108 protein-coding genes and 1 pseudogene (2 of these 109 only partly in view) are annotated in these 115,343 nt (G+C 40.3%); 82 read left to right on the plus strand and 27 right to left on the minus strand.

Translation table 11 applies throughout. The features are described from left to right. The 28 genes from fliD to ACYVIL_RS11230 all read left to right on the plus strand — a co-directional run. Window positions 1-1,016 carry the 3' portion of a flagellar filament capping protein FliD gene (gene fliD / locus ACYVIL_RS11095; RefSeq protein ID WP_460312478.1) on the plus strand. It extends 445 nt beyond the left edge of the window, so 1,016 of the gene's 1,461 nt are visible here — the last part of the coding sequence; its start codon lies beyond the left edge, outside the window; its stop codon occupies window positions 1,014-1,016. A gap of 12 nt (window positions 1,017-1,028) precedes the next feature. Beyond that, a complete protein-coding gene (fliS, locus tag ACYVIL_RS11100) occupies window positions 1,029-1,460 on the plus strand; it encodes a flagellar export chaperone FliS (RefSeq protein WP_303470261.1) in 432 nt (143 codons plus the stop codon). Continuing rightward, entirely contained in the window at window positions 1,457-1,765 is a 309-nt protein-coding gene (locus ACYVIL_RS11105; RefSeq protein ID WP_303470259.1) for a hypothetical protein, read from the plus strand. The genes fliS and ACYVIL_RS11105 overlap by 4 nt, the downstream gene beginning before the upstream one ends. A gap of 337 nt (window positions 1,766-2,102) precedes the next feature. Continuing rightward, window positions 2,103-3,104, plus strand: a complete 1,002-nt coding sequence (gene pseB / locus ACYVIL_RS11110) for a UDP-N-acetylglucosamine 4,6-dehydratase (inverting) (RefSeq protein ID WP_303470256.1) — start codon at window positions 2,103-2,105, stop codon at window positions 3,102-3,104. A 9-nt stretch (window positions 3,105-3,113) separates the two neighbouring features. Beyond that, window positions 3,114-4,277: a UDP-4-amino-4,6-dideoxy-N-acetyl-beta-L-altrosamine transaminase gene (gene pseC, locus ACYVIL_RS11115; protein WP_303470255.1), complete on the plus strand. Its 1,164-nt coding sequence runs from the start codon at window positions 3,114-3,116 to the stop codon at window positions 4,275-4,277. After that, window positions 4,274-4,966 carry a pseudaminic acid cytidylyltransferase gene (gene pseF / locus ACYVIL_RS11120; protein WP_303470253.1) on the plus strand — a complete coding sequence of 231 codons (693 nt, stop codon included), beginning with the start codon at window positions 4,274-4,276 and terminating at the stop codon, window positions 4,964-4,966. The genes pseC and pseF overlap by 4 nt, the downstream gene beginning before the upstream one ends. Before the next feature lies 1 nt (window position 4,967). After that, window positions 4,968-5,927 carry a glycosyltransferase family 9 protein gene (locus ACYVIL_RS11125; protein ID WP_460312479.1) on the plus strand — a complete coding sequence of 320 codons (960 nt, stop codon included), beginning with the start codon at window positions 4,968-4,970 and terminating at the stop codon, window positions 5,925-5,927. Next, window positions 5,920-6,972 (plus strand): pseudaminic acid synthase, encoded by a 1,053-nt coding sequence (pseI, locus tag ACYVIL_RS11130; RefSeq protein ID WP_460312480.1) that lies wholly within the window; start codon window positions 5,920-5,922, stop codon window positions 6,970-6,972. Before ACYVIL_RS11125 ends, pseI begins: the two co-directional genes overlap by 8 nt. 30 nt (window positions 6,973-7,002) lie before the next feature. Beyond that, window positions 7,003-8,064: a UDP-2,4-diacetamido-2,4,6-trideoxy-beta-L-altropyranose hydrolase gene (gene pseG / locus ACYVIL_RS11135; RefSeq protein ID WP_460312481.1), complete on the plus strand. Its 1,062-nt coding sequence runs from the start codon at window positions 7,003-7,005 to the stop codon at window positions 8,062-8,064. Window positions 8,065-8,068: 4 nt separating this feature from the next. Continuing rightward, complete coding sequence (locus ACYVIL_RS11140) at window positions 8,069-8,638, plus strand: GNAT family N-acetyltransferase (RefSeq protein ID WP_460312482.1); 570 nt, start codon at window positions 8,069-8,071, stop codon at window positions 8,636-8,638. Between the two features lie 14 nt (window positions 8,639-8,652). Next, window positions 8,653-8,898 (plus strand): acyl carrier protein, encoded by a 246-nt coding sequence (locus tag ACYVIL_RS11145; RefSeq protein ID WP_460312483.1) that lies wholly within the window; start codon window positions 8,653-8,655, stop codon window positions 8,896-8,898. Then, window positions 8,891-9,616 (plus strand): SDR family NAD(P)-dependent oxidoreductase, encoded by a 726-nt coding sequence (locus tag ACYVIL_RS11150; RefSeq protein ID WP_460312484.1) that lies wholly within the window; start codon window positions 8,891-8,893, stop codon window positions 9,614-9,616. The genes ACYVIL_RS11145 and ACYVIL_RS11150 overlap by 8 nt, the downstream gene beginning before the upstream one ends. Window positions 9,617-9,619: 3 nt before the next feature. Beyond that, the gene (locus tag ACYVIL_RS11155; protein ID WP_460312485.1) at window positions 9,620-11,035 is read left to right on the plus strand and encodes an AMP-binding protein; all 1,416 of its coding nucleotides are present in this window, start codon (window positions 9,620-9,622) and stop codon (window positions 11,033-11,035) included. Continuing rightward, on the plus strand, window positions 11,032-12,141 hold the full coding sequence (locus ACYVIL_RS11160) for a LuxE/PaaK family acyltransferase (RefSeq protein WP_460312486.1): 1,110 nt from the start codon (window positions 11,032-11,034) through the stop codon (window positions 12,139-12,141). Before ACYVIL_RS11155 ends, ACYVIL_RS11160 begins: the two co-directional genes overlap by 4 nt. After that, window positions 12,138-13,310, plus strand: a complete 1,173-nt coding sequence (locus ACYVIL_RS11165; protein ID WP_460312487.1) for an acyl-CoA reductase — start codon at window positions 12,138-12,140, stop codon at window positions 13,308-13,310. The genes ACYVIL_RS11160 and ACYVIL_RS11165 overlap by 4 nt, the downstream gene beginning before the upstream one ends. A gap of 31 nt (window positions 13,311-13,341) precedes the next feature. Continuing rightward, the gene (locus ACYVIL_RS11170) at window positions 13,342-14,238 is read left to right on the plus strand and encodes a LicD family protein (RefSeq protein ID WP_303470233.1); all 897 of its coding nucleotides are present in this window, start codon (window positions 13,342-13,344) and stop codon (window positions 14,236-14,238) included. Further along, entirely contained in the window at window positions 14,235-14,693 is a 459-nt protein-coding gene (locus ACYVIL_RS11175; RefSeq protein ID WP_303470231.1) for an adenylyltransferase/cytidyltransferase family protein, read from the plus strand. Before ACYVIL_RS11170 ends, ACYVIL_RS11175 begins: the two co-directional genes overlap by 4 nt. Window positions 14,694-14,768: 75 nt before the next feature. After that, window positions 14,769-16,262: a CDP-glycerol glycerophosphotransferase family protein gene (locus ACYVIL_RS11180; RefSeq protein ID WP_460312488.1), complete on the plus strand. Its 1,494-nt coding sequence runs from the start codon at window positions 14,769-14,771 to the stop codon at window positions 16,260-16,262. After that, on the plus strand, window positions 16,259-17,974 hold the full coding sequence (locus ACYVIL_RS11185; protein WP_460312489.1) for a capsular polysaccharide export protein, LipB/KpsS family: 1,716 nt from the start codon (window positions 16,259-16,261) through the stop codon (window positions 17,972-17,974). The genes ACYVIL_RS11180 and ACYVIL_RS11185 overlap by 4 nt, the downstream gene beginning before the upstream one ends. Before the next feature lie 153 nt (window positions 17,975-18,127). Further along, complete coding sequence (locus tag ACYVIL_RS11190; RefSeq protein ID WP_460312490.1) at window positions 18,128-19,198, plus strand: class I SAM-dependent methyltransferase; 1,071 nt, start codon at window positions 18,128-18,130, stop codon at window positions 19,196-19,198. A gap of 1 nt (window position 19,199) precedes the next feature. After that, window positions 19,200-19,754 (plus strand): class I SAM-dependent methyltransferase, encoded by a 555-nt coding sequence (locus ACYVIL_RS11195; RefSeq protein ID WP_460312491.1) that lies wholly within the window; start codon window positions 19,200-19,202, stop codon window positions 19,752-19,754. A 3-nt stretch (window positions 19,755-19,757) separates the two neighbouring features. Continuing rightward, the gene (locus ACYVIL_RS11200; protein ID WP_460312492.1) at window positions 19,758-21,146 is read left to right on the plus strand and encodes a glycosyltransferase family 2 protein; all 1,389 of its coding nucleotides are present in this window, start codon (window positions 19,758-19,760) and stop codon (window positions 21,144-21,146) included. Then, entirely contained in the window at window positions 21,139-21,969 is an 831-nt protein-coding gene (locus ACYVIL_RS11205) for a class I SAM-dependent methyltransferase (protein WP_303470219.1), read from the plus strand. Before ACYVIL_RS11200 ends, ACYVIL_RS11205 begins: the two co-directional genes overlap by 8 nt. A gap of 153 nt (window positions 21,970-22,122) precedes the next feature. After that, window positions 22,123-23,286, plus strand: a complete 1,164-nt coding sequence (gene rffA / locus ACYVIL_RS11210; RefSeq protein WP_303470217.1) for a dTDP-4-amino-4,6-dideoxygalactose transaminase — start codon at window positions 22,123-22,125, stop codon at window positions 23,284-23,286. A 445-nt stretch (window positions 23,287-23,731) separates the two neighbouring features. Continuing rightward, window positions 23,732-23,977 (plus strand): acyl carrier protein, encoded by a 246-nt coding sequence (locus ACYVIL_RS11215; RefSeq protein WP_460312493.1) that lies wholly within the window; start codon window positions 23,732-23,734, stop codon window positions 23,975-23,977. Beyond that, window positions 23,958-25,313, plus strand: a complete 1,356-nt coding sequence (locus tag ACYVIL_RS11220) for an AMP-binding protein (RefSeq protein ID WP_460312494.1) — start codon at window positions 23,958-23,960, stop codon at window positions 25,311-25,313. Before ACYVIL_RS11215 ends, ACYVIL_RS11220 begins: the two co-directional genes overlap by 20 nt. After that, window positions 25,313-26,035 carry an SDR family NAD(P)-dependent oxidoreductase gene (locus ACYVIL_RS11225; protein WP_303470213.1) on the plus strand — a complete coding sequence of 241 codons (723 nt, stop codon included), beginning with the start codon at window positions 25,313-25,315 and terminating at the stop codon, window positions 26,033-26,035. The genes ACYVIL_RS11220 and ACYVIL_RS11225 overlap by 1 nt, the downstream gene beginning before the upstream one ends. 8 nt (window positions 26,036-26,043) lie before the next feature. Beyond that, window positions 26,044-26,775, plus strand: a complete 732-nt coding sequence (locus tag ACYVIL_RS11230) for a hypothetical protein (protein ID WP_303470211.1) — start codon at window positions 26,044-26,046, stop codon at window positions 26,773-26,775. Window positions 26,776-26,875: 100 nt separating this feature from the next. Here the strand turns inward: ACYVIL_RS11230 and ACYVIL_RS11235 are convergent, their stop codons facing one another. The 4 genes from ACYVIL_RS11235 to ACYVIL_RS11250 are packed head-to-tail and all read right to left on the minus strand — an operon-like array spanning window position 26,876 to window position 34,098. Next, a complete protein-coding gene (locus ACYVIL_RS11235) occupies window positions 26,876-27,886 on the minus strand; it encodes a TDP-N-acetylfucosamine:lipid II N-acetylfucosaminyltransferase family protein (protein ID WP_460312495.1) in 1,011 nt (336 codons plus the stop codon). Window positions 27,887-27,932: 46 nt separating this feature from the next. Further along, entirely contained in the window at window positions 27,933-28,841 is a 909-nt protein-coding gene (locus ACYVIL_RS11240; protein ID WP_460312496.1) for a class I SAM-dependent methyltransferase, read from the minus strand. A 44-nt stretch (window positions 28,842-28,885) separates the two neighbouring features. Then, entirely contained in the window at window positions 28,886-30,553 is a 1,668-nt protein-coding gene (locus tag ACYVIL_RS11245; RefSeq protein WP_303470205.1) for an asparagine synthase-related protein, read from the minus strand. Between the two features lie 20 nt (window positions 30,554-30,573). Continuing rightward, window positions 30,574-34,098, minus strand: a complete 3,525-nt coding sequence (locus tag ACYVIL_RS11250; RefSeq protein ID WP_460312497.1) for a 6-hydroxymethylpterin diphosphokinase MptE-like protein — start codon at window positions 34,096-34,098, stop codon at window positions 30,574-30,576. A 292-nt stretch (window positions 34,099-34,390) separates the two neighbouring features. Between ACYVIL_RS11250 and ACYVIL_RS11255 the strand changes: the two genes are divergently transcribed. From ACYVIL_RS11255 to flhB, 19 genes are all read left to right on the plus strand, one after another. After that, window positions 34,391-35,191 carry a flagellin N-terminal helical domain-containing protein gene (locus ACYVIL_RS11255; RefSeq protein WP_460312498.1) on the plus strand — a complete coding sequence of 267 codons (801 nt, stop codon included), beginning with the start codon at window positions 34,391-34,393 and terminating at the stop codon, window positions 35,189-35,191. Window positions 35,192-35,541: 350 nt separating this feature from the next. Beyond that, on the plus strand, window positions 35,542-37,023 hold the full coding sequence (locus tag ACYVIL_RS11260) for a sigma-54 dependent transcriptional regulator (RefSeq protein WP_460312499.1): 1,482 nt from the start codon (window positions 35,542-35,544) through the stop codon (window positions 37,021-37,023). A 191-nt stretch (window positions 37,024-37,214) separates the two neighbouring features. Continuing rightward, the gene (locus tag ACYVIL_RS11265) at window positions 37,215-38,396 is read left to right on the plus strand and encodes a sensor histidine kinase (RefSeq protein ID WP_303470197.1); all 1,182 of its coding nucleotides are present in this window, start codon (window positions 37,215-37,217) and stop codon (window positions 38,394-38,396) included. Next, window positions 38,393-39,736, plus strand: coding sequence for a sigma-54-dependent transcriptional regulator (locus ACYVIL_RS11270; protein WP_303470195.1), 1,344 nt, complete (start codon window positions 38,393-38,395; stop codon window positions 39,734-39,736). The genes ACYVIL_RS11265 and ACYVIL_RS11270 overlap by 4 nt, the downstream gene beginning before the upstream one ends. 310 nt (window positions 39,737-40,046) lie before the next feature. Continuing rightward, window positions 40,047-40,367 (plus strand): flagellar hook-basal body complex protein FliE, encoded by a 321-nt coding sequence (fliE, locus tag ACYVIL_RS11275; protein WP_303470193.1) that lies wholly within the window; start codon window positions 40,047-40,049, stop codon window positions 40,365-40,367. A gap of 19 nt (window positions 40,368-40,386) precedes the next feature. Beyond that, on the plus strand, window positions 40,387-42,090 hold the full coding sequence (gene fliF, locus ACYVIL_RS11280; RefSeq protein ID WP_460312500.1) for a flagellar basal-body MS-ring/collar protein FliF: 1,704 nt from the start codon (window positions 40,387-40,389) through the stop codon (window positions 42,088-42,090). 8 nt (window positions 42,091-42,098) lie between these two features. Beyond that, entirely contained in the window at window positions 42,099-43,136 is a 1,038-nt protein-coding gene (fliG, locus tag ACYVIL_RS11285; RefSeq protein ID WP_303470190.1) for a flagellar motor switch protein FliG, read from the plus strand. A 41-nt stretch (window positions 43,137-43,177) separates the two neighbouring features. Continuing rightward, the gene (gene fliH / locus ACYVIL_RS11290; protein ID WP_460312501.1) at window positions 43,178-43,987 is read left to right on the plus strand and encodes a flagellar assembly protein FliH; all 810 of its coding nucleotides are present in this window, start codon (window positions 43,178-43,180) and stop codon (window positions 43,985-43,987) included. 3 nt (window positions 43,988-43,990) lie between these two features. Continuing rightward, entirely contained in the window at window positions 43,991-45,325 is a 1,335-nt protein-coding gene (gene fliI, locus ACYVIL_RS11295) for a flagellar protein export ATPase FliI (protein ID WP_303470186.1), read from the plus strand. Beyond that, complete coding sequence (gene fliJ / locus ACYVIL_RS11300; protein ID WP_303470184.1) at window positions 45,325-45,762, plus strand: flagellar export protein FliJ; 438 nt, start codon at window positions 45,325-45,327, stop codon at window positions 45,760-45,762. The genes fliI and fliJ overlap by 1 nt, the downstream gene beginning before the upstream one ends. 118 nt (window positions 45,763-45,880) lie before the next feature. Then, window positions 45,881-48,115 carry a flagellar hook-length control protein FliK gene (locus ACYVIL_RS11305; protein ID WP_460312502.1) on the plus strand — a complete coding sequence of 745 codons (2,235 nt, stop codon included), beginning with the start codon at window positions 45,881-45,883 and terminating at the stop codon, window positions 48,113-48,115. Between the two features lie 92 nt (window positions 48,116-48,207). Beyond that, on the plus strand, window positions 48,208-48,729 hold the full coding sequence (gene fliL, locus ACYVIL_RS11310; protein WP_460312503.1) for a flagellar basal body-associated protein FliL: 522 nt from the start codon (window positions 48,208-48,210) through the stop codon (window positions 48,727-48,729). A gap of 31 nt (window positions 48,730-48,760) precedes the next feature. Then, window positions 48,761-49,819: a flagellar motor switch protein FliM gene (gene fliM / locus ACYVIL_RS11315; RefSeq protein WP_303470178.1), complete on the plus strand. Its 1,059-nt coding sequence runs from the start codon at window positions 48,761-48,763 to the stop codon at window positions 49,817-49,819. Between the two features lie 27 nt (window positions 49,820-49,846). After that, a complete protein-coding gene (gene fliN, locus ACYVIL_RS11320; protein WP_303470176.1) occupies window positions 49,847-50,263 on the plus strand; it encodes a flagellar motor switch protein FliN in 417 nt (138 codons plus the stop codon). 28 nt (window positions 50,264-50,291) lie between these two features. Further along, window positions 50,292-50,723 carry a flagellar biosynthetic protein FliO gene (gene fliO, locus ACYVIL_RS11325; RefSeq protein ID WP_460312504.1) on the plus strand — a complete coding sequence of 144 codons (432 nt, stop codon included), beginning with the start codon at window positions 50,292-50,294 and terminating at the stop codon, window positions 50,721-50,723. Then, window positions 50,716-51,465 (plus strand): flagellar type III secretion system pore protein FliP, encoded by a 750-nt coding sequence (fliP, locus tag ACYVIL_RS11330; protein WP_460312505.1) that lies wholly within the window; start codon window positions 50,716-50,718, stop codon window positions 51,463-51,465. Before fliO ends, fliP begins: the two co-directional genes overlap by 8 nt. Before the next feature lie 12 nt (window positions 51,466-51,477). Beyond that, window positions 51,478-51,747: a flagellar biosynthesis protein FliQ gene (gene fliQ / locus ACYVIL_RS11335; protein ID WP_303470170.1), complete on the plus strand. Its 270-nt coding sequence runs from the start codon at window positions 51,478-51,480 to the stop codon at window positions 51,745-51,747. Between the two features lie 4 nt (window positions 51,748-51,751). After that, window positions 51,752-52,534, plus strand: coding sequence for a flagellar biosynthetic protein FliR (fliR, locus tag ACYVIL_RS11340; RefSeq protein WP_303470168.1), 783 nt, complete (start codon window positions 51,752-51,754; stop codon window positions 52,532-52,534). A gap of 11 nt (window positions 52,535-52,545) precedes the next feature. Beyond that, window positions 52,546-53,670, plus strand: a complete 1,125-nt coding sequence (flhB, locus tag ACYVIL_RS11345; protein ID WP_460312506.1) for a flagellar biosynthesis protein FlhB — start codon at window positions 52,546-52,548, stop codon at window positions 53,668-53,670. A gap of 68 nt (window positions 53,671-53,738) precedes the next feature. Here flhB and ACYVIL_RS11350 read toward each other — a convergent pair whose 3' ends face one another. The 3 genes from ACYVIL_RS11350 to ACYVIL_RS11360 form a co-directional block, all read right to left on the minus strand. Next, window positions 53,739-54,596: a PA4780 family RIO1-like protein kinase gene (locus ACYVIL_RS11350; RefSeq protein WP_303470164.1), complete on the minus strand. Its 858-nt coding sequence runs from the start codon at window positions 54,594-54,596 to the stop codon at window positions 53,739-53,741. 106 nt (window positions 54,597-54,702) lie between these two features. Continuing rightward, window positions 54,703-54,897 carry a YwbE family protein gene (locus ACYVIL_RS11355; protein WP_303470162.1) on the minus strand — a complete coding sequence of 65 codons (195 nt, stop codon included), beginning with the start codon at window positions 54,895-54,897 and terminating at the stop codon, window positions 54,703-54,705. A 17-nt stretch (window positions 54,898-54,914) separates the two neighbouring features. Further along, entirely contained in the window at window positions 54,915-55,445 is a 531-nt protein-coding gene (locus tag ACYVIL_RS11360; RefSeq protein ID WP_460312507.1) for a protein tyrosine phosphatase family protein, read from the minus strand. A 129-nt stretch (window positions 55,446-55,574) separates the two neighbouring features. On the opposite strand from ACYVIL_RS11360, the gene ACYVIL_RS11365 reads away from it, so the two are divergent. Then, window positions 55,575-56,081 (plus strand): DUF3087 domain-containing protein, encoded by a 507-nt coding sequence (locus ACYVIL_RS11365; RefSeq protein WP_460312508.1) that lies wholly within the window; start codon window positions 55,575-55,577, stop codon window positions 56,079-56,081. Between the two features lie 92 nt (window positions 56,082-56,173). Here the strand turns inward: ACYVIL_RS11365 and ACYVIL_RS11370 are convergent, their stop codons facing one another. The 9 genes from ACYVIL_RS11370 to ACYVIL_RS11410 form a co-directional block, all read right to left on the minus strand. Next, entirely contained in the window at window positions 56,174-56,887 is a 714-nt protein-coding gene (locus ACYVIL_RS11370; RefSeq protein ID WP_460312509.1) for a DUF3379 family protein, read from the minus strand. Further along, window positions 56,880-57,437: a sigma-70 family RNA polymerase sigma factor gene (locus tag ACYVIL_RS11375; RefSeq protein ID WP_303470152.1), complete on the minus strand. Its 558-nt coding sequence runs from the start codon at window positions 57,435-57,437 to the stop codon at window positions 56,880-56,882. Before ACYVIL_RS11375 ends, ACYVIL_RS11370 begins: the two co-directional genes overlap by 8 nt. Window positions 57,438-57,604: 167 nt before the next feature. After that, window positions 57,605-59,458 (minus strand): DUF885 domain-containing protein, encoded by a 1,854-nt coding sequence (locus tag ACYVIL_RS11380; protein WP_460312510.1) that lies wholly within the window; start codon window positions 59,456-59,458, stop codon window positions 57,605-57,607. A 33-nt stretch (window positions 59,459-59,491) separates the two neighbouring features. Further along, window positions 59,492-61,225 (minus strand): BatD family protein, encoded by a 1,734-nt coding sequence (locus ACYVIL_RS11385; protein WP_460312511.1) that lies wholly within the window; start codon window positions 61,223-61,225, stop codon window positions 59,492-59,494. Between the two features lies 1 nt (window position 61,226). Further along, window positions 61,227-63,131, minus strand: a complete 1,905-nt coding sequence (locus ACYVIL_RS11390; RefSeq protein WP_460312512.1) for a vWA domain-containing protein — start codon at window positions 63,129-63,131, stop codon at window positions 61,227-61,229. Then, window positions 63,128-64,132 carry a vWA domain-containing protein gene (locus tag ACYVIL_RS11395; RefSeq protein ID WP_303470143.1) on the minus strand — a complete coding sequence of 335 codons (1,005 nt, stop codon included), beginning with the start codon at window positions 64,130-64,132 and terminating at the stop codon, window positions 63,128-63,130. Before ACYVIL_RS11395 ends, ACYVIL_RS11390 begins: the two co-directional genes overlap by 4 nt. Then, complete coding sequence (locus tag ACYVIL_RS11400) at window positions 64,125-64,631, minus strand: DUF4381 domain-containing protein (RefSeq protein WP_460312513.1); 507 nt, start codon at window positions 64,629-64,631, stop codon at window positions 64,125-64,127. Before ACYVIL_RS11400 ends, ACYVIL_RS11395 begins: the two co-directional genes overlap by 8 nt. After that, window positions 64,628-65,575: a DUF58 domain-containing protein gene (locus ACYVIL_RS11405; protein ID WP_460312514.1), complete on the minus strand. Its 948-nt coding sequence runs from the start codon at window positions 65,573-65,575 to the stop codon at window positions 64,628-64,630. The genes ACYVIL_RS11400 and ACYVIL_RS11405 overlap by 4 nt, the downstream gene beginning before the upstream one ends. Before the next feature lie 10 nt (window positions 65,576-65,585). Beyond that, window positions 65,586-66,542 (minus strand): AAA family ATPase, encoded by a 957-nt coding sequence (locus tag ACYVIL_RS11410; RefSeq protein WP_460312515.1) that lies wholly within the window; start codon window positions 66,540-66,542, stop codon window positions 65,586-65,588. 254 nt (window positions 66,543-66,796) lie between these two features. Here ACYVIL_RS11410 and fadI point away from each other — a divergent pair, with 254 nt between their 5' ends. The 3 genes from fadI to ACYVIL_RS11425 all read left to right on the plus strand — a co-directional run bounded on the left by fadI (window position 66,797) and on the right by ACYVIL_RS11425 (window position 70,695). Beyond that, window positions 66,797-68,107: an acetyl-CoA C-acyltransferase FadI gene (fadI, locus tag ACYVIL_RS11415; RefSeq protein ID WP_460312516.1), complete on the plus strand. Its 1,311-nt coding sequence runs from the start codon at window positions 66,797-66,799 to the stop codon at window positions 68,105-68,107. 10 nt (window positions 68,108-68,117) lie between these two features. Then, window positions 68,118-70,307, plus strand: coding sequence for a fatty acid oxidation complex subunit alpha FadJ (gene fadJ / locus ACYVIL_RS11420; RefSeq protein ID WP_460312517.1), 2,190 nt, complete (start codon window positions 68,118-68,120; stop codon window positions 70,305-70,307). A 190-nt stretch (window positions 70,308-70,497) separates the two neighbouring features. Then, window positions 70,498-70,695: a hypothetical protein gene (locus ACYVIL_RS11425; RefSeq protein ID WP_303470128.1), complete on the plus strand. Its 198-nt coding sequence runs from the start codon at window positions 70,498-70,500 to the stop codon at window positions 70,693-70,695. Window positions 70,696-70,811: 116 nt separating this feature from the next. On the opposite strand, the gene ACYVIL_RS11430 is transcribed toward ACYVIL_RS11425, so the two are convergent. The 3 genes from ACYVIL_RS11430 to ACYVIL_RS11440 all read right to left on the minus strand — a co-directional run bounded on the left by ACYVIL_RS11430 (window position 70,812) and on the right by ACYVIL_RS11440 (window position 78,956). Continuing rightward, a complete protein-coding gene (locus ACYVIL_RS11430) occupies window positions 70,812-71,042 on the minus strand; it encodes a hypothetical protein (protein WP_303470126.1) in 231 nt (76 codons plus the stop codon). A 343-nt stretch (window positions 71,043-71,385) separates the two neighbouring features. Continuing rightward, the gene (locus ACYVIL_RS11435) at window positions 71,386-75,882 is read right to left on the minus strand and encodes an EAL domain-containing protein (protein WP_460312543.1); all 4,497 of its coding nucleotides are present in this window, start codon (window positions 75,880-75,882) and stop codon (window positions 71,386-71,388) included. Window positions 75,883-76,190: 308 nt separating this feature from the next. Beyond that, window positions 76,191-78,956 (minus strand): insulinase family protein, encoded by a 2,766-nt coding sequence (locus ACYVIL_RS11440; protein WP_460312518.1) that lies wholly within the window; start codon window positions 78,954-78,956, stop codon window positions 76,191-76,193. A 351-nt stretch (window positions 78,957-79,307) separates the two neighbouring features. Between ACYVIL_RS11440 and sixA the strand changes: the two genes are divergently transcribed. Together sixA and ACYVIL_RS11450 are read left to right on the plus strand one after the other, a co-directional pair. Next, complete coding sequence (gene sixA / locus ACYVIL_RS11445) at window positions 79,308-79,787, plus strand: phosphohistidine phosphatase SixA (protein WP_460312519.1); 480 nt, start codon at window positions 79,308-79,310, stop codon at window positions 79,785-79,787. Between the two features lie 73 nt (window positions 79,788-79,860). Then, window positions 79,861-80,040 (plus strand): hypothetical protein, encoded by a 180-nt coding sequence (locus tag ACYVIL_RS11450; protein WP_303470116.1) that lies wholly within the window; start codon window positions 79,861-79,863, stop codon window positions 80,038-80,040. Between the two features lie 75 nt (window positions 80,041-80,115). Here the strand turns inward: ACYVIL_RS11450 and ACYVIL_RS11455 are convergent, their stop codons facing one another. Together ACYVIL_RS11455 and ACYVIL_RS11460 are read right to left on the minus strand one after the other, a co-directional pair. Continuing rightward, a complete protein-coding gene (locus ACYVIL_RS11455; protein WP_460312520.1) occupies window positions 80,116-81,408 on the minus strand; it encodes an HlyC/CorC family transporter in 1,293 nt (430 codons plus the stop codon). A 79-nt stretch (window positions 81,409-81,487) separates the two neighbouring features. Further along, on the minus strand, window positions 81,488-82,279 hold the full coding sequence (locus ACYVIL_RS11460) for a cytochrome C assembly family protein (protein ID WP_460312521.1): 792 nt from the start codon (window positions 82,277-82,279) through the stop codon (window positions 81,488-81,490). A gap of 172 nt (window positions 82,280-82,451) precedes the next feature. On the opposite strand from ACYVIL_RS11460, the gene ffh reads away from it, so the two are divergent. The 9 genes from ffh (at window position 82,452) to ACYVIL_RS11505 (ending at window position 89,726) form a co-directional block, all read left to right on the plus strand. Then, window positions 82,452-83,858, plus strand: coding sequence for a signal recognition particle protein (gene ffh / locus ACYVIL_RS11465; RefSeq protein ID WP_303470111.1), 1,407 nt, complete (start codon window positions 82,452-82,454; stop codon window positions 83,856-83,858). A 483-nt stretch (window positions 83,859-84,341) separates the two neighbouring features. Then, window positions 84,342-84,593, plus strand: a complete 252-nt coding sequence (rpsP, locus tag ACYVIL_RS11470; RefSeq protein ID WP_303470109.1) for a 30S ribosomal protein S16 — start codon at window positions 84,342-84,344, stop codon at window positions 84,591-84,593. A gap of 23 nt (window positions 84,594-84,616) precedes the next feature. After that, window positions 84,617-85,141 (plus strand): ribosome maturation factor RimM, encoded by a 525-nt coding sequence (gene rimM / locus ACYVIL_RS11475; RefSeq protein ID WP_303470106.1) that lies wholly within the window; start codon window positions 84,617-84,619, stop codon window positions 85,139-85,141. Between the two features lie 12 nt (window positions 85,142-85,153). Continuing rightward, a complete protein-coding gene (gene trmD / locus ACYVIL_RS11480) occupies window positions 85,154-85,939 on the plus strand; it encodes a tRNA (guanosine(37)-N1)-methyltransferase TrmD (protein ID WP_460312544.1) in 786 nt (261 codons plus the stop codon). A gap of 19 nt (window positions 85,940-85,958) precedes the next feature. Beyond that, window positions 85,959-86,318 carry a 50S ribosomal protein L19 gene (rplS, locus tag ACYVIL_RS11485; RefSeq protein ID WP_303470829.1) on the plus strand — a complete coding sequence of 120 codons (360 nt, stop codon included), beginning with the start codon at window positions 85,959-85,961 and terminating at the stop codon, window positions 86,316-86,318. Between the two features lie 363 nt (window positions 86,319-86,681). Then, window positions 86,682-87,308, plus strand: coding sequence for an OmpA family protein (locus ACYVIL_RS11490; protein ID WP_303470101.1), 627 nt, complete (start codon window positions 86,682-86,684; stop codon window positions 87,306-87,308). 138 nt (window positions 87,309-87,446) lie between these two features. Beyond that, a complete protein-coding gene (locus tag ACYVIL_RS11495; RefSeq protein ID WP_460312522.1) occupies window positions 87,447-88,268 on the plus strand; it encodes a Rossmann-like fold-containing protein in 822 nt (273 codons plus the stop codon). A 103-nt stretch (window positions 88,269-88,371) separates the two neighbouring features. Continuing rightward, window positions 88,372-88,923 carry a sugar O-acetyltransferase gene (locus ACYVIL_RS11500; protein WP_460312523.1) on the plus strand — a complete coding sequence of 184 codons (552 nt, stop codon included), beginning with the start codon at window positions 88,372-88,374 and terminating at the stop codon, window positions 88,921-88,923. Between the two features lie 62 nt (window positions 88,924-88,985). Then, a complete protein-coding gene (locus tag ACYVIL_RS11505; RefSeq protein WP_460312524.1) occupies window positions 88,986-89,726 on the plus strand; it encodes an enoyl-CoA hydratase-related protein in 741 nt (246 codons plus the stop codon). 208 nt (window positions 89,727-89,934) lie between these two features. Here the strand turns inward: ACYVIL_RS11505 and ACYVIL_RS11510 are convergent, their stop codons facing one another. The 3 genes and pseudogenes from ACYVIL_RS11510 to ACYVIL_RS11520 all read right to left on the minus strand — a co-directional run bounded on the left by ACYVIL_RS11510 (window position 89,935) and on the right by ACYVIL_RS11520 (window position 93,447). Continuing rightward, entirely contained in the window at window positions 89,935-90,351 is a 417-nt protein-coding gene (locus tag ACYVIL_RS11510) for a hypothetical protein (protein ID WP_460312525.1), read from the minus strand. Next, window positions 90,351-91,536, minus strand: a pseudogene (locus ACYVIL_RS11515) (hypothetical protein). The gene ACYVIL_RS11510 and the pseudogene ACYVIL_RS11515 overlap by 1 nt, the downstream one beginning before the upstream one ends. Window positions 91,537-91,734: 198 nt before the next feature. Further along, window positions 91,735-93,447: a putative bifunctional diguanylate cyclase/phosphodiesterase gene (locus ACYVIL_RS11520; RefSeq protein WP_460312526.1), complete on the minus strand. Its 1,713-nt coding sequence runs from the start codon at window positions 93,445-93,447 to the stop codon at window positions 91,735-91,737. A 507-nt stretch (window positions 93,448-93,954) separates the two neighbouring features. Here ACYVIL_RS11520 and ACYVIL_RS11525 point away from each other — a divergent pair. Both ACYVIL_RS11525 and tyrA read left to right on the plus strand, forming a co-directional pair. After that, window positions 93,955-95,046: a 3-deoxy-7-phosphoheptulonate synthase gene (locus tag ACYVIL_RS11525; protein WP_460312527.1), complete on the plus strand. Its 1,092-nt coding sequence runs from the start codon at window positions 93,955-93,957 to the stop codon at window positions 95,044-95,046. A gap of 12 nt (window positions 95,047-95,058) precedes the next feature. Next, window positions 95,059-96,204: a bifunctional chorismate mutase/prephenate dehydrogenase gene (gene tyrA / locus ACYVIL_RS11530; RefSeq protein WP_460312528.1), complete on the plus strand. Its 1,146-nt coding sequence runs from the start codon at window positions 95,059-95,061 to the stop codon at window positions 96,202-96,204. A gap of 77 nt (window positions 96,205-96,281) precedes the next feature. On the opposite strand, the gene pheA is transcribed toward tyrA, so the two are convergent. The 3 genes from pheA to yciH form a co-directional block, all read right to left on the minus strand. Beyond that, window positions 96,282-97,463 (minus strand): prephenate dehydratase, encoded by a 1,182-nt coding sequence (gene pheA, locus ACYVIL_RS11535; RefSeq protein WP_460312529.1) that lies wholly within the window; start codon window positions 97,461-97,463, stop codon window positions 96,282-96,284. A gap of 308 nt (window positions 97,464-97,771) precedes the next feature. Then, window positions 97,772-98,572: a response regulator gene (locus tag ACYVIL_RS11540; RefSeq protein ID WP_460312530.1), complete on the minus strand. Its 801-nt coding sequence runs from the start codon at window positions 98,570-98,572 to the stop codon at window positions 97,772-97,774. A gap of 26 nt (window positions 98,573-98,598) precedes the next feature. Next, window positions 98,599-98,922 (minus strand): stress response translation initiation inhibitor YciH, encoded by a 324-nt coding sequence (gene yciH, locus ACYVIL_RS11545; RefSeq protein ID WP_303470078.1) that lies wholly within the window; start codon window positions 98,920-98,922, stop codon window positions 98,599-98,601. Window positions 98,923-99,140: 218 nt separating this feature from the next. Here yciH and ACYVIL_RS11550 point away from each other — a divergent pair, with 218 nt between their 5' ends. The 18 genes from ACYVIL_RS11550 to tolB form a co-directional block, all read left to right on the plus strand. Further along, entirely contained in the window at window positions 99,141-99,446 is a 306-nt protein-coding gene (locus tag ACYVIL_RS11550; protein ID WP_303470076.1) for an STAS domain-containing protein, read from the plus strand. Window positions 99,447-99,458: 12 nt separating this feature from the next. Beyond that, a complete protein-coding gene (locus tag ACYVIL_RS11555; RefSeq protein WP_460312531.1) occupies window positions 99,459-101,102 on the plus strand; it encodes an ATP-binding SpoIIE family protein phosphatase in 1,644 nt (547 codons plus the stop codon). Between the two features lie 3 nt (window positions 101,103-101,105). Next, on the plus strand, window positions 101,106-101,558 hold the full coding sequence (locus tag ACYVIL_RS11560; RefSeq protein ID WP_303470072.1) for a GNAT family N-acetyltransferase: 453 nt from the start codon (window positions 101,106-101,108) through the stop codon (window positions 101,556-101,558). A gap of 148 nt (window positions 101,559-101,706) precedes the next feature. Beyond that, on the plus strand, window positions 101,707-102,159 hold the full coding sequence (locus ACYVIL_RS11565; RefSeq protein WP_303470070.1) for a tellurite resistance TerB family protein: 453 nt from the start codon (window positions 101,707-101,709) through the stop codon (window positions 102,157-102,159). A 416-nt stretch (window positions 102,160-102,575) separates the two neighbouring features. After that, on the plus strand, window positions 102,576-102,839 hold the full coding sequence (locus ACYVIL_RS11570; RefSeq protein WP_303470069.1) for an EF-hand domain-containing protein: 264 nt from the start codon (window positions 102,576-102,578) through the stop codon (window positions 102,837-102,839). A gap of 195 nt (window positions 102,840-103,034) precedes the next feature. Beyond that, window positions 103,035-104,441, plus strand: coding sequence for a sensor histidine kinase (locus tag ACYVIL_RS11575; protein WP_303470067.1), 1,407 nt, complete (start codon window positions 103,035-103,037; stop codon window positions 104,439-104,441). After that, window positions 104,438-105,010, plus strand: coding sequence for a hypothetical protein (locus ACYVIL_RS11580; RefSeq protein WP_460312532.1), 573 nt, complete (start codon window positions 104,438-104,440; stop codon window positions 105,008-105,010). Before ACYVIL_RS11575 ends, ACYVIL_RS11580 begins: the two co-directional genes overlap by 4 nt. Beyond that, on the plus strand, window positions 105,007-106,362 hold the full coding sequence (locus ACYVIL_RS11585) for a sigma 54-interacting transcriptional regulator (protein ID WP_460312533.1): 1,356 nt from the start codon (window positions 105,007-105,009) through the stop codon (window positions 106,360-106,362). The genes ACYVIL_RS11580 and ACYVIL_RS11585 overlap by 4 nt, the downstream gene beginning before the upstream one ends. Before the next feature lie 298 nt (window positions 106,363-106,660). Next, window positions 106,661-108,427, plus strand: a complete 1,767-nt coding sequence (gene aspS / locus ACYVIL_RS11590; protein WP_460312534.1) for an aspartate--tRNA ligase — start codon at window positions 106,661-106,663, stop codon at window positions 108,425-108,427. Between the two features lies 1 nt (window position 108,428). Beyond that, the gene (nudB, locus tag ACYVIL_RS11595; RefSeq protein ID WP_303470056.1) at window positions 108,429-108,899 is read left to right on the plus strand and encodes a dihydroneopterin triphosphate diphosphatase; all 471 of its coding nucleotides are present in this window, start codon (window positions 108,429-108,431) and stop codon (window positions 108,897-108,899) included. After that, the gene (gene ruvC, locus ACYVIL_RS11600; RefSeq protein ID WP_303470055.1) at window positions 108,890-109,411 is read left to right on the plus strand and encodes a crossover junction endodeoxyribonuclease RuvC; all 522 of its coding nucleotides are present in this window, start codon (window positions 108,890-108,892) and stop codon (window positions 109,409-109,411) included. The genes nudB and ruvC overlap by 10 nt, the downstream gene beginning before the upstream one ends. A 51-nt stretch (window positions 109,412-109,462) precedes the next feature. Next, window positions 109,463-110,086, plus strand: a complete 624-nt coding sequence (ruvA, locus tag ACYVIL_RS11605; RefSeq protein ID WP_303470053.1) for a Holliday junction branch migration protein RuvA — start codon at window positions 109,463-109,465, stop codon at window positions 110,084-110,086. A 155-nt stretch (window positions 110,087-110,241) separates the two neighbouring features. Continuing rightward, window positions 110,242-111,252: a Holliday junction branch migration DNA helicase RuvB gene (gene ruvB / locus ACYVIL_RS11610; protein ID WP_303470052.1), complete on the plus strand. Its 1,011-nt coding sequence runs from the start codon at window positions 110,242-110,244 to the stop codon at window positions 111,250-111,252. A gap of 573 nt (window positions 111,253-111,825) precedes the next feature. Further along, entirely contained in the window at window positions 111,826-112,236 is a 411-nt protein-coding gene (ybgC, locus tag ACYVIL_RS11615) for a tol-pal system-associated acyl-CoA thioesterase (protein WP_303470051.1), read from the plus strand. Next, on the plus strand, window positions 112,226-112,915 hold the full coding sequence (tolQ, locus tag ACYVIL_RS11620) for a protein TolQ (RefSeq protein ID WP_303470049.1): 690 nt from the start codon (window positions 112,226-112,228) through the stop codon (window positions 112,913-112,915). The genes ybgC and tolQ overlap by 11 nt, the downstream gene beginning before the upstream one ends. An 8-nt stretch (window positions 112,916-112,923) precedes the next feature. Continuing rightward, window positions 112,924-113,346: a protein TolR gene (tolR, locus tag ACYVIL_RS11625; protein WP_303470825.1), complete on the plus strand. Its 423-nt coding sequence runs from the start codon at window positions 112,924-112,926 to the stop codon at window positions 113,344-113,346. A 7-nt stretch (window positions 113,347-113,353) separates the two neighbouring features. Beyond that, a complete protein-coding gene (gene tolA / locus ACYVIL_RS11630) occupies window positions 113,354-114,220 on the plus strand; it encodes a cell envelope integrity protein TolA (protein ID WP_303470047.1) in 867 nt (288 codons plus the stop codon). A 3-nt stretch (window positions 114,221-114,223) separates the two neighbouring features. After that, on the plus strand, window positions 114,224-115,343 hold the 5' portion of the coding sequence (gene tolB, locus ACYVIL_RS11635; protein ID WP_460312535.1) for a Tol-Pal system beta propeller repeat protein TolB. It continues 236 nt past the right edge of the window; the window shows 1,120 of its 1,356 coding nt (coding positions 1-1,120); its start codon is at window positions 114,224-114,226; its stop codon lies off the right edge, out of view.

A 115,343-nucleotide genomic window follows, 5' to 3' on the forward strand; every position in this document is an offset into this window, starting at 1 on the left:
TTGATATTAACGTTTCTGCCGGTCAGACACTGCAGCAACTTGCTAATAAAATAAACAGTTCAGAAGATAATTTTGGTGTGAATGCAAGTATCATCGATACGGGTACAGCTGATGGTGGTGCTAAGCTTGTTTTAACTTCCACTACTACAGGTGATGGTAACGATTTAGTCATTGTAAATAATAATGACTTGGCTGACCTAAACCGAGTAGCAACCACAGATTCAACAGAAACGGCGTCTTATTTAGATCCTGTTCTGAGTGCCCAAAATGCACAAGCTACCATAGACGGTATTGCGGTTGAATCTAGCACCAACGAATTCGAAAATACGATTTCAAGCGTTTCCTTTGAGGCATCAACTGTCTCAACGAAAGATGCTCTGGGGGAATTTCAAACCTCTACGTTACAAATTGGCTATGATACCGAAGGTTTAGATAAAAAAATTAGAGACTTTGTCGATAACTTTAATGCCTTGGCAAGTGAGATTGATACACTTACCAAATATGGTACTTCTGAGTTAGAAGATGATGGAGCGTTAGCTGGTGATTTTATGGCCAGGAGTATTACCTCAGGGTTAAGCAGTATTGTTGGCTCAAATGTAAGCTCTTCTGCGCTAGGGGGACTGTTTGCAATTGGTGTTGAACTTAACTCTGAGGGCAAACTAGAAATCTCTTCATATGATGAATTTGGTTTAGGCAGTGGAGAGGATCGCCTTGCCGAAGCATTAGAAGATAACTTTGACGAGATAGCGGCTTTGTTTACTGATGAAGATGAAGGTATCGCTGCTCGCATGTATGAATATACAAAAGAGTATACAACCTTCAGTGGGTTATTGGCGACAAGGGAGCAATCAGCAAAAGATGAAAAAGATCAGTTGTCTGAAGAAAGAGAACAATTCGAACTTCGCATGTTAAGTTTTGAAGAAATATTGCGTGATAAATATTTAAACCTTGATCAAACGGTAACAAAACTAAATCAGACAGGTAATGCGCTAATGGCTTCTCTGGGTCAAGTATAAGGAGTAAAAACGATGGCATTAAAAGGCATCAATGCTTATAAAAAAGGCAACTTAAAGCAGGATGTAGCTTCTGCAGATCCCCATAAAATCACACTCATGTTGATGCAAGGCGCGTTAGATCGCATGGCCTATGGAAAAGGTTGCATAGAGCGCAGAGATTTCGAAGGTAAGTCGGATCACTTATCTCGTGTTTCAGCGATTTTGATGAACCTTAGAGACACCCTAGATTTAGATATTGGTAGTGAAGTGAGTCAGAACTTATTTAATTTATATGATTATATGATTCAGCGTATCACAGATGCCAATATTCAGAATGACTTGAACATCATGGATGAAGTGATTAACCTGATGTTACCTATTAAGAATGCGTGGGCGAGTATCCCTGAAGATGCAAAACAAGAAGCCTATGAAGCGCAACGACAAAAACGAACAGCGGTCGTGTGATTAAACTAACTCTGAGCCACCAATATACGCCAGAAAACTTGAAAGCTATTAATACACAAATCGAAACTGTGTTGGCGGCTGCAGAGTTAGATGACAAATTGCTTAAGCAACTTATCGAAACACGGGATGAAGTTGTGGTTGATCACCTAAAGTCCCTAGACCAAACCGCTGAAAAACTGTTTAGTGAGAGCGAGTTAGAAACTAATAAATCGCTGACAAAGGTCATAGACACACAGCTTAAAGAATCGTTGAAACAATTGAGCGGTTTAATCCGCGGCAAAAAAAGCGTCAATAAATACAAATAATCCCGTTCTTGGCAAAACTTCACTTCGCAGGCGTTTGGCAACTCGTTCTATATCAAAACCCTGTCCTTTACTTTATTTTACGTTTCTATGTTAGCGAATAGTTTGTTAGCTGTGGAAAATTCTGCTAAATAATAGAAGGAATAATAATTGCTTATCCATTTCATACAGAGTTGCTGTTTCAAAAATTTGACAGTGGGTGAGTGGCTTTCATTCCATTAGGCTAATATAAGTCTATAATTTTAAAACAAATTGCGAATGCACTTAAGCCAACATACAATTGCAGCGAAAACGCAGTTAACTTTCTTCGCGTTACAACAGTGTCAGGTAGACAAGATAAATGTTTGAAAATAAAAGCGTATTGATTACCGGTGGAACAGGGTCGTTTGGCAAACGTTTCGTTTCGCATTTGTTAAAGAATGAAAAACCTAAAAAAATTATCATTTATTCCCGCGATGAATTAAAGCAATACGAAATGCAGCAACAGTTTGATGCCCCTTGTATGCGCTATTTTATTGGTGATGTAAGAGATAAACATCGTCTTAAATCAGCGATGAAAGATGTTGATTATGTGATTCACGCAGCAGCTTTAAAACAGGTCCCTGCAGCTGAATATAATCCCAATGAATGTATTAAAACGAATATTAATGGTGCGCAAAATGTAATTGATGCGGCCATTGAAACCGATGTTCGACGGGTAATTGCATTATCAACAGATAAAGCAGCAAACCCAGTCAATTTATATGGTGCAACTAAGTTAGCTTCTGACAAACTTTTTGTCGCTGCAAATAATATTTCTGGCGCGTCGGGCCCAAGGTTTGCAGTGGTTCGCTACGGCAATGTTGTGGGCTCTAGGGGCTCAGTTGTCCCTTTTTACCGGAATTTATTAGCCGAGGGCAAAACCAAATTACCTGTCACCCATGAGGAAATGACCCGCTTCTGGATCACTTTAGACGAAGGCGTTCAGTTTGTTATTACTAACTTCCAACGGATGCAAGGTGGCGAAATATTTGTGCCTAAGATCCCGTCAATTCGCATACTAGATTTGGTTGAAGCCATGAGTGGCAGTCGAGATTACGACACTATCGGAATTCGCCCTGGAGAAAAACTACACGAAGTCATGGTGCCAGAAGAAATGGCCCACCATTCGTTAGAGTTTGATGATCATTATGTGATTACGCCAGCCATTAAGTTTTTTGATAAAACCGTTGATTATCGCCTAAATAAATTGGGTGAAAAAGGGCGAGCTGTGGAAGATAAATTCGAATATCATTCTGGTACAAATCCCCACTTTTTAACGGTTAAAGAACTCGAAGCCTTAGATAAATTAACGTTAGATTAAGGCGCAATTGTGAGCAAATCAGTTGATAATATTCCCTACGGAAAGCATTTCGTTGATGATGAAGATGTTGCTGCCGTGGTTGATGTCCTGCAAAATCGCTTTCTTACTCAAGGGAGCATCGTTCCCAAATTCGAAAAGGCCTTAGCCACCTATACAGGCGCAAACTATGCCACTGCTGTAAACAGTGCCACTTCTGGTTTACATGTGGCGTGTTTAGCATTGGGAGTTGCTAACGGCGATCGCGTTTGGACCTCACCTATTTCATTTGTGGCCAGCGCAAACAGTGCTTTATATTGCGGCGCAACCATTGATTTTATAGATATCGATACAGAAACCCGAAATATTAGTGTAGAAGCCCTTGAACGCAAGCTAGCAAACGCTGAAAGCGCGAATTTATTACCCAAAGCCATTGTTGTTGTGCATTTTTCCGGTGCCAGTTGTCAGATGCAAGAAATTGCTAAGTTATGCCGCAAGTACAAGGTGGGTATTATCGAAGATGCGGCCCACGGACTGGGAGGTAGTTATCAACAGAACAAAATAGGGAGCTGTGAATACGCCGATTTAGCCGTGTTGAGTTTTCACCCTGTGAAGTCGATTACAAGCGCCGAAGGAGGGGCTGTGTTGACCAACGATGAAACCTTATTCGAACGCAGCAAATTGTTCGCCAAACATGGTGTTACCCGAGATTTAGAGCAGATGGAAGGACCTTCTGAAGGGCCTTGGTACTATCAACAGGTAGCGCTGGGATATAATTATCGTCTAAGTGATCTTCATGCTGCCTTGGGCTTGTCTCAACTCAAAAAATTAGATGGCTTTATTAATAAACGTCAGATGTTGGCGCAACGTTATAACCAAATGTTGAAACACTTACCATTGACTTTACCGACCATGAACAATGCCGATAAAAGTGCTTGGCATGTTTACATTATCGAGCTTAATGAGCATAAAAGAGACGCTATTTATGCCGCTTTGGTTGAGCGAGGTATTGGTGTCAATGTGCATTATATTCCGATTCATCTGCAACCCTACTTTCAAAAGTTGGGGTTTTCCCGAGGGGATTTCCCTAATGCAGAAAATTATTATCAAAATGCGTTAACTTTACCTTTATTTCCCAGTATGACTGCCGATGAACAAGACAGAGTAGTACAAGCATTAAATGAGGTATTAGCTTGAATTTAGCTATCATTCCCGCCCGCGGTGGAAGTAAACGTATACCAGCAAAAAATATTCGTAATTTTGCGGGCAAACCCCTGATTGCCTATTCAATACAAGCCGCACAAGAATCGAACTTGTTTGATAAAATTTGGGTCTCAACGGACTCCCAAGAAGTGGCAGATATTGCGCGTAAATATGGTGCTGAAGTGCCTTTTTTACGGCCAGAAAACTTATCTAACGATGTGATAGGCACGCGGCCTGTGACCAATCATGGTATTGAATATTGCATCGATAAATTTGAAAAACCTGAGTTCTGTTGCTGTATTTATGCAACAGCTCCTTTTTTACAAGCTGAGTATTTGCAAAAAGGGTTAGCCTTGTTGCAGCAAGATGAAAGTAAATCCTTTTCTTTTTCTGTCACCAGTTTTGCTTTTCCGATTCAACGGGCAATCAGCGTTAAACAAGGCAATGTTGAGCCAATGTTTAAACAAGATATTTTTAAACGCTCTCAGGATTTAGAAGAGGCCTACCACGATGCAGGTCAGTTCTATTGGGGCAGAACTGATGATTATCTTTCTAAAAAAGGCATTTTTTCTCAACACAGTGTGCCCGTAATTCTCCCTCGTCATTTGGTCCAAGATATTGATACACCAGAAGATTGGCAGCGAGCAGAGTTAATGTATCAAGCCTATATCAAAGGAATCTAATATGAGTAAAATTTTGGTTATCCGTATGTTGGAAATGGGGGATGTTGCTAGCATAGCTGTGCCGACTGTTCGTCAGTTGCAACAGCAAAACCCGAACACTGAGATTTATTGTCTGACCCATGGTTTAGGGGCCGAAGTGCTGAAGTTAGCTACCCCCAGTGCAAAGCTCTTAACTTTGCCCAATCATTATTGGCCGGATAACATTTTGCAGTCATTGGAGGCATTTCTTGGTTTGGCAGAAACCATCATTGAAATTGGCTTCGAACAAATAATTAACCTCGATACAGCATTTATGCCCTGTGTACTTGCCCGCTTTCTAAAAGATGCCGGTGAGCCAGTGCAGGGCAATTATTTAAGTGTGCCGCTGCAACAGTTAATTGAACAGATACAAAATCAAAGTTTACAGCCTGAGTATGTAAACAATGCAGCTGAGTATATGCAAAGTTCATTTATGGGGATGAGCCGTTGGCATAGTCAATGGTGGATAAGTGATAATCTGCCTGACGGCGGCTATCCCGAATTTTATCTAACCCGCTGTTGTGGATTTAATAGCATGCCATTGGATTGGCATATTGATATTAAGCCGGCACAAAAGTACTTAGACGCAAACCAACGTATTATCTATTTGGCACTTAATGATGTGCAGCATCCATATCCCTATTTCCACGAGCTAAAAACAATACTGCAGAATAACGGCTATTTGGTCATTCAAGACAATGAGCAAGAAAGCTTAGGCCTGCGTTTACAAGGATTAAAATCCAGTGATCTTTTGGTCTGTCTGCCGAATGCGATGTTCTCTTTAGCCGCTTGTGTAGAAACCCCTACATTGTTAATTCCCGGGCAGTTGGACCCGCGAATTTTGATGCCTGATTATGCCACCGACCAGAGCGATGAATTTCCTCAGCCAAAAGATCTTGCACAAAGCATAACCTCCATATTTGAGGCGCAACAGAATGCGTGATATCGCCATTGGTGGGCGTTTAATTGGCCCATCTCATCGGCCTTTTATTATTGCTGAGCTAAGCGGAAACCATAGCCAGAATTTCGAACTGGCCATGGCGATGGTAGAAGCTGCGGCAAAAGCTGGTGCCCATGCCATCAAATTACAAACTTATACTGCCGATAGTATGACCCTCAATGTTGATTCAGCTGATTTTGTTATCCAAGAAAAAGACAGCTTATGGCATGGTGAGGCATTACATGGTCTATACGCAAAGGCATCTACACCCTACGAGTGGCACAGTTGTTTATTTGCACGCGCTAACGAACTCGGCATGCTGGCATTTAGTTCACCTTTTGATGAAGATGCGGTGGATTTTTTAGAAACCTTAGATGTTCCTTGTTATAAAATAGCCTCTTTTGAGCTCACTGACATTCCTTTGATCCGCAAAGCCGCTGCCACAGGCAAGCCATTAATTATGTCAACGGGTATGGCAACCTTAGCTGAAATCGAACAAGCTGTAGATTGTGCTAAAACAGCGGGTTGTGACGATATTATTCTCCTAAAGTGCACCAGTACTTATCCTGCGGAGCCGAGCAATACGAATTTATTGACCATCCCTCACTTACAAGCTGCATTTAATACGCAAGTGGGGTTATCTGATCATACTGCTGGTATCGGGGTTTCCGTTGCTGCAGTGGCCTTAGGTGCGACTGTGATTGAAAAACACTTTGTTCTAGATCGCAACGCGGGTGGCGTGGATGCAGCATTTTCTTTGGAGCCCAGCGAATTAAAATCCCTTGTAGAAGAGAGTGAACGTGGGTTTGAAGCCATGGGAAGTGTGACCTATGGTGGAAGTGTTGCTGAGGAAAAGTCAAAGCATTACCGCCGTTCTATTTTTGTAAGTTCCGATATACAAGCAGGACAAACCCTGACCCGTCAAAACTTACGTATAGTGCGTCCCGCTAGCGGCCTTGAACCAAAACATTGGGATTCTGTGCTAGGTAAAAAAGCCAAAAAAACACTTCCGCCTGGTACGGCTTTAACATGGGATTTATTTGAATGACCACTAAAACCACAGCCCATTAACGATTCTATGCAGCATATTTTATTCAGAGTAAATGCGGGTGTTACCTCAGGTTTAGGCCATTTAATGCGCTGTTTGGCTTTGGCTCAAGCTGCTTCTAAAAACCAATTTTCAGCTGTTTTTTTACTTAATTCGGAAGGCGCTAAACTCAGTCAAAACCGTCAGGATTGGATTGGACAAGTGCATGTGATGCCTGAGTTTAAAACAGATATCCAGGAAATAGAAAAGATAAGTGATTGTTGCATCAATCATAACATCGATGTCATCGTGATTGATGGGTATCATTTTTCTGCAGAATATCGTCAGCAACTTGCTTCGCTAAATTATCCTGTAGTGTGTTTCGATGATATGAATAATGCTGGAAACCTGTACGCTGACCTTATTATCAACGGTGCGTCAAGTGCAAATCAATTGGGTTATGCATTGAACCAACCGGATACGCAACTTTGTTTAGGGGATTCTTTCCGTGTGTTGCGTCAGGAGTTTTGTGATTTACAAAGCAAGCCAATAGAACAGCGTGAGTACCTAACCATAGTAATGGGGGGCAGTGACCCGGCAAATTTAATCATACCCTTATTTGTGAGTTTGGAACGGATGGGGTTTTCCGGAAAACTATTGATAATCAGTGGGGCCGCTTATCCTTTTCTCACACAACTAAAAAACCACCTTAATCATACTAAGCTAAAGGTAGAACATCTTCATGACTGCCAGCAGATAGCAAAATGGTTTTTACAAACGCGGTTGGCCATCTCTGCCGCTGGTGGCAGTCAATTTGAGTTACATGCTACTGCCACACCCAGTTGTTTATTAACTGTGGCAGATAATCAACTTGAAGCAACTAAGGCTGCAGTACTCCAAGGTTGGTGTATTACGGAAGATTTTAGCGCTATTGTAGGACACAATGAAACACAACAACGCGTCGCAAAGGTTGTACAGCGTGTTGTTTCCCTATGGTCTAATGAGGCCGCGTTGTTAAATATGCAAAGTAGAGCTTTAGCCAGCAGAGATAGCCGAGGTGCTCAGCGGGTGATTGAGCAAATACAAACTTTATGTATTGCCAACAAAAAGTAAAATTATGGAACAGAATCAGATACTAACAGGTTATCAAGTCAGTCTAAGAGAAGTGCAGGAAAAAGATCTTCCGCTTCTACGACAGTGGCGAAATGACACAGAAATTCGCCAGTTTATGGTTTCTCAAACAGAAATTACTGAAGAGCAGCAATCTGCTTGGTTTCGCAAAGTGAGTCGTGATCCTAGCCAACAACATTTTATGATTTCGTATAAAGATCAGGATATTGGTAGTGTTAATATTCAATCGAGAGAATTGGGTAAGCCTCTTTCCCAAGCAAAGATCATCGAGCCTGGTTTGTATATTGGTGAAGCAAAATACCGAAATAACATAATCGCCTTTTCTCCTACATTATTAATTAACGATTACTGTTTTGAATCCTTAAACTGCCAAAAATTAGTCGCTAAAGTAAAGTCAAATAATCAGGCTGCACTTAATTACAATCTAAAATTAGGTTATCAAATAGTCAAACCAGGTGATTTAATTGAAATTAGTTTGAATTTCGATGATTATCAACGGGATAGCAAAGCACTGAAAGCCTTACTTTCTCGCACTCCTAGGAAGCATAGAGAGTAATAAAGGAAACTTTAATGAATAACCAAGAACGAATAAAACAAGCCTTTTCCGACAGTTTAGCCATACCGCTGGAAAAGGTAAGTGATGATTTAGCTTACAACAGTATTCCAGAATGGGATTCCACTGCCCACATGATTTTAATTGCGGAGTTGGAAAACCAATTTAACGTAATGTTAGATACCGACGATATAATAGACATGAGTTCAGTGGCCAAGGCAAAAGAAATATTAGCTAAATATGAAATCGAGTTTGATGCTTAAGCAAAAAACACTGCTAATTACCGGGGCTAGCGGTGGAATCGGTCGGGCAACAGCAATTGAATGCGCTAAACAAGGCGCATTTGTGTATCTGGCTGGGCGTAATAAAGATCAGCTACAAGAGTTGTCGAGTCAGTTAGTTAACACTAAGGTGCTTACCTATGATGTCACTGATGAAAGCAGTGTGAAGCAAGGGTTTGCAAGCATAATGAAAGAGTCGGGACAATTGCATGGCTTAGTAAATTGTGCTGGCGTTATGCTGGATTCTGGGTTTATGCTGACTCGTTCTACTGATCTGCAAACGCAATTTGCGGTAAATAGTGTTTCTGCGTTTACTCACAGTCAATTAGCTATGCGACTGATGACCAAAAATCGCAGCGGTAGCATCGTCAATCTTTGTTCCATCGTCGGTGAAAACGGCAGTGCAGGGCAAGCAGCCTACGCCATGAGTAAATCTGCGTTGTCGGGTTTAACTAAATCATTGTCAAAAGAGTTGGGTTCTTTGGGGATCCGTGTGAACGGTGTAGCCCCAGGCTTTATAGATACCCCCATGACAGCCTCCTATGAAGGGCAAAAACGCCAAACCTTGATTGATGCTACATCGTTGCAACGGGCAGGGACTCCTGAAGATGTCGCTAAACTCATCGCGTTCTTGTTATCCGATAACGCATCATTTATTACCGGTCAGATTATCGGTATCGATGGTGGGTTGAGCCTCTAAACAATGTTTTATGACGCACTTTCCCAACATGCTAACAATATCGCTGCCATTGAAGGAGAGCAGCAACTTAGCTATGCGCAGCTTGAACAAGCTTGCAGACGTTTGGAAGGGGACCTCAGTCAACATTTAGGTCGCCGCAAAGGTGTGATTTTTATATTGGCGTTTAATGGCTTATCTACTTTGGTGGCTTATCTAAGTGTCGTGAGGCAAGGTCACTGTGGGATGCTACTTAGTCCAGATACTGATAATTCTGTTTTACGCAAATTGTATAAAGAGTTTGATCCAAGTGCGACCATAAGCTGTTCGGCACTGCAAAAAAGTACGATTCAATATCATCAAACAAGTAGCACTTTGCATGATTGCCAAGGGAGTTTATTGCTATCTACCTCAGGTTCAACGGGGACGGCTAAACAAGTTGCCTTGAGCGCGCATAATTTGCAGGCCAACGCCGAGGCTATTTGTGCGTATTTGCCCATAGAGAATACGGACAAGACGCTGTGTTCTTTGCCTTTTTTCTATTCTTATGGGCTCTCAATCATCAATTCCCATTTGCACAAAGGGGCTTGTTGTATTTTTTCGGATGCAAGTCCGGTGAGTCGTGACTACTGGCAGTTATTTGAGCAACACAAGATCAATAGTTTTGCCGGTGTACCTTTTACCTATGAGATGCTTCTCAGGTTGCGCTTTGATCGCAAATCATTACCTCATTTGCGCTACTTTACCCAAGCGGGTGGAAAACTGGCCTGTGACGCCATTAAAACATTAGGTCAATTTGCGAAACAGAATCGAAGCGAGTTTTTTGTGATGTACGGCCAAACCGAAGCAAGTCCAAGAATGGCTTTTTTAGATCCCAAACTGGTCACTCAAAAGCCTGAGTCAATTGGTCGTGCTATTCCTGGAGGACGATTTAAGTTAGTTGATGAGCAAAATCAAGTAATTGAGCAATCTAATAGGGTCGGCGAACTGTTTTACTCTGGTGCCAATGTGATGCTTGGTTATGTTAATAATCAGGCCGATTTAAATGGCTTACCCATCAATTCAAACCCATCTAAGGATAGATGGCTAGGGACAGGAGATTTGGCTTATTTTGACGACGATGGTGATTATTTTATCACCGGGCGTAAATCGCGTTTTGTTAAATTATTTGGTTTGCGAATTGACTTAGATGAAGTTGAGGTGAGTTTGCAAGAGCTGAATATTGCCGGATTAGCCACAGGTAACGATAGTTGTCTGGTAGTGGCAATTGTGTCTGAGAAGCATCAGCAACCTAATGTGGATGTCAAAAAATGGCTAAGCCAACGTTTTGATTTACATCCAAGGATGATCAAAGTGACTTATTACGATGTTTTGCCGTTAACTGAAAATGGCAAAAAAGATTATCAAGGCGTACTTAATTCGGTATTGGCTGAATCACTATGATTAATGATAGTAACCCAATACTAGTAAAATACCTGAGTTTATTCGAAGAGCTGCTAGCGTCGGATGTTTATGCCCTTGAACAAAGCCAAAAAGAAGCCTTATTGCTGCCGGTATTAAACCAGTTACATCAACTTCATCAGCAACATTGCCAAGCGTATCAGAACATTGTTGATCACCACGCAGGCGATGCAAAGAAAATCGATGAATTACCTTATTTAGCTGTGCGCTTGTTTAAACAGTTGAACCTAAAAAGTATCTCTGACGAAAATGTGTTCAAGGTACTGCAATCTTCAGGAACAACCTCTCAAACACCGGCAACCATCTATTTAGACAAGGCCACCAGTGCCAGGCAAAGTAAGGTTTTGGTTAAAATTTTACAGCAAACTATAGGCCGACAGCGTTTGCCAATGTTGATTATCGACTCTCCCGATATTCTTAAAAAACCAGAATTCAGTGCCAGAGCTGCGGGTATTCAAGGCTTAGCCTTTTTTGGTCGAGACCATACCTATGCCCTGGATGAAAATATGCAGCCTAATTGGCCTGTTATTGAAGCATTTTGCCAAAAGTACGCTGAACAGCCCGTGTTGATTTTTGGTTTTACTTTCATGGTCTGGTTGTATTTTATAAAAGCATTACAAAATAACGGCAAGACAATATCCTTACCAAATGGCATTTTGATTCACAGTGGCGGATGGAAAAAACTAATTGAACAACAGGTTGATAACGTCACTTTCAAGCAGGCGTTGATGGCAACAACTGGCATTTCAAAATGCTTTAATTTTTATGGCATGGCGGAGCAAGTAGGGTCGGTGTTTGTAGAGTGTTCACAGGGCCATTTACATGCGCCCATATTTGCCGATGTGGTGATTCGTGATCCGTTTACATTGAAGGAGTCAGCCATGGGCGAAACAGGTTTAGTGCAAGTTTTATCAGCCTTGCCAAGCAGCTATCCTGGACACAGCTTACTTACTGAAGATTTAGGTGTTTTAAAAGGTGTGGACGATTGTCTGTGCGGCGCCAAAGGCAAGTATTTTGCAATCAAAGCTCGACTCCCTAAGACCGAAGTGCGCGGTTGTAGTGATACACACTCAGAGGCATCATCATGAGCTCGTTGACTATCTTAGCGCCAGAGGGAGGTGATTTGAATATGATCAATCACCGCGCTGAAGGGGTTACGTGTTTTGATCCTGAAGTGTTGAATTTTATTGAGGCTTTGTCTACTGCATTGTTAAAAGATAGCGAAGCCAAATCTTTTCCAGAATTAGTGGCTTTGGGGTTCTGGTTACGGAAATCTAACCTGAAAAAATTACATGAATTTGCTCCTACCGGGATTGTTAAACCCCTAGGATGGGTTTTGCATTTCACCCCTGCAAATGTGGACACTATGTTTATCTACAGCTGGATATGTTCCTTGCTAATGGGGAATCACAATGTCGTTCGAGTGGCAACCAAAAGCACCGAATTAAGAGGGTGCTTATTGGGTATCATAAACCGGCTTTTTGCGCAGCCAGCCTTCGTTCGATTAGGGCAGTATAACCTGTTTATACATTACGATAAGCAGTCAGAGTATTCGAAAATACTCAGCAGTAAAGCGGATGCGCGTGTTATCTGGGGTGGAGACGAAAGTGTTAATGCTATTCGGCAATTACCTTGTCAGCCCCGTTGTCGCGATATTAGTTTTGCTGATAGGTATTCTGCTGCTGTGATCAACGGTGACCAATTAACCAGAGAGAATGTACCTAAATTAGCGCAACTCTTATGGCAGGATACTCAGCCTCATGGGCAGTTGGCGTGTTCATCACCGAGGTTGATTTATTGGTTAGGCGATAGGGCTTTGCAACTTGCGTTATTTCAACAAGTAAATTGTCTGGCCACGCAAAACGAACAAACGATTAATAGTTTAAATGATCACCTGGTTACGAGTCAGTTGCTAAAAAGTACCGGGGAAGCTGCTGAGCCCATCATTCAAAGCGCCGTGGGAGTGATTCCTGTCAGCTGTTTTGATGAGCATTGGCTAGATTGGCATCTCGGTGGTGGTTACTTTTTACTGATGCAAATAGACACCTTGGAAGACATAGCAGCAACAAGCAATGCTAAACTACAAACCTTGAGCTACTGGGGGCTAGAGCAACAAAGCTTAGTCAAGTTTGCTCAGCAACCGTCGATACAGGGAATAGATAGAATTGTGCCTGTGGGCCAGGCATTAGATTTTTCTCCGGTTTGGGATGGGTATAACCTGTTTGATCAACTTTCACGATTAAATGTGATCGGTTAGTGAGATAAGTGCAGAAATAGAGGCAAATATTTTGAAGCAAAAAGTGATTATATTTGGAGCGGGAAATGCCGGTATGGCTGCTAAGAATAATCTGCACTCTGATTACCAAATTATCGCCTTTTGTGACAACGACCCACAAAAGAGCGGCCTAGAGATCGATGGCATCCCAATTGTTTCGGTGAAAGAACTACATAATCTCAATTATGATGTAATTATGATTGCCAGTGAATATTTTGAACAAATAGAAACACAGTTAAAACAACAAGAAAATATTGCCGAGAAAAAAATTAAAGTATTGCATGCAACTGCAATGAAACGCTTCCACTTTGGTGATAGTGACCTGACAAAACAGGTATGTGAAGAGGTATTATTGGCTTTGTGTGATGCATTAACGGAAAGTGGCATAAAGTATTATGTGGACGCTGGTACCTTATTAGGTATTTATCGAGATGATGCTTTTATCCCTTGGGACGATGATTTTGATATTGCCGTTTTAAGGGATGACATTGAAAAAATAAGAAGCAATCAAGGTACACTGTTGACGGCCTTAGAACGAGTGTCTAATCAGCCATGGAAAATTACCGAGTATTACGCAGAACAAGCTTTCGGTCTAGTAAAGGCTGGTGATACGCGGAGTTTTAAGTTAGAGCCAACAGATGCTAACTGTCAGCTTCCTTTAATTGATTTATTTGTAAAGTATGTAGACCAGCATGTAATGGATTATGTTATTGCATCTCGAGGGTTTTCCATGCCAAGTCGTCACATGCTTCAACTCGCTTCTTTTACATTTCGTGATAAATCTATATTTATACCCAGTGATGTAGAAGGGTATTTAAGTCGCCACTACGGTGATTGGCAAACCCCTAAATCTGATTGGACCTTGGATGATATTCAGTCATCAACATTATATGACGAGAAAACCTTGTGAAAACGATTCTAACTTATGGCACCTTTGATTTACTTCATGTTGGTCATGTTAATTTATTGGAACGTCTAAGTGCGTTGGGAGACAAACTCATTGTAGGTGTGTCTACCGACGAGTTTAATCTTTTAAAGGGTAAACAGTGCATTTACGGTTACGCTGAACGGGCAAAGATTGTCGGCGCTTTAGGTTGTGTTGATTTAGTCATACCCGAACACAATTGGGAGCAAAAAAGCGAGGATATTAAAGAGTACAATATTGATGTCTTTGGAATAGGCGCAGATTGGCAAGGAAAATTTGATGAGCTTCAGACGTTGTGTGAGGTCATTTATTTGCCACGTACTCCTAGTATTTCAACAACAAGTTTAAAAAAAGCACTGTCACAAATAGATAGTGAAGCAATCCAAAAAATCAAACAAGGTTTGGATGGTGTGCTGGATATTGTAAAAGCATTGGAATAGGTGATTTTATAATGATTGTTGTTTTGCAAGATGTTGGACGAAGAGAAAGAGTCAAAAAGCAGTTATGGAAATAATATGTCACCACAAATAGAGCTGCTTGGCCTCAAACCTGGACAGTCCGTTTATATTACCCCATTTACACCAATGTCTGAAAAGCTTAAGCGCTACCTTGAGCAAGACTCCAGTATCAATTTTTTAGGTTTTGTGGATAAAAGCAAGCAGGGGAAAGATATCATCTCTCCTGATGATTTAGCTCAGAAAAAGTTCGATAAAGTACTTATTATTTCCCCTAATTATGGCCTAGAAATAAACAAAGCTTTGAAACAAATTGGCCTTGCCAATTCAAAACGACAGTTGGTGATTTACAATGAGGGTTTCCGACAAATATCTAACTTCAAACTCTGGTGGCAAAAAAACAAAAGTAATGCTTTGCCAGGAATCCATTTAGTATTACAGCGACATTTTAAAAAATACATGCAACGTGATAACAACGTACTATTTTTAGGGCAGGGGTTCATTGACCTTAACATCAAACAGCTCTACTTGTACTTTGAAAATCAGCAAAGAATTAATGCGGTAATAGCCACCGACAATAAAAATCAAATCGCGTTGTTAAAACCTCTTGGTTTCAAGATAATCGACATTAACTCATGGTTATTCATTTTTTACAGCCTAAGATCTAAACTGATGGTGTTAGATCATAACCCCATCACCCAAGATTTACGCTACGCAATTAATGACGCGAAAACCATTCAAATATGGCATGGTATTCCTCTTAAAAAAATTGGTCATCTGGCTAATTACAAAGCCGTAAAATATGATTTAGTTATATCAACTTCAGATTTTGTGACAGATTACGCCTTTTCAGAAATTTTTGATTATAAAAGAATTATTAACTCTGGGTATCCCAGAAACGATGTACTATTTGAACAAGGCGATAATAAAAAAAGTTTAGCGCTGGTTGATCAAGATATATATGCTTGGGCGAAAACTTCAAATAATAAACTGATTGTTTATACCCCAACATGGCGTGGGGACTCTTTTGATAACAACCCCATCAATCTAGACAAGTTAAATAAGTTTGCTAAGCAACATGATTTACGTATTGTATTGAAGATGCACCCTTTCATTCGTCCAGAATCATTTTTTGACTCAATGGAAAATGATGATTATCAGTTTACACCGGACTATCAACACAATATTGTTTTTTATCCCAGTACCAGTGATATTTATCCGCTGTTAGCCATGTCATCGTTATTAATTACAGATTATTCATCAATCTATTTTGATTATCTGCTTTTGGATAAGCCCATCGTATTTTTTATTTATGACAAATTGGAATACGTAAAGCGCCACGGCGACTTCATGCTCGATTTCGAGAAAAGCACCCCCGGCCTAAAACCTGAGGATTTACCAAGTTTATTTGCCAGTATTTTAAGTTCATTAGACAAGGATGACTTTGAAAGCAAAAGACAAGAGCTAAAGGAAAAGCTGTATGAAACTAACAATATCGGAAAAAGCTCTGCAGTGATTTTTGATGAAGCTATGAATTTATTGGAGTGTCGATGAACAGTGTCGATTTATTAAATATTCCGAGTGTTTTGTTTTTAGATAGGCCTTTTGCTAGCGGCTTGGTGCACCTGTGGCTGAGGGAGTATTTTTTTTCAATAGGATTTAATATTCTTGATGATGAAATCCCCCCTTGGAAAAAAAACACCAAATTGACAGATTGTGACAAAGTGGAAAATGACTACCTTAGCGAGTTAGATTGGGATGAAATGGCTCGGCACACAATTGCTCGTTTGAATGGTCGATACAGCAACAAAGTTGAAACTCCACAACAAAAAATAGAACTTATTAACCAATTTAAACTTTACGCCAGTAAAATGGAGAATGCATTTACGACTAAAAACGTAAAAGTAGCGATTATATTTGGTAACTATAGAATCGAAACAAAGCTAGCCGCTTATTTTAGTGAAAAATATCAAGCTCAATTAATCTGCATTGAAAGTTTCTTTTTACAGAATTACTTTTATTTGGAAGCAAATAGTACACAAATAGCCAATCATCATGGGTTTGTTCAAAAGTGGCCTTTTATACGTAACCTAAAAGTGACGTCTGAACAACTTGAAATTCTTGAACGACTCATGCGAGACAGAGAATGTCATGGACTTTTAAATGGCTATATTTCGATGCCTGCAGCTAGTCAGGAATTGCCAGAGCAGTTACTTGTAGTTGCTGAACGCAAACGTAAAAATAAAGGTAAAATTGGGTTGTTACTGGGACAAATGCCCCATGATGCCGTGATTGTTAATGACCTCACAGCTTTTCCAACCCAAATTGAGTTTCTTAGCTTTATCATCACAGAGTTCCTTTCTCAGTGTACAGCTGATGATACGATTGTTTGTCGACTACATCCGCTAGAAGCTAGATACGGTGATGACACAGTGAAGCACCTTCACCAACAATTTGGTAATCACCCTCAAGTAATATTGTTCAGTGGGGATGATTGTAACACCTACCAACTGATGGAATTGGTCGACTTTGGTGTTGTCGCGAATAGTCAGAGTGGACTGGAAATGATCTATCGTGATAAACCACTCTTAGTGTGCGGTAATCCTTATTATTCTGTCGAGATGTTTTGCTTGCAAGCAACAGACAGAGAAACCATTCAAGTCCAATTAACTCGTTTATTGGCAGGGTGGCATCCATCTGAAAAAAAACTACAGGTTGCTAAACATTATTTATGTGGCTTAATTTTCCATCATTTATGTCCAAGGAATAAAACTGAAATATGGAACCGATTAAACAATATATCGGCGATTCAAATTTTACGGACCGAAGATACTTTGAATGTAACAAAACAGCACAAGCAACTGGGTATGTCATTGATGCCAAATGCCAAAGTTGGTCGAATAAAACTGAAACCTCCAACTGATATTAATATGGAGCATAAAGTACTAGTGATAGGTTCTGGAACTTTCAGTTATCATTTCGCCGAGTTCTCTGAGTATAACCTGACCTTCAGTTCTGATCTGCCCGCCGATTGCGAGCAAACCATTGGGGTGAGTAATGTTCATTTGTTAGATGAACAATTAGTGATTGAACACCACATAATTGTGTTTTGCTGGCCACTAAATAAATGTCGAATTTGGTTGAGTAACGGTGCTACAACTTCTCTCGTAAATAAGACTCTGTATTATATCGAAAAAATACAGCAAGAAAATCAATGTGAGTATCAATTTAAACCTATAAATAGCTCAGGTGTTGTAACCGAATAGACGGAAGCTCAAAGCTTTAAACTAATTAAAGAACTATTCTATTAAGCCGATATTTAGGGGTTAGAGATCTATAGTTACTCTAACGTTGTAGTTAAATGTGAGGAATGGATATTGACCAGGGTATTGTTAAACCGCAAGCAAAATGAAATTATATTGACGGATGAAGTGGGATCCATTTCTATGCCTAGTCCATGGCTAATCACAGCAAAAAAAAATTCTGTCAGTCATATTTCTGCAGAAAACATCCTGCAATTTTTGACTTCAATGGAAGCTGATTACACATTATTAAAATGGTTTGCTACCTTAGAGGTAGGAGGCGAATTAATCATTCATGTACCAAACGCTGATTTCTATGCACGTATGTGGTTAGATGCGAGTTGGTCAGAGGAAACCTTAAGAGATACTCAATCTGATGCTCGACAATCTTTTTCTCATTTATGGGGTGCACAACAAACCGGCAACCCTCGCGATGAAAATTATGATGAGCAACACCAGGATGTTTTTAAATCGGCATATAATAAAAAACGTTTAAACTTCCTATTAGAGCGTGCTGGGTTTATTGTCTCAGACATCAAAGAAACTGATGATGGTCAGTTGATCGCTAGTGCCATAAAATCTATGGATAAAGGTGAACGGCAAATAGCTACCGATTATAAAAATATTCGAGCAGATCATAAAAACCGTTATCAATTTGCTTGTGATCAATTAGCAAAACGACAACCGTCCCAAATACTTGATTTGGCTTGTGGTATTGGCTATGGCACCTTGATGCTAGCAAAAGCCACAGATGCCAAAGTAACCGGTGTTGATATTGAAAAAAATGCCATTGAATACGCCAATCTGTATTACCAAAATGACAATACTAATTTTATCTGTGAGGATGCAAAAAAATGTGATTTTCAAATAGCATCCTTTGATGCCGTCGTTTCTTTTGAAACTATCGAACATGTATCTTTTGATAGGGAATTATTAGCTATATTTTATCGGTCACTCAAAAAGGGCGGTACGCTAATTTGTTCTACTCCAAATCAAGATGTTATGCCTTTCGATTCAGACAAATTTAGATTCCATGAAAAGCACTATACAAATGAAGAGCTAGTTGAGTTATTGGCCGGGGCTGGATTCGTAAAAATAGAACTTTTTGCACAACATGATCCTGTTGCCGGGAAGGTCGTAGCTGGAACAGATGGGCATTTCACAATAGCTACGGCGGTTAAACCTTAATATGGAAAATTCAAATAAAGAAATGGCTATCAATTTATACGTTGGTTGTGGTCCAGATATAAGAGAAGGTTTTGTGCATTGTGATTTAAGACCTTTGCCACATGTCGATTGTGTTTGTAAAGCTTGGGAGGTGTCAAAACACTTCTCCAAGGTTGAGCATATATATTCTAGACATATGCTTGAACATTTAACTCAAGCTGAGGCTATGTTAACACTTCAAGATTGGTTTTCGGCACTTGCCCCAGGCGGAAGTGTGAGAATAATAGTGCCAAATATGGATTTTCACTGTCAACAATGGCTGAATGCAAAATGGAATGAAGAGACTTATTCTGAAAAACGGTCTGATGCGCGATACAGTGAAGGCGGTTTTTGGGGATGGCAAGCAGAATGTGATCCTCGAAAAGAAGACTATAACACTAGTTACTGGGATGTTCATAAGTCGGGATATAACCAACGTAAAATGCAATTTATTATGTCTAAAGTTGGATTTTCACAAGTTCAATGTGAAATTAAAGGTGATGTTCATCTAGTCACGAATGCAACAAAGACAGCCTAACGCATGCAGTATAAAGTGTCGGTAATTATCCCCGTATTTAATTCTGAGTTATATATTCGCAGATGTTTTGAGTCGCTTCATAAACAAACACTGAAAGAGATCGAAATCATTTTCGTTGATGATGGTTCTACCGACAGTAGTGCTGAGATACTTAAAAACTTAGCCGAACTAGATACTCGAGTGAAGCTCATTACTCAAACAAATAAAGGCACGGGTGCCGCGAGAAATGCTGGAATACGTTTAGCAAAAGGTGAATATATCGCTTTTATGGATAGTGATGATTCTGCTGATACGGAAATGCTTAATTTCCTTTTTCAAAAAGCTATGTTTGACAAAGATATTGTGGTTTGTGGGCACCAAGAAATTAAACCCAATAAGACTGTTAAAAAACATTTATTTTCGCCTGATTATAATGCAAGGGATTATTTTTCAGATATTGTCGCTTTAGTTAAACCCTCCGCAGTTTGGGCAAAGATTTATCATCGTGATTTATTTCTCAATAGTGAGTGTTTCTTCTCTGAAACCATCAGAAATAATGAAGACAATGCGAGCTTATTGAAGCTACTTTATTTTGCTAACTCCGTTAATTTTGTATTTAACTCTTTGTATCAATGGTTTCGTTTAGAAGGGTCAAAAAGTCAGACTATAAATCCAATTAGAATCTCAGAAACCATAGATGTAATGAACGTGAGAAAAGGGTTTTTGCTGGATAAGGGAATATTTGAAACATATAAGCTTCCATTCTTACGAAGTATAATACGCACGATTAAAGTGAGGTTTAACAATATTGATAAATTTACCGTAGGGAGTGAACGCGAAGATCTTTTACGTCATTTTTATCAAGCACTTTGCCAACCTCAATTATTGTCTGAACAAACTCTACAGTATTTTAAATTGGCTATCCCATCAGAGTATTGGAATCTCATTTACAAAGCATTAGATGATTCAATAATTGTTGGAAGAACTGCATTTATCTCACTTTTTCCCAAAAATGATATTGCCTTAGCGAAGGCGAATTATGGGGCTGGAAAAGATCCTAAATTGGTCGCATTGGTTAAGAATATTAAAAAAAGTGGAATACGAAACTTATATATTTATGGTACCGGGGATACTTGGCTAAGGCTGAAAGCATGCCTACCAAAATCATTTATCATTAAAGGGTTTATTGATAAAAAGTTTGCAAAAAATGCTACAAAGAAAAAAGACGAATTTACCCTTGAGGAAGCTTTTTCTGTAATGAAAGAACCAAGCGTTATCGTTATAGCAAGTATATCTCAAGTCGAGCAGATCACTGATCAAATTTTGTTGGCTGCGAAGCGTTTGCATCGAACGCCTCACGTTATTCGTTTTTTTGAATCCGAACCATGTTTGGAGGAACGTGACAATGGATAGTAAAACCTTTTTGCAGCAAAAGCTTGTAGAGGACAGTATCGAATATTTTGGTTATGACAATATTGCAGTGACCAAAGAGCTTGCTAGAATCTGGCACGATGATTCTAAGAATTTAAATGGTCGATGGAAAGAGATTGAGAACTTTGATGATCATAAGGGTAAAATCCTTGATATGGCATGTGGAGTCGGTACATTTCTGTTTTATGGGTTGAAAAAAGGTTATGACATATACGGAATTGAACCTGAAAAATGGAAGCTATCCTATATGGATATGAAAATGAAAGAGCTCAATTATCCCGACTATTATAGAGATAGAATTATTGAGGGAGTCGGCGAAAATATCCCGTTTGAAGATAACAGTTTTGACTATATCACTACCTACCAAACCTTAGAGCATGTGCAGAATGTAGAAAAAACCTTAAATGAACTGATCAGAGTATTAAAAGTTGGTGGTAAATTAAAAATTCAGGCCCCCGACTATAATAGTTTTTATGAGCCTCATTATGCTGTTCCATTTCTGCCTAGAATGAATAAAAAACTAGCTAAGTTATATTTGAAATTTTTGAATAAGCCAGCTAAAGGTTTAGATACGCTAAACTGGATAACAAGTCATAGTTTGAAGGAATATCTGGATAACTTCCCTAATCTCAAAATAGTTGATTTAGAAGAGCTATACTTTGAGCGTTATAGAAATAAAAGGTTTAAAAGCTCATTTCTTCCTAAATTTCTTTCAGATTTGGTGGCAAAAGTTAGCTTTTATAAATCTGTTTTCTTACTAAAAAAGGAAAAACAGATTAGGTTAGTAATATGGAAAGAATCTTAATTTAATAAGCGAATAAAATTATTGCTCTGCGTTAAAACCTATAAGTCGAATGGCTCCATACCCATTTTAAAGCTTTTTATAATAAGGTCGATAAAAGTAAACCAGAGACGCGGTAATATAGCGTTATGAAACGTTCAAATTAGGTGGTAATCAATGATTCCGTTTAATAAACCAGCAAGAACAGGGCATGAAGATTCTTTTGTAATAGATGCTATGAATAGCTCTGCTATGTCCGGAAACAACAAATATACCCAACTATGTGAAAAATGGTTTGAAGAAAAACTAGACTGTAAAAGAGCTATGTTGGTCACTTCCTGTACACATGCATTGGAAATGGCCGCAATACTTCTCAATATTAAAGACGGTGATGAGGTAATTGTACCTTCATACACGTTTGTTAGTTCAGCTAATGCGTTCGTGCTACGTGGTGCAAAAATTGTTTTTGCTGAGATTGATCCCTTAACATTAAATATGGATGTTAGTCTCTTAGAAAGCCTTATCACTTCTAAAACAAAAGCAATCGTCCCAGTGCACTACGCTGGTGTTAGTTGTGATATGCATAAGCTTATGGAAATCGCCAATAAATATAATATCAAAGTGGTTGAAGATGCTGCTCAATGTATTGGTAGCAAATACAAAGAAAATCCAGTTGGCGTGCATGGGCATATTGCTACCTTCAGTTTTCACGAAACTAAGAATATTACGGCAGGTGGTGAAGGGGGAATGCTAGTTATCAATGATCCTGATTTAGTCGACCGAGCTGAAATATTAAGAGAAAAAGGAACGAATAGGCGCCAATTTTCTGAAGGCAAAGTAGACAAATATACTTGGGTAGATATTGGTAGTAGTTATTTATTAGGTGAATTGAGCGCAGCGTATTTGTATTCTCAGTTAGTAAACTTAAAGCAAATTCATGAAGGTCGGATGAAAAGTTGGAACAAATATTTTGAAATTTTGTCTGAAACTGAAGCTTTGGGTTATATACAATTGCCATCGATACCTGAAGCGTGCGAGCATAATGGACATATTTTTCACGTGCGGGTTAAGGATGTTCAATGTCGTAAAAGCCTGATCGATTACTTCAATACAAAAGGAATTGTAAGTGTTTTTCATTATGTTCCATTGCACAGTTCTCCTATGGGGATGAAAATAGGAGAGTGCCGTACCTCTATGAAAAACACGATAACTGAATCGCAACGCTTACTTCGCTTGCCTCTTTATTTTGGATTAAAAAATCAGGAAATTGAATACATTAGTCAAAATCTCAGTCAGTATTTCCAAATGTCTAACAGTAGTGTTCAGACCGTGATTGCCTAATGGAAAAGTGACGTAATAAACTGAATATAATGATTATTATATTCGAACCAAAGTAGTTTATATTTCATAACTGGTATGCAAAAAGCAATCGGCGCAAGATAGGGACGTTCATTAATTTGAGGGAGTTGATATTTATTCAGTGGTTCGAAGTAATCGATAATATCAGCCACCTTCTCTAGTTGTTTCTGTAGCTTTTATAATCGACTCATTCTGATTTTAAACATCAAAAAAAATTCAGTCACTGCGTTAAAAAATTGATGCTTGTGGAGCGTGATTTAGAGAGTTAAGTACTGCTACCAAATGATCCTTAAAGTTATTGTAAACAGTGAATCTCAGGGAACGACACAGCACAGATATAAATTGATATAATATGACAAATCTTGCGCTTTTATATGATGGCGCTTAGCATTTATATGTTTGTTTTTCCCTTTTAAGAGGCGATACATTGAAAGATATTATTTTAGAAAAATTTAACGAGGCTCTTGAACAAACGGATGTTGACCAACGTTTTGAGGATATCAATGATGATCAGGTTTTACTAGAGAGTGGGTTAGATTCACTCGGCTTTGCAATTCTGGTAGCGCTTCTTGAAGAAGAGTTAGACCTAGATCCATTTCAACAAATGAAAGATGCTGTATATCCGACTACATTTGGTGAATTTGTGGCGATTTATGAAAAATACTCTCTATAAGTCTAATCAGCTGATAGATATTGTAAAACGTGTTCCTCTAGATAGAATATTTCTTACTACCAAAGAATTACACTACACTTATAACGACATAGTGAAGCTAAGTAATCAATTTAAGTCTGAAAATCCCAGTTTTATTGGACGTAAGTGTGCAGTGATTTCTGATGATCGAGAGTCGTTAGCTCTATATCTCCCTGTTTTTGACAGTATTTTCCACACTATTCTGCTATTACCTAAAGATGCGGTGGAATATGAAGGTATTTTTTTGAAGTCCGCTGAAATTGATTACCTGATCCACCTTTCAGCGGGATTGGTGAGTCGTATCGTTGCGGTATCCAAAGTTCAAGTTGAACATGCTAATGAATCGTCTACATATATACTTGCGACATCAGGAACGTCTGGCGTACCTAAACTGGCCAGCTATAGTCTTGATACACTCGTTGCAACAGCAAAGAGTGATATTAATCAGGGAAAAAATTTCACGTGGGGATTAACGTACGATATTAATCGTTTCGCTGGTTTACAAGTTTATCTTCAGTCTATTTCATCCGGTTCAACCTTAGTTATTCCTTCAATATCAGCAACAATGACCGAGTTAATAACGCTTTTCTCTAGGAAATCAGTTAATTCCTTATCTGGAACGCCCTCATTTTGGCGTAAACTTTTGATGGCGCCAAGCCATGGCGCGCTTCAATTGAAGCGCATTACACTAGGTGGAGAAATCAGTGACCAGAGTGTTCTATCAGCCTTGAGTCAACGTTATTCCTCTGCAGTTATCGTTCATATTTATGCATCTACAGAGGCTGGTGTTGGTTTTGTTGTTAAAGATAAGAAAGAAGGCTTTCCAGTTTCTTTTTTAGCGCATAAGCCTGACCTAGAATGCCAACTTAAAATAACAAATGGAAACCTGTGGATTAAAAGTACAAAAGGTTGCTCAAAATACATAAATGGAAATCTTGATACAGATAGCGAGGGATTTCTTAATACTGGTGACATGGTAAAAATTGAAGGTGAACGAGTCATTTTTTTAGGCAGACAGAGCGGTGCTATTAATGTGGGTGGCAACAAAGTGATGCCTGAAAAAGTCGAATCAATTCTTGAGCATCATCCATCTGTGGCAATGGCAAAGGTTTTTTCAAAAACTAATCCAGTTTTAGGTTCTATAGTCGCTTGTGAGGTTGTTGTCGAAGATAGTTTTAAATGTCTTTCATTAGCTGCTGTGAAGCGAGATATTTTCTCATTTTGCAAACTACACCTAGAATCGTTTGAAGTACCAGTACTCTTGAAAAGAGTAGATTCAATATCTATTAATGCCACAGGAAAAAAGGCAAGAAATTAATGAAAAACATATTAATTACAGGCTGTGCAAAAGGGCTTGGGCTTGAAACATCTAAGATGCTTGCTAAAGCAGGGTATAAAGTACTTGGAGTCAGCCGCACGCCTACTGACGACTATGAAAAAGTAAAACTAGAACACCCAAATAGCGTATTTTTTTATCAATTCGACTTTTATAACGTTAAAGGTATTTCCGCATTAGTAAAACAAATAACAAAAGAACATGGGCGAATTTTTGGATTGATCAACAACGCGGCAATAGGGCATGATGGAGTGCTTGCAACAATGCATGAATCTGATATTTCATCGCTGTTGAAAGTGAATGTGGAGGCTCCTATTCTCCTAACAAAATACGTTTCTAGATCTATGCTTCTTAACCGCAAAGGGCGTATTATTAATGTCGGATCCATCATAGGATCAACAGGATTTAATGGACTCAGTGTATATGGTGCAACAAAATCTGCGTTAACCGGTTTTACTAAGTCATTAGCCCGAGAACTTGGAAAATCACAAATTACAGTAAATACACTTGCTCCAGGTTATATGGAAACAAATATGACTAATGGTTTGATTGGAGATAAATTAGAAAAGATAAAAAGACGCAGTTGTTTAGGACGACTTGCTACTATAAAAGATGGAGCCAGCATGATGTTATATATACTTTCTGAAGATGCTGCAGGAATTACAGGAACTACATTTACAGTTGATGCTGGCAGTACCGCTTAAGGGAAAAAATGATAAAAGGAAGATATACTCCTTGGGATGAAAGTGTACTAAAAGTCAGAACTTTTGAAATTCAAGATATAGATTTAAGTGATGAAAAATTGTGTCTTGAACTTTTAAAGACTAATGATTTTTGCGATGCTAACCTAATTTACGGTAGGTTTTTATCTAGTAACTTAAAAATAAAAGAGGTATTACTAAAATCTGGGTACTTTATTTGTGAAACCAGTCTAATTGTTAACCTCAAAAAATTAGATACATATGTGTTACCTAGTATTTATGCTAGGAGAAAATTAGAATTATCTATTTTGGATAACACTGATTACTGGAAGATAGCTAATATTTCTCAAGATATGTTTAAGTATTCTAGATTTCATGAAGATCCTTTTATTCCTATAAATCGTGCGAATGCAAGAATGTCACAATGGGTTAATGATTTAGCAAATCAGGATGTTACCTGTTTAGTTAACAAGTCACATTCAAATGAAATACTTTCGTTTATGATATTTAAACTCATTAAAGGAAATAGTATCGAGCTCATTTTAGGAGGTAGTAAAAAAGGTTATGAACTTCATTCACCTTTCTTTTGGGGGAGCATAATTGACTATTTTAAACAAAGTGGTTATTTAAAAATCTCATCGACTATATCAGCAGCAAATATGGGGGTTCTATCGCTCTATCAAAATTTAGGTTTCAAAATCATCAAAGTAAATAATGATTACCACAAACATATTTTGATTTGATTTTTGATAGAATCGATTCAAGCTAAATGTTTTAAACTGATTTTATGTTTCAAAAATAATCACACAGAAGTTTAGTATATTATCAATCAATTACCTTTTATCAATTGAAAATTGATTGCCATTGTTTAACTAACATCTTTTCTGAATAGTGTTTTTTCAAATTATAGATATTGTTATTAATTTGCTTTTCACTCATACCTTCTAGAGATAACTTATTGGTATCAAATATTTGAATGTTCTGACTAGTTAGTAAATCCCATGTTGCTACCGATGGACGAATAAACACTTTTACCCCTAGGCTTAGCAACGTGATTAAAGTACCCATTCCTTGTTGTCTATTATGATCATAAATTGCGATATCTATGTTTTTTAGGTATGTCATATATTCATCAAAAGTTAAAAAATCCAATAAAGGTTTAAATTTTTCACCGAACAAAGATTGTCCATGTTCAATAACTTGATTTATATAACGCTTTCCCCCTATTTTTGCATAAGACAAGGGAACTATTACTTGGTTTATATCCGAGGAGTGTTCATATAATCTGTCGAATATCGCAATATGATTATTATTTAATGCTGCAGAATTTCCAACAATAATTTTCTTTTTATGATCTCTATTTATATTTATCGGTGCCTGTCTATATAAGTTACTAGTGTAAGCGAAGCAATTAATATGTTGACCTTTTGCCTGGTACGATTTTTTGATTAATGCAATATCCCCTTTAATATGGGTAACGCAATACCCCACATTTTTAATCACTTCTCGATGCTCCTCACTTTTTGATTCAGGTAAGTAGTAATCAGCTCCCCACATAACCCAGTAGGCTTTTTTTAATAAAATAGGGTTTGTGACTAACAAATGATTAATTTTATCTCGCCATAGACCGTGAAGAATAATTTTTTCTGCAGCTTTTAAAATGTTGGCTAAACATAAAAAGTCATCATCGGTGTGCATAAATTTGACGTTATGGGAAGGCGTCAGTCCAAACTGATATTTTTCACTGGTGATATAAATGAATAAGTGTTCAGATTCGTCAAAATTTTCCTGAATAAAGTCTATGTAGGGGGGCATAAACTTTTCTGAGATCATAATGTGAACATATTTAATCAATTTTTTATCCCATGTTGAAGTAAATGTTATTATATGTCTGATTTCGCTAGTTTATTTTCTCGATGGCAAAACTTTGATTTTCACTAATATCCATAGTGAGATATTTTAAGCGCCAATTATGCGTTACGCAAAACTCATGTACCGCCTCAATAACGCCATAACGAAAAGACTTCGCCCAATTACCCATACTATAATCGTGACCAGCAATTATGCCACCGGGTTTCATTTTGGCGGCATAGAGCTCTAGTTCTAATTTGGTTTGTTTATATTTATGGGTGGTATCGATATAAATCCAATCAAAGTACTGATCAGGGAAATCTGACACTGCCTCATGGGATAATTTTCGCTTAATCACCACTTCGTTCGCTTGAACTTGAGTGTTAAATAGCTGTTGAATATTATCCAGTAAGCCTTGGTTGTATCTTTGTGAGCCCCATACATCTACTAGGTATAGTTTGCTAGGGCTGGCATACTCCAAAATACATTTCGAAAAGCTGCCGGTTGCTACACCTAGTTCAACAGCAGTCCCATGCTTAGGTAATTTTTTCAAAAGCTCAATGCGATTTGTCAACATTTGGCAACAATCAATATGTTGCTCGAGCAAAGGAGTTTGTGGAATGTTTTGCAACTCCTTCGATTTCAGTTCACTTTGGTAATTGGCAAGATCTTTATTTACACTTTGTAGAAGGGGGTGCTCAGACGAATTAATATAATTGGTAATTTGAAGTGACTTCAAGGTTTCTATTATTTCCGCAGAGAATGCACTGCATATTACAATAAGATCAAAATCTACATTTTTTAATTCAGAATAGTGAAATACTTGATAACCGAGCAAATGCTGGTCACTTTTATTAGGATTACTGTCAACAAAGCCCACTAAATTAAAAGTGATTAAGATCCCTTGGAGCTCTCTGATCGCTTTGTTTGATGTTCCGTATATAAGAACTTTTTTCATTTATATTTGCCTCGTTTTCGTTTTAGGCAGTTCACTTAGACAATTTAGGAAAGCGTTGCGACTTTTCGCAAATAATACTCTAAAGTTAAAAATCGAAATATTTCTGACACATAGTTGTACTTGAAAGACACAAGGTGTGGGGTTAAATATTCTTCAATTGCATCTATATCGGTAAATTCAGAATATTTTGAACCCTTTACGGATAATAAATCATTAATTTTGGTAAGAATTGAATCTTCTCTTATTTCTCGAGCGTAGTTGATATAGCCGCGAATAATATTTTCACTTTTTAGATACTGGCTTTGTTCTCCTAAAATCGTTTTGCGAGTTTTCTGCCAAGGAATATCTGTGAAGAAGTCAGGGAAAAACTTGAGTAACATTGCAGCATAAAGTTTGTTATCTTTTCTATATTCATCGGGAATGGACAATGCAAACTCCATAAGTGCATTGTCAAAAAAAGGTTTTCTTTGTTCTATTTTATCTAAACTATTAACCGTTCCCATATTGGTAAATCGTCTAACTCTATTCATAAATAGGTGGGGTTCGCTTTTATCTAGGTCATAGAAATCAGAGTCAAAGTGGGTCTTATCTGTTTGGTTTTTATAAAATAGTCGCATTCCCTCAGCTTTTGCTCTTGTGTTTAACGGTAACAATTTAAACCATCCCCCCCCACATACAACATCGCCAGCGTAACCGTTAAGGTTGATGTTAGCTTCCTTTGCAATATCATCTAAAAACTCTGAACCATGCATGTGTTCCATACTGAGCATGCCATCTGTTCGCCATATGGAATCAAACCTTGGCTCAAACCAATTGTGAGCTTTAAAATGGTATATTTTATGGTTCCAGTTTGTTTTTCTTGCAACAATTTTAGCAATTTCTATATCATCACAACCTTCGATTCCAAATGTAGATAGCGTACCTTTATAATCTGGATAAAGCGTTGTTACAGCAGCAACAATAGCACGGCTGTCTAAACCTCCACTTAAGGTTATACCCATTTTTTTGCTTGAATCAAATCGCTTTTTCACCGCGTCTAAAAATAGTTTGCCCAGTTCCTCTGTGGCTTGCTCAAAGGTAATATCTCTAGACTTGATGGCTGACCATTTCCAATAATGCTCTTCGGTAAGTGTTTTCGTCGATAGATCAAAAGTCATTATTGAGGCTGGTTTAATAAGCTTGATGTTTGAAAAAAGTGAGCGATCTTCTAAAACATATCCAAGTTCCAGAAACGAATCGACAGCAATGGGGTCGACATCTTTGCTTATAAACGGTAAAGCCAGCAGCGCTTTTACCTCTTGTGACCATGAGAGTCTTTGATTTTCGAAGCAATAATATAGAAATTTCATACCATATCTATCACTAATCAAATGAATTTTTTTGGTTACGTTGTCGTAAATTAACGCATTAAATAACCCGTCTATTTCAGCTAAAACAGATTTAAGCTGACCAGTTAAATAGGCTTCGGTTAATAACTGTTTGAAACTAATATTTGAATAATTGTATTTCTCACCTTCAATAAGTACATGAATTCCGTTGCTGGATATTTGTTCGCTATTGGAATTAGTTAAAAAAAGGTGGGATGTTTGGATTAAATCATCGTTTATTTCATCATTTGAATTAGTTGAGGTGATTTCGCACAGCGAGGACGTCATTAAGGGTAGAAAGTTATCACTAACTTGGCTTTTGGTGTAACCATATATTCCTGGCATATTAGTTTACTTTACCCATATTATATGTGTGACATTTCTGATTCAGTTATTTGAATTTGTTGTCGCTTAAACTCATCTATTTTGTTTTGAGATAAAACACCTAAAAGTAAATGCTTCATTTTAATGTCGCCTAATACAATAGTTCCTCTTGTCCCTGAGTAGCGAGATACTAATCCCGCGTCTTTAATCTCCGATATACAGATGAAGTGCCTAAAGTCTATTGCTACGAAACCTTCAGGTACAGTGTAGATGACTCTTTCGTTGAACTCTGAGGCATCAGAGGTGAATAGCTTAGGAATATAAAACGCGGTTTGGGTCACGCCGAAAGCTGCACGAATCGCGATACTGACAACGAACGCTAAGCTATTGAGAATTACTGGGCTATCAATATTAGGAAAGGAAATAAAGCTGGTAGTCTTACCTTGAATAATTGCAACGTCATTGCTTCTCGTGATACAAATCGAATTGTGTTCACCTCGAAGCCCTTGGTTAGTTTCATCTTCATAATATACAACAAAATCATACTTATTATTTGGGCCAACATCTGCACTTTTATTCGCAATTTTTAAGTTTTTTATTGTTGGTAAGTTTTGGGTATAGAGCCACGCGATACACTTTTGAAATTTAATATTATCTGATATTGCCAGTATCGTTTTACCTGCTATATGTTTAGGTAAGATTAGCTGCTCTCTTTTATAGGTTTTAAAGCCGGATGTATCAAAATAGTGGCAGTTTTCGCTTACTAAAATAAATGTTTTTAATTGACTGATGGTTTTTTTCCAATCGTTTAATAGTTGCCTATTACGCTCAAGTCCATTGGCATCGTTATCTACGTTGCTTGATAATTTAGTTAAAACCGCATTGGCATAATTCACAGTACCGTATAGGTAGTAAAACAGCAGAGACTTTCCTTGCTTATAGGAAGCAAATAACATTTCTTTTTGTTTATTGATTATGTGCTCTATGTCTTTTTGAGTATTCACTTCATTTTTTAAAAGTAATTCAAAATAACCGAGCTCTTTCATTAACCTTTTCTGAGAGAATTTATTTTCAAAACGTTCTATAAAGTTTGATGTTTTATTATTTGAAAAAGCCGCGGTTTTCATTTGGTTTACGGCTTGCTGCTTTTGCTCACTACTAGATAAAACCAGTATTTCATCAGTTCTTAATGGCTGAGTGTTGTTAATTTTTGCCCCGTCACTGCAATTATAAAAAGTTTGATCTTTGTTTTTTTGGTTTGTAACTTGCTCAATTACTTGCCTCGATACTTTAAACTCGTGCTTAGTATTTACAGTCGCTCTGAAATTTCCTGGCACAATAAGAGAAGTATTAGCAGAGTTCGTATATTGATAAATTTCTTCTCCATCTTCAAGGTAGTATGCAGAGGATTTCGAGTGGTGATGTTTAACATCTATAAATCCTAAATCTACACCTACTAAATAGATGCTAGTAAATCTCAATGTACTAAATAAATCACATACAAAATTACTTACAGTAGGAAATGCATTTCGCAATACTTCAAAGTGTTCTTGACCAAGCACGTTCAATGCTGAAACCGTAGATGATTCTCCTTCTTTGAACGCTACTAAAACTTCTTTGTATAATTCGCACGTATCAGGATGGATACCGTTACACGAAATTAATGTGATACTTCTCAAATAAGCTAAGTCATCTACTAAAGACGCCCAATCGAATGTGCTTCGATTTTGCTCAATTTCTGCATGAAAATCAGGTGTGATACCATTCCTATGCAGGGCCTGAAGTGCGGTCCCACAACTTACAACAATGACTTGCTCTCGCCATTCTTTAATCGCCGCTATAGAGCTATCTAACGATGGTCCGTTACCAACAATAAATATTGGGACTTCTTTGTCATCGTAGCTCAACTTTGCAGATGGGTTTTTAGTTAAAACTGGGATCTTTCGTCTCATTCCTTCTTTGGTATGAGCGATGCCATAATATGCATGATCAAAATATTCTCCCATGGATATAACCACTTGCAACTGCTCGCGAAGTTGGCCAATAGCACTGTTCAATGCAGAGTTATAATAGCTTTGATAGAAGTAGGTATTGTTTAGAATATAGGGGCCAATTGAGTGGAATTGAGTTAATAAATCCCTGAATAAGTTCGTACCGTCATCACCAATATTAAGATAAATTCGTGCATCTGTTTTTTCGATTTTTTCGAAAATTGCGGTCCAATCAATGGCAAATAATGAGGCATAGAAAAAATCTGAGTTAGGTTCACAAATAAACAGCTTTTCTACTTTATGATCTGCCAACAAACGCTCTACCTGATAACCCACACCCAAACCAAACATGATGATAGATGCAACCGTTTCGGGTAATTCGCCAATTTCATCTTCGGCTTCTTTTAAAAGCTCTTCGGTTTTCTTTACAAATTTGTAGTGTTCGTAGTGGGCTAATTTGGTACCCGTATAACCTAAAACTAATCCATCTTTATTGGGTTGGGAGTAAAAGTTTTTGAAGTTTAATTCACAATCTTGAATAGGTGATTCACCATACCAAGTGGTGAGATTTTCTTTATTTAATAAATTAACTTCATTATCTTGATTATCAATAGGTAGCCAATTGACTGGAGTATAAGATTTAAATTGTTCATAAATAGCCGGATAGAACTTTTTAAACGCATTTAGGTTTTTACTAAATAGCGTTTGTTCTTCACAGACTGGTTTACATTTTTGAAGATCGATTTCTGGAGTCCAGCTAGGTACATAGGTGAGGTAATTTTCAGTAGCGCTGACTTTAAAGCCATTCTTTTTGATATCAGCCCAAGTACGCTTGGTTAGTTCATTGAAAATAGCGTCAAAAATTGGGTGGTTGTAGTGTTTGAAAATACGGAACTCAGAAATACCTTCATGTTCTTGTAATTGTTCTATATCTTCAATTAAATTTCGTCCATCTTTTTCTATTTGTAAGAAAATCCCAGTACCATTTTGTTTGGCTAATGCGAAAATTGAAGACCAATCAATGGCTAATGCCGAGCATTGAAAAAATTGAATCTGTGGTTCATAAACAATCAGGTATTTGATTTTGTGTTGACGAAGCAGCATCTCTAAATGCAAACCCAAACCACAGCCTAATACGACTAAGCATTCTATTTCTTCGTCTAACTGCGGCTGGCTTTGTCTATTTTGATATGCGGCAAGCTGATGAAAATCTAATGAAGATGAGGTTGCGCTTTCTGTATCTGATTTTACTTCGCTGCTTTGAGTTAACGTTATTTTTGGACTGTGGTGTTCAAAACGGCTCACTTGCTGGCTTACTTCGTTTAGAGGATGGAATCCATACAAGGTTCTTCCGATACCGTAATCTACGATATTAATTTCACCATACTTATTATTAAACAACGAGTGATTTTGCAGCGATGTAGATTTGATTGTCGGAACTAACGAGGGAATATTACGCGCAAAGCTATTAATATTCTTGCGCTGCATTTCTACAATGGTTGCCGCTAAAGAGCGATCCAATTCTTGTTGTTTTTCTTCATCTTTTTCAATATGTAATCGTATATTTTTAAGCATGGTTTCTAATTTTTATGGTGCTAGACGTTAACTCGTTATTATCAGCCTGTGACGTCATTTGAATATTTGTCACTGTTAAACGGTTATCTTTTTGATATTTAATACTTAGGATGATTGTGACCTGATGATGGTATCGGAGTCAATTGAGTTTACTTGAATTGCATTTTCATGATAGATATTTATACATAGTTATGAATTTTAATACTTAGTTTAGACTGTGTTTATTGTCGGTTGCTTACTTTATCGGCAATATTTTGCTATCCTTAACACAAGGTGTAGGAGGAGAAAATCTATGATCAATCTTGATACCAGTAACAATTCATCCGTTTTACAGCAGTTACAACAGAAACAAGAAACCTTGTTTGAAAAGTTGGCTTCAGGTAAGCGAGTGAATAGTGCTGCCGATGATTCTGCTGCACAACAAATTATCGACCGGTTAACTACCCAAGTTGAAGGTAATCGACAAGCTATCTCTAATGCATACGATGGCGTTTCCCTATCTCAGGTAGCCGAAGGTGGTTTGTCAGGTATTAATACCGATGTAAATCGAATTCGTGAATTATCCGTGCAAGCAGGGAACGGGATCTTAAGCGATTCTGATCGAGAAGCGCTGCAATCCGAAATTTCTCAATTGCAAAGTAACATTAGCCAAACCATTGAGCAGACCAATTTTGGTGGAAAATCTTTATTATCAGAAGAAGGTAACATTGATTTTCAAGTTGGTGCGAACTCAGGTCAGAGCATCGGTGTAGCGACGCAAGATGTGGCGGCACAACTTGATGATGTGCTAAATATTGATGTGTCCACGTCTGAGGGGGCTGAAGAAGCCTTAGAGATTACCGATAATGCCCTTGAATTTGTAGGTGGGGCTAGGGCGGATTTAGGAGCCACGCAAAATCAATTTGCAAGTGCTGCGAGAAACCTAAGTCAAACCGATGTTAATGTTTCTGCCGCCAGAAGTCGATTGCAAGATACCGATTACGCTCAAGCAACAGCAGACAATATTGCAGCTGGCATCCAAAGCCAAGCATCGCTTTCTGTGCAATCTCAAGCGAATCAGCAGCAAGGTCAAGTATTGTCTTTGTTGAGTTAATTCTCGATATAAGCGATTAATTGAACGTTTAAAATTAAATTTAATGATAAAGCAGCTTCGGCTGCTTTTATTTTGTTCAATTAATTGATTTTATTCATAAACATAAAAATTGATAGTTGCTATCCGACAACGAATGTTTAAAATCAAGACAGAATTGGTATGTGTGTTTCAATTTCATTTTATAGCTTACTGACACGAGTAAAAATATACGCTAATCTTTTAATAGACGGACTGCGCCAAATAGGTGTTTTGTTTTTGTCTATTTTTAAGCAGAGAAGCTTGGCAAACATTTACTTGGAATTGACACGCCCTTGAAAAAAAACAATAAAAATAACAAAGATGGGGAAAGGATGAGCACAATTCTGATTATCAGCGGGCATATGTCGCGCGCCAATAATCTCAAAACAATCTTGTCTTTTTTAGGCGAACGTTGTGCGATGGTACCTTTTTCTGAAGCAATGTCTTCGTTGAAAAAACAAGACAGCTTTGAAGCTGTAATCATCGATTTCGACTCTCCTGAGCTGACCGATGATGTGGTAAGCAAATTTCCAGCCCAACCTTTTATTGTAATTGGCAATGCCCAAGCTGATGCTGAATTTAGAGCCAATATCGTTGGACAGCTAGAAGAGCCGGTAACCTATCCCGTTTTGACTCAGATGCTTCATCGATGTCAAGAGTACTTACGTAAACGCCCCGCTAAAAACTCTAATACTAGTAAAACCAAATTATTTCGCAGTTTAGTTGGAAAAAGCGAAGAAATTCAAAATGTCCGACATTTAATCGAGCAAGTATCAAGCTCTGACGCGAATGTGCTTGTGTTAGGTGAGTCTGGCACGGGTAAGGAAGTCATCGCCCGAAATCTGCATTTTATGTCGAATCGGAACAATGGTCCTTTTATTCCAGTTAATTGCGGCGCTATTCCTGCAGAACTGTTAGAAAGTGAGCTATTTGGTCATGAAAAAGGCGCATTTACAGGGGCGATAAACGCACGTAAAGGGCGTTTTGAGTTAGCCGAAGGTGGCACCTTATTTTTGGATGAAATTGGTGATATGCCTCTGCAAATGCAAGTTAAATTGCTGCGAGTGTTGCAAGAGCGGCAATATGAGCGAGTAGGGGGGAACAAACCCATTAAATGTGATGTGCGCATTGTAGCTGCTACACACCGAGAACTTGAAAACATGATCGCCGAAGGATCATTTCGAGAAGACCTATATTACCGATTGAATGTTTTTCCCATTGAAAGTCCAGCATTGAGAGAACGCAAAGAAGACATTCCACTGTTGTTGCAGGAACTAGTTTCACGGTTAGAACAAGAAAATGAAAAGTCTTTACGTTTTACCGAAAGTGCAATTAATTCTCTGCTCGAACATCTGTGGCCGGGCAATGTCCGTGAACTTTCTAATTTGGTGGAAAGGTTACTGATTTTATATCCCAACCAAGTGGTGGATGTAACGGATTTACCCTCCAAATACCAATATACCGATGGCGATAATTTCGAACCAGATTACCCTGAAGAGTTATTGGAACGTGAGGCAATAATCGCCTTGTTTAACGATACCGGTGATAGTGATATAAGCGAAGGTGATGAAAACGAATTTGCTGATCTCGACGAAAATCAGGAAATAGTTCAAAAAACTGACTTGAATGCCAGTTCAGCCTTGCCTTCAGACGGTATGAACCTGAAAGAGTATCTCTCAGAATTGGAAATCAGTATGATAAACCAAGCCCTAGACCAACAAGACGGGGTTGTTGCAAGAGCGGCAGAAGTCTTAGGTATGCGTCGAACTACCTTGGTCGAAAAAATGCGTAAATATGGAATAGTCCGCGATTAGAACGGCTGTATTTATGCCATGATGGCAACGCATCTTGTTTAATCTTTATAACCCCTTAAATCCTCTCCCGTCATTTTGTTGACGTTCAACTCTCCGTTTGCAACGGTATAACTTATTGATATGTAGGGTAAAATAATTGGCATGGGATATGCTAATCTCACGGTAAGTAATATTTTTGACGTGAGGACATTATGGCGCTCGACAGTGCATTCAACATATCGTATGAAGACGAACACCGGGAAATAAGCTGTACTTCCTCGTCTCGCTCACGTGAGCGTGCATCGCAGTTTGTTGCACCTCAGGCGTCATCAACTTCAACTACAGAAGTTTCCAAGCAAGAATTTGAGCAGTTAAAAAGCCAGGCAACCAGACTGGAACATTTATTACAGGTAATGCCGGCCGGGGTTGTCGTGATAAATGGACAAGGACAGGTAAAACAGGCGAATGCTTTGGCCAAAGACTTGTTGGGTGAGCCATTAGAAGGTCAAGCATGGCGTAAAATCATAGCTCGTTCGTTTAAGCCCCAAGCCGATGATGGCCATGAAGTTTCGTTACACGATGGTCGAAAAGTAAAATTATCTATTACCCCTTTAACTGCCGAACCCGGACAGCTTATTGTACTCACTGATCTAACTGAAACCAGACAACTGCAACAGCGAATTAGCCACATGCAACGCCTGTCTTCTTTAGGCAAAACCGTGGCTTCCATCGTCCATCAAATTCGTACGCCTTTATCTGCAGCGGTTTTATACGCTTCAAATTTAGCTAGCAATCAACTTAGCGACAGCGCACGGGAGCGCTTTGGTGAAAAGTTAATGTTGCGGTTAAAAGATTTAGAAGGGCAGGTAAACGATATGCTGTTGTTTGCCAAAAGTGGCGAAGAACAAGTTGTACAAAATATCTCTATTGCCGAACTCATATCAGAACTGACGGTTTCCGCAGAGAATATGGTTCAGCAAGCTAATGCCCAGTTAATTGTCAAAGATATTGATCCTCAACTAATGATCTTAGGCAACAAACCCGCACTTTTAGGGGCGCTGCAAAATATTATTCATAATGCAATTCAAGTACAGCCTGAAGATTGTCAAATAGCGATTAGTTGTTTACACGATGATCAACAGGTGAGTTTGCACATTCAAGATAATGGGCCGGGTGTGGATACACAGTGTTTAAATCGCATTTTTGAACCTTTTTATACCTCAAAAAGTCATGGCACAGGCTTAGGGTTATCGGTAGTTGCTACTGTGGCTAAGTCCCACGGTGGATCGGTTACAGTGTCAAATATGCCGGGCTCAGGAGCATGTTTTAGTCTCATGTTACCAATCATTAAATCAAGTCAAACAACTAAACAGGCTTTGGGAGAGAAATCGTGAGTCAAACCAGCATACTAATTGTAGAAGATGATGCCGGGTTAAGAGAGGCATTAGTCGATACCTTATTACTAGGGGGTTATGAGGTTATCGAGGCTAACTCGGCTGAGCAAGCGATGGTCAAACTAAGTTCACACAAGGTCGACTTGGTAGTGAGTGATATTCAAATGGGCGAAATGAGTGGCCTAACTCTATTGCGCAGTATCAAAAATAAATTCCCCAGCTTACCAACATTGCTTATGACAGCTTATGCAACAATCGATGATGCGGTTCAAGCAATGCGAGATGGCGCAACTGATTATCTGTCAAAACCCTTTAGTCCTGAAGTGCTGTTAAATTTAGTTGGCCGATATGCACCAGCTCAACAAGTGGAATCTCGCAATCCTATCGCTGCCGATCCTACCAGTATCAATTTGCTCAATTTAGCCAAAAAGGTTGCTGCTTCAGATGCGACTGTGATGGTTTTGGGGCCAAGTGGTTCGGGTAAAGAGGTTTTGGCGCGATATATTCACGACCAATCTAACCGCAAAGACCAGCCTTTTGTTGCCATTAACTGTGCAGCTATACCTGAGAATATGCTAGAGGCGACCTTATTTGGTTATGAAAAAGGTGCGTTTACAGGGGCGCTACAAGCCTCTCCTGGTAAGTTTGAATTGGCTCAGGGTGGCAGTATTTTACTCGATGAAATCACTGAAATGGATCTCGCATTACAGGCAAAACTATTGCGTGTTTTGCAGGAAAAAGAAGTCGAAAGGTTAGGGGGGCGTAAAACCATTGCCTTAGACGTGCGCGTGATTGCCACTAGTAATCGCGATTTAAAACAGGTTGTCAGCGATGGCAAATTCAGAGAAGACTTGTACTATCGATTAAATGTATTCCCTTTGATGTGGCATCCGTTGGATAAGCGAGCAGGTGACATAGTGCCGCTGGCTGAACACATGATAGAAAGACACTATAAAGGTAATCAACCCGCGCCTAGCTTGACGGCTTCGGCTAGAAGTAAGTTAATGCAGCATGTATGGCCTGGTAATGTTCGAGAGTTGGAAAACGTGATCCAACGCGCCCTTATCTTGTCTGATGGAGAAAGCATTGACGCCAATGATTTGATGATTGAAATTGAGACTGGCCAAACTATTATCACCGAACAAGAAAACCCAACTGAAGTGGATGACAGTAAATTAGGCAGTGAATTACGTCATCAAGAACATCAAATTATTCTCGACACACTGCAATCTTGCAATGGTCGTCGTAAAGATGTGGCGGAACGTTTAGGGATCAGTCCCAGAACCTTACGCTATAAATTAGCGCGTATGCGTGAAGTGGGAATTGAACTTCCCGCTTAGTATTACCACTTTCACTAATAGCCGTTAATTAACGGCTATTTTTTTACATCCTCCATCGAGATTACCCCTCGGTTTTTCTCCATTTTACGTTATTCCCGGAAATGGTTAACCAGCCATTAAGTTGGTTATCGGTTAAATCCTATAAAACAACTCCGTCAATAAAATGACAAATACTCTAACTTGCTGATATTTATAGGTTTTAAAGTTTGGCACTGAGATTGCTTAGTTAAGTTATAGCTGTAATAAATTCGTGCTTTGCCATTTTTTTTGACATACGCAAAGCCTTTTGATTTGACCACCGGAGCGACACATGGAAATCAAAGCACAATCTTTATACCAAGAAATGCAGGCAATGGCGTCAGGTGCACAGATGGATGTTGCACAGCTTCCTGGCACTAACCCTTCTTCTCATAATTTTGCCGAAATGTTAGGGCAGGCAATTAATACTGTGAACGATATGCAACTGGATGCGAAAGACAAACAAATCGCATTTGAGATGGGTGATCCGAATATGAGTTTAGCTGACGTGATGTTGACCAAAGAGAAATCCGGCATTGCTTTTGAAGCTACTGTGCAGGTACGTAACAAAGTACTAGAAGCGTACAAACAAATCATGAACATGCCCGTTTAACATAGCAAGAGGATAACTCGTGGCCGAGGCAACTAGCACTGAGCTTGCACTTAGTGACAATGACAACTATTCAGATTCAACAGAATTAGAGCATAAATCTGGTTTTATGGACGCATTAGGCAATGTCGATATAATGCGTCAAGTAACCATAGTGATTGCCCTGGTGATCTGTATCGCTATTGCTATTTTTATCGTTATTTGGGCACAAGAACCTACTTACCGTCCATTGGGTAAAATGGAAACCCAAGAGCTCATTGAAACCCTTGATTACCTTGATCAAAATTACCCAGATTACATTCTTGAAGGTAATGTGGTTAAAGTTCTAGAAAGTGACTATAAAGCGATTAAATTAAATATGACTCGCCAAGGGCTCGCTTCTTCTTCGGAAAACACCGGTGCTGAAATCATCATGCAAGATATGGGTTTTGGGGTGTCACAGCGAGTAGAAAAAGAGCGCTTAAAGCATGCTAGAGAACAGCAAATCGCCCGCACTATCGAGGAAATAAACGGGGTTAAACGAGCCAAAGTGCTACTTGCGTTACCGGTTGAAAATGTTTTTGCACGGAGAGAGAAAAAAGCCAGTGCTACAGTCGTGGTGACTTCTGGACGGGGCTCTAGCTTATCCAATGAAGAAGTTGACGCTATTATTGATATTGTGGGCTCGGCAGTGCAAGGAATGGAGCCTAGTCGCGTTACTGTAACAGATAGCAATGGCCGGTTACTGAATTCTGGTTCTCAAGATGCCGCCTCTGCGCGCTCTAGAAAAGAGTATGAATTAGAGAAGCAACGGGAAAATGCCTATTTAGAAAAGATCGATTCGATATTAATTCCGGTTCTTGGATTGGGAAACTATACTGCCCAAGCTGATGTAACCATGGATTTTACCGCAGTTGAACAAACTCAGCGTCGCTACAACCCTGATTTGCCTGCAATACGCAGTGAAATGTTAGTGGAAGAAAACAGTGTAGGTGGCGCAATCGCCGGCATTCCTGGCGCGCTAACCAATCAACCTCCTTTAGACTCTTCAATCCCCGAAAATGCCACGGCTAGCAATTCACGAACTACCTTACCGGGTCGAAATTCAAAAGAAGAAACGCGAAACTACGAGTTAGATACTACAATTAGTCATACCAAACAGCAGACTGGTTTCATTAAGCGGTTGAGCGTGTCTGTTGCAGTGGATTATATCACTAAGGTTGCAGAAGATGGTACGCAGTCAACATCGCCTAGGGAGCAACAAGAGTTACTCAATATTCGTCGCTTGTTGCAAGGTGGTATCGGCTTTGATGTTACTCGTGGTGACTCTTTAGAGGTGGTAAGTATTCCCTTTAGTCGGGAAAGTGATTTTGTACCCGAAGTGGTGCCTTACTATAAAGAAGAATGGTTTGCGCAAACGGTAAAAGTAGCGGCGGGTGCCCTTATCATTATCGTATTAATATTTGCGCTGGTTAAACCGATGTTGAGTCGACTTATTAATCCTCAAGATACCACTGAAAGCGATGATTTTGATGTCGATAGCGCATTAGACTTAGGTGATGAAACTATTAGTATGCTGTCTCAGGAGTTTGATGAGGGGCAAGTTGGTTTTGCTGCAGACGGTTCCTTGATGTTACCCGATTTACATAAAGATGAAGATGTACTAAAAGCGGTTCGCGCATTAGTTGCTAATGAACCTGAATTATCAGCTCAGGTAGTAAAAGGCTGGTTGATGCAAGATGAGTAGGAATAGACATGCCTGAAGAAGAATTACCTGAATCCAGCGGCTATGACGTTGGAAAATTAGAGGGTGTAGATAAAGCCGCCATTTTACTTCTGAGTTTATCAGAAGAAGACGCTGCGCAAATTCTTAAGCATTTAGAGCCCAAACAAGTTCAGCGTTTAGGGCAAGCAATGGCGCAAATTGATGATATGACGCAGCCAAAAATTACCGCTGTGCATAAACATTTTATCGAAGAGATTCAAAATTACAGTACCATTGGTTTCCAAAGCCAAGACTTTGTGAAGCGTGCATTGACTGCAGCCTTGGGCGAAGACAAAGCGGCCAACTTAATTGATCAAATTCTAATGGGCAGTGGAGCTAAAGGTCTCGACTCCCTTAAGTGGATGGACTCTAAGCAGGTTGCCAGCATCATTCGTAATGAACATCCACAAATTCAAACCATTGTTATGTCCTATCTAGATGCAGAGCAATCTGCGGAAATTCTGGCACAATTCCCAGAAAAAGTGCGGTTAGACTTAATGATGCGGGTAGCCAACCTTGAAGAAGTGCAACCGGCAGCCTTGCAAGAATTAAATGAAATTATGGAGAAACAATTTGCCGGTCAGGCAGGTACACAAGCCGCTAAAATGGGCGGCTTGAAATCAGCGGCAGATATTATGAACTATCTCGATACCAATATTGAAGGCCAGTTGATGGATGCAATACGTGAACAAGATGAGGAGATGAGTCAGCAAATCCAAGACTTGATGTTCGTCTTCGACAACCTTGCAGATGTAGATGATCGCGCTATTCAAGCAATATTACGTGAAGTTCAACAAGACTCATTGCTCAAGGCCATCAAAGGCGCTGATGATGAGCTGAAAAACAAAATTACCAAAAATATGTCCAAACGAGCCGCTGAAATGTTGATTGATGACCTTGAAGCACTCGGACCTGTGCGTATAAGTGAAGTAGAAACTGCCCAAAAAGAAATTTTATCGGTGGCCAGAAGGTTAGCTGATTCTGGTGAAATAATGCTTGGCGGCGGTGGCGGCGAAGAGTTCCTATAAAGTAGCCTTTAACACGCTTACTTTTAGTTAATGGTATTGATGTGACGGAAAAAAATGTGACTGATAAAGAGACAGATGAAAACACCTTAAGTGACGAAGATATTGCCGCTTGGGAGTTGCCGATCTTAGAAGAAACATTTGATGCTAATGCCAACAAAACCAACGTATTTGATCGTAAGCGCACGTGGAAATATGAACCGCCAGAGGTAGAAGAAACGGTTTTACCGCCCACTGCTGAAGAAATAGAGCAAATACGAGAGTCCGCATACAAAGAAGGTTTTGAACAAGGTAAAAAGCAAGGTCATGAAGCCGGTTATGCAGAGGGTAAAGAACTTGGTTTACAAGAAGGCAAAGAGCAAGGGCTGAGCGAAGGATTAGAACAGGGCTTGGCTGAGGGCAAAGAGCAAGTTGAGTCGCACGTTGAGGTATGGCAGTCTTTAATGGAGCAATTACATCAACCCGTATCCCAAGTTGAAGACGAATTACAATCTGAATTAATCAAACTGGCCGTTTCTTTAGCCAAGTCAGTGATAAGAGCAGAAATACAAACCAATCCCGAAATCCTATTTAATGCTCTAAACGAGGGCTTAAAAGCACTGCCTATCCATGAATCTCAATATACCATCCACATGCATCCTGAAGATATAGAGCTGGTCAAAGAGCGTTTTTCTACTGAGCAAATAGAAAAAAATGCCTGGGTGTTTGTGGAAAATTCGAGTATGTCCAGAGGGGGTTGCGATATCAGCACGCAAACCAACGCAGTTGATACTTCGGTTGAACGACGAGTGAAAGACGTGCTTAACAAGTTTTTGCTAGAACAAGGACTTAGCGATATAGAAAGTGAGTCTTAAAGGATGTCGGAGAAGCTACTAGAGCGTATTAAATCATTGCAAAATCAAGTGCCTGAAGCCCATACTGTTGCTTCAGGTAAGCTGGTTCGCGGGATTGGCTTAACCTTAGAGGCTGTCGGTTGTCAAATGCCTGTGGGCAGCCAATGTTTAGTGCAAACCGTTGATGGACAAATTGAAGCGGAAGTTGTTGGGTTTGCCGAAAATATTACCTATCTAATGCCAACCGAAGCGGTAAAGGGGATCGTTCCAGGTTCCCGCGTAGAACCCCTTACCCGAGAGCCGGGGCTACCTGTTGGTATGTCTTTGTTAGGGCGAGTGGTGGATGGCAATGGGCAACCCTTGGATGGGTTAGGTGCCATTAAAGCTGAAAAACGCGTTTCATTGAGTAAACCCCCTATTAATCCTTTATCCCGTAAACCTATCTCTAATCCTCTAGATGTTGGCGTGCGTGCTATTAATTCGATGATCACCGTAGGTGAAGGGCAACGAATGGGCTTGTTTGCGGGAAGTGGCGTGGGTAAGAGTGTGTTGTTGGGAATGATGACCCGTGGCACCTCTGCCGATGTTGTCGTGGTAGGTTTGGTTGGCGAGCGTGGTCGAGAAGTAAAAGAATTTATACAAGACATTTTGGGTGATCAAGAAAGACAAAAATCAGTCGTTGTTGCCTCACCAGCAGATACGTCGCCCCTTATGCGCCTCAAAGGGTGTGAGACCGCAGTGGCGATAGCGGAATATTTTCAAGATAAAGGTTTGAATGTATTATTGTTAATCGACTCGTTGACCCGCTATGCAATGGCACAACGTGAGATTGCCTTAGCCGTTGGTGAACCTCCAGCTACTAAAGGTTATCCACCTTCCGTGTTTGCCAGACTACCCGCTTTAGTGGAAAGAGCCGGAAACGGAAAAGAGGGGCAAGGCTCGATTACGGCCTTTTATACTGTGTTAACCGAAGGGGATGATCTACAAGATCCCATCGCTGATTCTGCACGGGCTATTCTTGACGGACATATTGTATTGTCTAGAAATTTGGCAGAAGCAGGACACTATCCTGCCATAGATATTGAGTCGTCCATTAGCCGTGTGATGCCCATGGTTGTCAGTGATGAGCACCTAATGGCAAGTCGTCGTATCAAACAGGTATATTCCAATTATCAACAGAATAAAGATCTCATTAATATAGGCGCATACACTAAAGGAAGCGATCCTAGAATGGATTTAGCCATAGCTGCAGAGCCTGTTATTAATACTTTTCTACAACAGGGGATGAAGCAAATATTGCCTTATGACGAATGCCTCGAAGGGATGATGTCTTTGACAAAAGGGTTAGGTAACGGCTAATGGCAGAACGTCAACTAGAATTAGTGGCAAGGTGGGAAAAGGACAAAGAAGATCGTCTTGCTCAAGATTTTCAATTAGCTCAACAACATGCTGAGCTAAACAAGCAGAAATTGACTAGCTTGGAAGGTTATCGCTTGGACTATCTGCGTCAGACCCAAGTGAAAAGTGCCGATACCCTCAATATTGATAAATTTAACAAACTGCATTCCTTCATCGGCAAATTAGATAAAGCTTGTCAGCAACAAATGCAAGTACACAATCAGGCTGTTTTGGTCGCCGAACAACGAAAAGAGCTTTGGTTAGCCCAGCAGCGTAAACGCAAAGCTGTGGAAATGTTGTTGGATAAAAAACGTCAGGCAAGAGAAGTGAGAAATAATAAACTTGAACAGTTATTTATGGATGAGCTTTCCACCCAACGCTTTATCCGCAACCAATAAACATGCTTTTTTAACCCGTCTTTTCGAATAATAAATTTGCAGATTGGAACGCTCTTTGCTGTAGCCAGCTAATATGATTGGTTTACGTCATAAATCAATGCTGAAACGGGAATTAAAGATGCAAGATATTGCCACCACTAAATCAGAAATTGCCGCCTTGATGACTAAGGTGAATGATTATTCTGGCAACAATATTAGTCAACAGCTAGAGTTTCGCTCGTATTTAAAACAAGCTGATAAAGTGTATGGCCAGCCTGATGAGCCCCGTAAAAACCATATTGCTCAGGAAAATAGCAAAGCCAGTGAAGACACTCTGAAACAAGCCTTAACAGAAAAAAAGAAAGATAATTCGCGAGAATACGCTAAACCTGTTGAGCAAAAGTCAGCGGCTCAGACTCCTGAAACCACGACGGATGATTCTTCAGAAACTTCGGCTGGAAAAAAGACCCTAGATCCTGTCTCTCAAGAGCTTAATAAAACCACCAACGCTGATGTGGAAAAAGTAGCGTCGAAACACATTCAAAAAGAGCAAGGTGGAGAATTACAAAGCAGTAAAGAAGAGCTAGCGCGAGGTACTTCTGAGCATTCAATAAATGACGAAAAAGCCTTTACCACTGGTGAAGAACAAACTAATGAGCTACTTAATACAGTAAACTCTGGAAACGTTGGCGAAAGCGAAGAAGGGCTAAACGATTGGTTGCTATTACTAGAAAAAAGTATTGCCAAGGCTAGCAACACTAGTGAGCAACTGCCCAATGAAAAGGGCGACATCGAAGTTAGCGAAACCCACAACATTACTGGTGAGCAGGTTGAGTCCGATGGGGAGCTGGATTCAGAGTTAACCTTGTTTGAGCTATTGTCACAAAACGAAAATATTGAATTGCTAGATGAAAGTGCTGTTCAAGAAACCTCGACAGTAAATACTGACGTAGAGACTGACAGCCCCGAGTCAATAGCGCATAGTGTTCATCCCCAGACTGAAAGTACAGTGGACACTGAAGCTAGTAGTGAGGTTGCCAGCGAGTTGGCTAACAGTCTAACAACTGAGCAAGAAGCCGAACTCGCGCTGCACACTTTGAGCACCTTAATCACTGAGTTACAAGCCGCTGAGAGCACTTCTGAACAAAATACTGACACTACTGAAGTGCAGAGCGCCGATGAACTCATTACTCGTATTAGCGAGTTTTTAGAACAGCTCGATCCCGAGGTTATAGAAAGTCTACGAGAAAGGCTCACCCATGAGACTGAGTCTGTTGCCTTAGTCAACAATGTTCACCCAGTTGAAGACTCTGAAACAGAGAACGCCGTGATTGAAGACATGCAGTTGCTGCTTGGTTTGTTGAATGTTGCCAATGATCAAAGTGGTAAATCAACCAATGCCGATAACAGCGAAATGCATCAACAAGATGGCAATCCAAGTTTAAACGCGCAAGCACAGGTTAATGCTGTTACTGGAGAGCAGGAGATCCCCTTGTCTACGAAACCGTTAGACAAGAGTCTGGCGGTTTTACTCGATATACCTGCAGACAAACTAGATGCTGCGTTGACAAATCTTGCCAAACGTTTAGATATCAAACCCGCGACGAGTCAAGTTGATACTTCGCAGGCCACCCTTAAAACTGACTTTGTGAGTGCCCTAAAAAGTGGGATTGAAGAAGTAAAAGCACAACTGCAGCAAGGCCATCAGCCTGCAATCGATTTATCGGCATTAGTTAGTGATGCCGCCACTAAAGTGAACGCGATGCCCATAGTCCCAGAAGTATTGGATCATTCGGTCACGCGGTTTAATCAAAGCTTAGAATTAACCAGTCAATTAAACGCCAAAATAGAGCAGCTACAGCATAATTTTGCGTCCGAGAGAAATTTAGTCAAAGAAAACGTAAATCAGGCGCAACATTTGCAAACTAAACAAGGTCAGCAAATGGCGCAATTTGACAAAGCGGTAAATATTACTCGCAATGAAGGATTGCAGCAATTGACTGAAAAAGTGCGTTGGATGGCGAATCAAAATAACTTGCAAGCTGAGATTCGTTTAGATCCACCCGATTTGGGCGCAATGAAAGTACGCCTAAATATGTCTGGGGATACCGCTAGCGTGAATATTGTGGTGCAATCACAGCAGGCAAGAGACGTACTCGAGCAGGCTACGCCAAGACTTAAGGAACTCTTAGAGCAGCAAGGTATTGAACTTGGACAGTCTTCGGTGCAGCAAGAAAATAGCAATGACACGCAACAAGATTCAGAATATGTGGGCACTAATCAAGCTGATGAGAATATCCCCGGAGAGGAGACTCAGGTGATAGAACAACGAATTTCTAATGGCAGATTAGGCGGAATAGACTATTTTGTGTAATAGAAGTGCAATTGAACGACTAGAATCGTTTAGTTCAGGCAATTTATTGATACAATGCACAAACAGTCATACTAAACACAACTGAGAAGACAATGGCAGAAGAAGAATTACAAATGGAAGAAGGCGGCAAAGGTAAAATGATAATCATTATCATCGTAGCCCTTGTCCTCATCGGTGGCGGTGCCGCCGCATATTTTTTACTGGGTAGTTCAGATGAGCCTGATATGGCTGCTGAATCAGAAGTCGCGGAAGCTTCATCTGATGAAAGTGGGTCGATGTCTTCGGCGAATAAAGGAACAGCCTTATATGTCGCTATGCCACGTCCATTTGTATTTAACGTTCCTGGTCAGGGTAAAGACCGCCTTGCACAAATCAAAGTGCAATTAATGGTGCGTGGAACGGACAATGAAGAGATGGCGAAAATGCATGTGCCATTGATTGAAGGAACCTTATTAAAGGTATTCAGTAGTTCAAACGCAGATGATTTAGTCACAGAGGCTGGCAAGGTTGCCTTAAGGGATCAAGCCGGTAGAGAAGTACAAAAAGTGTTAAAAGAAACCGTTGGCAGTGAAGTGGTTGAGCAAGTGCTTTTCACTGGCTTTGTAATGCAATAATCGGTAAATGTTGATTTAAGCGAGCAAAACTTTGAGCGATTTATTATCACAAGACGAAATTGACGCGCTACTTCATGGTGTTGATGATGTTGAAGAAGAGGATACCGAAGATCTCGAATCTGATGGTTCGATGATTGAGTATGACTTTTCTTCCCAAGACCGCATTGTGCGTGGACGTATGCCCACCCTGGAAATTGTTAACGAGCGATTTGCAAGGCATATGCGGGTGAGCTTGTTTAATATGATGCGCCGTTCTGCCGAAGTATCTATCAACGGTATTCAAATGATTAAATTCGGTGAGTACATTCATACGTTATTTGTGCCTACCAGTTTGAATATGGTGCGTTTCAGACCCCTCAAAGGTACAGGCTTAATTACTATGGAAGCCCGATTGGTTTTCATTTTAGTCGACAACTTTTTTGGTGGTGATGGTCGTTATCATGCCAAAATTGAAGGACGTGAGTTTACGCCCACTGAACGCCGCATTACGCAAATGTTACTGAAATTGATATTTGAGGATTACAAAGAAGCATGGGCACCGGTCATGGATGTTTCGTTTGAGTATTTAGACTCAGAAGTTAATCCAGCAATGGCTAATATTGTCAGTCCAACTGAAGTGGTGGTCATTAGCTCATTCCATATTGAATTGGATGGCGGTGGTGGTGATTTCCACGTTTCTTTGCCGTACTCCATGTTAGAGCCCATTCGAGAGCTATTAGATGCGGGTGTGCAAAGCGACAAGGAAGATACGGATCTACGCTGGAGTAAAGCCCTTCGAGATGAAATTCTAGATGTAACCGTAGCTGTTTCAACCCATATGTTGGACGTGGATGTTTCCTTACAAAAAATAATGAATTTTGAACCAGGGGATATTATTCCCATTGAAATGCCCGAGACCATAACGGTTCTTATTGAAGACCTACCTACATTTAGGGCGAAATTAGGTCGTTCACGGGACAATATCGCGGTAAAAATTACCGAGAAAATTCCACGACCCACTTCAGTTAAATCTGAATTGCAATTATTAACGAAAGGCGGACGCCGAATAGATAGCGATGCTGAGCTTTCTATACTTGAAGAAGATTTATGAGCGTCTGCAACAACGAGGTAAAGAACAATGAGTGAAGATGATGCAATGGACGACTGGGCTGCAGCTATGGCTGAACAAGCTGAAGAAGAAGGTGCAGAGGGTAAAGCGGGTGATAAAGATAGTGAAGTGTCAGTAGCTGAGCTGGATGAACTATCTGAAGATGCCCCTATAACTCAAAAAGAAAAGAAAAAGCTCGATACCATCTTAGATATTCCTGTGACCATTTCCATGGAAGTGGGGCGCAGTCATATTAGTATCCGAAATTTATTACAATTGAACCAAGGATCCGTTGTTGAATTAGACCGAGTCGCCGGCGAACCACTTGATGTGTTAGTAAATGGCACGTTGATTGCTCATGGAGAGGTAGTGGTCGTCAACGATAAATTTGGGATTCGGTTAACGGATGTTATTAGTCAAATCGAGAGAATCAAAAAGCTCAGGTAATAAAAACTTATACAAATCATGGGTTTGGATGTCTCTGAGCCCATTTTTCATCCTTTCCAAAAGTGCTTTTGCACAAGTCGAAAGCCTTTCAAACCCCACCTCAGTAGTGTCAATTTTTCTATCATTATTGCTTGTGATCGTGATTGTGGTGGTGTTAGCCCTGTTAATGCGACGGTTTAACGTCACTGCAACGGGAAATGGTCAACTTCAGGTTGTGGCCTCTATGGTGGCTGGCACCCGTGAACGCATTATGGTCATCGAAGTGGGAGATGAACAGCATTTAGTGGGGGTTACGGCAACGAATATCAATCACTTAGCTAAGCTCGAACACGCTTTAGAAAAGCCCTCAAATTCCACATCAGATAGTTTTAAAGACAAGTTAACTCAAGCACTTGCCGGTAAAATTAACCCTAGTTTTGATAAAAACAATCAGCAAAAAAACGGACAAAACAATGATTAGATGTTTACTGGTGTTGTTGAGCGTCATTTTATTGGCTCCTGCTGATGCAATTGCGGCCCCGGGGGTGGATGCTCTCACTATCACTACAAATCCAGATGGTACACAAGACTATACCATGACCTTACAAGTGCTGGCGATTATGACTGCACTGAGTTTGTTGCCCGCATTTGTAATGATGATGACCTCGTTTACGCGAATTATTATTGTGCTGTCAATATTGCGTCAAGCCATAGGTCTGCAGCAGTCGCCTTCAAATCAAATATTAATTGGTGTGAGTTTGTTTTTATCGATGTTTATCATGGCGCCGGTCTTTGAGAAGATCAACGAAAATGCATTGCAACCTTACCTAAACGAAGAAATGACATCCTTAGAGGCGTATGAGCAAGCTAAGGTGCCAATGCGTGCCTTTATGTTGTCGCAAACTCGGATAAAAGATTTAGAAACCTTTGTTCAGTTAGGGGATATGCAAGGCCAGTTTGACGATCCATCTGAAGTCCCTATGAATGTGTTGATCCCTGCATTTGTAACCAGTGAGCTGAAAACGGCGTTCCAGATAGGGTTTATGTTGTTTATTCCGTTTCTTATTCTGGATTTAGTGGTGGCATCCATTTTAATGGCAATGGGGATGATGATGTTATCGCCGATGATCGTCTCTTTGCCCTTTAAGCTAATGTTATTTGTGTTAGTGGATGGTTGGAATCTAATTTTTGGCACCTTGGCAACAAGCTTTGGGTTAGGGTAGAGGAATACTAATATGTCACCAGAAGTCTTCGTCGAGATTCTAAAAGAAGCCTTACAAATGGTAATCTTATTGGTGTCGGCAATCATTTTGCCGAGCTTGTTTGTCGGCCTGATCGTTGCGGTTTTTCAAGCGGCCACTTCCATCAATGAACAAACCATGAGTTTTCTACCGCGGTTGATTGTGACCCTTTTAGCATTAAGTTGGGGTGGACATTGGCTAGTACAAAAGTTAATGGATTTCACTTTCAATATCGTTGAACGCATCCCAGAAGTCGTAGGTTAAGCTTTTGGAGTTTGCAGCTTCTACCATCACAAATTATATGGCAGACATGTTACTGCCCTTTATGCGTGTTTCTGGTTTGTTTGCCGCTATGATAGGCATTAGTGCGAAAACGGTTCCAACGCCAATCCGTACCTTACTAACGCTTTTCCTTACCTTATTAATTATGCCTGTAGTGCCACCTGTTGATATATCTGAAATATTTTCAGTGAGTACCTTTGTGTTAATTATTCAGCAGTTAATTATTGGTTTAGCAATTGGATTTATTTCAGCAATGATGCTGGATACCTTTGTCATTGCCGGACAAGTTGTTGCAATGCAAACCGGTCTTGGATTTGCCTCAATTGTTGACCCAGTCAATGGGATTAATGTGCCTGCGGTAGGTCAATTTTATTTGATTTTAGCCACATTACTGTTTTGGGCGCTGGACGGGCATCTAGCAATGATCCGCATGGTAGTTATGAGTTTTCAGGCATTTCCAATCGGTGAGGCCTGGTTTCAACCAGAACAATTTAAAGAAATTGCCCATTGGGCAAGTTGGATGTTTGTGGCGGCGGTAACTCTCTCATTAGCGCCCATTGTATCGTTGTTATTGGTGAACTTGGCATTCGGTGTGATGACTAAGGCTGCGCCCCAATTAAACATTTTTAGTATTGGTTTTGCCATTGCGCAAATTATGGGTTTACTGATTATTTGGTTAACCATGGATAACTTCACCCACCATTTCGAATTACAGTGGCAAAGAGCCCAGCAGTTAATGTGTAATTTGTTGCAAGTCTGCGCGACTTAAGGAAAGCATAGATGGCTGACTCAAGTGAAAAAACAGAAGACCCCACGGCAAAAAAGAAAAGTGACACCCGAAGAAAGGGTCAAATAGCCCGATCCCGTGAGTTATCAACCACTTTAGTCTTGGTGGGCAGTGCGATCGCGTTTTTATTAATTGGCGAAAGAATTGCCAGTGCTTTGTTTCAAGTAATGCAACGTACTTTCAAGCTTTCCAGAGATGAAAGCTACGATTTCAACCATATGTTTCAAGCATGGGGATATGCATTTGAAACCATCAGTGTTCCAGTTTTGTTTTTTCTGTTAATCGCCATGATTGCCGGTATTTACGGCAGTATTGCTTTAGGTGGGTATAACTTTACTTGGCAATCAGCCAAACCTAAAGCGAATAAAATCAATCCATTAGCTGGTTTTAAACGCATGTTTGGAGTCAATGGTTTAGTGGAGTTACTAAAAGCAATTGCCAAGTTTGTCGTGGTCGCATCGGCGGCTTATATTGCTTTCATTGTTTTTCAAGATGAAGCGTTGCATTTGGATATGGAGTTATATCCGCGCAATCTTTTTCATGCTATGGATCTGTTGGCTTGGGCATTTTTATTCTTATGCTGTGCGTTAATTCCTATTGCTGCTTTTGATGTACCTTTTCAAACTTGGAAGCATGACAAAGAAATGAAGATGACCAAACAAGAGGTCAAAGACGAACGCAAAAACTCAGAGGGTGATCCGCTGGTTAAAAGCAGAATCAGAAAGCTTCAATATCAAGCCGCGGCGAAACGTATGATGCAAGAAGTGCCAAAAGCCGACGTAATAGTGACTAACCCCACCCACTATTCAGTAGCATTAAAATACGATAAAAATGGCACTACGGCACCTATTATGGTGGCTAAGGGGACCGATGAACTAGCTATGCACATACGTAAAATAGCAGGGGCTCACGGCATTCCTATTATTTCTTCACCACCATTGGCACGGGCTATATTCCACACAACGGAAGCAAATAACGAAATTCCCGAGAAATTGTTTATGGCGGTGGCACAAGTGTTAGCTTACGTGTACCAAGTTAAATCCTTCAAGAGCGGCAAAGGAAAACGACCTTCACCACTTAGCAAGAATTTACCGATACCAGAAGATATGCGTTATTAAAAACTGTCGCGAAGCGTTCTTAGACTGAAGTTTTCTTAGACTGCCAAATGCTTGTGAATTGATAGAGGCTATTCATCATTGTCAGCCGCCCGGATACGGGCTAAACGTTCTTCTTCTTCAGCGAACGCGGCTTTTATTTCTTCTAGCACGTTATCCACATCGGCAGCACTGTGATCAAATTCAAACTGCCCAGTTAATTCGGTTTCTGGGGTTAACTCGCCCGCTTCAAACAATGCCCACATTTCTTCTGCATAATGAGTGTGATGTAGTTCTGGAGCAAATTCCCCGTAATAATCCGTCATATTGCGCACGTCGCGTTGCAGCATACTAAAGGCATTGTTATTTGCCGCAGCGTTGACAGCCTGAGGCAAGTCAATAATCACTGGGCCATAATCATCAACTAACACATTAAACTCCGATAAATCCCCATGGACTAAACCTGAGCATAACATCAGCATCACGTAAAACATGACCTGAGCATGATCTTCTAAGGCTTGCTGTTTAGACATGGAAACATCGTTTAAACGAGGGGCAACTTCACCATTTTCTGTGGTGACTAGTTCCATCAGTAACACGCCATCATAACAACCAAAGGGTTGGGGCACTCGTACTCCGGCTTTAGAAAGGGTAAAAAGGGCGTCAACTTCAGCGTTTTGCCAGGCATCTTCCAATTGTTTGCGACCAAACTTAGAACCTTTTTCCATGGCCCTAGCGCGGCGACTATTTTTTACCTTGCGGCCCTCTTGATACTGCGCGGCTTTTTTGAAGCTGCGTTGCATCACTTCTTTGTACACTTTGGCGCAACGGATCTCGCCTTGGCTTTTTACCACAAATACGGTGGCTTCTTTACCGCTCATAAGCTGGTAAAGCACTTCGTCAATCAGTCCGTCTTCGACTAGTGGTTGTAAACGTTTTGGAATTTTCATGGCGCGTTTATACAGTACTCACATCCGTTTTTAAATAGCTGGTGGATGAATTCTCTGATTTTAATTTAAGCAAACCGGGGTTTTTAACCATTAATTTAAGGTCACGTTATGACTCAATTTCCTTAACTCTGCCGACTTGACCATCTTCTAAACGCACTTTGATGCCGTGTGGATGATTCGGTGATTTGGTTAGTATGGCTGAAACGACTCCTTGGGTAAGATTACCGCTGCGCTGATCTTGTTTCAGTACAATTGCAACACTGCTGCCAATTCTAATATTAGAACGTTTAGTACCGTCCATTCCCGTCTCCTTTTAAACTAGTTCTGGTGTTTGTAAGCAGTTAAAACTTCGTCAATAAAGCCTAACCAAATATCATTAGGTTGCCAGATTGCTAACATGTCTTGTCTAGCCGCTTTTTCAGGTTTGTGTAATTGCGTTACTTGGTACAGGTAGGTAAATACTGAACCTCGCATATTGACGCGGCAATGGGTGAGGGTAACCCCGTCACTTGCGGTAAATTCTTGCATAACCCTAACGTATTCTTGAAAGTTTTCTAAGGTGGGGTTTTCCCATTCCACCGCAATATTATGATAATTCAAATTTATATTATCCATGAGTGCTTGGTGCTGAGTTCTGTCATCAGGAATGAGATCTACAACGTTGCTTAAACCTAAGGTTTGTAAACGTTGTAAATGCTCTTTGCTGGGCAAACCCGAGCTCACCATCTTCTCATTGTTCACCTGATAGTTTTTTAGTTCAGGTAGAGGGATATCAAGGGAACTTTCAGAGGCGAAGGCACTAAACATAAAACAACCCATTAACAGTATTACAGACGCAATGATCTTCACGACACTTCCCTAAATAATTTATTGGAGTTTGATTCTTTCGCACCCAGTAAAAAATACTTTTTAGTTACCGGAGCAACTTAGTTACAATGACATACAATAAACAAAGATAAAAGTTGTACTCAGGTAATTATGCGTCTTCATGACATTAATAAAGTTCTCTATCGCAAACGCTTAAATCGAATCATTGTGGCCTGTATCATCGCCTTAGCTGCCGGCAGTTTAGCTATTTCCCAACTACTCATTTTGCTATTTCCAGACGAAAGTGGCAGTCATTTTCATTGGAATTTTATCGGGGTTTTAGTCACTGCAATTAGCATCGGCTTGCTATTGAATAAATACCGCTATTCGGAGTTTATGACTGAAGTGGTTTATGTATGGGAACTGAAAAAAGCGCTGAATAAAATCAATCGTAAAATGCCCCAAATTAAGCTGGCTGCTCAACAGGGCAATGTTGATGCCTTGATTACCTTGCAATACTGCTACGCAGGCTCTCGGCAACTTTGGCAACTCGATGACAATACCATTACTATGGAAGAGTTAGCGATTCATCAAGCAGAACTCGACGGCTTAGCAACACAATATAATTTACGCTTAAATGCGAATGATTATGATGAGGGAATGTTGAAAAAATTCTAATGGGAACTCTTGGCTAATGGAATATCAACTGAAGATAACCTTTGAAAAGCGAATAAGATTATCTTCAGCTAAACCTATAGCGTTTGCGATTACTAAGCACTAAAACGTAGTGTTTTTTGTAGCTTTTCTTTCATTTTACCCACTGACTTGTCATGTTCACCTACCACAATGACATTGGCTTGATGACTGGTAAACATTTGCCCCTTCAAATGATGGCCTGAAAAGTTTTCTTCGCTGTGCATATCATTGGTTTGAGGTACCACAAACACAGTTACCTTTTCTCCATCTTCAGATTCCAAAACCAAATGGAAACTGCGAACGTTGTCGAATACACAAAAGTTAGCATAATAAATCCGCCCGACTTTCTGAGTGAACTCAGCACCTAGATTTGCTAACTGTACATTGACATTATCTAGGGAAAAGTCGCCGTTCACTTGTAATGCGTACCCATTGCCTTCTTGAGTAACGTGGGCTAACGCATGTTCGCCTAAATCAATCCCTTGTGGTTGCTGAAACAGACTAAAACTAATACCAATAACAAAGGCTACTGATGCGGCCACCGCTAAATGTATGCGACTCTTAGCTCGCTGAGTTTTAACCACTTCTGTCGATTGTTTTAAAATCAACTTTTCAGCTAGGTTATCAGGGACAGCAATGCTGGCAGCTTTAGCAATTGATTCATCTAGCTGTTTAACATCGTTCCAAAACTGTTGTTTTTTAGCATCTTCTTGAGCTGCTTGTATTACTTCTTCATCAGCACAATTAGGGTCTGCGTAAATGGTACGACGGAATGTCAAATCATCCATTTTTATAACCTCTACTGTTATTTGATTTCTCTAACGCTTCTTTTAATTGACTACGTGCTCTAAACAATCTAGTCATTACCGTATTTTTATTAAGATTTAATTGCTTAGCAATTTCGTCTCCGCTATACCCATACATAACTTGAAGTATAAGGGGCTCACGATATTCTTCGTTTAAATCTGCCATTAGCAATCTGAGTTCCTGATACTCAATTTCTAATTCGTTGGACAAATTATCTCCTTCCAAAGTCACATCATCCATATCGACTAAATCAAATTGTTTACGTTCAAATCTTCGTGCATTTTCACGACGCAATATGGTAATTAACCAAGACTTTGCGGCTTTCTCATCTTTTAATGAATCCAGCGATTTCCAAGCTCGTAAAAACGTCTCCTGAACGATATCCTCTGCCACAGCTTTATCTTTAACTAACCAGTAAGCGTACCGAAATATATCGGCATGCAAGCTATGCACTAAGGTCTCGTATCGTTTTTGTTTTACTACCACATCTTCAGAGACCGAGTCATTGGCAGATTGCTTTCGAAAAAACATAAGTTCTTAAACCTTTTTTATTAAGTTTATGATTAGTATAAGAATTAAATTTATAAAATGCTTACTGTAAATCTAGACTATCATGTTAGCGATTGATAGGGCCATAGACATTAAAAAATCCGGTGGATACCGGATTTTTCAACAAATACTATAGGTAGGTAGTCAATTTATTGCTGACTTGTTACCCAAGCGTTTATCTTATCTTCTAAGATATTAAGGGGCACAGGGCCGTCTTTTAAGATTTCATCATGAAATCCTCGTATATCAAATTTGTCGCCAAGGGTTTGTTGCGCATAAGCACGCAGTTCCATGATTTTTAATTTACCTATCATATAAGCGGTGGCCTGACCCGGCATGGCAATATAACGTTCAATTGCTTTTACGGAGTCACCCTCGGGATTGGGTGTATTTTCAACCAAATACTGTATGGCTTTTTCACGACTCCATTTTTGCGAATGAATACCGGTATCTACCACTAGACGGCACGCTCTCCAGAGTTCCATGGCTAAACGTCCAAAGTCAGAATACGGATCTTGATAGAATCCCATATCTTTGGCTAATTCTTCGGAATATAAGCCCCAACCTTCAGTATATGCAGTGAAAGACACATATTTTTGGAATTCAGGGATGCCTTCTAATTCTTGGGCAATTGCACGTTGCATATGATGGCCAGGAATACCTTCATGATAGGCTAAAGCTTCCATTTGGTAGGTTGGCATATCTTTCATATTGTACAGGTTCGCGTAGTAACTCCCTGGTCGTGAGCCATCTTTAGAAGGGCTTTGATAAAATGCTTTGCCCGCAGATTTTTCGCGGAAAGGTTCAACGCGCTTCACTATCATTTCCGCTTGTGGCATTAATCCAAAATATTCTGGGATTGTATTTTTCATTTCGTTGATTAGGGCAGTGGCATCAGCTAGATACTGTTCACGGCCAGTATCATCATTGGCGTAGTAGAATTGATCACTGGTACGCATGAAAGTGAAGAAGTCCTGCAGTGAGCCATCAAAATTCACTTTATCCATAATTTCTTGCATCAAACCGTGGATACGCTCCACATGCTTAAGACCTATATCGTGAACTTCCTGGGCACTGAGGTCGGTAGTGGTAAACCAAGCCAAACGATTGTCATACCATTTATCTCCATCGGGTAAGCGCCAAACGCCATCTCCCTCGGGAGATAAGTCACGTTGAATTTCTAGCTCGCTAATAAGTGCTTGGTAAGCAGGTAAAACAGATTCTTGTAATGCATCTCTAGCTTGTTTTTTCAGACCTGTCTTCTCGGCGTTGGAAATATCTAACGCTGCTAGCTTCTCTTGAAAATCTTTCCATATGGTGGAGTCTTCTGCTGATTCGATAAATGGGTTACCGCTAATCACATTTTGCGATGCCTGAATCATTTGATCATAAGACCATTTCGGTGGAAAAACCCCTAACTCTTGTCTAATTTTTAGTTGCTCTATTACTTGCGCAAATAATTCATCTACTTTATCCAAGCGAGATATATAGGCTTGAGCATCTTCAAGATTACCTACTCTGTGAATGTTCACCAAAAAACTCGGTACTACAGTATGAAAGGCGCGAAACTGATCCATTATATAAGTGTGATGCCTAAACTTGTCATTTTCCAACCGACGTTGAATATCGACTTTGGCAATTTCCAAGCTCATTTTTTCTTGTTGACTAAGTTGCTCTGGATCAAATTCTTCTAAGTCTTTTAGCCTTTGCTGCATAATGGCGATATCTGTATCAGCGGCTTGGTCTGAAATGTCGTCCCATTTACCGTAATCCCACTTATAACCCAAATAGCTTTGTGACATCGGCGAGCGTTTTAAATCTGCTTCGAACATATCTGCAAAAAAGGCTGCGAGCCTTTCTGATTCACTGAGATTGACTTGTTCAGTTAGCTGTTTTTCGACCTGGGTTTGCGTGTCTGATGTGACCTTTGGCGCAGGTTCTGAGCAAGCAATAAGTCCGAGTGAAATTAGGCTTAAAGGAATAAATTTTTGTAATGTTTTCATGATGTAGTTTTCCTGGCGTTATGGCGCAATCCCTTAGGAAGCATAAAGGGGATGCAACGAAGGCGCATTCTTCTTATTTTTTATTATTTTTTGACGTATAGTCGTTAGCGCAGTTGATAGGGTATCACTTTTCCACTGTTTGTCACCTTGGGCATATTGGCTAGCGAACATTGTCTTCAATTCTTCTTGTAGATCTGAGTTTGTTATAGCATTTTCATCCAGTATTGTTGCGCCATAAGTTTCTGTCACGCTAGACTGCCATTTTAATAATGCTGGATATATTTCATTTGATTTGTGTCTCTTCAAGGCGGCTTTCAGTAACTTCCAGTTTTCTGACTCAGACTCGTTGGTACTCAGAGTTTGTTGGTTAGCATGTGAGATTGATTTTGGACGGCGGGTAAACCACCATAGCGCTAAGGTCAATAACCAAATTACCAGTAAAACCCAGCTGCTGATACTCCAAATAGATTTTTCGGTGACGGTGACAATTTGGGGTTCCAGTGGCCCGCTTGCGGGACTGTCAATACTGGGAGGCGACTGAGTTTCTATTAATGGGTTTTGCGCTTCAGGTAACGAATTACCTTGATTCGAAGGCGCCGAGCTTGCCACTTCTATGCTACGAGCCGGTAACTCTGCGTATTCGGTTTGCTTAGTAAGCGTATTAAACCAAGCCACTTTTACTGGGGGTAATACAAAGTTTCCCGCTCGGTTAGGAATGATTGCAATATTTTCAACACGTTGCGCAATCACGTTATCATCTCTCGTTACCGACGCGGTTGTTGCTTGATCAGGATATACCTTAAAGTTAGGTGGGTATTGGCCAGCAATTTCCGGTAATTGTTGTTCAGAAACACCTAATACCGATAAGGTTAGGGTGCGGGTAATAGGTTCACCTACTTTAGCTTGCGATAAGTCGGGCTGCCATTCTTCATTTAACTGCACAAATTCGCTGGGTAACCAATGTCCGTCAAAATCTGATGGAATGGATTGAACATCTAAAACTATATCTGGAGCCACACGGTTAATAGGTCTGGTTTGATTAAAATAACTAAAACTATTTTGACTGCGATCAATTACTTCGGCTTCGAATAAGGGACCTTTTATTTTGACTTGCCCACTAGTTTGCGGAATTACCGCGTAATTGCGTTCGATTATGCGATACCGCTGACCATCGACAATTTCAGAGTAATCTTTATCTTTCCCAATAAGACTAATATCTGCGTTGTCCAACGTAGGTTCAGATAAACTTCCCCGTTGTAAACTGGTGGCAAGGTGAATTTTTACCTTATATTTCACCATTTGTTGTACATAAGGTTGGCCAACATCGACTTCGGCAGTAATAAAGGCTTCCCGTGCCTTACTATTGCTTGCCGCTGAAACAGGAATGACTCTAACGGTTATGGGTTGTGTCGACTTCCCGCCTACATTAAAAGCCGGAATGGTGAAGGTGCCTTCTTGGCGAGGGATTAAAATAGTTGTCCAAGTTGTCGAGCGGGTGGTATCAAAATTGACGACACGTGTTTGACTGCTTACCGATGTCCGACCAACAACGAAATCTTCTTCCAACACGCTAGGATCAAAATCTGCGTTGTTAGCAGAACCAAAAGCGACCACTGTCAGAACAATAGATTCATCCGCCATCGCTGGGTTTTTATCTACACTGGCGGTGACACTATCAACTTGAGCAAACACGCTAGATACCTTGATTAAGCTAAACACTAACAAGGTAAATAAAAGGGTTTTTCGGGTGAACAATTTAACTAACATGTTACCAATTCCTCTTCGACTGGCTTGGCGTGCGTTGACGACGTCGTTGTTGATTTTCCAATTGCATTTTGCGCTTTAACAGAAAAGACGGATCATCGGGGACGCGATTTAATAAGTTTTGTAATCTCTGCATTTCCTCACGCTCTTCATCCGTCATGCTTTCTTCTGCTTGCTGAAGTTGTTCAGCGGTTTGTTGCTGTTCAGTGTCTTGCTCTTGTTCAGATTCTTGTTGCTCTGATTGTGGATTCTGCTGTGAATCATTTTGCTCAGAATCACTTTGTTGTGGATCTTGTTGCTTCTGATCAGAGTCTTGTTCATTCTGCGATTGCTGTTGTTCTTGGTTTTGTTGATCCTGCTGAGATTCCTGATTTTGCTGATCTTGGCTTTGTTGATCCTGTTGAGACTGCTGATCTTGCTGATTTTGACTGTCTTGTTGTTCAGACTGTTGATCGTCTGATTGTTGATTTTCAGAGTCGTCACTTTGTTGATCTTGCTGTTGTTGTTGCTCTTGCTCTTGTTGTTCTTGCTGTTCTTTTAGCTGCTCAAGAATTTCCTTGTTCTTTAGTGCTTCCGGGTGCTCTGGTTGCAGCTTTAAAACATCTTCGTACCGTTTTATGGCTTCGTCGAGCTCCCCAAGCTGGGCTAATGCATTCCCTTGATTGTAAAGAGCCTGAGGCCCTTCAGCTTGTGAAAATGCATCCAATGCTGCTTGATAATTGCCTTGTTTGTAAAGGGCGGCACCTTGCCACATAGGACTTGCAAACTCTTTTGCAGCTTGTTCATACTGTTCTTGCTGCAGTGCTTCCAAACCTCTTTGGTCGCTGTTTTTAAACCAATCTTGCCAACCCTCAGCAAATGCCGGTTGAGGCACTAACGAGCTGCCCACTAGCATAACAACAAAGACAGTCAGGTAACCGCGTCGAAATGCAAAAGCTGCAAGGGGCAATAGGAGCAATAATAAATATGGACCGGCTTCTTGCCATTCATCGCCAAATTGTTCACTGTCATCTTTGTTCGATGCGGTTTCGCGATTAATTAAACTTTGTTGGGTTAAATATTGAATATCACTGTCATTGGCCGAAATAGCATAAAATTTACCACCGCTTTTGCGGGCTAAACCTGACAACATTTGTGCGTCCATTTTAGGTACCACAATAGCGCCTCTATTATCTTTTAAAAAATCACCATCAAGTAATTGAATAGGCGCGCCTTGGGCCGTGCCTACTCCCAATATGGAAATTCGATAGGGTAAACTTTCAATGTAACTATTGAGTTCAGCGAGTTGAGAAACTTCCACACCGTCAGTGATCCAAAAAATTTCGCCTTCTAAAAATCCTGCATTTTTCAATAAATCGGCTGCCATTTTAAGGCCCAAATAGGGTTCACTACCTGCAACCGGCATTATTTCCGGTGTTAGACTTGGCAGTAAGGTGGTCAAGTTCTGGGCATCTGAGCTTAATGGGCTGATGGTGAACGCATCACCGGCATAAGCGACCAATCCTACATCACCTTCTGAGATTTCATTAATTAAGTCTATGGCTTTGTATTTTGCCCGGGTTAATCTGTCAGGCTTTAAATCTGTGGCACGCATAGACATGGACATATCTAAAACCACGGCTTTTCCTGCACTGAGCTGAAACACTGGCTGAGGAAGTCGTTCCCAAGTAGGACCGGCCAAGGCGGTAACCGCAATAATCCACCCCAACGCCACTAGACTCAATGGAGGGCGTCTTTGGCGATTGCCTTTTTCTGCAATAAGGTGTTGATATAGGTGACTGGCCACTACTGACTGCCAACCAGATTGACGTCTATGTATGTTCATCAATAGTACGAGTAACAACAGCAATGGAATTAATCCAAAAAACCATTCAGGTCGCAAAAAATGGAAGCTATTCCAATCTATCATTGTTGCCTCCTAAATAGACGCTGGTTTATCCACGGCAAAACGCTTTTCAGGCCAATTAGAGCACTAAGAATAAGCGCCAGCATTAACGGGTAGAAGTACAGTGCTTGTAATGGACGCATTTGTCGATTGTCTCTTTCAATCGGCTCTAAGGCATCTAAAATGCTATAAATTTGTTGCAAAGATTGCGTGTCTTTGGCTCTAAAGTATTGGCCACCGGTTGATTCTGCCAATTCAGTTAGCATTTTTTCATCTAGATCTCTTGATGGGTTAGTTTGACGTTGTCCAAAAAATCCTTGGGTAATCATCGAGTCTGCACCCACACCTATGGTATACACAGTGACATCATTATTGATGGCCAATTCATTGGCCTGAGCGGGCGTAATATTGCCCGCGGTGTTTTGGCCATCGGTCAACAAAATAATGACTTTGTTAGACTCTTCTTTACTCGCAAAACGTTTTATCGAAAGTCCAATGGCATCGCCAATTGCAGTTTGCTCGCCTACTAAGCCAATCTGACTCTCTAGGAGCAGTTGCTCAACGGTTTTTCGATCATAGGTGAGGGGAGCTTGTAAATATGCCGTGTCAGCAAACAAGATTAAACCAAGTCGATCGCCAACACGGCGTTCAATAAAATCACTCAATACGCTTTTAATCATAATTAAACGATTGACGCGGCGACCATTCACCACCATATCTTCTTGATTCATACTGCCAGATAGATCTACCGCTAACATGAGATCTCGTCCCTGGGAGGGAATATTAACTGGCTCACCCAACCACTGAGGACGTGCAGCTGCAAGAACTAATGCAATCCAAGCCAACGTCGCTAATAGCAAATTAAACCGATTAGGGCCGGTTTTTCTGCTGTTTGTTTGTATATTCGCAGTTAACGCTGGCACACGTAACGCGGCCCCTTGCTGTCTTTCTTTTTTAGGCAGTAATAACACTAATAACGGAAGGGGTAATGCAAACAATACCCACCACCAAGCAAACTCAAACATTTGCCGCCTCCTTCAAATCAGCAGAGAGATTTGTTTTGCGCTTTGGTGGTAACCCCGAAGATAACCATACCTTTGCAGTTGAGAAAGCTTGTTCTGCACTGATTGAGGGGGCATCCTGATACAATGAATTAACTAGTCCTTGCAGCTGCGACTCAAGACGTTGTTGCTGTTTGGGTGATAATTGAGAAATTAAAAATGCGCTCCATTGTGGGCCGTGCAAAGGCGCAATGTAGTCTGCTGGAAAGTAACTTAAGGCTGCGCGTTTTAGCACAATGTTAATTTGCGAAATTGCTTTTTTCTGCTTTAAGTCGATAGCCGATAGCTCCGCAAGGGCGGCCTTTTTCGCCTGACGATTAAGCATGTAGCGTCGCGTGGCATAAACAATAGCCATTACAGCGATTAAAACGAAAATAGCGGATATCCACCATCCCCAAGCGAGGGGCCATATGCTCACCTCTTGAGGAAGCTGAATGTCGGCTAACTGATCTAGTGGATTCATGCATTATCTCCACGTTTTCCAACTAGCTGTTGTTCGATAGGACTGGCAGCACTAACATTTAATAACTGGGTTTTGCTTTGCTGCAATATACGGGATATTTGTTCAAACTGACGTTGATGTGAACGATGGTATTGTTGAGAAACCGTTTTTTCTCCCAGCACTAAGGTTTGTTGATCAAATCCGTCGGTAATCTCAACCGTTTGTGAATTGGTAACCTTAGGTAAATCATGTTCAAAGGGATCGGTTATTGAGTATGCAATCACTTCACTGTGTCTTGAGATGCGGCTTAAGTGCTGTTTTGCCCCTTCATTTAGGTTTTGGAAATCACTGAGAACGAATACTAAGCTACCCGGATGAACGAGTCTTCGCAAACGGGCGCAAGCATCAGAGAATTGAAAACTTCCAGGCTCTAAGTCATTGGGCTGATGAACCTCAACTAAGCCGTGAAGCAGGCCTAATACCGCTTTTTTCCGGGTTAGCGGCTTGAACTCCCGATGTTGATGTTGGTTAAAAACCAAACCACCAATTCGGTCTCCACGATTAGTAGCTGACCACGCAATAAGGGCAGCTAAATGGGCTGCTTGTACTGATTTGTAAAATAATTGGGTACCGAAGTGCATACTCGGAGAAAGATCTGCCAAGATAAAAATAGGTCGTTCTTTTTCTTCTCGGTATAGCTTTGTATGGGTTTTGCCAGAACGGGCCGTCACTCGCCAATCGATGGCTCTAATGTCATCTCCGGGTTGGTAGTGGCGCGCTTCATCAAATTCCATCCCGCGCCCTTTGGTTTTCGCTAAGTAGCTACCAGCCAACTTTGATTGAATGGTTTTACGGGGCGCTAAATTAAGTAAGCTCGTTTTTTTCTGGTAATACAATAGCTGCTTGATGTTGAGGGAAACACCATCAGCATTTAACCGAGTTAACCAGTTTGATACATCTTGCATAGGGTAAAACCTATGGTACTGGAACAAGTGTTAAAATGCGGTCCAGCAGCTGATTTGCATCAATTCCTTCAGCTTCGGCTTCATAACTTAGCAAAATTCTATGGCGTAAAACATTGTGGAATACCGCACGAATATTGTCAGGACCTACAAAATCTCGTCCCATTAACCAAGCATGCGCTCTAGCACACTTATCTAACGCAATCGTTGCTCTTGGACTAGCACCAAATTCGATCCACGTCGCCAGTTGCGGATCATATTTTTCGGGCGTGCGTGTGGCTATGATCAGTTCAACTATGTAATTTTCTAGTGCCTCATCTAAATGAATTTGCAGTACCTCTTTGCGCGCAGCAAAAATATCCGCTTTATTCATAATCTCAGCATTAACGCTTTGGCTACCAAGGGCTTCGCCGCGGGTTAAGCGTAAAATTTCTAACTCAGTTTCTGCTCCAGGGTAATCAATTTCCAAATGCATCAAGAAACGGTCAAGCTGAGCTTCTGGCAATGGATACGTTCCCTCTTGCTCGATGGGATTCTGTGTGGCCATAACTAGAAATAGGTCTGACAGCGGATAGGTTTTGTTACCCACAGTGATTTGTTTTTCTGCCATGGCTTCTAATAACGCGGATTGTACTTTCGCTGGCGCACGATTGATTTCATCTGCAAGCACTAGGTTATGGAACAAAGGCCCTTTTTGAAAAACGAATTCGCCCGTCTCAGGACGATAGATATCTGTACCTGTTAAATCGGCAGGAAGCAGATCTGGCGTAAATTGTACGCGGTGAAAATTTCCTTCGACACCCTGGGCTAACGCGTTAACTGCACGCGTTTTAGCGAGTCCAGGAGGACCTTCAACCAACAGATGTCCATTTGCCAACAAAGCAATCATTATATTGTGGGTTAGGTTGTTTTGTCCGATGACTTGCGAATCTAAATACGCTTGTAGTCGTTTGAATTGTTCAACTGCCATTAATTTGTCCTAACTAGGATGAATAAAGGATAAAATTTGATAAATGCGATCTGCATTTTGCGCTACATACTGACACATCTTTTTATATAAGGTTCCCTTTTCGAAATACAATGTTACAAATCAGATAAATAGGAATGAATCTATGCGAAAAGTTAATTTCTTAACTAGAATTTGAATTTTATCTAACACTCTGTACAATTGCTTTATATTTTACAGGTCAGACCACTCTGGCTAGCATAAAACGAGGACAAACAATGTCAGCAAAACAAACAGTTACTACCCGCAGTGGCGACAGGATTGCCATAGTCGCGGGACTACGCACACCTTTTGCGAAAATGGCGACGTATTTTCACGGCGTGCCCGCTGTTGATTTGGGGAAGTTAGTCGTAAATGAAATGATGACCCGAAATAACCTAGACGCTAATTTGGTTGAGCAATTAGTATACGGTCAAGTTGTGCAAATGCCAGAAGCGCCGAACATTGCTCGAGAGATCGTGTTGGGCACAGGAATGAACGTTCACACAGATGCATATTCAGTTTCCAGAGCATGTGCCACTAGCTTCCAAGCCACTGTTAATATCGCTGAATCTATGATGGCTGGCAATATAGCTGTTGGTATAGCGGGTGGAGCCGATTCTACTTCGGTGTCGCCAATTGGTGTGTCTAAAAACTTAGCGAGAGCCCTAACAGACCTGCAAAAAACCAAGACACTTGGACAAAAGTGGAATGTGTTTAAAAAGCTCGGTTTTAAAGACTTATTGCCCGTTCCGCCCGCCGTTGCCGAATATTCCACGGGATTATCCATGGGACAAACCGCAGAGCAAATGGCCAAAACCCACAATATTTCACGGCAGGATCAAGATGCCCTTGCTCACCGGTCTCATTCGCTTGCTGCGAAGAGCTGGAATGAAGGAAATTTAGCCGATGAAGTTATGACAGCTTACGCAGAACCCTATAAAGGAGCTCTGGAGAAAGACAATAATGTGAGGTTTGACTCCACCTTAGAAGGTTACGCCAAGCTTCGCCCCTTTTTTGATAAGAAGCACGGAACTGTCACCGCGGCAAATGCCACGCCATTAACCGATGGGGCTTCTGCCATCGTTATGATGACTGAAAGTCGCGCAAAAGAATTAGGTTATACACCACTGGGTTTCATTCGCAGTTATGCATTTTCTGCCATAGATGTGTGGGAAGATATGCTGATGGGGCCGTCTTATGCTTCGCCTATCGCATTAGATAGAGCTGGAATGAGCTTAAATGACCTAACCTTGATTGAAATGCATGAAGCCTTCGCTGCGCAAACATTGGCGAACCTTAAAATGTTTGCAAGTGACAAATTTGCACAAGAAAAGTTAGGCCGAAGCAAGGCTACGGGTGAAATTGATATGGATAAATTTAATCAAATGGGAAGTTCAATTGCTTATGGGCACCCATTTGCAGCAACAGGCACGCGGATGATTACCCAAATGTTGAATGACCTCAACCGCAAAGGTGGTGGAGCTGGTTTAGTGACGGCATGTGCTGCTGGCGGACTGGGTGCCGCTATGATTGTTGAAACAGAGTAAGGGGAATTACGTGGATAAAGTAAATAAAGAAACTGAAGAAACACAAGTAAACCAAGAAACTCAAGCACCTAAAGCATCTCAACAAGATAGTGCCTTCACCCTGGACGTGCAAGATAATGGCGTTGCGATTTTGACTATCGATGTGCCAGGTGAGTCGATGAACACGCTAAAAATGGAATTTGCAGAACAAATTTCAGTCATGTTAGATGAAATCGAAAGTAATAGTAAAATCAAAGGCGTGGTGGTTGTCAGCGGCAAAGAGAGCTCTTTTGTTGCCGGGGCAGACATTAGTATGTTGGCTTCGTGTGAAACTGCCCATGACGTTGAAGTGATCGCCACAGGTGGCCAGAAAATCTTCCAACGCATCGAGAATATGCGAGTTCATTTTGTTGCCGCAATTCACGGCCCTGCATTAGGCGGTGGGCTTGAGTTGGCATTAGCCTGTCACTCAAGGGTATGCAGTGACGATAAGAAAACACAATTGGGATTGCCAGAAGTACAGTTAGGTTTATTACCTGGCAGTGGCGGGACGCAACGCTTACCCCGTTTAATTGGTATTCAGCAAGCCATGAAAATGATGCTCACTGGTGCGCCAGTCCGTGCTAAACAAGGGTTAAAATACGGAATTGTTGACGATATGGTACCTCGCTCAATCCTAATGGATGTGGCGATAGAAAGGGCCTTAACGGCAAAACCTCAACGTAAACCGGTCAAAATGAATTTGACCAGTCAATTCTTAGAAAAAACGCCCATAGGACGAAACACCCTTTTCAAACAAGCTAGAAAACAAACCCTAAGCAAAACAAAGGGTAACTATCCGGCACCTGAGCTGATTATTGACTGTATCGAAACGGGCATCAATAAAGGAATACAGGCGGGTATGACAGTAGAGGCGAAGAACTTTGCTTACTTGGTCATGACCCCTGAATCTGAACAGCTGCGAAATATCTTTTTCGCTACCACTGAAATGAAAAAAGAAACCGGTGTCAGTGGTGTCGAGCCAGGTCAGTTGAAAAAAGTCGGCGTTTTAGGTGGTGGCTTAATGGGCGGTGGCATTGCTTTTGTGACTGCTACTAAAGCTGGCTTGCCCGCTAGAATTAAAGATATACGCTCAGAAGGCGTAGCAAATGCGATGAAATATTCGTATGACCTTCTCAATAAAAAAGTCAAACGTCGTTTTATGCGAAAGTCAGAAATGCAACAACAAATGTCATTGTTAACTGGCAGTGTTGATTACTCAGGTTTTAAAGATGTTGACGTTGTCATTGAGGCTGTTTTTGAAGATCTTGACCTTAAACAGGCAATGGTCAAAGATGTAGAAGAAAATTGTAATGAAAATACTATTTTTGCTTCTAACACCTCTTCCATTCCCATTGGTCAAATTGCTGAAAAGGCTGCTCGTCCAGAACAAGTAATAGGTCTGCATTATTTCTCACCTGTAGACAAAATGCCCCTTGCCGAGGTGATAGCCCACGATAAGACTTCTGACCAAACCATATCTACTACTGTAGAGTTAGCCCGAAAACAGGGTAAAACACCTATAGTTGTCAAAGATGGGGCTGGTTTTTATGTTAACCGAATACTTGCTCCTTATATGAACGAAGCCGCGAATATCCTTTTATCAGGCGAGCCCATTGAACATATCGATAAATCTTTAGTTAAATTTGGATTTCCAGTGGGCCCGGTTAAGTTGCTTGATGAAGTAGGTATAGATGTAGGTACTAAAATAATCCCTATTTTGATGGCCCAGTTTGGCGAGCGTTTTAAGTCGGCAGATGCGTTTGATAAAGTGCTAGCAGATGATCGCAAAGGCAAAAAGAATAAGCGTGGTTTTTACAATTATTCAGGGAAAAATGCAGGAAAAGAAGTCGATGAGAGTGTCTATGAACTTTTAGGTATTACGCCCCAGCAAAGTTTAAGCGCAGTCGATATATCTGAACGCTGTGTTTTATTAATGCTTAATGAAGCAGTTATATGTTTGCAAGAGGGGGTCATTCGCAACCCTAGGGATGGCGATATCGGCGCAATCTTTGGCATAGGCTTTCCACCCTTTCTTGGCGGTCCTTTTCACTATATGGATAAGTTAGGCGCAAAATTAGTTGTTGAACGTCTGCAGTTTTACCAGAATAAGTTTGGAGATAAGTATATTCCAGCAACTAAATTAGTTGAAATGGCAGAAAATGATCAAACTTTCTATTGAGTTACTGAATTTATTACTAATTTTAAGTGAGTGGTAATTATTAAGTTTAGTTAATAATGTCTAAAATGTAATTTAATTGTTAAAAGTCGGGCTTTGCTCGACTTTTTTATTTGATATTACTAAAACGTCTGGTTTCGCAAACTGACTTGAGTATAATTCGCGCAATTGAAATGCAACTTTGGTAGGTAGAATGATTTTAGCGATACTGAGCTGTGTGGTTTTTAGCGCGTATTATTATATCGAAGCTTTTAAAAGTGCGTTGCCAGCAAAAAAGTGGGCGGTTGCAGGCCTTATGTTTGGTCCGATGATATTCCCCATGTTTTCAATTTCTCAGCGAGCAGCTTTACGTCAATCTCGTGGTTTTAATAACGTATTGTGTCGAGTCTAAATTCTGTAAATTTAATAGCCAAACGTTAGTAACAAACAAATAAAAAAAAGAGAGGATTGACCTCTCTTTTTTCAAATACTGTCCATGTCATGTTATAAATTCCAATGCATTAGCACTTAAAAACCAATGCCGCCTCCAGGCTTAAGGGCTTTGTTAGCGTCGAATCCAATACCGCCACCAGGCTTAAGAGCCTTGTTTGAGTCGAATCCAATACCGCCACCAGGCTTAAGAGCCTTATTTGAAGCAGTTGATACAGTTTTTTGCTGCTCCGCAATGTTTGCGCCATCTAAATTTGCGCTTGCAGGAGTAGTCGTTAGCATGAGTGCTACAGCATAAGCTTTTAACATCGTTCGGTTCCTCTTTGATACTTTTAAATTATTTTATTTTTAAAACTGACAATTTTTTGTCAATCAAGTATATATCTGCGAGGAATATGCCAACTTTAGGATTTGTTGAAATATTTTACCTTTATTAGGTGGTTTTTTGTTCTGGTTATTTAAAAATGTATAATAAAAACAATGGTTTAAAATTTATATGATTTTTTTACTATTTTTAAAATTTTATTGAAAATACAAAATTTTGATACACCTAAATAAGTGGATAGGTCAAAATTTTGCCGTCCAAATTTTGACAAATGACGGTAAGGGGAGGGAGTACTGGTTTGAATGGAACTAGCGGAAACAGGGGGATTTATTGGCTGCCAATAAACTGGCTAATGTGCACGTTCTCGGTTAGCAAGCGTTCAAATTTGGTGGCGTTGAGGGGTTTACTGTACAAATATCCCTGCAACATTTCGCAATCATAAAGGCTAAGGATCTCTAATTGCTTTTCTTGTTCAACCCCTTCAGCAACCACTTTCAAGCCTAAGTTGTGTGCGATATTTATAATTGCCGCTGTCATGTGTTTGTCAACGCTACTAATGGCGATATCGTCAATAAAGGCTTTATCAATTTTTAAGGTGTTGAGTGGAAACTTCTTTAAATAGGCCAAGGATGAATATCCCGTCCCAAAATCGTCTAATGCTAAGTGGATCCCCTTTTCACGTAATCTTTGCATCATCTGCAAGGCTTGCTCAGGGTTTTGCATTAAGGTTCCTTCAGTTATCTCACACTCTAAATGTAATGGTGACAAACCGACTTTTTGTAAGATACGAGAAATACGATCATCAAGATCGGGTAATTCAAATTGCCGAGCTGAGATGTTCACCGCAACACGTCCAGTAAATAATCCTTGGGATACCCAGCGTTTTGTATCTTCACAGGCCTTGCGAAGCACTTGTTCACCAATATCAATAATTTGGCCTGTCTCTTCCGCTAAAGGGATAAATTGAGCTGGGCTTACAATGCCTTTATCTGGATGTTCAAAGCGCACCAAGGCTTCCATACTAACTAATCTACCCGTTGCAATATCAACCTTAGGTTGATAGAAAACAGTAAATAAATCGTCTTTTAAACCGTAACGAATTAGGTTTTCAATTTGTAACTGACGGACTGCGTTTTGATTCATTTCACCACTGAAGAATTGATATTTATTTCCCCCAGCATTTTTCGCAAAGTACATCGCTGTATCAGAGTTTTTCAACAGCTCCTGGGTTGAGGTGCCGTCTTCGGGATAAAATGCGATACCAACACTGGCACCCAATACAAATTCTTGTTTGTTGATTAAAAATGGATGGGCCATCTGATCTAAAATCCGCTGTGCATAATGATTTATGCGCTGCATATCTTCTTCTCGGTCTACCAGAATACTAAATTCATCTCCGCCTAAACGGTAACAGGTAGCATTGTTGCCGGTAATTTTTTGCAGCCTTTTACCAATTTGCTTAATGAGAATATCACCGGTTTGGTGACCCAAAGAATCATTGATCTTTTTGAAGTTGTCCATGTCTAAACAAACGAGGGCATGGGGAACGTCTTTGCGCACTAAATTATAGTGGCTAGCTTGGAAAAACGAGCGGTTTGGCATTTCCGTAAGCGGATCGGTATTCGCGAGTTTAAGCAACTCTTTTTCCGTACTTTTACGAGAGGTGATATCCGAAAATACACCGACGTAATGGGTTGTTTTCCCATCTTCTCCATGAATGGCATCTACATTTAGCTCCATTTCATAGCGTTCGCCATTGGCCCTTGTAGATTCAACCTCGCCATTCCAGTTGCCTTTTTGCCGTAAGGCTTTTTTCACCTCTTCGGTAAACGCTTCAGGGTATTGATTAAATTTTAGGTAGCTTGCCAAAGCTTGTTCCCGTGTCTCACCGGTATATTCACAGTACGACTGGTTAACGGAAATAAAGTGAAAGCTTGTATCGGCAATAAAAACACCATCGGAAATGGTTTCAATTGAACGTTTATAGAGTTTGAGTTGTTCTTCAGCTTGTTTAAGATGGCTGATGTTCTTCAGGGTTCCGGTCATTCTTATGGGTTGATCGTTATTGTCCCGTTTGACAATCATGCCTCTATCCAAAATCCATACCCAATCACCTTTAAAGGTGCGAGCTCGATAGGTAACTTGAAAATAATCAGACTTTTTATCTATATGAGTTTTTAAAGCCTCTTGCACGCGCACCATGTCATTGGGATGAATATTTGCTTGATAAGATGAATTTGAACGAATATCGTCCTGGGGGAAATCCATGGTTCCCCATGTATTGGCTCGATATACCTGACCACGGTATACATCCCAGTCCCACAGTTCATCGCCACTACTCCAAAGCGTCAGTTTTAAGCGCTCTTCGCTTTCTTTAATCGCATTTTGCACGGCCCGTTTACGACTATATTGACGTAACATCAAAAGTAATATTAATATCGCTGACATGCCGTATAGAGCCATCGCTGGCGTGTCAAGCCAAAATGGTGGGGCAATCTCAATATTCAGTCTAGCGGAGTCAGACCAAGGTCCTTTACCAATCCTGCCTTGTACTTCAAATACATGGTTTCCATAGGTTTCTATGGAAAACGAGGCAAACTTCTCGTTGTTGCCTGTTTCAATCCAAGTGTCTCTCCAACCCAGCAATCGATATCGATAATTCAACTCATCTTGGTACAGCGAATTTACGTTACTAAAATAAACTGCGAAGGGAATATTTTCGTAAGACAGTGAAATATTGTTGGTTAAGTTTAGTGGTTTGGTTAAAGGAGAACCTTCAACACCTATGGCAACAGGCTTATTGTGGATCCTTAATTCAGTCAGTTTTGGTGAGTCTAACTTAGGTAAAGTCTGTAAATTGTCGATGTTGCGAAAGGTTAAATCGGTTAGCTTCTCTGGGTTAAATACATGGAAGCCATCGGTGCCGCCAAAAAACAACATGCCTTCTTGAGTCATCAAGGTAGCGCCTTGATTTAAATCATTGTAATCCAATGTTTGCCTGGGAATGGTTTGCAGTAATTCACCGGTTTCCAGGGAGATTTGCCATATCTCAGATTGACTACCTTGCCATACTGATGTTTGATTTTGGGTATCTAATACAGAGTTAACTACTATGCCTTTACCACTGTATCCACGAGGATGAATTTGTTCTACGGGCGCGTAGGTTTGTTTATCAAGTTTGAAAATTCCATGTTTGCCCGTAGATGCCCAAAATGCATCTGCAGTTTCATGAATGTTGAAAACTACCGGTTGAGCTTCGTCCAAATTATTCTGCAATAAAATTCGCGTAGAATTGGAATAATTTTGATCTGTTACATAGATACCTGAATCGGTTTTAAGCCAGATATTGTTCTGACTATCTGATAATAACTGGGCAATAACGCTACTGTTAAGTCCTTTATAAGATATCTTCTTAACGGCTTGGTTTAGATCCACGGCATCGACTAAAAATGACTGTTCTTTGACGTCTTTTACCCAAAACTTTTCTTGCATGGGTTCTAATTCAGTGATGGGGATACCTGAAAATAACGATTTCACATGGCTTAAGCTTTCGTTCTTGAATTCATATATGTGGATACCACTGTCAGTGGCAAGCCACAAACGTTTCTCTGCATCAATTTCCAAATCCCAAACTAAGGTGGTAGAGCTTTTCAAAAAATGCTGAAACTCGCCGGTTTGCGTACTATAAAGGCTAACCCCACCACTTAATGGAGCAATCCATATGGTATTATTACCATTATCAGCAAACGCCCAAATACTATTACTGATGCTTGGCATATTATCGTTTAGTACTTTGAAATGTTTGATCGCGGAAAATAGCTTGTGGTATTGAAATAGACCAGAAGTGTGGGTACCAAACCAAATGGAATTGTTACTGTCTTTAAAGGCTTTGATAATAAATGGATTGACTAGACCAATATAGCGACCGTTATTTTGATCGATGGAAAAAACTGTTTTCTCAGCACTATCATAGATACTGATACCATCAGTTGTACCTAACCAAATATTACCATCTTCGCTTTGTACAATACTGCGAACCAAATTATTAATAATTTTTAGTTCATCTTTTCTAGAAGCGTTCAACTGTAATTCAACTTGATAATCGTCTGATAAGACTAACGCACCAATTGAAGTACCTAACCAATATTGACCATCAATTTTTATGATGTCATAAAGGTTTTTAGCCTGTAGATGAATATTCCAAGGATTTTCTTGTTCTAAATTGTAGAGTTTATTGGTTTTTGGATCGACCGCGAAGATGCCGTTTCTTTCCGTACCCAACCAAATAATATGCTCTTCTGCATAAATGGTTCTAACTGAATCATTCAGCTGCACATCATTACTAAAGGTAAGAGCGGTGAAATCATCCAATTCTGGATTGTATTCGTATAGCGACTTTTCGCCCGAAAAAAGTAATTTGCCTTGGGTGGTTTCACCTATGGCCCAAAAGTTTTGGGATTTTAAGCTGGAGTTGTTTTGGGTGTAAACTTGGAAACTATCTTTTTCAGGTATGTATTTGGCAATTGCCCCAATACTTGAAAACCAAAGATTATTATTGGAGTCGATAAATAACTTACGGATCATTTCGATGGGAAATTGTTTTCCGTCAGGCAGTTTAACTGTGTATTGTTTGAAATCTACACCATTGAACCGGTTTAAGCCGTTAACAGTGGCAACCCAAATATAGCCTTCTTGATCTTCAATAATATCCAGTACAGTGCTTTGCGATAGCCCTTGTTGCACTGAAAAATTACGAAGCTGAATATCAGCTACATTGGCGAAGGATTTGGATTGGCCGAAGGATAACAGCAAGAAAACTGCCATTAGCCAAACAGATTGAAGTAATCGACTCAAATCAAAAATTCACTTATCGAAAATGCGTTTTGTTTTTTTATTATTATTTTTTTCATAAAAAGCAGTAGCAATTTGACGAATCTAAAAATGTAATATGCCGAATTTAAGGTCACTGTACAAGTTCTGAGTGACTTCTTTACCGTATAAATAACAAATATTTACAAATTCGATTAAAAACCGTTCTAAAAATAGGCTTTATTAACAATGACATTGCATACAAGTTGTCAGTTATAGTGAACGTCTAAACATCAACAGTGCTTTGCGTTGAGTACCAAGATTTAGATTATGTAGGTTGCCTGTTGCTTAAACGCAGTTAAATCTTTTATCGCTTGTCCTTGGGCTGGAATGTCATCGGGTTCATTTTTATTTCCACAGCAATAAAGAACAAGTGTTCCCACATCAGCCGGTGCTATGAGCTTTTGACAGAAATTTTTAATATCATCAAATGTTAATTTAAACAGGGCATTGGCAATGGCTTTTTGTAAATTAAATTCAAGGTCTTGGTTACCGATTGCAAGCCATAATCTTTGGGCTTTCGCGGTTAAATTAGTGTCACTGCCTTCTAACTGTTTAGAAACGCTAGTTCTAACATGCGACCATACCTCCTGATAATCATCAATACTTGAGGTGATTTCATTAAGGAAAGTTTTAATTTCAGCTAATATGTGATTCGCACTGTAGTTTGGCGATTGCGCATAAAACACCATTCCCGGGTGTTGATTGAGGGGTAAATAACCACTTCCTACTAAATAGCCTAGTTGTTTTTCATTACGGATTTCGTGGAAGAAAGGAGACGCCAGCAACTGTTCCACTAAGATTGTTAATGCCACATCTTTTGTATCTGCCGAAGGCGTTTGTAAATATAGCACAACTGCCGAATCTGGATGTTGACTAGATACCTGGTTTTCATAATGGATCACATTTTTCAAATCCACCACTTCTCTTTTAATTTGGGTTAAAGGGAGTGTGGGCTTCGGTAGGTTATCTAATCTGCTAGCAAACTGCTTGGATTGCGCTAACGTCCAGTTTCCGAATACAAAGGCTTCCACGGAATACTGTTTAAACAGTTGGGATTTTAGCCAATAAATGTCTTCTAGAGTGGCATTTTCAACGATTGGTAACAACTCTAAAGGGGCGTATGTAAAACGCTGTATCAAGCCAGATAGTCTTGCAAAAAGTCGGTTAATAGGTTTGTTTAGTAGTGAGTTTTGTAGATTTTTAAGTTGCTTTTGTTTGACCTGTTCGAATAAGGGTTGTAGATCAACATTTTCCATTATTTGGTTTAAAATATTTAAACTTAATTCAAGTTGGTTATGGGAATAACCATTTGTATGAATGGAGAAGCCACCTTGGTGTGCATATAGGTGGTAATGCAAACCTGCAACCCCTGCGTGATAGAATTGATCATTTAAATGCTCAACCATTAGGGCTACCCACAGTCGCTTATATGCAGACACTTTAATCCCTTGAGTAACCGCCTCGCAATCGAATGAAATAAAGCAATCACCTTTAGGCTGACTAAATTGTGAATCTTGCGCAAACCAAACCTGCAGGTTTTCATTGTGTAAAATTTTGCTTGGCAAAAGATATTTTTCATTGGTCGTTACTAAAGTACAAGACTCCGTAATATATGGATTAGGAGAAGGTAAATGAAGGTCTTCTACAGCCCTAGGAGATGATAATGCGGTTAATAAATCTTGTTCAATAGGCTCAATTGCATATGGGGTTTCATACCAACTCGCTACTTTATCTGTGTGTAGGTCTTTACTGATTATTTTTAAGCGCATGTTTCGTGGACTCATAAAGCTTAAACACGTCTTTATGGGATGAAAGCTGTAATCAGTAATGAGGTAATCTCCGGATAATATATCCGTATCCTGGTAGTGAAACATTAAATTGGAAAATTGCATTGCCTCATCTAAGGGTTTCGCATTTTCAATATGTTCAAAGGCTAATTTTCCTAAAATAGCTTTCTCTTTAACACGCCAGGTTTCAAGACCTTGTTCTGCAATTAAGTTGATATAGTAAAACAAGCTATTCAAAATCCCTGAAATATTGTCTTCACCACATTTAGTCAGTTGTAAGTTGACATTAAAATCTTTGAAACCATTACCATTGATCCCACCCCCAGCACTCAAATTCATCGCCCAATTTAGTCGTTTATAATGATTCAGCAGGCTGCCGTTGCCTTCATCACCTAATAAATGGCTAATAAACTCCAATGGTTTGGATGCGTTGTAATGTTGCATATCGGGTAGGGCAAAACTGACGATTAATCGGCGGGCATCCTTGATAGGTTTAATATTGATTTTCACACCTAACTGTTCAGGTAAGTACAACGGTGGCAGCGTGGGGCGTTGAAAATCTTGGCCAGAATCGAACAGGGAAAACGTCTGTTCAACACACTTTTTTTGCACTTCTAACGACATTTCACTGACTATGCATAAGGTCATGTTATTAGGAATATAGTGTTTCTCATGCATTTTAATCAATGCAGTTTGTATGCTTGCTAAAGAATGTGCAGAAAATGTATCTTGGTTACCAACGGAAAATTTACTGAAGGGATGATCTGGGTTGCAGGTTTCTTTATGTACTTGATATAAACGCCGTAAATCATCGTGTATTTTTAATTGAAATTCTGCCTCTATGGCAGCAATCTCTTTTTCGATGGCGGCTTGAGTAAACAAAGGTTTAAACAGCATGTCGGCAAATCGTTGTAGGCCTTCAAGAAAGTGAGAATGCGTCACATCAAAGTGGTAGTTTGAAAATTCTGTGCCTGTCCACGCGTTTGCACTGCCACTATGTGGAGAAAGGTACTTATCCAAATTGTCGGCCTCTGGATAAGTTTCACTGCCGTTAAAAAGCATATGTTCAAGTAAGTGGGCTAAACCGGGAATATGCTTAGGATCATCAAAGTGACCCCCTTGAATGCAGGCTGCAGCTGCGGATTTTCGACATGCAGTATCGTTCACCAATAATACTCGCAAGCCATTAGCAAGGGTGACATGTAAATAAGTTCTCTTGTCGTTTGTACTTAGCAGCAACTCAATCACCTTCTTTGAAGTTTGATACAAGCATAACTGATTAAAAATTTTTTTAAATAAACTGAAAGAATTTGTTTACTAAAAATAGTCAACTGCAAAAATTCATAGCATAAGCAAAGTGAAGTTATTTACTGATAGTGGGTAGATTATAAAATCTGAATAGAAACCTCATGTTTGCGAAGTTAACTTACCATAAAAAGTGAAATTATCTAATTTCCAAAATAAACCGCTAAAACAGGTCGTTTTTCTTGTCTTTCGGCTCTACTATATGAAATTGAATTCAGGCAATATATTTTTTAGCAATAATCTGCACATTAGTTTGTGTTGGAAGACTTCGTATATGGACCAATTATGTACATTTTTGTGATGCGTCATGGTGAAGCCGAGCCATCTTTACAAAATGATCAATTAAGACCTTTAAATGATTATGGTATATCTCAGGCTCAAAAAAGTGGAGACTGGCTAAAATTGTTTGCAAACAACGCTAACATATCACTCAGTCACGCTATGGTGAGTCCATTTCTGCGAGCTCAACAGACATTTCAGCAGGTAAACTTAGCCACCAAGATTGCCGATATTCGTTCTAATTCAGATTTAGTGCCCAGTGGTAATTGCCAAGCATTGCATTATTCAATCGACCATTTTGCCCAAGAGCAGCAAAATGTGACTGGATTATTATTAGTTAGTCATATGCCATTTGTGAGTTATTTGGTAGACGAAATGTGCGAAATAGAAGAATTGAGATTGTTTTCTACCGGTACAATTGTGTGTATTGATTATGATCTGGAAGAGTCGAAGGGACGCATTGTGAAAACTTTTACCCCTGAATAGTTTGCGGCTTATTTCTGGTGTAAATTCCTACAGTTTTTGTTTTTTATTCCGATAAAAACCTGAGGGGAGGCCTATGTCTAGTAAAAGTTTACCTGCTTACTTACAGCAGGCTTTACAACAGCACGTGGAACAATCGCAACTAACTCATGATGATGAGTTGGAAAGTATTTACGTGCGTCTGGCAAACCTCAACGAAAACGTAGAAAAAATGAAACAGGCAATCTTGCTCAAACGTTCACAAAAGCAATCTTAAACGTTGCATCGGTTTCGTTATGTCTAACCTACTAAGCAGACTACCAGCCTCTTATTCATTTTATAAATGGTATCCCTAGGTTGTTTCGTCTTCCGGGGGAATACTGTAATAAGCTGGCAGTACTCTGACGGTTTTGACCATGTTATCTTTAATTTCAATAATTTCTAACGGATAACCATAAATCCGCACGCTGATATTGGCATCTGGAATATCTTCTAAATGTTCCAAAATCAATCCATTTAAGGTTTTAGGACCTTCTGTGGGAAAGTGCCAATCCATTTCTTTGTTCAATTCTCTTAAGTTAGCGCTACCGTCAACCAACACACTGCCATCTTGTTGAATATTCGCTTCTTTGGAATGGTCAGGCACTATACTGGTAGTGAAATCACCAATGATTTCTTCCAAGATATCTTCTAATGTCACTAACCCTTGAATGTCGCCATATTCATCAACAACTAATCCAATTCGCTCCTTAGCCGCTTGAAATTGGTACATCAAAGTGTGTAAAGGCGTTGACTCAGGGGTGAAATAAATTTCTCGCACAGCACGTAATAAACTGGCCTTGGTAAACTGGTCTTTAGACAAAAGGCGCAGTGCATCACGCATGTGAACAAAACCAACTGCATCGTCGATGCTGTCTCTGTATAACAGCACGCGAGTGTGTTGGGCGTTAACCAGTTGGCGCTGTATATCTTTCCATTCGTCATTGATATCAATGGAAACGATTTCACTGCGGGGGATCATAATATCTTCCGCAGTAACCTTTTCTAAGTCCAAAATACCAACCAGCATTTCTTGGTGCTTTTGAGGAATGAGCGCGCCAGCTTCGTGCACCACAGTGCGTAACTCTTCACGACTTAGGTTTTTACCATCGTTATTCACCGGATTCACGCGTAACAACAATAATAATCCATTACAAATGCCATTTATTAAATAAACCAAGGGATACAACAGGAACATCAGTGGCAGCAAAATAATGGAGCTGGGGAAGGCGATTTTTTCAGGATACAGTGCGGCCACCGTTTTCGGAGTCACTTCAGCAAAAATAAGGATGACAAAGGTTAAACCGAAGTTTGCGATAGCTAATCCCCAAACATCACCGAATAATCGCAAGCACAATATTGTCGCCACAGAGGCAGCCGCAATATTGACCAGGTTATTCCCTATCAGGATTAATCCTATTAGTCTGTCAGGGCGCGCGAGTAGTTTAGTAACACGCAGGGCTCCTTTGTGACCTTCATTTTCAAGATGCTTTAGTCGATATCGATTAATCGACATCATTCCTGTTTCAGAGCTAGAAAAATATGCAGAAAGAAATATCAGAATGCCGAGCAGCGTAATTAACGTACTCGTCGAGATGTCGTCCAACTAAATAGTTCCTATATTATGGGTCAGGTATGAATGTATGTTTATCTTCATCAGGATTCAAGCTGAATATGTAATTACTTTACGCCTTTAAAATCACTTCTTTCACAAATCGACTACCAAAATAAGCCAATGTTAGCAAAAATGCCCCAACTAGGGTTGCAGATATTACCGGTTTGCCCCGCCATCCCCATTGATGATGGCCAATGGTGGTAGCGGAAAATATTAACCATGCGATAACCGATAACACGGTTTTATGAGCTTGCTCATTGGCCCACATATTATCGAGAAAAAGGAAGCCGCTGATCAATGATAAGGTCAAAAGTAGGGTGCCAGCTAATAATAATTTAAAAAATATGGTCTCAACGGTCATCAGTGGCGGTAAGGACGAATGCAATAGCGATGTTTTTTTCTGTTTTAAGCGTTCATTAATATAAGCCAATTGCAACGCGTACAACACGGCAATAATTAAACAACCATAGGCAAGCAACGCCAAAGTGATGTGTATCACCAAATCGGGTTGCAGTTGAATTTGCATGATATGTACTTCTGGAATTAACGCACCAAGGAGCACGATAAGTGCGGAAAACCCAAAAACAACTGGCATTAAAATGGCGGTTGCCAGTGCAAAAGATGCAATTGTCATTGTGACCGTAACCAACCATGCAATCAATGAGGCTACATTGAGCATACTCATATTCGCACCAGGCGCTTGATTGAGAGCCTCTATCAATAAATAAAGGTGAGTTGTTAAGGCTAGAAAAGCCGGTATTAACATAAGTTTAGGGTTCGGACCTTGGTGGTGAAATAAACGTGAGGTTACCCAGCCTGCGGCAAACAGATAAAAAACGATGCAGACAATTTCTATTAACACTTTTAAAAGCCCTATGGTAAGTAGTCGTAATTCAAACAGTTAGAGTGAGAAAACTGATTAAGTTTACCGTATATATTAAACCAGCCCAAATAAATCTTCTTAATAGTAAGGTTCTTATCTTCAAATACATTAGGTATAATCCTAATTATCAGAAATAGGAAACAATAGAATTATGTTTGAGAACCTCACAGAACGTTTAGGTAAAACCCTAAGAGATATTAGCGGTAAAGGCCGATTAACCGAAGATAATATCAAAGACACTCTACGTGAAGTCAGAATGGCATTGCTGGAAGCGGATGTTGCATTGCCCGTGGTGCGTGATTTTGTTGCACAGGTTAAAGAGCGAGCTGTGGGCACTGAGGTCACTAAAAGCCTAAAACCTGGCCAAGTTTTCATCAAAATTGTTCAATCTGAACTTGAATCAGTTATGGGCGCGGCTAATGAAAGCCTCAATTTAGCGGCTCAGCCTCCAGCGGTTATTTTGATGGCAGGCTTACAAGGTGCGGGTAAAACCACCAGTGTTGGTAAGCTTGCAAAGTATTTAAAAGAGCGTGAAAAGAAAAAAGTATTGGTGGTCAGTGCCGATGTTTACCGTCCCGCGGCTATTAAACAACTTCAAACACTTGCTGAAGATTTAGATGTTGGCTTTTTCCCTTCTAGTACTCTACAACGTCCCATTGATATTGCTAACGGCGCAATCGATCATGCGAAAAAGCAATTTTTCGATGTGCTAATTGTGGATACTGCGGGTCGTTTGCACGTAGATAATGAAATGATGGGAGAAATCAAAGATCTCCATGCAGCGGTTAAGCCAATTGAAACCTTGTTTGTGGTAGACGCCATGACCGGTCAGGATGCAGCTAACACCGCGAAAGCCTTTAATGAAGCGCTTCCGTTAACGGGGGTGATCTTAACCAAAGCAGATGGTGACGCTAGAGGTGGTGCCGCGTTATCAGTCCGTCATATTACCGGTAAACCGATTAAGTTTATTGGTATGGGTGAAAAACTCGATGCCTTAGAACCTTTCCATCCTGAGCGTATTGCTTCTCGCATCTTAGGCATGGGAGACGTACTGAGCCTGATTGAAGAAGTTGAGCGCAAGGTTGATAAAGACAAAGCGCAAAAACTGGCTAAAAAGGTGCAAAAAGGCAAAGGCTTCGATCTGCAAGATTTTAAAGAGCAGTTAGAGCAAATGCGCAACATGGGCGGCATGATGGGCATGATGGATAAATTGCCTGGCATGGGCAACATGACGGCGCAAATGAAAGAAAAGGCCAATGACAAACAGTTTACCCAAATGGAAGCCATTATTAATTCTATGACGCCGGGTGAACGTCAGCGTCCAGATATTATTAAAGGTTCGCGAAAACGGCGTATAGCTGCTGGCTCGGGAACGCAGATTCAAGACGTCAATCGCTTGCTAAAACAGTTTACCCAAATGCAAAAAATGATGAAAAAAATGTCCGGTGGTGGCATGAAAAAAATGATGCGAAACATGAAAGGTATGATGCCTCCAGGTGGCGGAATGGGTGGCCCTGGTCCAGGTGGCATGGGAGGAATGTTTCCACCTAAGCGTTAAAACAGTTTAAGATGTTGAGCTGGAGATGTACCTTCAGCTCTCACTTTCCCCGCCATTTAATATCTAAAACACCTAACCTCGAATATATTCATCGCAAAAATGTCGAAATAACCCACCTGATTACAATAAAGCTGTATCGTTAAATTCCTAACTTTTTGAATTTCCCTTTAGTTGATTGCATTTTTTCCTCTTTCACGGTAATTTTTGATTTAGTTGATTATTTATTGAGCAAGTGAAATGGAGTTGTGGCAAGGGCTGAAAAGAAGGAACGTGGTTAAAGTTGCCATTGCGTACCTTACATTGGGGTGGTTAATCGTGCAATTTACTGATAATTACTTAATTATTAGCAATTCCAAGCTATTCTTAGTTGCATTCCTAGGCCATATCAGTATAATTCGGCGGCCTTGATTTTCGGTGTCTTTGATATCGAAGAGCAGGGCAAACAAGTTAACAGTAACGCTATTACGAGTTTGAGGCATTTATATGGTTACTATTCGTTTACAGCGTGGTGGCGCTAAAAAGCGTCCATTTTATCAAGTAGTGGTTGCAGACAGTCGTCGTGCACGTAACGGCAAGTTCATTGAGAACATTGGCTTTTTCAACCCAACTGCACAAGGTCGAGCAGAGCGTTTGCGTTTAGATCTTGAGCGTGTTGAGCATTGGGTAGGACATGGTGCAACCTTGTCTGAGCGCGTTGCTCGCTTGGTAAAAGATGCAAAAGTCGTAGCTGCGTAAGCACTACAGAAATTGAGGTATAGATGAGTCTAGCGTCTGACACAATAGTGATTGGCAAAATCGGTGCACCTTATGGTGTGAAAGGTTGGGTTAAAATCACTACCTATACTGACGAAACACAAGGTGTATTTGAGTATTCACCATGGCTTTTGGGCGATGGTAAAAAAGAATATATCGTTGACCTCTGGCGAACGCACAATAAAGGCGTTGTCGCGAAACTGGTTGGGGTGGAATCTCGTGATGATGCTGAAAGTATCAAAAATCTAGAGATTTCCATTAAAGCTGAACAGCTACCTGAACTGGCCGATGATGACTATTACTGGCGAGACCTAGTCGGCATGCAAGTTATAACCGAAAATGGTTACGATTTGGGTGTAGTGAAAGAACTGTTTGAAACGGGTGCTAACGATGTGATGTTAGTGAAAGCCAATTCAAATGATGCTTTCGGTCAAAAAGAACGCATGTTGCCATTCTTGCGAGAGCAGGTTATTAAAACGGTTGATATGCAGGCTAGAACAATCAAGGTTGATTGGGATCCCGGGTTTTAAATGAACCCACTAATGACAGAGCAAGGGGCTAACTCTTGCGAACTTCGTTGGTTTGGTGTGGTGAGTCTGTTTCCAGAAATGTTTAGCAGCTTTACTCAGCAGGGAGTAACAGGGCGAGCGGTGAAAAACCGATTGTTGAGAGTAGATTTCTTTAATCCAAGGGATTTTACCCACGACAAGCATCGTACTGTTGATGACCGCCCTTATGGCGGTGGTCCTGGGATGTTGATGATGGTTCAGCCATTAACAGACGCAATACACGCTGCCAAGAAAGCAGCGGGTAAACCAACTAAGGTGATTTACCTTTCACCTCAGGGAAAGAAGTTAGACCAAGCCGGTGTGAAGGCATTGTCTGAAAATGACAGCCTGATATTTGTCGCCGGTCGTTATGAAGGTATCGATGAGCGAGTCATACAGTCACAAGTCGACGAAGAATGGTCGATTGGTGATTATGTGTTAAGCGGTGGAGAACTTCCGGCGATGGTGCTAATGGATGCGATATCGCGATTTGTGCCAGGTGTGTTGGGACATGAACAATCAGCAGAACAAGATTCGTTTACTGATGGTTTATTGGATTGTCCTCATTATACCCGTCCAGAGAGCTTAGATGGTCGTAATGTTCCTGAAGTGTTATTAAGTGGAAATCATCAAAAAATCAGGCAGTGGCGGTTACAACAGTCGCTAGGGAGAACCTGGCTACGACGCCCTGAATTGTTAAATGACCTAGCTCTGACTGAGGAGCAAGAACGTTTATTGGAAGCATTCCAAAAATCGTTTTCGCAGCAAGATGACAGTTAATCTAGGATGAGAGGATATGATGAGCAAAATCAATCAAGATATCATCAAGAAAATTGAACAAGAACAGTTAAAAACTGATCTTCCGTCCTTCGGGCCGGGTGACACAGTTGTTGTTAAAGTACGAGTTAAAGAAGGCGACAAAGAGCGTCTTCAGGCTTACGAAGGCGTTGTAATCGCTAAGCGTAACCGTGGCCTACACTCTGCATTCACTGTACGTAAGATCTCTAACGGCGAAGGCGTTGAACGTGTTTTTCAAACACACAGCCCTGCAGTTTCTTCTATTGAAGTTAAACGTCGTGGTGCGGTACGTCGAGCTAAGCTTTATTATCTTCGTGAGCGTTCAGGTAAATCTGCACGTATCAGAGAAAAGCTTAACTAAGATTTTAATTAATGCGTTATTGTTAACTTGTGAAAACCCGCGAAAGCGGGTTTTTTTATGCCCTAAGAAAAATTATGAAGTTTATGAATAGTTGATGAATGAGGATTTGTAGGCTTAATTTCATATTTTCAACTTACTTTGTAAAAAATACCTAGTAGGTCATAAATACCTGTTCAGTTAACCTTCAGTTTTTGCCTGTTACTCTTGTAATTATCAGATTTGCATCAATATTTAAGTTAAGTCCACAGTGAGTAACGTATTGGTATAGTTTCTGCAATCCCTAATACCAAAACCAATGATTTGATTGCAAAAAAGGCAAACAAGTTGAAAAGTTCTGCTGTATTTTCACTAACGGAGAAAAGAATGAAAAAAACACTTTTAGCAATAACCCTGTCAACTTTGATTATCAGTGGCTGTGCTTCTAATGCCAATAATGCGCAAAAAGGAGCTGGAATAGGCGCTGTGTTGGGAGCGCTGGCTGGAAAAGGCACAGGCGACAATGACAAGAGTCGCTATGTTTGGGGGGCTGCTCTAGGCGCTTTAGCTGGAGGCGCTATTGGTAACTACATGGATAATCAAGAAGAAGAGTTCCGAGATGAGTTGGCGCAAAGTGGTGTTGAAGTGTATCGAGAAGGCGACAGCATTCGCTTAGCTATTCCCGGTAATATCACCTTTGAAACAGGAAAGGCTTCAATCGTTACCAATTTTTATCCGGTACTGAATGATGTGGCTAAAGTCATCAATCGTTATGAAAAGACTCGCTTGAGCGTTGAGGGGCATACTGATTCTGTTGGTGATGCAGCCTACAACCAACAATTATCGATACAAAGAGCAAATAGTGTGGCTGCTTATTTAGAGTCAAATGGAGTGGCTACCAGCCGTTTGCAGACGTTGGGATTTGGTGAGTCACAACCCATTAGCAGTAACGATACCGCAAGCGGTCGTCAGCAGAATCGTCGAGTGGAATTGCGGATTATACCTGTGCAATAATACCGGCATCTTATTAAGTACGAAGATGTGCGCTTTTATCTTTCTGTACAGATCTCAAAACGGTTTCTTTTGAAACCGTTTTTGTATCTGGGGTCTAGGTAAATTGATGTTATAACACTGGAACCTTTAACACTAAAAATGTATTTACACGAAGATTGGCGAGTGTTGACCGTTGGCGATGGTGATTTGTCTTTTTCCTGGTCTATTTTCAAGGATTTAGCGATTAAAAATGTGAATGCGTCTGTTTTAGACGACAGGCAAAGGTTAATTAGCAAATATCATAAAAATGAAATAGCGAATTTATCTGCCCGTGGGGTGAAGATTGTTTATAACTTGGATATTGGTGATATAAGCAGTTTTCCAGCAAGTTTATCGAAAGTCTTTGATGTTGTTATATTCCAATTCCCTTTAATCCCAGCGTTCAGCAATAAAGCCGAGTTTGAATCTAAAGGGCAATTACATAAAAATACCCTAAATAGATTGCTTATCTGGCATTTTTTGAAGCATAGTTTTGATTATTTTCTCGATCCAAACGGCAAGCAGTTAGCTTATGTCACCTCTAAAGACGTCAAACCTTACTCCCATTGGAATATTGAGAACTTAAATCCACAACCGCAAAAAATAGAGTTTCAAGGCTGGGTAACCTTCAAGCAATCCGGCTTTCCCAGTTATCAACTACGTAATGTTGACCGGGATAAAATACTTAAATCTACTGAAAGTAAAACCTATGTTTGGGGGGATCATAAATCTGATTATTCTGAGCTGAATTTACGCCCTAGTAGCAAACACCAACCTAACCATTGTAATCTGTGTGGCAAAGGACCTTTTTATTCCGCCCAAGATTGGCAACGACATAATCAATCATCCTTCCATCTTCGGCTTGAAGGTTACGAAAAACTTTGGCAAACATTCCTTAACCAAGGTAAGAAACTAAGCGCCGACCCCGCAAATGATAACTAAATACCAACGGTAGATTATTTATATTTGGTTATCATTGCCAATGATTCGAAAAAAACAGTGTCATCATATAGAGTGCTTGTCATGATAAAGGGAATCGCCTGAAATGAACGATTTGAGTGAAAAACAAAAGCTAACTGCTGGTCTGGAATACTTTCCTAGCAACAAAGAAATGCAAGCTCAGCGAATGCATGCCAAAACACAATGCCACTTGTTTAACCAGTTAGCACCAAAAGACTTTAGGCAAGGTATGAAGTTACTCAAAGGGTTATTTGGTGATTGCCACAACTTTTGGATTGAACCACACTTTTATTGTGATTACGGCTTCAATATTCATCTGGGAAAAAATTTTTATGCCAATCATGGCGTTGTCATTTTAGACGCTGCTCCCGTTACCATTGGCGATGATGTGCTGCTCGCTCCCGGGGTGCTTATTTCAACTGCCAGCCATCCTAAGGATCCACAAAAACGTAAAAAAGGCCTGGAAACCGCCCATCCGATTAGTATTGGAGATGGTGCATGGATAGGTATGGGCGCTAAAATTTTACCAGGGATAAACATAGGCAAAAATGCCATTATTGGCGCGGGCGCTGTTGTCACTAAAGATGTGGCAGAAAATACCACTGTAACGGGTGTACCGGCTATTGTGATTGACTGACCAGAATAACAATAAACCCTAGAAACTAAACATTCGTTAAAAAGTTAACGAGAGAGGCCTATATGCAAGAAATTATCACTACACTAGAGAATAATGTTTTAACCTTAACGTTTAATCGTCCAGCCCAAAAAAACGCCATCAATCAGCAAATGTATACCGAGTTGGCCAATGGGTTAGAGCGAAGCTTAACCGATGATGAAATACATTGTGTTTTGATACGTGCTGAAGGTGATACCTTTACTGCCGGAAACGATTTGAAAGATTTCTTACAGCAGACAATGACTGATGCGTCACCAGTACAGTTATTTCTAAGAGCCCTGCCGAAGATGAATAAACCATTGATTGCTGCGGTAAATGGCCAGGCCATAGGGGTAGGGCTAACGATGCTATTGCATTGTGATATTGTGTTGGCGTCACAAAGCGCTACCTTTACAGCTCCTTTTACTAAATTGGGTTTAGTACCTGAAGCAGGATCATCCATTTTACTTCCAAATATCGTAGGTCATGCTATTGCTAACGACATTCTCCTTGCTGGTCGTACACTTAATAGTGAAGAAGCATTGAGTTATGGTTTAGTGTCACGAGTGACGACTGACGATAATCTACAGACCCTTGCCGCTGAGGTTAGTCAACATATTGCGCGCTTACCCGTTAAAGCCATGATGAAAAGTAAAGCACTGATCCGCGATCCGCAAAGAGAAGAAATAAACAATCAAATGACTAAAGAAAATATTGAGTTTGTGAATCAACTGGCATCAGAGGAATTCAAACAAGCCGTTGCGCCATTTTTTAAAAAGAAATAGCGAAAAAGAACAATCGTATAAAAGAAAACGCATTTCATACTCGCTATAAACCTTTTTATCAATCTCTAACATAGAGGCTCTCTAGGAGCCTCTGAGACTGTTTCTTGCTATCTTTGCGCATAATGCGTATTTGTGCTTATCGAGATTAATGCAACAGCTACAAATCAGACTAGGGAAGGTTGCAGGGTCTTGTGCCGTTAATTAACCGCTAATCAACCGTCAACAACACAGTTAACTCGCTGGGGATTTCCATATCGGAACTGCAATATCCCAAAGAGCCTTCGTTATTTAAAAGGTATTCGAGTAGTTCGCTTTCTGAATTGACTTGTTTAGGTTCTTTTTTGCGTCCTGTAAAGCGCATCTGAGCCCAATATGATTGGATTCGAGACTCTGTCAGACCAATCACTTTGTTGTTAAACAACAGTCGACTCTTATTCTCAGGGGCTAACGCGATGGCATGTAACTGGTAAGGAACAGCCCCTCCCATAAACAAATTTCTAATTTGTTGTCGATTGAGTTCAATGGATTTATCCTGTGTGTTGGCGACAATAATAATATGTTCAGCAGAGGCCATTTGCGTACTATTGAGCAACATTATGGATAACAGAATAAAGCTAATTTTCATTAGAATACCCACTCTACCCCCAGTTGATATAAGACTCCGTGACCATCAAAACCACCTAAATCTTTAACTGCATAATCGTTACTAATTTTCTCTTTAGCTTCTACAAAAGTCATTTCAGCTTTAAACGCTAAGTTTGCTAAGTAGTCCCAGCGCACTCCTAATTTAGTGCCTGCTGCTTTGTCGTCAGGAAAAGCGGCTAAAACACCAAGGTAAGTAGCTGCAAGGGTATCCAGTTGTGTAGAGACGCCAAATGGAATCTCATTTTCTGGGTGGTCAAAATGAAGGTTTTTCTTGCTATAAGATAGGTAGACCGTGTAAGGGTAGAAGTTGTAACCTGCAGAGATGTAAAAACTTTCTATATCTGCGACTAAACCACTTTTTCCATTGAACTTAGAGAATTCACTGCGCACAAAATAATCCACGTTCTCGTAATTGGCGCTAAAATGATAAAGCTGAATGACGCCACTGGCGTTTAACCAGTCAGCATTATTTTCAAATCCTAGTTGGCGCAATAGTTGGCTGAATTCAGCGGCTTCTGTTTGCTCAATGTTTGTATCACCTTGATTAAAAGATGCACGAACCGTCAAATTATCATAATAGATACTGGCATTAAGCCCAAAAAGACCTATGACTTTGGTGTTTATTTCTTGGCTATTTAAATAAATCTTGTCGTCAAATCGGCCCCAATAACCTTCATAGCTAATTAGCCAGTCACCAAATGCAAACTCATAATTCGCTAACACTCCATCAAAGGTGGAAAAGAAAGCTGTGTCATAAAATTGTTGCGGTAAGGTCAGCCAAGGATATGCAAAGCCTACATCAAGACTGTCACTGTAATTAACTGTAATTAAAAAAAGGAATTCGCTGCCTGCCAAGTTTAACCTGCCATGCATTACTTGGCGCATAAGTGACATACAACCATTCTAAACCTGAATTACGCTGTTCGTCTGTGAAGCCGACAACTTGTCCGGTAAAGGAAAGTTCATCACTAAATAAATAATCTCCTTGAATACCCAGCAAAGATTGTTTATCAACACTCAAACTATTGTCGTAACCTACATATTCAGCGTTTTCGTCATCAAAGTACCCTAAAACCACTCGCGCAAAACCAGAAAATTGCAGTTTTTCATTATCTTTTGATATGGCTGAAGGACTAATGCCAAGGAAAATTAAGGAACAAAACAGGGAAATTTGTAACGTTGATAGTTTCAAAATAACGATTTTCTATTTGGGATGTTTATTAACCCTAAAAATACTATGCTTAATGCAAGAGTCAACCACTTGTGTGTTTAAATAGTCATTAAAATTAGAAAAAGGTCTTTTTTAATAAACTTCTATGTGTAATTAACACTATTTTAACCGGTTTTACACAAGCTCAGTCAATTAAGAAACACAATGGTTAGCATGCAGAAAATGACTAAAATAACTTTCATCTAAAGGTTTACTTAACCAATATCCCTGTATTTCGTCACACCCCATTTGGGTTAGCAATTCAACCTGTTCGTTTTGCTCTACACCTTCAGCAATTAGTGTTACCCCTAATTCATTGCCTAATTCTATTACACTTTTTACAATTGATTTGTCTGCTTTATTAAGATGCATGTTACGAACAAAGGATTGATCTATTTTGAGTTTGCTTACTGGGAAAGCTTGTAAATAACTTAAACTTGAATAACCCGTCCCAAAATCATCAATGGCGAGTTTAATTCCCATTTCATTGAGTAAATTCAATGTGCTGATGGCCTCTGTGTCAATATTAAAAAGAACGCCTTCGGTTATTTCTAGTTCAAGGTTTTTGGCTGGCAATCCACTGGCTAATAATGCGTGTTGAACCATTTTTACGAAATTAGGTGCTGAAAATTGTTTCGGTGAAATATTCACTGCAATAACGATATCCTCATATCCTTCTGTCAGCATATGTTTGGCCTTATGACACACGCTGGCTAAGATCCAATCACCTAAGGGTAAAATTAATCCTGAATGTTCTGCTAACGGAATAAATTCTGAAGGGGAAATCCATTGTTCTTCAAATTGCCAACGAATAAGGACTTCAGCGCCAATTACTTTTTTGTCTTTAAGTGAGTATTGAGGCTGAAAAAACAATTGAAAGTGATTACTTGTTAGGGCTGTGCGCATAGCGTCTTGGAGGGTATTTTGACGATTTACAGATTGTCCTAGCTCATTATTAAACATCATATAATCGCTAAATTCTTGACTGGCGGAATTTTCTAACGCAATACGTGTATTGCGAATAATATCCTCAGCACTGCTTCCATCTGATGGGAAGTGCGTAAAACCATAATCAAGCTGCAGTGAATGTTGACCAGAAAACTGCGTTTTGTCGACCTGAGTATTGATTGTTGTCACTAAATTTTCAACTGTATGATGACGATTATTATCAGCTAAAATTATGCCAAATCTTTTCTCACTCAATTGAAATAAACGTATGTTTAGACCCGTCTTTAAACAAGTTTGTTTTAATAAGCTCGCAAGCTGCTTCAATACTCGACGGTTGGTTTCAATATCATCATCGGCTAATAGTTTTGAATAAGAGCGAATTTCCAATTGGCCTACAATAAAGTTTAATTTTTCATTCACCATTTGTTCAATAATTTCCTTGAACGCGTAATGGTTATCGAACCCTGTATCCGGATTTACCTGGATGTGTGAGCGATGTTTTTGTTGGTTCAATTTGTATTTCGAAATATCAACTAAACTTAAGGTCCATAGTTTATTTTCGGCATGCCATATAAGTTCACAGGCAAAATTATGCTGCTGTATTTCTACTTCAAAGTGTTGATGATGTGGTTTTTCTGCTAGGGCACTTTGTTGCTGAAAGTGTAAGTTTTCTGGCAACAAAGCTTGACCATCATCGCCTGATAATCCATTTTCTTGTAAGAATTGGAGGGCAGATGAGTTGATAAAATCAATCTTGCCATTTTTATTTAGTAAGATAATTAAATTTGCTGAGTGTAATGAATATAACGCGAGGCTTTTCGCTAACCTCAGATTACGTAACCAAGGGAAAGCCAAGGCAGCTGAAACAGCAACCGCAATTAGGCACAAACCACCGAATAGTAATAAATTGCTTATCACTTCTACCTTCCTTGATAACCAATTGATATCAGCTTATTGCTAAACAATTGTAATCTAGCCATTTAAAAATCCTTTTAATTCAGGAGAGAATGAATTTTATTCCTTGGCAAATCGAATAAACCAGTATCAAAGGTAAACTATCAAACACCAAAAATCGAGGTTTGCAATAGATTTAACATTGCTGGTTTAGTCAAATTAACGTGCTAAACCTTAGATTGAAAACTGTGAATAACAGTTAATTCAGTAGAATTGCGCAGATAAACGTTTACGACAACTAACTCACCTTAATACAGCTTACTGCTTTTTATACTGTCAATTTCACTGTTTTCGTACAGCAAACGAGCGAATTTACTGGTTTTGGTAAAATCAGGTTGCACTCGCAATTAAACGCTGGTAAAAAGTCAAGCCTGTTTCGGAAATTGATGTATTTATAAGTGTATTTAAAAGTTTACATTGGTTTTGCGGTTAAAATTTAGCGTTTTTAGATGTAGGTAATCAAAGATAGTTATGCATAAAGATTTAGTAAACAATGTACACGTGAGTGCTGAAGATGTGTTGGTCACACCTGAGCAATTAGCAAAAGAGTTGCCTGTAAGTGAAAAGGCTCTCAAAGCAATTGAAGATTCCCGTGCAATTATTAGTGATATTATTCACCGCAGAGATCATCGTTTACTGGTGATTTCAGGTCCTTGTTCTATTCATGATATTGAGTCAGCCAAAGAATATGCGCTTAAGCTTAAAGAGCTTCACGAGTCGTGCAAAGACACCTTATTTATTGTTATGCGCGTGTATTTTGAAAAGCCGAGAACCACAGTCGGTTGGAAAGGTATGATCAATGATCCAGCATTAGATGGCACATTTAATATTGAAGCTGGATTACGTAAAGCTCGAGAACTTCTAATTTGGTTGGCGGAACTTGAGATCCCACTGGCAACAGAAGCGTTAGATCCTATTAGTCCCCAATATTTAGCAGAACTTTTCAGTTGGTCGGCGATTGGAGCGAGAACATCTGAATCTCAAACACACAGGGAAATGGCCAGTGGCCTATCTATGCCAGTTGGTTTTAAAAACGGTACTGATGGTAGTCTAAATATTGCGATTAACGCCTTACAATCAGCTGCTTCTGGTCATAGCTTCATGGGAATTAACAAACAAGGTCAGGTGAGTGTGATTAAAACCCAGGGTAATCCAGATGGTCACATCATCTTGCGTGGTGGAAAACAACCTAATTATGATTCTGTATGTGTGTCTGAATGCGAAATTGAACTACAAAAATCTAATTTACATGCGGGGTTAGTGGTTGATTGCAGTCATGCTAATTCAAGTAAAGATTATCGTCGTCAACCACTGGTTGCAAAAAACGTGGTAAATCAGATTTTAGAAGGTAATCAGTCAATTATTGGCATCATGCTGGAAAGTCATTTAAAAGCAGGTAATCAAAAAAGTGACGGAAAGCTACCGAGTGAGCTAGACTATGGCATTTCCATTACCGATGGCTGTATTGGTTGGGAAGATACTGAAACTTTGATTAATCAATCAAGAGAAAAGCTCATTACAGTACTGCCAATGAGATTAAATAAATTTAAAGATTCCGCTTAAGGTAAAACTAGCATGCCAGATACCCCGATTTCACTTGATGAACTGCGCGTTAAAATTGACAAATTGGATAGTCAATTGGTCGATATATTGTCTCAACGAGCCAAGTTAACCACGCAAGTTGGCGAATTTAAAAGTCGTACTGGTATGCCTATTTATGTTCCTAGCCGAGAGGCTGAACTGATTGCTAAACGCAGAGATGAAGCGCAGGACAAAGGTGTTCCCCCAAATTTAATTGAAGACTTATTGCGCAGAATAATGCGTGAGTCTTACCAGACACAAAATAATCAATATCTGTGCAAAGGCCCAGAGGTTAAAAAGATTGTGGTGGTTGGGGGAGCAGGGGCGCTAGGTAGAATTTTTGTAGATATGTTTACTCGCAGTGGCTATTCAGTGACTGTTTTAGAGCAGCATGATTGGCCTAATGCAGAGAGTATTTTAGCGGGTAGCAATTTGGTTTTGGTGGCGGTACCGATTAAATTAACTGAGTCCATTATTCGCAAGTTAGGACCTTTATTGCCGAAAAAAGCGATTTTAGCTGATGTGACGAGTACAAAACTCAACCCTCTAAACACTATGATGGAAAGCCATCAAGGGCCTGTGGTTGGATTACATCCCATGTTTGGGCCAGATGTTCAAAGTCTAGTGAAACAAGTGGTAGTGGTTTGTGATGGCAGGCAGCCTGAAGTTTACCAATGGCTTATTGAGCAGATTAAAACTTGGGGGGCGATCGTCCATGAAAGTACCGCCAAAGAGCACGATGATGCCATGGCATTTATTCAGGTAATGCGCCATTTTAGTAGCTTCGTGTATGGTGCCCACCTGGCAGGAGAGGATCCTGATCTTAATCAGTTAGTTGCATTTAGTTCGCCAATTTATCGATTGGAACTTGGCATGGTTGGCCGATTATTTGCGCAAGATCCAGAATTATACGCAGATATCATTTTTACAAATGCGGAAAGTATCGGCTTGCTTAAACGTTTTCGAGACCGATTTGATGATGCCTTAGCGCTTTTAGAGAAGGGCGATAAAGGTGAATTTGTAAAACAGTTCTTCACCATTGGCCATTGGTTTGGGCCATATGCTAAACAGTGTTTGGTCAGTAGCAAAAAGTTATTGTTAAAAGCTGACGATGACAGAGTTATGGATGTAAATTCTTAATACAAATCAAGGAAATACGCCTCGAAATACATCAAAGCCCCTAATTAGGGGCTTTTTGTATGGATATGATTAAATGTTTATGCGGTTAGGGCATTGACCGCAGCCACCTTAGTGGCGTTAATTTCTTCGTTAGGATAACACCCTAGTACTTTGAAATAACGAGTGGTAGCAGCTAATTCCTCTAAGGCTTTTTGCATAGGACCGTCTTGTACATTGCCTTCAACATCAATATAAAACATCTCTTCCCATGGATTGCCATTGATGGGGCGTGATTCCAGCTTTGTCATATTGATTTGATTATTTTTAATGATCAGAAGCGCATCAACCAAGGCTCCCGGCTTTTGTACCGTTGACATTACTAAAGTAGTTTTGGCAGGGATTTGCAGAGGCACTTTTACTGCATTTCTGGCCACCACAATGAATCGGCTATGGTTTTCTTGTTGATTGGCAAGATTAGATTTGATTTCCGTTAGGCCGTATAGAGCGCCGCCGGTTTCACTGCCAATTGCTGCGACAGACTCACTATTCATTTGGTTAACCATTAACATCGCAGCAGACGTGCTTTCACAGGGTTTAACTTCGATATTGCCTAAATCTGCTAAGAAATAACTACATTGTGCAAATACTTGAGGATGTGCATAAAGAGTTTTTATTTTACTAATGTCCGTGTCCGTTGCGGCTAGCATTGAATGTTTTATGGGGTGTGTTAACTCGCCAACAATGGATAAACTTGTATGTTGCAGCAAATCGTATACTTCGTTGATACTCCCAGAGGACGTATTTTCTATGGGTAAAACGGCGTAATCTGCTTGATTAGATTCAACCTTTTCAATAATTTCAGCAAAGCTCGAACAGCCAATCTCTAATAATTCGCCTGCTCTTCTGGAAAAATATTTTTGAGTAGCTAAGTAGCTGTAGGAACCTTTATCCCCTAAAAATGCCACACGGCTTAAAGGTAAACGACTGCCGGGGTTAGCTCGTTCGGCTAGAAGGGCTTGTTGATTCAGCACCGAGTCTTCAATAATGACATGAAAAATTTGCGTAACGTAGTGCGGATCAAGACCATACTCTTGTCCTTTTTTAATCAAACGAATTAACAGTTCTTCTTCTCTTACATGATCTCGAACGGGAATTTGGTTGCGAATTTTGGTTTCAGCAACACTGTTTGTATACTGCTGGCGTTTTGCCAACATTTCCAGCAATTGGGAGTCAAGGGCGGTAATGAGTTCTCGTAATTTAGTTAGCTCTGAGGTCGACATACAATTCACTTTATTTTTACTATAAATATAAAGCCTCCAACTAAGGAGGCTTTATAGAAGACTACTGGACTACCAGAATGACTTAATCTCAATTGAGCCAAATTCATGTAGCCAATTTTTTGAGCGCTTTGTTTTTAAATACGAGACTTAATTGAGCGCTACTCAAATGGGTAAGAAAACAATAACTAATCAGTTATTACACTGGATTAGATAGTGATGCGTTGAATTTATTGATTCACCCTAATTTTGTCAATCGCAAGTTGATATTAGATATTGCTAATTGCAATGTGGTACATCTTCGCTAATCACTAATTGCCTAATAGGGTAGCCAGAATTTTACGTACTTCCTGAGCTTCAAAAGGCTTGTCGCACAGAGCGTTAACTCCAGTTTGCTGAATATTTGCCATGTGAGCACTGTTAGTGGCTTCTGAGGTCACCATAATAATGGGGATGTGGGATGTTTCAGGGTTAAACCGAATGTACTCAGATAGCTCTCGTCCGTCCATTTCAGGCATATTATAATCGGTGACAACCAAGTCAAAAACATTATCTTTTAACAGGGTTAATGCCGATGCGCCATTTTCAGCTTCTTTAATATCGGTTAACCCAGACCCTTCCAACACTCTACGAATATGGTTTCTGGCTAAACGACTATCATCCACCAACAGCACTCTCACATTATTAAGATCATAGTATTCGAGTTCGAGTTCTTCGGTATTTATTAAGTCTAAGGTTGCGTTTAGTGCTCTGGTCAAATGAATTGGTTTAAAGGGTTTAGGCAAAATAGCCGCCACCCCAGCTTGCTTAAATTCTTCCAATTTGGCTACGTGGTTTTCACTGCTGACTAACATAAACGGAATTGAAGCCGTTTCAGTGTTGCTTTTAATGTATTTTATTAAGTCTAAGCCAGTCCCATCTTCAAAATACATGGTGCTCACAACAACGTCACTGCGGTGGGATTGCAGCGCACTTTTAGCTTCAACTAGAGTTGAAACGGAATCTACAGAGCCAACATTTTCTTTAATCAGCAGTGACGAAATAATTTTTCGTTGGGTATCTGATGGCTCAATTAAAAGAATATTGACATCGCTTAACGATAGGTGGTCCATAAAAATCCTGAATTGGAGTAGAAAACTTAACCGCCGGCAAGCTTGACAGTTAACCCTTTTTTCTCAAGTAATAATTTAATTTTATCACGGTTATCGCCTTGAATTTCAATAACGCCATTTTTAACCGCACCACCTGTTCCACAGGTTTTCTTGAGTTCGGAACATAAACTTTTTAGTTCATCCATTGGCAGATCTATTCCATCAATGGTCGTCATTCCTTTGCCTTTTCGGCCTTTGGTCTCGCGACGTATTCTAACTATTCCATCGGAGTTTTTAGGTTTGTGAGGCGTTTCTTCTTGTGGCTTTAGTCTACCCAAGCCCGTGCTGTATACCAGGTTGTTTTGTGACATATTTACACTAGTTTAATCTAAAGATAGCGTCAGTTTAGACAAAAAATGAGCCCATTAAAACCAAATCTGTGGGTTCTTCGTATTAATCCGACGAAAACGAAATAACGCTTTATACTAAACGCACTATACTTTGAGCGGCCATACTAAAAATATTTGCCAATTAACTTCCTTATGAGAAAGTATAGTTAATTCAACGCTAGAAAGTTTATGGAGTGAGAATGAGCTTGGATACCTGCTTGGTTAACGGCAATAAAGATTTGATCATTTTTATGGAGGAAAGGTTTGATTTTGACAAAGTGCAAGAGTTTAGAGACGCTTATTTATCAGCGCCCGATGAGGTAAATACAATTACTGTTGACCTATCTAACACCGAGTACATGGACAGTTCTGCACTGGGTATGTTATTGAATATGCAAAAGACTATGGTCGATAAAATCAGCACCTTCAAAATTATCAACTGCCGCCCTCAAGTAGCCAAAATTTTAAAAATTTCTCGCTTTGATAAAAAGTTCGAAATGAATTAGGTAGTTATTACTTTGCGAATATTAATCGTTGATGATGAGTCTTTGAATCGATTTATGCTTCTTCACATGCTTGAAGAAGCAGGGTACCCAGATTGTTTTGAAGCTGAGACTGGCAGAGAAGCCTTACAATTGGCGAAAAAAATTCGTCCTGATTTAGTCCTCCTTGATGTTGTTATGCCTGATATGGACGGTTATGAAGTCGCACCGCTGTTAAAAAAGATGGCAGGCGATATCTATTTGCCGGTGATTTTTATCACGGCAATGGACGATCAGGCGGCACTGACTCGTTGTCTTGAAGTAGGTGGGGATGATTTTGCCACTAAGCCATTCGACAGGAATATTTTAACTGCAAAAATAAGAGCCCACGCCCGCACTCGTTTGTTAAGTATTCGCACCAACAAACAAAATAGGGAACTAAACTATTTTCGCAAAGGAGTTGAGCGAGAACACGCCATTGTTGAGCATATTTTTGCCAATGCATTAACTCTTAATCCAGGCACTAAAACGTTTTTTGATTATCGATTAGCTCCTGCTAGTACCTTTAACGGAGATGTCTTTTTAAGTGAGCCGAGTCCATCAGGTGGTCTGTATTTTTTGATGGGAGATTTTACCGGCCATGGCCTTGCATCAGCAGTGGGCGCTCTGCCCGTGGCTAGAGCGTTTCAAGCGATGTCTAGGAAAGGCTTATCGGTTTCAGAAATCTCCCAAACCCTCAATGAAATCCTGTTATCTTTGCTCCCGGAAGATATGTTTTTTGCGGCAGTTGTGGTGGAAATTTCAGCGTCTGGTCAACAATTTTCAGTTTGGAATGGCGGTATGCCCGATCTGGCGGTGGTCACACCTGAAGGACGCATATCTAAGCGCTTTATTTCGTTACATATGGCCTTGGGTATATTAGACGTCGATGATTTTGAGGAAAACATAGAATACTTTAACGCACGACTGGGAGATCGGTTAATTGGGTACTCAGACGGCGTTATCGAACTTACCAATGCTGAAGAACAAATGTTGGGCGACGAAGCGATACTGAATTGGCTGACATCTGATCCAGCCATAACAGTAGAGGAAATTAGTCACCGTACTGAAAAATTTAGAGGCAAGGCAGAGCAATTAGACGACATCACTTTAATTAGTTATACCTGCCAAGATTTAAGCGAACTTAAGTCGCAAATAGAAATCACCCAATTGCCTTTTACCATCACCGTTGAATTGAAAGTAGAGCAGTTAATCAAGTTTACGCCTATTTACGACATAGTTGTGATGGTCTGTAGTCAGTTAGGTATGCAAAGAGTGCGCTCTGATTTATCTACGGTAATAAGCGAGTTATTTATGAATTCGTTAGATCATGGAATTTTAAAATTAGATTCCAATATCAAAAAGTCTACGGAAGGCTTCTTTGAATATTTTAAAATTCGCAACCAAAGATTACAGAAATTAAAGCAAGGGGAGATTACAATATCCATCGGCTATGAGCCCCAAGCAACCCTGTTGTCGATTAAACTATCCGACTCCGGAGATGGGTTTGATTATCAAAGGGTGCAATCGAATCAAGAATCAGATACTTATGGGAGAGGGATTTCCCTTATTAAAACCTTGTGTCAAAGCGTTCAATACTTTGATGAAGGACGCTCAGTATTAGCAAAAATAAAGGTGTGAAGTGTGATAACAATCAGGCAAGCCGAAGAAAATGATATCCAAGCAATTGTCGATTTCAATCAAGCAATGGCTTGGGAAACGGAACAGAAAAAACTGCAAAATGAAGTATTAACTGCCGGAGTTAGTGCACTTATTGGGGATAGGACTAAAGGTTTTTACCTGGTTGCGGAGCAAGAAGATGGCGTTATTGTTGGCAGTTTAATGGTAACAACTGAGTGGAGTGATTGGCGGAACAGCCAATTTTGGTGGATTCAAAGTGTGTATGTGCGACCAGAAAACAGACGCACGGGCATTTACTCAGGGTTATATGAAAAAGTAAAGGAGTTGGCAGATCAAACTCAAGGAGTGTGCGGTTTTCGATTATATGTTGAACACGACAATGTAATCGCACAACAAACATACCAAAAACTTGGAATGCAGCCCAGTCATTATTATATGTATGAAACCGATAACTAAAATAGAATAAATAGGCAGGTTTAGTACACAACTCAAATGTGCCAGGGTCAGCAAACTTAAATCTTGGTCTATTCAGCCCATCAAGCTTGTTTTGAATTGCTTGAAAGTATTATTTTTTGTTGGCTCGCTTTAACAACTAGGAGTATTTATGTTTAAAGCACTAAGTGACTGGTTCCAACAGAACTTACAGCAGCATGATCCCGTGTCAGAGCAACAAACCATAGAGCTTGCTACGGCTGTTTTATTGTTTGAAATTATGCGTGCAGATGGTAAGTTTGAAGCGTCTGAACAAGATACTTACCAACAGATACTAAAAACCCATTTTGATTTAACCGAGTCTGAACTAGCTAGTTTGATGAAGCTATCTTCTGATCAAGCAAAACAAGCAGTGGATTATCATCAGTTTACGCGCACCATCAATCAGCATTGTGATGTGCAAGAAAAACGTCAAATTTTGGAATCTCTGTGGCGCGTCGCCTACGCTGATAAGCATCTTGATGTGCATGAAATTAATTTAATACGCCGAATATCAGATCTACTGCATATTCCCCACAGCGAATTCATTCAATCTAAACTTAAAGTGACCGAAAATACAGGCTAACGCCCCTTAAAACCCTAATTGTCATTAATTGAATACATGCTAACTTATTGAATGTAAACAATAAAATAAAACCTGAGTGGTAGGTGTTGCAAATAAGTAACGCTGCCTGCTCATTCTCCCTTTCAATTTCTTTATAAAGAATCATAACCTACTGAAAATACAAGTAAAATCAAGAGTGGCATGAAACATGTTATAGCCGTTGGGTGTAACTGTGTTAGTCGTACTGGTTCCTACGACTATTCAAGGAAGAACACAGCGATGGTGACTTATAAATAACGGTTTTGTTATTGGCTGCGATGGCGTTTGCAACTTAATTTAAGTCATTCTGAATGCGTTTTAACGCATTGCATGGCATGGATGCCTCTTCCTTTTTTCGCTAAAGGGGTCAGCTAATCAGTTCAAATGGAGATTGTTGTATGAAAACGTTCAATTTCATGGGCATTGTGTTTGTAGGTGCCACCGTCTTGCACTCACTGGTAAGCAATACCGCCTTTGCTCAATCCGATCTAATTGCCGAAATGGACTTAGATGATGATGGCATGATTAGTATTCGCGAAGCGGTTGCCGATCCTAATTTATTGGCAGCTTTTGGTAAAATTGATAGCAACGGTGATGGAAAAATTAGTGCTGAGGAGCTGAGCGAATCAAATCTAATTAAGCAAATCAATAAAAAAGCCTAACGGGTCTCTATTAAACGAAATCTTAGGCTACAGGTTTTCTGCCTCAACATTCTGGTTTTTTCGGTTCTGAAACGATATTACTCCCCAAAAAAACCTGATGTTGAGGTTCTTTTAATAAGCAGCAATTTGTTTGGTTTCATTTCACGTCTTAAGATAGGATACTCCAATTTGTACAAAGTAGTCTGAGGTATGAAAATGCAAATTGGATCGTTGCGACAACTCACATTAATCAGCTTTCTTATTGCGCTGATCCCCCTTGCTGTCTTGCTGTGGCACAGTCAAAGTACCTTGACTAAAATGGCCCAAATTGCCGCTAGCGAAGCGCAGTTTTCGGTCACCATGGCTCGGCAAATTGGCGACATGGAAAATATCGCCATTGACGTTGAACGGTTAATTCGACAGTACCATGTGTTAAAAAAGCCAGAATTAAAACAGCTCTCTGATAATTCAATTAATCGTCTTGAAACTAAGCTTATTAACGTTTGTGCTGAGCTACCCAATGAATATGTGTGTTCAGCTCTGCAAAAGCGCATTGCTTGGTTTGAAAATAATGTGGAAATTGAAGATAAACTACTTTTGGATGCGCAGTTAGCCGAGTTTCGCCGTTCTCTTGAAGAACTCCAAGAGCAGGTTGATTATTTACTCGATGAAAGAATTAAACAACAGCAAGATTATGTAGATTCTGTCCAACAGACACAAGCCTGGTCCACCGGCGTATTGGTGACGGTTTCATTGTTGCTGATTATTTTCGCAAGTCAGTTGATCCTCTCTCCCGTCACGAAAATCGAACGTATAATTGGCGAAATTGCCAAACAATCCGAAACCTTACCTAAGGTTTCGACTTCCGGCCCTAAGGAATTGATCGAAGTCGAACACAAACTGCATTGGTTGGCTGAGCGATTAAATCAACTTGAACATCTTCGTCACGCCCTGTTGCGCCACGCCTCCCATGAGTTAAAAACACCATTAGCCAGCATCAAAGAAGGGTGCTCATTACTTTCCGAGAGTGTCGTGGGAACCTTGAACGATCAACAAAAAGAAGTGGTGAGTTTACTAACCAGTAGTACAGAACGTTTGAACTTGCTGATTGAACAATTACTTGACTACAACTTGTTATTGCAACAGGCTAAGCCTGTGTATGAAAAAACAGACACTAAAAGTTTGCTAGATGCGGCGCTAGTTGATAATGCTTTAGCAATACAACAACATAATAATGAAGTGAATGTTGAAAACAAAGTGATAAATATGACTGTAGATCCCAATTTATATAGACGGATTATTGATAACCTTTTGTCTAACGCATTGGCCCATGGAACAACAGGGCGTCCAATAGATATTAAGCTTTATAATCAAGAGGATAGGTTGATTTTGGATGTGGCTAATCGTGGTCGAAAGATTCCATTGGAACAGCGTAAATCACTTTTCGAACCTTTCAAACGGGGTGAACACAAACGTAACGACCGGGTGATTGGCTCAGGCTTAGGTTTATCGATAGTTGCAGATTGTGCACGAATGATGCATGGGACGGTGGAAATAGTTGATGTTGACTATGCAGATGTTTGTATGCGTGTCAGTTTGCCGCAAAATGAGGTAGCGGCATGAAAAAGTTAACATGCATCCTAATGGGCTGTTTTATGGGGTTATCTGGGTGCGAAATGACTCCAGAAACACCAGTACCGGTAAAACAGGTGATTGTACCTATAGAAAATGAGTTTTGTGTGTTTGTACCTGATTCAGCCGTTGAACATAATTGCGAGTTAACCTACTGGCTGGATTTTTGGGTTGAGCATGACGGCTTGTCTTGGACCAAACGCAAAGAGTTGATCACGCAGTTGGGTGAGACAAAAACCGAATTGATGAAAAAAGTGCTGTTAAGTCAAGGTAAAGGGACTCCCTATCAAAATAGGTTGAGAGCACAAGGATGGGCAGATGAATTAGTGCCTAGCCTTACGGAACAAATGAAGCAGTTATTTTTCGTATTGGTTTACCGACCCAGTCAGGAATTATTAGAATTTGAATCTGCGTTAACCATATTGACGCGAATGAATACCAATCAATCCAAAGAACTTGATGTTCAGCAACAAAAACTGTTTGAACAGCAACAACAAATTGACCAATTATTAAAAATTGAGGCATCTATGATGGAGAAGAAAGAGGGGATAAGCCAATGAGCAAATCTGAAGCAAACGCATTACCACGTATTTTGTTAGTGGATGACGATGAAAATTTGTTGCGTTTGATGACGATCAGATTGCAAGGTGAAGGCTATCAAGTTGCCACTGCAGAAGGTGGCAAAGAGGCGTTACGTTTACTCAACACACAAAGTTTTGATGTGGTGTTAAGTGATTTACGGATGCCAGGGCTAGATGGTCTTAGCTTATTTGAAGAAATTGTATCCCTTCGACGTGATATTCCCGTTATCTTAATGACTGCCCATGGCACTATTCAAGATGCCGTTGAAGCCACTCAAAGAGGTGTGTTTGGATTCTTAACCAAACCCATTGACCATGATGCGTTACGTGACTTACTCTTGAAAGCCGTTAGTCAAAGTCAAAGTGCGCAAAATGGAACCTGGAGTGAAGAGATTATTACGCGCTCCATGCAAATGGAACAACTGTTAGATCAGGCCTTCAGAGTCGCCAAACGAGATGTGAGCGTTCTGATCAGCGGCGCTAGTGGTACCGGTAAAGAGCTACTTGCTAAGGCTCTACACAAAGCAAGTACCCGGGGCAATAAACCATTTGTGGCTATTAACTGTGGTGCGTTACCAGAAAATTTGTTGGAATCGGAACTGTTTGGCCATGCAAAAGGGGCTTTTACTGGCGCAGTAAATGAGCATCAAGGTCTTTTTCGGGAAGCCGATGGCGGAACGCTTTTTCTGGATGAAATAGGCGATATGCCGGTACCATTGCAGGTGAAGTTATTACGAGCTCTGCAAGAACAACAAATTCGCCCTGTGGGCAGTAGCAAACAGATCCCTATCAATGTTCGAGTCATATCTGCTACCCATAAAAACCTTGCCAAAGAGATGCAAGAACAGAATTTCCGGGAAGATTTGTATTATCGTCTGAATGTGGTGAATTTAACCCTACCATCATTACGTGAGCGCTCGGAAGATATTCCACTGTTGGCCCGCTACCTGTTGGCTAAAAGTGCTGAGCGTCATGGCGTCAACGTCAGCCGTTTTTCCGATGATGCGATGCAGTTGTTAGCAACCGCGCCATGGCCGGGCAATGTTAGACAGTTAGTTAACGTGGTTGAACAATGTGTCGCGTTAACCCAAACCTCAGTCATCGCTTCCCATTTAGTGGAACAAGCGCTGTCTGCTTCTGAACAAAAATGGCCGACACTGACTGAAGCCAGAGATGCATTTGAACAAAACTACTTGCTGAAATTGCTGAAAATGACCGACGGAAACGTCACTCGCGCAGCTGAGCTAGCCGGTCGTAATCGAACCGATATGCACAAATTAATGAAGAAACACGATTTACATTCCAGCGATTTCAAACCCGAAGTCGCCTAATTACCCTTACCAAAATCAATACCAACGACTTGCTCTGTTAGCCTCTGGTTTTCAGGGTGAGTCGATTCTGTATCTTGGTTGCTGTAGCCCATCAAAGTGCAAATTCGTTAAAATAATCGCCGTAGCTACATTTTTTTCACTGCTTGATGCAAAATCCCCCATAAATCTTGTTCTGAACACTGTGCTTTGGCGCGGATTTGTTTATACTATGCGGCTTTTCAATCCTTTCGGATTTTATCGATAATTTTAAGTGACATGACTTACATAACAAGTCATGAACTGGCAACAGAGGCTTTACATGCGCACAGATTATTGCGGAAACATCAACGCAAGTTTTATAGGTCAAGAAGTTACTTTATGTGGCTGGGTAAATAAACGTCGTGATTTGGGCGGTGTTATCTTTCTCGATTTACGGGATCGCGAAGGTATTGTGCAAGTAGTGTATGATCCTGACTTGGAAGATGTCTTTGCCACTGCCAATAGTCTGCGTAATGAATTTTGCGTGCAAATTACGGGCTTGGTCCGCAGTCGTCCAGAAGGTCAGATCAATAAAGACATGTCTACGGGTGAAATAGAAATATTAGGTAAGGGTTTAACCATACTGAATAGATCTGCGGCGTTGCCATTAGATTGGAATCAAGAAAACTCTGAAGAACAACGTTTAAAATACCGCTATTTAGATTTACGTCGCCCGGTGATGAGTGATCGTTTAAAGTTCAGAGCAAAAGTCACCAGCGCGGTGAGAAGTTATTTAGAAAACGATGGTTTCCTCGATATAGAAACCCCAATTCTGACCAAGGCAACACCAGAAGGCGCGCGGGATTATCTGGTTCCAAGTCGTACCCATAAAGGTGAGTTTTTTGCATTGCCTCAATCACCCCAATTGTTCAAACAATTGTTAATGATGTCAGGTATGGACCGCTACTATCAAATCGTTAAGTGTTTCCGCGATGAAGATTTACGCGCAGATCGTCAGCCTGAATTTACCCAAATTGATATTGAAACCACCTTCCTTGATGCCTCAGGGGTGATGTCGATTACTGAGGGGTTAATCAAAGATTTATTCCAAAAGATGCTAAATGTTGATTTGGGTGAATTCCCGCACATGACCTTTGCAGATGCAATGCGTCGTTTTGGTAGTGATAAACCTGATTTACGTAACCCGCTAGAGTTGGTTGACGTTGCTGATCTTGTTAAAGATGTTGAGTTTAAAGTGTTCTCTGGGCCGGCTAATGATCCCAAAGGCAGAGTCGCGGTGATTCGTTTGCCAGGCGGAGCAGCCTTATCCCGCAAAAACATTGATAACTATGGCAGTTTTGTTGGTATCTATGGTGCTAAAGGCTTGGCGTGGATGAAAGTTAACGACCTTGCAGCAGGCATGGAAGGGTTACAGTCGCCCATTTTAAAATTTTTAACTGAAGATGTCGCTATGGGGATCGTTAAACGCAGCGGTGCGGTTGATGGCGATATTATTTTGTTTGGAGCCGATAGTGCCAATGTGGTAACTGAAGCCCTAGGCGCGTTACGTTTAAAACTGGGTGAAGATCTGGATCTATTAGAAGGTGAATGGAAGCCACTTTGGGTTGTCGATTTCCCTATGTTTGAAGAGGTTGACGGCGATTTCCATGCATTACATCACCCATTCACTGCACCTCGTGACATGACACCTGATGAGCTTGCAGCTAACCCAGCCAATGCAATTTCTAATGCCTACGATATGGTATTAAATGGCGTAGAGCTTGGGGGCGGTTCGGTGCGTATTCACGATCAGGCGATGCAGTCTGAAGTGTTCCGATTATTGGGGATCAGCGAACAAGAAGCCGAGTTAAAATTCGGATTCTTACTAGAAGCTCTTAAATTTGGTGCGCCACCTCATGCTGGGCTAGCGTTTGGTTTAGATCGCTTAGTAATGTTGATGACAGGGGCTACGTCAATTCGTGATGTGATGGCATTCCCGAAAACAACCACAGCAGCATGTCCGTTAACGGATGCGCCATCTGAAGCCAATCCAGTGCAATTGAAAGAACTATCTATCGCCACGGTAATGGATAAAAAAGCGGATTAATATGGCGTATAAACGTCCAGAATCTGCATTAGTTGTCATCTTTGACCAGGCCGCCAATGTACTTGTGATGCAGCGTCAAGATGACCCTAATTTCTGGCAAAGTGTGACAGGTACCTTAGAGCCCGGCGAATTGCCGTTACAAACGGCAATTCGAGAAGTGGAAGAGGAAACCGGTATTGATATCGCCCTCAATCATCTTGAGATTGTGGATTGTCGAAGTGTTAATCAATACCCTATTCGTCAGAGGTGGCAGCATCGCTATCCACCGGATTGTCGATTCAACACCGAACATGTATTTGCATTGAAAGTGCAAGGCAATGAAACCATTCGGCTAACAGAACATCTTGCCTTCCAGTGGTTGCCTAAACACCTGGCCATGGAAAAAGTCTGGTCGCCCACCAATAAATCAGCCATTGAAAAGTTTGTACCTAATGTTTCGCTAACTGATCCGCAGGAGCAAAGATGTCGATAATCCTTGGCATCGATCCCGGCTCGCGGATAACCGGTTACGGGGTGATTAAACAAACGGGTAATACCTTTAGTTATCTCGGCAGTGGCTGTATACGTGTTCAAGGCGACGAACTTGCCCCAAGATTGAATCAAATTTATAAAGGTGTGACTGAAATTATTTGTCAGTTTCAACCACAGTTTTTCGCCATCGAGCAGGTCTTTATGGCGAAAAATCCTGATTCAGCCCTAAAACTCGGGCAAGCGCGTGGAGCTGCGATAGTGGCGGCCACCAACGCAGATTTACCCGTGGCTGAATATTCTGCCCGACAAATCAAACAAAGTGTTGTGGGCAAAGGCAGTGCTGAAAAAACTCAAGTTCAGCATATGGTTACCTACTTACTTAAACTCACTAAAACCCCGCAGGCCGATGCCGCAGATGCGCTAGCCGTAGCATTGTGTCATGGACACAGTTATCAAACCTTAATTAAACTTGCTGGAAAAGCGAGTAAAACCGTACGTGGTAGATTAAGGTAACAAGGTTTTCTAGATACCCAATTTTAACACCCAGCATAATAGGACATGTTTATGATCGGCTTAATTCGAGGCCAACTATTAGAAAAGCAACCTCCTGAAATTTTAATTGAAGCGGGTGGTATAGGCTATGAAGTGCAATTACCCATGACAAGCTTTTACCAGTTGCCAGAAATTGGTCAAGAAGCAACTGTATATATTCATTTTGTGGTGCGTGAAGATGCCCAATTGCTGTTTGGCTTTGCCGATAAATCTGAGCGTGCACTCTTTCGAGAGTTAATTAAAGTGAATGGTGTCGGTCCTAAATTAGCCCTTACTATTCTTTCTGGCATGTCGGCATCGCAATTTATTCAGTGTGTTAGTCACGATGATTTCACTGGGTTAGTGAAACTCCCTGGTGTCGGTAAAAAGACCGCAGAAAGACTTGTAGTTGAAATGCGCGATAGATTGAAAAAGCTCGAAGAACAAGGTGAAGGTAAACATCATTTACCGCCTATGCAGGTGGAAAGTCCACAAGACACCTTAGTGAAACCCACTGACGTAAAAGAAGATGCGTTAAGTGCAATGGTCGCTTTGGGCTATAAACCCGCACAAGCGGCAAAAACCATTAATTCGGTGTATCACCAAGGTATTAGCAGCGAAGAGCTGATCCGGGAAGCATTACGTTCAATGGTTTAACCTTGAGCAGATAAACTAGACTGTACAGATATTACGATTTACTGTATAAAAAAACACTGTTCGTTAGTGAGGTTTAGGTGCTTGCAATAAAAAGGTTACTTGCACGCTAATTACTCTTTTTACCCGATGCTAGAATTTAACCAGAAGACACATTCATGATTGAAGCTGATCGATTAATCCACCCCACGGCAGATACCGAAGATGAAGCTGTGGACCGTGCTATACGCCCCAAGTTATTGGCCGACTACACAGGCCAAGATCATGTTTGTAAACAAATGGATATCTTTATTCAAGCGGCTAGAAATCGAAGTGATGCACTCGATCACTTGCTTATTTTTGGCCCGCCTGGTTTAGGTAAAACAACGCTGGCGAATATTGTAGCCAATGAAATGGGGGTAAGTATTAAGACTACCTCAGGGCCGGTATTGGAAAAAGCCGGTGATCTGGCTGCATTGCTTACCAACTTAGAAGAGCATGATGTATTGTTCATAGATGAAATTCATCGTCTGAGCCCAGTGGTAGAAGAAGTCCTTTATCCCGCTATGGAAGATTATCAATTAGATATTATGATAGGTGAGGGGCCTGCAGCGCGTTCGATTAAATTAGATTTACCGCCGTTCACCTTAGTGGGAGCGACTACCCGCGCAGGTTCGTTAACCTCGCCGTTACGAGACCGATTTGGCATAGTGCAGCGTTTAGAGTTTTACAGCCTTAAAGATCTCACTCAAATTGTCACGCGCTCAGCAAACTATTTAAATCTCAATATCCATCATCAAGGGGCGTTAGAAATAGCCAGACGCTCTAGAGGGACACCGCGGATTTCTAATCGTTTATTGCGCAGAGTACGAGATTTTGCTGAAGTTAAAGCCGACGGTGATATATCTGAAGCGGTTGCCGCAGAAGCGTTAGACATGCTTGATGTGGATAAAGAAGGTTTCGACTACATGGATCGTAAGTTGTTGCTTACCATTATTGACAAGTTTATGGGCGGACCTGTGGGGTTAGACAATTTGGCGGCGGCCATTGGTGAAGAAAAAGAAACCATTGAAGATGTAATTGAACCCTTTCTAATTCAACAAGGGTTTTTACAAAGAACCCCAAGAGGGCGCATAGTATCTCAACGTGCGTTCTTGCATTTTGGTAAAGACTACAAACCTCAGAATTAACTAAGCAGGCTAAGTTTCAGGCAACAAAGTCTGAGGCAAAAAAAAGCCCGCGAAATTCGCGGGCAAAGCAACAAGTATTTGGAAAGGAAAATTCCAGGGAACACATCTATCAATAAGCAATTGATACATTTTCTGACTACCGCTTCGAAAGCTCGTCGCCTTAGTCAGGAGAACGAGGCGTATTCTATACATCAGCAAAAAATCTACAATTGAAAAAAATTGTGTTTTCAGATTAGATTAACTAATGATGAAAACTTTGAATGTTTTTCCATTCCTATGTAAATTCCTATATTTGGCAAGTAATGTATCGTGGTTGTTAATTTTGAATGAATTTTTCTTAAATGAAATTGGATTAACAAATCTAGTGTAAAAGTTGAATTTTATGCTGATTTTATGCATGCTTATTAAAAACTAAAACTCACTTTTATGGGGTTAACTGCATAATTTAGCTATTTACCATTAAAATAGTGATTTTATCTGCGACATATTTATCTTGATTATGATGTTTAAATTGAATTATTTTCAAGTCTGCTGGACTAAGCATTAGCGTTATTTAAAGAGGTAGAAAATTCGATGCCATTTCCTGTTCACAAATTTAACGTGCGCGTCTACTACGAAGATACAGATGCAGGTGGTATCGTATATTATGCTAACTATTTAAAGTTTTTTGAGCGCGCAAGAACTGAATGGCTAAGAAGTTTTGGTATAGAACAACATAGTCTTTTGGAACAATCCGTGGGTTTTGTCGTCAAACGGGTGGAAATGGACAATATTGCAGCCGCAAAATTCGATGATTTTTTACAAATTAATACACAAATAATTGAATTAAAACGTGCTAGCATGTTGTTCCAACAACAAATAACAAATTCAAACAACCTAAGTTTGGTTAGTGCGAAAATCAGGGTTGCCTGTGTGGATCTTCAAAAGATGAAACCCATAGCAATACCTGCGTTCATTTTAGGGGAAATCTCAAGTGTCATCTAATTTGTCATTTTTTGACCTGTTTTTGCAGGCAAGTCTTTTAGTTCAATTGGTAATGTTACTATTACTGGCAACATCTGTTGTGTCCTGGGCATTCATTTTCCAGCGGATAAAAGTGCTAAAGCAGGCAAAATCTGAAACCAAAAAGTTTGAAGATAAATTTTGGTCTGGTGTTGATTTAAATAAATTGTACCAAGAACTTTCTGCTCGCCAATCTGTGCAAGGTATGGGCAGCTTATTTTGTGCAGGGTTTAAAGAATTTGTGCGCTTACGAAAAGCCAGTGGTAGCTCTACCGAAGCGACAATGGAAGGGACATACAGAGCGATGCGTGTTTCATTGTCACGTGAAGTAGATCACCTAGAAGCAAATTTACCGTTTCTTGCCACAGCAGGATCCATTAGTCCTTACATTGGCCTATTTGGCACCGTTTGGGGAATAATGAACTCGTTTATCGCATTGGGTGAAGTGCAACAAGCTACCTTAGCTATGGTTGCTCCTGGTATTGCCGAAGCTCTTATTGCTACAGCCATGGGGCTTTTCGCTGCGATACCTTCTGTTATCGCCTACAACCGCTTTAGCAACCAAGTTGAAAAGTTAGAAAACAGTTACGGTAATTTTATGGAAGAGTTTTCTAGTATCCTCCATCGCCAAACCCTGTCACAACGAGCTGAGAGTGTTTAACGATGGTTGTGTACGAGCGTAAACGCCGACGTCCAGTCTCTGAAATCAACGTTGTACCTTACATTGATGTAATGTTGGTGTTGTTGATCATTTTTATGGTGACCGCACCGCTGGTAACACAAGGGGTAAAAGTCGATTTACCTAAGGCTGAAGCAGAGTCGTTACAAGATGACTCAAAACCGCCCATCATTGCATCGGTAAATGCCGATGGTGAATACTTCATCAATGTTGGGGATAACCAAGAAGATCCCATGTCAGCCACAGATTTGGCGGTAATTGTTGCCCAGCAAATCAAAAAAGAGCCGACTACTCCTGTTGTTGTAAAAGGCGACGGTGCAGTACCTTATGCCAATGTTGTGCAGTTAATGGTGCTTTTGCAGCGGGCGGGTGTGCCGTCAGTGGGTTTAATGACCGAGTCCCCTGAACAATAGGCTTTGCATGTTTAAGTTAAGCCCTATTTCTATCTCTATTGTTTTACATATTATCTTAGGCGGATTGCTGGCGATAAGTGTCGACTTCCATTCGCCTCCTAAACAGATTGATTTGAGTACCGCTACTTTTACGCCCATTGAAGCGACTGTGGTTGATCAAAAGGCAGTAAATGATCAACTCAAACGTATTGAACAGAAAAAAGAAGCTGAAAAGCAAAAAGAGCTGCAAAAAATACGCGATGCTCAAAGACGTAAAGCCGAAGCTGAACAGCGAAAACGTGACCTTGCAGCAAAGGAGAAAAAACGTAAAGAAGATGCCAAACGTCAGAAACAAGCTGCAGCTGAAGCCAAAGAAAAGAAACGCTTAGCTCAAGAGAAAGCGCAAAAAGAAGCGCAACAGAAAAAACAACGAGAGCTAGAACGTAAAGCGGCTGAAGAAAGAGAGCGTAAAGCCAGAGAAAAGCGTGAAAAAGAAGCGCAAGCAAAGAAAGAAGCCGAGCGCAAAAAACGAGAAGAAGCTGAGTTACGCGAACAGGAACGATTAATGCAAGAGCAGCTAGAAATGGAACAAGCTTCGCGAAATCAGCAACGTCAGCGCCAGGTTTTATCTGAAACAGAAAAGTATACTGCGTTGATCAATGCCAAAATTGATCAAAATACGTATAAGGATGATTCCATGAAAGGCAAGTCATGCCGAATTAACATTCGTTTGTCTTCGTCTGGGTTTGTCATTCAAATTCGCACCTTAGGCGGCGACAAAGTTGTCTGTGTAGCGGGCGAGCAAGCAATTCGACGGGCTGGGGAGTTACCGATGTCTTCAGATCCACAGGTTTACAATAATCTAAAAGATATAACTATTAACTTTGGTTTTTAATGAATGAATAAAATAAACAGTATTTTACTATCGCTCTTTTTCATCTGTTTCTCATTGGAGTCACACGCGACCTTGGAAATATACATTACCGAAGGCGTCAATAATGCCCGTCCTATTGGTATTGTTCCTTTTCATGTTTCTGCTGGAACTGTATTACCCAGTAGTATCGATGAAGTGGTTGCCGCAGACTTAACTCGCAGTGGCAAATTTTTCGCATTAAGCCGTCAACAAATGCCCCAGTTACCCAAATCAGATAGCGAAGTGGATTACAGTGAGTGGGCTGCATCGGGTGCTGAGGCCTTGCTTATCGGCCATGTTCAGCAACAAGGCGCTGATGAATTCAAAGTGAGCTTACAACTCCTTGACGTGATCCGCGGTCAAATAACCGGTGGTCAAACGCAAATGAGGAGCAATGGGCAACTAGTCACTAACCGTGATCATATACTGGACGAGTGGAGCTGGGTGATCAGTGGTGATGACTTTCGCCAATACGCCCATCGTATTAGCGACATAATATATGAGAAGCTTACCGGTGAAAAAGGGGCCTTTCTGACGCAAATTGCATACATTATTGTCAGAGACTCAGAAACCGAAGCTAAGCCTTTTCAATTAATAGTGGCAGATTACGACGGTAAGAATGAGAATGTTTTGTTGCGCTCCAATGAGCCACTTATGTCACCATCTTGGTCTCCAGATGGCAGAAAGCTAGCCTACGTGTCATTTGAGAACAAAAAACCACAGATATTTATTCAGGATATTTATACAGGCAGTCGTACTATGATCACCGACTTTCCTGGCATAAATGGTGCACCAACGTTTTCACCAGATGGAAATCAGTTGGCAATGGTTCTATCTAAAGATGGTAATCCAGAAATTTACGTGATGGATCTGGCCTCTAAGCGTTTGCGTCAGATTACCCGTAATCGCGCAATCGATACTGAGCCAAGTTGGTCTCCAGATGGTAAACATTTAATCTTTAGTTCAGAACGGGGTGGTAAACCTCAGATTTATCGAGTAAATTTAAATACAGGTAAAACTCGGCGGGTCACTTTTGAGGGAGATATGAACCTTGGAGGAACCTACACACCAGATGGCACTCAAATGGTCATGGTTAATCGTACCC

The organism is Aliiglaciecola aliphaticivorans (genome assembly GCF_054782055.1).

Coding starts and splice junctions, on each gene's coding strand:
- fliS (WP_303470261.1), top strand. CDS start 1,029: ATGGCATTAAAAGGCATCAATGCTTATAAAAAAGGCAACTTAAAGCAG.
- pseB (WP_303470256.1), top strand. CDS start 2,103: ATGTTTGAAAATAAAAGCGTATTGATTACCGGTGGAACAGGGTCGTTT.
- ACYVIL_RS11125 (WP_460312479.1), top strand. CDS start 4,968: ATGAGTAAAATTTTGGTTATCCGTATGTTGGAAATGGGGGATGTTGCT.
- pseI (WP_460312480.1), top strand. CDS start 5,920: ATGCGTGATATCGCCATTGGTGGGCGTTTAATTGGCCCATCTCATCGG.
- pseG (WP_460312481.1), top strand. CDS start 7,003: ATGCAGCATATTTTATTCAGAGTAAATGCGGGTGTTACCTCAGGTTTA.
- ACYVIL_RS11140 (WP_460312482.1), top strand. CDS start 8,069: ATGGAACAGAATCAGATACTAACAGGTTATCAAGTCAGTCTAAGAGAA.
- ACYVIL_RS11145 (WP_460312483.1), top strand. CDS start 8,653: ATGAATAACCAAGAACGAATAAAACAAGCCTTTTCCGACAGTTTAGCC.
- ACYVIL_RS11150 (WP_460312484.1), top strand. CDS start 8,891: ATGCTTAAGCAAAAAACACTGCTAATTACCGGGGCTAGCGGTGGAATC.
- ACYVIL_RS11155 (WP_460312485.1), top strand. CDS start 9,620: ATGTTTTATGACGCACTTTCCCAACATGCTAACAATATCGCTGCCATT.
- ACYVIL_RS11160 (WP_460312486.1), top strand. CDS start 11,032: ATGATTAATGATAGTAACCCAATACTAGTAAAATACCTGAGTTTATTC.
- ACYVIL_RS11165 (WP_460312487.1), top strand. CDS start 12,138: ATGAGCTCGTTGACTATCTTAGCGCCAGAGGGAGGTGATTTGAATATG.
- ACYVIL_RS11180 (WP_460312488.1), top strand. CDS start 14,769: ATGTCACCACAAATAGAGCTGCTTGGCCTCAAACCTGGACAGTCCGTT.
- ACYVIL_RS11185 (WP_460312489.1), top strand. CDS start 16,259: ATGAACAGTGTCGATTTATTAAATATTCCGAGTGTTTTGTTTTTAGAT.
- ACYVIL_RS11195 (WP_460312491.1), top strand. CDS start 19,200: ATGGAAAATTCAAATAAAGAAATGGCTATCAATTTATACGTTGGTTGT.
- ACYVIL_RS11200 (WP_460312492.1), top strand. CDS start 19,758: ATGCAGTATAAAGTGTCGGTAATTATCCCCGTATTTAATTCTGAGTTA.
- ACYVIL_RS11205 (WP_303470219.1), top strand. CDS start 21,139: ATGGATAGTAAAACCTTTTTGCAGCAAAAGCTTGTAGAGGACAGTATC.
- rffA (WP_303470217.1), top strand. CDS start 22,123: ATGATTCCGTTTAATAAACCAGCAAGAACAGGGCATGAAGATTCTTTT.
- ACYVIL_RS11220 (WP_460312494.1), top strand. CDS start 23,958: ATGAAAAATACTCTCTATAAGTCTAATCAGCTGATAGATATTGTAAAA.
- ACYVIL_RS11225 (WP_303470213.1), top strand. CDS start 25,313: ATGAAAAACATATTAATTACAGGCTGTGCAAAAGGGCTTGGGCTTGAA.
- ACYVIL_RS11230 (WP_303470211.1), top strand. CDS start 26,044: ATGATAAAAGGAAGATATACTCCTTGGGATGAAAGTGTACTAAAAGTC.
- ACYVIL_RS11240 (WP_460312496.1), bottom strand. CDS start 28,841: ATGAAAAAAGTTCTTATATACGGAACATCAAACAAAGCGATCAGAGAG.
- ACYVIL_RS11245 (WP_303470205.1), bottom strand. CDS start 30,553: ATGCCAGGAATATATGGTTACACCAAAAGCCAAGTTAGTGATAACTTT.
- ACYVIL_RS11250 (WP_460312497.1), bottom strand. CDS start 34,098: ATGCTTAAAAATATACGATTACATATTGAAAAAGATGAAGAAAAACAA.
- ACYVIL_RS11255 (WP_460312498.1), top strand. CDS start 34,391: ATGATCAATCTTGATACCAGTAACAATTCATCCGTTTTACAGCAGTTA.
- ACYVIL_RS11260 (WP_460312499.1), top strand. CDS start 35,542: ATGAGCACAATTCTGATTATCAGCGGGCATATGTCGCGCGCCAATAAT.
- ACYVIL_RS11265 (WP_303470197.1), top strand. CDS start 37,215: ATGGCGCTCGACAGTGCATTCAACATATCGTATGAAGACGAACACCGG.
- fliE (WP_303470193.1), top strand. CDS start 40,047: ATGGAAATCAAAGCACAATCTTTATACCAAGAAATGCAGGCAATGGCG.
- fliG (WP_303470190.1), top strand. CDS start 42,099: ATGCCTGAAGAAGAATTACCTGAATCCAGCGGCTATGACGTTGGAAAA.
- fliI (WP_303470186.1), top strand. CDS start 43,991: ATGTCGGAGAAGCTACTAGAGCGTATTAAATCATTGCAAAATCAAGTG.
- fliJ (WP_303470184.1), top strand. CDS start 45,325: ATGGCAGAACGTCAACTAGAATTAGTGGCAAGGTGGGAAAAGGACAAA.
- ACYVIL_RS11305 (WP_460312502.1), top strand. CDS start 45,881: ATGCAAGATATTGCCACCACTAAATCAGAAATTGCCGCCTTGATGACT.
- fliL (WP_460312503.1), top strand. CDS start 48,208: ATGGCAGAAGAAGAATTACAAATGGAAGAAGGCGGCAAAGGTAAAATG.
- fliN (WP_303470176.1), top strand. CDS start 49,847: ATGAGTGAAGATGATGCAATGGACGACTGGGCTGCAGCTATGGCTGAA.
- fliO (WP_460312504.1), top strand. CDS start 50,292: ATGTCTCTGAGCCCATTTTTCATCCTTTCCAAAAGTGCTTTTGCACAA.
- fliP (WP_460312505.1), top strand. CDS start 50,716: ATGATTAGATGTTTACTGGTGTTGTTGAGCGTCATTTTATTGGCTCCT.
- fliQ (WP_303470170.1), top strand. CDS start 51,478: ATGTCACCAGAAGTCTTCGTCGAGATTCTAAAAGAAGCCTTACAAATG.
- flhB (WP_460312506.1), top strand. CDS start 52,546: ATGGCTGACTCAAGTGAAAAAACAGAAGACCCCACGGCAAAAAAGAAA.
- ACYVIL_RS11350 (WP_303470164.1), bottom strand. CDS start 54,596: ATGAAAATTCCAAAACGTTTACAACCACTAGTCGAAGACGGACTGATT.
- ACYVIL_RS11355 (WP_303470162.1), bottom strand. CDS start 54,897: ATGGACGGTACTAAACGTTCTAATATTAGAATTGGCAGCAGTGTTGCA.
- ACYVIL_RS11365 (WP_460312508.1), top strand. CDS start 55,575: ATGCGTCTTCATGACATTAATAAAGTTCTCTATCGCAAACGCTTAAAT.
- ACYVIL_RS11370 (WP_460312509.1), bottom strand. CDS start 56,887: ATGGATGATTTGACATTCCGTCGTACCATTTACGCAGACCCTAATTGT.
- ACYVIL_RS11375 (WP_303470152.1), bottom strand. CDS start 57,437: ATGTTTTTTCGAAAGCAATCTGCCAATGACTCGGTCTCTGAAGATGTG.
- ACYVIL_RS11380 (WP_460312510.1), bottom strand. CDS start 59,458: ATGAAAACATTACAAAAATTTATTCCTTTAAGCCTAATTTCACTCGGA.
- ACYVIL_RS11385 (WP_460312511.1), bottom strand. CDS start 61,225: ATGTTAGTTAAATTGTTCACCCGAAAAACCCTTTTATTTACCTTGTTA.
- ACYVIL_RS11390 (WP_460312512.1), bottom strand. CDS start 63,131: ATGATAGATTGGAATAGCTTCCATTTTTTGCGACCTGAATGGTTTTTT.
- ACYVIL_RS11395 (WP_303470143.1), bottom strand. CDS start 64,132: ATGTTTGAGTTTGCTTGGTGGTGGGTATTGTTTGCATTACCCCTTCCG.
- ACYVIL_RS11400 (WP_460312513.1), bottom strand. CDS start 64,631: ATGAATCCACTAGATCAGTTAGCCGACATTCAGCTTCCTCAAGAGGTG.
- ACYVIL_RS11405 (WP_460312514.1), bottom strand. CDS start 65,575: ATGCAAGATGTATCAAACTGGTTAACTCGGTTAAATGCTGATGGTGTT.
- ACYVIL_RS11410 (WP_460312515.1), bottom strand. CDS start 66,542: ATGGCAGTTGAACAATTCAAACGACTACAAGCGTATTTAGATTCGCAA.
- fadI (WP_460312516.1), top strand. CDS start 66,797: ATGTCAGCAAAACAAACAGTTACTACCCGCAGTGGCGACAGGATTGCC.
- ACYVIL_RS11425 (WP_303470128.1), top strand. CDS start 70,498: ATGATTTTAGCGATACTGAGCTGTGTGGTTTTTAGCGCGTATTATTAT.
- ACYVIL_RS11430 (WP_303470126.1), bottom strand. CDS start 71,042: ATGTTAAAAGCTTATGCTGTAGCACTCATGCTAACGACTACTCCTGCA.
- ACYVIL_RS11435 (WP_460312543.1), bottom strand. CDS start 75,882: ATGGCAGTTTTCTTGCTGTTATCCTTCGGCCAATCCAAATCCTTCGCC.
- sixA (WP_460312519.1), top strand. CDS start 79,308: ATGTACATTTTTGTGATGCGTCATGGTGAAGCCGAGCCATCTTTACAA.
- ACYVIL_RS11450 (WP_303470116.1), top strand. CDS start 79,861: ATGTCTAGTAAAAGTTTACCTGCTTACTTACAGCAGGCTTTACAACAG.
- ffh (WP_303470111.1), top strand. CDS start 82,452: ATGTTTGAGAACCTCACAGAACGTTTAGGTAAAACCCTAAGAGATATT.
- rpsP (WP_303470109.1), top strand. CDS start 84,342: ATGGTTACTATTCGTTTACAGCGTGGTGGCGCTAAAAAGCGTCCATTT.
- rimM (WP_303470106.1), top strand. CDS start 84,617: ATGAGTCTAGCGTCTGACACAATAGTGATTGGCAAAATCGGTGCACCT.
- trmD (WP_460312544.1), top strand. CDS start 85,154: ATGACAGAGCAAGGGGCTAACTCTTGCGAACTTCGTTGGTTTGGTGTG.
- rplS (WP_303470829.1), top strand. CDS start 85,959: ATGAGCAAAATCAATCAAGATATCATCAAGAAAATTGAACAAGAACAG.
- ACYVIL_RS11490 (WP_303470101.1), top strand. CDS start 86,682: ATGAAAAAAACACTTTTAGCAATAACCCTGTCAACTTTGATTATCAGT.
- ACYVIL_RS11495 (WP_460312522.1), top strand. CDS start 87,447: ATGTATTTACACGAAGATTGGCGAGTGTTGACCGTTGGCGATGGTGAT.
- ACYVIL_RS11500 (WP_460312523.1), top strand. CDS start 88,372: ATGAACGATTTGAGTGAAAAACAAAAGCTAACTGCTGGTCTGGAATAC.
- ACYVIL_RS11505 (WP_460312524.1), top strand. CDS start 88,986: ATGCAAGAAATTATCACTACACTAGAGAATAATGTTTTAACCTTAACG.
- ACYVIL_RS11510 (WP_460312525.1), bottom strand. CDS start 90,351: ATGAAAATTAGCTTTATTCTGTTATCCATAATGTTGCTCAATAGTACG.
- ACYVIL_RS11525 (WP_460312527.1), top strand. CDS start 93,955: ATGCATAAAGATTTAGTAAACAATGTACACGTGAGTGCTGAAGATGTG.
- tyrA (WP_460312528.1), top strand. CDS start 95,059: ATGCCAGATACCCCGATTTCACTTGATGAACTGCGCGTTAAAATTGAC.
- pheA (WP_460312529.1), bottom strand. CDS start 97,463: ATGTCGACCTCAGAGCTAACTAAATTACGAGAACTCATTACCGCCCTT.
- ACYVIL_RS11540 (WP_460312530.1), bottom strand. CDS start 98,572: ATGGACCACCTATCGTTAAGCGATGTCAATATTCTTTTAATTGAGCCA.
- yciH (WP_303470078.1), bottom strand. CDS start 98,922: ATGTCACAAAACAACCTGGTATACAGCACGGGCTTGGGTAGACTAAAG.
- ACYVIL_RS11550 (WP_303470076.1), top strand. CDS start 99,141: ATGAGCTTGGATACCTGCTTGGTTAACGGCAATAAAGATTTGATCATT.
- ACYVIL_RS11565 (WP_303470070.1), top strand. CDS start 101,707: ATGTTTAAAGCACTAAGTGACTGGTTCCAACAGAACTTACAGCAGCAT.
- ACYVIL_RS11570 (WP_303470069.1), top strand. CDS start 102,576: ATGAAAACGTTCAATTTCATGGGCATTGTGTTTGTAGGTGCCACCGTC.
- ACYVIL_RS11575 (WP_303470067.1), top strand. CDS start 103,035: ATGCAAATTGGATCGTTGCGACAACTCACATTAATCAGCTTTCTTATT.
- ACYVIL_RS11580 (WP_460312532.1), top strand. CDS start 104,438: ATGAAAAAGTTAACATGCATCCTAATGGGCTGTTTTATGGGGTTATCT.
- ACYVIL_RS11585 (WP_460312533.1), top strand. CDS start 105,007: ATGAGCAAATCTGAAGCAAACGCATTACCACGTATTTTGTTAGTGGAT.
- aspS (WP_460312534.1), top strand. CDS start 106,661: ATGCGCACAGATTATTGCGGAAACATCAACGCAAGTTTTATAGGTCAA.
- nudB (WP_303470056.1), top strand. CDS start 108,429: ATGGCGTATAAACGTCCAGAATCTGCATTAGTTGTCATCTTTGACCAG.
- ruvC (WP_303470055.1), top strand. CDS start 108,890: ATGTCGATAATCCTTGGCATCGATCCCGGCTCGCGGATAACCGGTTAC.
- ruvA (WP_303470053.1), top strand. CDS start 109,463: ATGATCGGCTTAATTCGAGGCCAACTATTAGAAAAGCAACCTCCTGAA.
- ruvB (WP_303470052.1), top strand. CDS start 110,242: ATGATTGAAGCTGATCGATTAATCCACCCCACGGCAGATACCGAAGAT.
- ybgC (WP_303470051.1), top strand. CDS start 111,826: ATGCCATTTCCTGTTCACAAATTTAACGTGCGCGTCTACTACGAAGAT.
- tolA (WP_303470047.1), top strand. CDS start 113,354: ATGTTTAAGTTAAGCCCTATTTCTATCTCTATTGTTTTACATATTATC.